The organism is Brevibacterium sp. CSND-B09 (assembly GCF_052906525.1).
The window spans coordinates 3153193-3268535 of the sequence record NZ_JBREGI010000001.1; the positions used below are offsets into that span (position 1 = coordinate 3153193).

The following is a 115343-nucleotide window of genomic DNA, read 5'->3' on the forward strand; positions in this document are numbered from 1 at the left end:
ATCATCGTCGACGGCGGCAACTCCCACTTCCGGGACACGATCGCCCGCGGGGCCCGACTCGAGGGCACCGGCATCGAGTTCGCCGGGGTCGGCATCTCCGGGGGAGAGGTCGGCGCCCTGCTCGGACCCTCCCTCATGGTCGGCGGATCGGAGACCGCATGGCAGCGCCTGCGTCCCCTGCTCGAACCCATTGCTGCGAAGGTCGGAGACGAGGCCTGCGTCGATCACATCGGCACCGACGGGGCCGGGCACTTCGTCAAGATGGTCCACAACGGCATCGAGTACGCCGATATGCAGCTCATCAGCGAGGCCTTCACCCTCCTGCGTGACGGCCTGGGCATGACACCGCCCGAGATCGCCGAGGTCTTCGCCGACTGGAACACCGGAGAGCTCGAGTCCTACCTCATCGAGATCACCGCCGACGTCCTCGCCCATGTCGATGAGGCGACGGGCCGGCCGTTCGTCGACATTGTCGCCGACGCCGCGAAGGCCAAGGGCACGGGTGCGTGGACGGCGCAGGTCGGACTCGATCTCGGGGTTCCGGTGCCCACCATCGCCGAGGCGGTCTTCTCCCGTTCGCTGTCATCCGCGGTCGATCTGCGCGCTCAGGGACTCCGCTTGGCCGGTCCCCGTCCCGGCGCCGGATCGTCGTCGTTGTCTCCGGACGAGCGTGCGGCTCGCATCGAGGAGATCGGCAAGGCTCTGCTGCTGGGCAAGGTGATGGCCTATGTTCAGGGCTTCCACGAGATCGCGGTCGGGGCAGCCGAACACGGATGGGACATCGACCTCGGGGCGCTCGCCGGAATCTGGCGGGCCGGGTGCATCATCAGGGCCCGCCTGCTCGATCGAATCGTCGAGGCCTTCGACGTACCGACTCCGCCCGAGAACCTGCTGGCCGCCGACTTCGTCCGCGAGGTCGCCGACCGCTGCCAGGAATCCCTGCGGACGACCGTGGTCGAGGCCATCGGTCACGGAATCGCCGTGCCGGGACTGTCCTCGACGCTGGCCTACTTCGACGGACTGCGCACCGAGGCGGGCAGTGCCGCCCTCATCCAAGCCCAACGCGATCGCTTCGGTTCGCACACCTACGCACGCACCGACCGTCCCGGGACTTTCCATACCCTGTGGTCGGGGGATCGGGGCGAAGTCGAAGTCTGATCGTCGGGCCGCCTCGGTGATGGTCGACCGGAACGACGGGGCCGCCTCGGTGCGGGGTGAAACTGACGTTCGGCCGCCTCGGCGAGGGTCGCTGCGATCTCACTGATCGACTCCGGTGGCCCGGATGGCGGACTGTCGATATGTTAGAGCCATGACTTTGCCACACGAAGATGTTGACCCGGACGGACTGCTCGAATACTCGGTGGTCTTCACCGACCGATCACTCAACCACATGTCGCAGCGGTTCGTGTCCGTGATGCAGGAGATCAACCGGATCCTGCGCTCGGCCTACGATGCCGATTCCGCTGCCATCGTCCCCGGCGGCGGCAGCTACGCCATGGAATCCGTTGCCCGTCAGGTCGCCACCGGCAAGAAGGCGCTGATCGTGCGCAACGGTCTGTTCTCCTTCCGCTGGTCGCAGATCCTCGACGCCGGAGCCATCGCCTCGGAGACGACCGTGCTCAAGGCCTCCCCGGACAGTGCCGAGCACCAGTCGCCGTGGTCGCCGGCCCCCGTCGCCGAGGTGGTCGCCGCCATCGAGCGCGAGAAGCCCGCTGTCGTGTTCGCTCCCCACGTCGAGACCGCCTCGGGGATGCTCCTGCCCGATGACTACGTTCGCCAGGTTGCCGAGGCTGTGCACTCGGTCGGCGGAATCTTCGTTCTCGACTGCATCGCCTCGGGCGCGGTGTGGGCGTCGATGACCGACCTCGGTGTCGATGTGCTCATCTCCGCTCCGCAGAAGGGGTGGAGCGGATCGCCGTGCGCCGGCTACGTCATGCTCAGCAAGGCCGGCCGTGCCGCCGTCGAGGCATCCACCTCGACGAGCTTCGCGATGGATCTGAAGAAGTGGCTGTTCATCGCCGACGAATACGAAGCCGGCCGTGCGCCGTACCACGCGACGATGCCCACTGATGCTCTCGCGCACAATGCCAAGCTCATGGTCGAAAGCGAGGAGCGTGGCTTCGATAAGCTCGCCGCCGCGCAGGCCGAACTCGGACAGCGCGTGCGCGCGGTCTTCGCCGAACGCGGACTGCCCTCGGTGGCTTCGGACGAGTTCGCCTCGCCGAGCGTGGTCGTCGTCCACACCGACAATCCGAAGCTCGCGACCGGTGCCAGCTTCAAAGAAGTCGGTGTGCAGATCGCTGCCGGCGTGCCGCTGCAGTGCGATGAGCCCGAGGACTTCTCGAGTTTCCGCATCGGCCTGTTCGGTCTCGACAAGCTCGGCGACATCGATGGCACGATCGCGCGCCTCGAGGCCGCTCTCGACTCGATCGGCGTGACCGCAGAAGCCTGAGCGCTCACGGGCGACCCCGCGCGGTCGCCAAGCATCACGCACCGTAACCGGCACTGCCTACAGGCAGAACGCCGGGAAGCATCACGCACCGCCAGTGGCACTGCCTACCGGTAGTCGCAGCACCTACAGTCAGCGCCATAACCTCCCGTTCCTGCGAGGGGTTATGGCGCTGACTGTATGTGGTGGCCCCGACGGTGAGGGATGCTCGGCACCCTCGTTCGCCTAGCTGTGAGCGATGCTCCCGAGTCTCAGGCAGTGTCTCCGAGGGCGACGACGTTGTCGGCGAGCCGTTCGTTGCTGCCGTACATGAAGTGGTTGGCCATGTTCTCGGAGAAACGGCTGGCATCGGTGGTCAGTCCGACCGCCTCGGCGACCTCGCGGATGTGCATCGGGGTCGCGCCGCAGCACACTCCGATGTAGTTGACGCCCAGGTCGTAGGCTTCCTTGGCGAACGCGCCGATCTCGTAGCGGTTGGTCTGCAGGGGATCGAGCGCGGTGGGGAACGTGCGTCCGTGCGGGGAGGCCACCTCGGCGCGGGGGTCGGAGAGGTTGAAGAACGTCGGCTCCTCCTCAGTGGTGCGGTAGGGGATCGGCAGGGCGCCGACGTGACAGGACACTGCCTGACGGATCTCTTTCAGCCACGGCAGCATCGTCGCGGGACCGCGGAAGCAGTTGAGCCCGACGACATCGACGCCGAGCTGCTCGAGGCGCTGCGCGGTCTCGACGATCCCGACCCCGTCGGCCATCTCCTGGAAGGCCATCGGGGCGAGGGTGAGGACGACGGGCAGTCCGCTGGCCTTGGCGATCTCGGCGGCGGCGATGGCCTCACCGGCGAAGTAGAAGGTCTCGCCGATGATGAGGTCGGCACCTTCCTCGACCGCCCAGGCGACCATTTCGGCGAACATGGCCCGCACCTCGGACTGCTTGGACTCGTCGGCGGGATCCCAGATGTTCGAGTTCGAGATGTTGCCGGCCATGAAGTTTCCGGGCTTGGCGTCGGCGACGGACCGAGCGATCTGGAGGGCGGCGCGGTTGAGCGGTTCGAGCAGATCTTCCTTGCCGATCACGCGCATCTTCTCGCGGTGCCCGTTGTAGGTGAAGGCCTCGACGATGTCGGAGCCGGCCCGCTGGAAGTCGACGTGGAGGGAGCGCAGGGCGTCGGGGAACTCGAGGGCCACCTCGGGGACGAACTCGCCGGCAGACAGATATCCGCGCTTCTCGAGCTCGAACAGGAAGCCTTCCGCACAGATTACGGGGCCGGCATCGAGGCGTTGGGTCAGGGCGTTGGTCGCGGTCATGGATGCTCTCCGATTCGATGATGTGGCCGAGCCCGGGCAAACGGCCCGAACATTGTTATCACACCATCAATCGACTCAGTGAGGTCCGTCACATCGACATAATTCGACGCTGAAGGCCATGAAAGAACACGACCTCGCCGAGGCGGCCCGACCGAAAGCCTGCAACGCTGGGCTCCGATGGGGTCCCCGTAAAGATCAGCGACCGCCGAGGCGGCCCGATCGTCAGCGGTCCTCGTCGCCGCTGAGATAGACCGGCAGGCGACGGTAGCGCACTGCCCGCTGGGCTGCGCCGGCGGGCACCTCCTGAGTGGGTTCGTAGGTGGCGTTGTTCTGCGGAACCTCATGTGAACCCGGCAACGGGTACGGCTCGCCCGCAACCGGGGCGGGGGAGGCGAACGACTGCTGCTGACCGGGCTGCTGTTCGTAGCCGGGGGAGTGCTGGTAGCCGACTCCGGGCATGGGCTGCAGACCGAGTCCCTGCCGGTCCGGTCCGTCGCCCTCGCTGTAGGCGTCCCCGGGGTGATAGGTGTCGCCGAGATAGCCGGCATCTCCACGGCGACCATGATCTCTGCGATTGCGCCCGCTGCGACCACGCTCTCCGCGACCTCGCCCGCTGCGACGGTCGGAGTCCTCCGGCCGGAGGAAGGGGAACGGTTTGAGCAGCAGGCCGGTGACGGTCGAGGACCACCAGCGCAGCGCTCGTTCGAAGGGCGACCAGGCGAGCAAGCCCGTCCAGACGACGGCCAGGGCCACACAGATGAGCAGGACGACGGCGTCGTGGAGGACGTTGCGGCTGTCGTCGAGGACCGGCTGCAGGGCGCGGACGACGAATCCGTGGAGGATGTAGACAGCAAGGCTGTTCTTGCCGATCGTCGCGATCGTGTCCTTGGTATTGCTCAACCAGGACAGAAGGGCCAGCGTCAGCAGCACCGCTCCGATGTCGACGATGAGTCGCAGTCCCACGCCTTCGGGAACGCTGACGTCGAAGTGGGCGAAGTTGAGGCTGCCGTAGAGCCAGTTGTAGTCGACCTGGTCGAGGAAGAAATATCCGACGGCCGCGAGGGCAGCGGCACTGAGACAGAGTTTCTGCCAGATCGCGAGGCTGCCCGCCCAGTCGATGATCTGCTTGCCGTAGAGCTTGCCGATGACGAAGAACGGCCAGAACGCCATCGTCCGAGCCGCGGAGAGCTCGGTGTCGAGGACCGGCAGCAATCCGCCGAAGAGCCCGACGACCAGAGAAGCGACGAGCATCGTGCGCGGGAATCGCTCGATGAAGGGGACCGTGATCATCCACCACGCCATCGACAGCAGGAACCACGTGTACCAGAACGGTCGGAGGAAGTCGTAGTCGGGATTGAGCCCGAAGAGCCACATCCACCCCCACATGAGCGGCAGCACCGTGGCGAGGAGGACGAAGTAGGTCAGAACCCGTTCGGCCAGTTTGTTCGACTTCGCCGTGATTCCGGCAAGGAAGACGAACGCCGGCATGTGGAACATGTAGATGAAGTACATCGGTGCGCCCAGGATCGGCGACTCCCATGGGGAGGTCCTGGCGAGGAGGTGGCCCAGAACCACCAGGAAGATGAGTATTCCCTTGGCGCGGTCGATGCGATAGTCCCGTGATGACACGCCGATACACTACCGCACCCGGCAGGCTTTGGGGAAAGTTCAGACCGGCGCCGAGGCGGTCGCCCGGTCGTGTGCGACGGTGCACTCGTGCGTGCGAACGGGAATGGAAACGACTAGCCGCGGGCGGCGCAGTTCACGCATTTGGCCGCGTAGGGGCGGGCCTCCAGCCGCGCCTCGGCGATGGGTCTGCCGCAGTCGATGCAGGTCCCGAACGTGCCCGCGTTCAGGCGGTCGACCGCCTCGGCGATCTCCTCGAGGCGATTCTCGGACTGTTCGAGCAAGGTCGCGGCCTGCGACCGTTCGAAGGCGAGCGTCGCCCCTTCCGGATCGTGCTCGTCGTCGCTGTTGTCGCCCTCGCGAGCGGCCGAGACCTCATCGATTCCCTGAGTCAGGCGGTCGATGAGCGCCTGCGTCTCCGCTCGTTCCGCCTCGAGCAGGTCTCGCATCGTCGCTTCGTCGATCACTCAGGCCTCGAGAGCTTCGGAGGCTTCGAGCCAGCGCATCTCGAGTTCGTCGAGTTCGTCCTGGGACTCGCGGATCGCGGCCGTGAGCTTGGCCAGTCCCTCGAAATCGGTCTGGTCGTGGGCGGCCATCTCCTCGTGCTTCTTCGCGATCTGAGTGTTCAGCTTGTCCATCCGCCGCTCGATCGACGACAGTTCCTTCTTCGCCGCCCGGGCTTCCGCGCCGGACAGCTTCGGAACCGATGCGGATCCCTCGCTCGCCGAGGCGGCCCCACCGGAACCGGTCCCGTCGTTTCCCGCTGTGGCCCCGTTCGAACCGCCGGAAGCCCTGTTCGAACCTGCAGTGCCGCGGCGTTCCTGTTCGGCTCGCAGCCGCAAGTACTCTTCGACGCCGCCGGGAACATGGCGCAGTCCGTTGTCGAGGATCGCGTACTGCTGATCGGTGACCCGCTCCAACAGGTACCGGTCGTGGGAGACGACGATGAGGGTGCCCGGCCAGGAATCGAGGAGATCCTCCATCGCCGCGAGCATGTCCGAGTCAACGTCGTTCGTCGGCTCGTCGAGGATGATGACATTGGGTTCGGCCATGAGCAGCAGCAGAAGCTGGAGTCGGCGCTTCTGCCCGCCGGAGAGCTCCTTGACCCGGGCGGACAGATGCTCCTTCGCGAAGCCGAGCCGTTCGAGCAGCTGGGCCGGAGTGAAGTCCTTGCCTTCGATGTTGAACGAGGTCTTCGACTCGGCGAGGACCTCGCGCACACGGGATTCGGCGATGCGGGCCAGATCCTTGAACTGCTGATCGAGCACACCGATCTGCACGGTCTTGCCGCGCTTGACCCGACCCGCATCGGGTTCGATCTCTCCCGAGACCAGACCTAAGAGCGTCGACTTCCCTGCACCGTTCGGACCGAGGATCCCGGTGCGCTCACCGGGACCGATGCGCCACGTGACATCCTCCAGAATCGTGGTCTCGGCGAAGTGCTTGGACACGTCGAGCAGATCGACGACGTCCTTGCCCAGGCGGGCCGTGGCCATCTTCTTCAGCTCGATCGGATTGCGCACCTCCGGCACATCGGCGATGAGCTGGTTGGCGGCTTCAATGCGGAACTTCGGCTTCGACGTCCGGGCGGGAGCACCGCGTCGCAGCCATGCGAGTTCCTTGCGCATGAGATTCTGTCGCTTCGCCTCGGTGGCGGCGGCGATCCGATCGCGCTCGACGCGCTGGAGGACATAGGCGGCATAACCGCCTTCGAAAGGCTCGACAATGCGGTCGTGGACCTCCCAGGTCTTCGTGCACACCTCGTCGAGGAACCACCGGTCGTGGGTGACCAGCAGCAGGGCTCCGGAATTCTTCGGCCACCGGCCGCGAATATGCTTCGCCAGCCACGCGATGCCGTCGACATCGAGGTGGTTCGTCGGCTCGTCGAGGATGAGCATGTCCCAATCGCCGATGAGCAGAGCCGCCAGGGCCACTCGACGGCGCTGACCGCCGGAGAGCGAGGAGATCTGCGCATCCCAATCGAGATCGGCGATGAGACCGGAGATGATGTCACGGGCCCGCGGATCGGCGGCCCATTCGTGATCGGCGGCATCGCCGACGACGGAGAAGCCGACGGTCGCCTCGTCATCGAGGTCATCGCGCTGGCCGAGCATGCCCAGACGCAGCCCGCCGCGATACGTCACGCGTCCGGAATCGGGTTCGATGGTGCCTGCGAGCATGCCGAGCAGGCTCGACTTGCCGTCACCGTTGCGGCCGACGATGCCGATCATGTCGCCGGACTCGACGGCGAGAGTGACCGAGTCGAAGACGACTCGCGTGGGGTATTCGAGGTGGAGGGCTTCTGCCCCGAGGAGATGTGCCATAGCAGTCTCTAGCCTAGTTCACCGCGGTTCGCCCGATTGACCGGATGGGCCAGTCCGGCCGGCCGCCGGCCGCATCGTTTGCCGCATCTTTCTGTCTCAAACACAAGGCGTTTTCTGTTCGCATTTCGGACCGATAACCCCACCGCATGACGGATTATTTCTTTTTCATATCGGTGTCTGCGATTGAGGTGCTAACGGACCTTTCCAAATGACCTCAGTGCATTAGACTGACCGAAACTCATCAAAATATGACAGTTCGTCCAGTGGTTTCACATTTTCGGTAAGGGCAGACAGGGCCCTCATCCGTGTGCGCTGTCTGTATCAGAAAAGAGAAAACGTGAAGAAGCTCGCTTCAGCGGTGTCGATGATCGCCGCATCTGCCCTGGTCCTCTCGGCTTGCGGCTCAGGTGGAGAATCCGGCTCCGACTACATGGCCTGCATGGTCTCCGACTCCGGCGGTTGGGACGACCAGTCCTTCAACCAGTCCGGCCGCGAGGGCATGGAGAACGCGAAGAAGAACCTCGGCATCGAAGAGAAGCTCGCCGAGTCGCAGGGCGACGCGGACTTCAAGCCGAATGTCGACAACATGGTGCAGCAGGGCTGCAACCTCACCTTCGGTGTCGGATTCCTCCTCGAGGACACGATCCAGGAAGCCGCAGAAGCGAACCCCGACCTCAACTTCGCACTCATCGACTCCACGTTCTCCGACGCCGACGGCAAGCCGGTGACGATCGACAACGCCAAGGCCGTCGTCTTCAACACCGCCGAGGCCGCGTACCTCGCCGGCTATGTTGCGGCCGCGACTTCGAAGTCGGGCAAGGTCGGCACCTTCGGCGGCATCCAGATTCCGTCGGTGACGATCTTCATGGACGGATTCGCCGACGGCGTGGACAAGTTCAATAAGGACAACAAGAAAGACGTCAAGCTGCTCGGCTGGAACAAGAAGAAGCAGGATGGATCGTTCTCCGGTGACTTCGAGAACCAGGGCCAGGGCCAGGAGCTGACCAAGCAGCTCATTTCGCAGGGCGCCGACGTGATCATGCCCGTGGCCGGACCCGTCGGCCTCGGTGCCGCGGCCGCCGCGAAGGAAGCCGGCGACGTCAACCTCGTGTGGGTCGACTCCGACGGCTACGAGTCGACCGAATACGGCGACATCATCCTCACCTCGGTGGTCAAGCAGATCTCGCAGGCCGTCGAAGACACCATCAAGGAAGGCTCGGAGGACAAGTTCTCGAATGAGCCCTACGTCGGTACGCTCGAGAACGAAGGCGTGGGCCTCGCTCCGTACCACGACTTCGAAGACAAGGTTCCCGAGGACGTGAAGAAGAAGGTCGAGGATCTGAAGAAGCAGATCGTCGACGGCAGCCTGGTCGTCGAGTCTGAGAGCACACCGAAGTAAGCTCGTCGGTTAAACTGCAGGGCCGAGTTCTTTCGGCCCTGCAGTTTTCAAGTTTGTGAGGAGAACCGGAAGCAGTGAAACTCGAGCTTCGCGGGATGACCAAGGTGTTCGGATCGTTCGTGGCCAACGACCACATCGATCTCACCATCGAACCGGGCGAGATCCACGCCCTGTTGGGTGAGAACGGCGCCGGCAAATCCACCATGATGAATGTCCTCTACGGACTCTACGACGCCGATGGGGGAGAGATCCTCATCGACGACAAGCCGGTGAAGTTCTCCGGGCCGGGCGACGCCGTCGCTGCGGGCATCGGCATGGTCCACCAGCATTTCATGCTCGTGCCCGTGTTCACCGTCGCCGAATCCGTGGCGCTGGGCTACGAACCGACGAAGAGCCTCGGGCTCCTCGACATCAGCGAGGCGCGCAAGAAGGTCAAGGAGATCTCTTCGCGCTTCAATTTCAACATCGATCCCGATGCCCTCATCGAGGATCTGCCGGTCGGCGCCCAGCAGCGAGTGGAGATCATCAAGGCCCTGTCCCGGGATGCCGAGATCCTCATCCTCGACGAGCCCACGGCTGTGCTCACTCCGCAGGAGACCGACGAGCTGATCTCGATCATGCGCCAGCTCAAGGAGCAGGGCACGTCGATCGTCTTCATCACCCACAAACTCCGTGAGGTCCGCGCGATCGCTGATTCGATCACGGTCATCCGCCGCGGAAAGATCGTCGGAGAGGCCTCGCCGGAGTCGACCGAGACCGAGCTGGCCAGCCAGATGGTCGGCCGTGCCGTGTCTCTGACGACCGAGAAGGATGCCGCCGATCCCGGCGATGCCACCTTCCAGGTGCGCGGACTCACCGTCGTCGACAAGGCCGAGAACGTCGTCGTCGACGACGTGTCCTTCGACGTCCGTCGCGGCGAGATCCTCGCCGTCGCCGGTGTCCAGGGCAACGGGCAGACCGAACTGGCCGAGACGATCATCGGTCTCACCGAACCGCGGTTGGGCACGATCACCCTCGACGGGAAGAAGCTCGTCGGGGATTCGGTCAAGGACCGCCTCGGTGCCGGTATCGGCTTCGTTCCCGAAGACCGGTCGACCGACGGCATCATCGCGGAATTCGCGATCCGCGAGAACATGATCCTCGACGTCTACGACCGTGAGCCCTATGCCAAGGGCCTGAACATGCGATCGAAGGTCATCAGCGAAGAGGCGAAGAAGAAAGTCGAGGAGTTCGACATCCGCCTCGGCAGCGTCTCCGACCCGATCTCGACCCTCTCCGGCGGAAACCAGCAGAAAGTGGTGCTCTCCCGCGAGCTCGGCCGCGATCTGCGACTGTTCATCGCCAGCCAGCCCACCCGCGGACTCGACGTCGGATCGATCGAATTCGTGCACAAGCGCGTCATCGCCGAACGCGATTCCGGCACCCCCTGCATCATCGTCTCGACCGAACTCGACGAGGTCTACGGCCTCGCCGACCGAATCGCCGTGATGTACGCCGGGCGCATCGTCGGCATCGTGGGACCCGAGACCTCCCGCGAAGCACTGGGCCTGATGATGGCCGGCGTTCCCGCCGACGAAGCCCTCGAAGCAACGGACGACGACTCAGCCACCACCCCGGCGGAGGAGACCAAATGACGACTGATATCTCACCGGCGGCTCCTTCCGCGGCACCGCCGCCGGAGTCCGAGACCGAGGACGGCAAGGAACAGACTCTGCTCCAGCAGATCATGTCGGGATCCTGGCTGGTCTCGCTGCTGGCGATCGTTCTCGCCCTTCTGTTCGGCGGTGTCCTCATCGCCGTGTCGAACGCGGAGGTCGTCGCGGCGGCCGAGAACTTCTTCGCCGCTCCCGGCGAGTTCTTCGCCACGCTCTTCCAGACCGTCGGCAATGCCTATTCGGCGCTGTTCCGCGGAGCGGTATTCGACTGGGACGCACGCACCACCGAACGCGCCATCCGCCCCCTGACCGAATCGATGGTCTCGGGCACCCCGCTCATCCTCACCGGTCTCGGCATCGCCTTGGCCTTCCGCTGCGGTCTGTTCAACATCGGCGGTCAGGGCCAGGTCATCCTCGGCGCGACCATCGCCGGATTCCTCGGCTACGCGCTGCCGCTGCCTCCCGTCGTCCACATGCTCGTGGCCGCGATCGGCGGAATCATCGGCGGTGCGATCTGGGCCGGAATCGCCGGTGTCCTCAAGGCACGCACCGGTGCCAACGAGGTGATCGTGACGATCATGCTCAACTCGATCGCCGGCTACGCACTGGGCTACCTGCTCAAGCAGAACTGGTTCACGCACACGACCTCGGCGAACCCGCAGTCCCGCGTCATCGACGACTCCGCGCAGATGTTCCTGCTGCTGCCACCGCCGTTCCGTCTCCACTTCGGGTTCGTCATCGCCATCCTCGCCACGATCTTCGTGTGGTGGCTGCTCGAGCGTTCGACGATCGGCTTCGAGTTCAAGGCCGTCGGCGCGAACCCGCACGCGGCCCGGACCGCAGGCATCTCCGTGTCGAAGGTGACTATCCTCGTCATGATCGTCGCCGGTGCCCTGGCCGGACTCGGCGGTGCCGCTCAGGTGCTCGGCACCGAATACAAACTCACCGGCGGAATCAGCGGATCGATCGGCTTCGACGCCATCACCGTCGCCCTGCTGGGAAGGTCGAAACCGCTGGGGACGTTCCTTGCGGGCCTGCTCTTCGGCGCGTTCAAGGCCGGCGGCTACCTCATGCAGTCCCAGACCGGTACGCCGATCGACATCGTCCTCGTCGTCCAGTCCGTCATCGTGCTGCTCATCGCGGCCCCGCCCCTGGTGAGGTCGATCTTCCGGTTGCCCACACCGGTGCTCAAGCGGAAGGAGGACTGAGATGACTGCTCAGACCATGGATAAGACACCTTCGATCCAGGTCAAGGCGCTTGCGCCGATCGCCTGGAAGTTCCCGATCGTCTATACGATCCTCGCCCTCGTCTCGCTCATCTTCTTCGGCCTCATCGGCCGTGACGGGGAGACGACCTTCCGGGTGGCCACCGGCGGAGACTTCTTCGCCATCCCCGACTTCGCCGTGTCCTCGACCGCGGCGGGGCTGACGCTGGGCATCCTGCTCATCATCATGGCCGCTGTGTCCATCTATGTGGCGATCAGGCGCATCGACCTCGGCTCGTGGTTCCCGATGCTCTTCGGCGTCATCTTCGTTCTCTCCTTCCTCGCCTGGGCCGGCGGCGGATCCGGAGGCGTCATCCCGCTGACGACGCTGCTCGCCGGTGCCCTGGCACTGTCCGTGCCGCTGATCTTCGGCGCCATGTGCGGTCTCGTGGGAGAACGTTCGGGCATCATCAACATCGCCATCGAGGGCCAGCTGCTGGCCGGTGCGTTCCTCGCCGCGGTGGTCGCCTCGGTGGTGAAGAACCCCTACGCGGGACTTCTCGCCGCTCCCATCGCCGGTGCCCTGGTCGCCGTGGTGCTCACCTTCTTCGCGGTGAAGTACTGGGTCAACCAGATCATCATCGGCGTGGTCCTCAACGTCCTCGTCGTCGGCATCACGAGCTTCCTCTACTCGACGGTTCTCACCCAGGACCCGGGACTATGGAACTCCCGCCAGAAGCTGCCGAACCTGCCGATCCCGCTGCTCTCGGACATTCCGGTGCTCGGACGGGTGCTGTTCGACCAGAACATCCTCGTCTACATCATGTACGTCGTCGTCATCGCGCTGCAGATCTTCGTGTTCCGCTCGAAATGGGGTCTGCGGATGCGCGCCGTCGGTGAGCACCCGAAGGCGGCGGACACCGTCGGCATCAAGGTCAACTTCACTCGTGTGCGCAATACGCTGCTCGCCGGTGCCATCGCAGGCCTCGGCGGTGCCTTCTTCACCGTCGGCTCCGGATTGGCGTTCGGCAAGGAGATGTCGGCCGGACAGGGCTATATCGCCCTGGCCGCCATGATCCTGGGCAAGTGGAACCCGAAGGGTGCGCTGTTCGCTGCCCTGCTGTTCGGCTTCTCCAAGAGCCTCGGCAACACTCTGCAGTCCATCGGCACACCGGTGGCCAACGAGCTGCTGCTCATGCTGCCCTACATCGTCACCGTCTTCGCCGTCGCTGGATTCGTCGGTCGGGTCCGCCCGCCGGCCGCGGAAGGTGTGCCCTACGTGAAGTGAGCCCCGCCTCGGCGATGGATCGGCATTTCCCCTCGATCACCCCACAGTCACCACCCGAAGGAAGAGATATCCCCATGACTGCCCCCGAACCCCGCGCTTCCGCACCCGAGTCGACCGACCCGGTCTGGAGCGAGGAACCCACCCCGGTCAGCCCCGAAGACCTCAGCGAAGGCACCTGGGAGCTGCTGCGAGCCGAGGCGACACGGGCGATGACGAAGGCCTATGTGCCGTACTCGAACTACCCTGTCGGAGCCGCCGGTCTCGCCGACGACGGTCGCATCGTCGGCGGCTGCAATATCGAGAATGCCTCGTTCGGGGTGACGCTGTGCGCGGAATGCTCGCTGGTCTCCGAGCTGTTCATGACCGGCGGGGGCCGCCTCGTCGCCTTCGACTGCGTGGACGGAGAGGGCAACACCCTCGTTCCCTGCGGGCGATGCCGACAGCTGCTGTTCGAACACGGGGGCAACGACCTCGTCATCAACATGCCCAGCGGACGCGCCCCGATGTCCGTGGTCCTGCCCGAAGCCTTCGGCCCCGACCACCTGGCCGGGGCGCACGAGGGCCATGAGGCCAAGCACTGATCGACGAGAACGAAGGATTGAGACCGTGAGCGTAGAAGCATTCGACACCGTCGACGTCATCGCCGCAAAGCGAGATGGCCGAGCCCTGAGCAAGGAGCAGATCGACTGGGTCATCGACGCCTACACTCGGGGTGCTGTCGCCGAAGAGCAGATGGCGGCCCTGGCCATGGCGATCTTCATCAACGACATGGCACCGGTTGAGATCGCGCACTGGACGCAGGCGATGATCGACTCCGGTGAGCGCATGGACTTCTCGTCCCTGTCCCGGCCCACCTCGGACAAACATTCGACCGGGGGAGTCGGCGACAAGATCACCCTGCCCCTGGCCCCGCTCGTCGCCGTCTTCGACGTGGCCGTCCCGCAGCTCTCCGGCCGCGGCCTCGGCCACACCGGAGGCACCCTGGACAAGCTCGAATCGATTCCCGGCTGGCAGGCGGGACTGAGCAACGAGGCGATCGTCGACCAGCTCGAGGACGTCGGCGCCGTCATCTGCGCCGCCGGATCCGGATTGGCGCCGGCCGATAAGAAGCTCTACGCCCTGCGCGACATCACCTCGACGGTCGACTGCATTCCGCTCATCGCCTCCTCGATCATGTCGAAGAAGATCGCCGAGGGCACCTCCGGTCTCGTCCTCGACGTCAAGGTCGGCTCCGGTGCGTTCATGAAGGACCTGGCGAAGGCTCGCACACTCGCGCAGACGATGGTCGAACTCGGCAAGGCCGCAGGCGTCAACACCTCGGCGCTGCTGACCGATATGTCCACGCCCTTGGGCCTGACCGTCGGCAATGCCCTCGAGGTCCGCGAATCCGTCGAGGTCCTCGCCGGCGGCGGACCCGCCGACGTCGTCGATCTCACCGTGGCTCTGGCGGAGGAGATGCTGCGCCTGGCAGGCAAGACCGATGTCGATGTTCGAGCCGCGCTGGCCGACGGTCGAGCCATGGACAAGTGGAAGCAGATGATCCGCGCCCAGCACGGCGACCCGGACGCCGCTCTGCCGGCCGCCGAGCACACTGAGGTCGTCACAGCGACCGACTCCGGGGTGCTTACGAAACTCGACGCGCTGGGCGTCGGGGTGGCATCGTGGCGTCTCGGCGCCGGACGGGCACGGAAGGAAGACCCGGTCCAGGACGTGGCCGGAATCGAACTGCACGCCAAACCAGGGGACACGGTCACGGCCAGTCAGCCGCTCATGACACTGCACACGGCGACCCCGGAACGGTTCGAGCGCGCCATCGAGGCTTTGGAGTCCGCGGTCGAGATCGGCGGGGATGCCGCCTCGGTGCCGGAATCGATCGTCTTCGACACGATCACCTGAGCCGAATCGCACACTCTCAGCACTGCCGCGCGGCCGCTGGCCTCGCTACGCTGGACCTGATGACTCTGCGCGGCACCTGCACGCGCAACCATGCACGACCACGCAACCTTGCACGACCACTTCTGGAGGACCGAATGACCAGCCGCACCGATGTCGCGAACATCATCGACCACACCCTGCTCAAGCCCGAAGCGACCCGCGCCGACGTCGATGCCCTCGTGGCGGAGGCGAAGGAGCTGGGCGTGCTCGCGATCTGCGTGTCACCGTCCATGCTGCCGGTCACCGATCCGGGTGAGCTCGTCGTGGCGACCGTCGTCGGGTTCCCCTCCGGCCAGGTGAAGCCGGAGATCAAAGCCGCCGAGGCTGCTCAGGCCGTCGCCGACGGTGCTGCCGAAGTCGACATGGTCATCAACATCGGACAGGCCGTCGCCGGGGACTTCGACGGACTCGAGGCTGATATCCGCGGCGTCGTCGAGGCCAGCGGGGACGCCCTCGTCAAGGTCATCATCGAATCGGCTGCGCTCAACGACGAGCAGATCGTCGAGGCCTGCCGCCGCTCGGAGGCCGCAGGAGCCGGATTCGTCAAGACGTCGACCGGTTTCCACCCGGCCGGAGGCGCCAGCGCTCATGCTGTGTCTCTCATGCGCGAGACCGTGGGCGACCGCCTCGGGGTGAAGGCCTCCGGCGGAATCCGCACCGCCGAAGCAGCCGAAGAGATGATCGCCGCCGGCGCGTCCCGATTGGGCCTCTCCGGCAGCGCCGCAATCCTCAACTCCCTCTAATTACTACCTGACGGCGGCCCAGCTACCTCGCGCGAGGTAGTTGGGCCGCCGTCAGGTAGTTCTGGGAGTGTCAGAGGGCGAGGGCTTTCCGGATCTTAGTGACGGCCTTCTGCGCCGTTCGCTGTTTGATGAGGCCCTCTTTTGCATGGGCCGCGATCCCCAGGGTCGACTCTTTCCGGTCGAGTACGACGATGACGTAGGCCGGATTCATCGACGCGAAGCCTGATCCGATGACACCGCGGATGGTGACGACAGGGTCGTCGGTCGCAGGAGTGTGTGCGGACACCAGCTGAGTCACCTGATTGAGAACGCGTTCGGTCTCATTCGGTGGAACTTCGATGACGGCGTGATGGGTTTCGGTCTTCAGCCGCTTCGCCGACCACTCGGCACCGAGTCGACCGGCACCGAAGACGTTGCTGCTTTCGCCCAGTGATCCCAGCAGGCTGGTCAGAACCGCGTCGACCTCTGGATCGTGAGGAACGTCCATCGTCGCCTCCTTATCACAGCTACTGGCCCTAAATACTACGTGACGGCGGCCCAGCAACCTCGCGCGAGGTTGCTGGGCCGCCGTAAGGTAGTAATTAGAGGGAGAAGAAGTTTTTGAGCTCGGTGCTGATCGAGTTCAGGCGCTCCGTTAGGGCCGGTTTGAGCGAGGCGCTGGCCGAGGCGGTCGGCAGGCGCACTCCGGCGCTGGCCGCAGCACGTGCATCGGCCTCGGCCGCAGCCTGGATTTCCGAGGGTTCGGCGACGACCTCGAGATAGCATTTCAGTTTCGGCTCGGTACCCGAAGGACGCACGATGACCCGCGAGTTCGACTCCGAGAGGAGCAGGATTCCATCGGTCGGCGGCAGCCCCTCATACCCTGCCGACAGGTCGTGGACCTCGGCGACCGGGGAGCCGGCAAGAGCGGCCGGAGGGTTCTCACGCAGCTTCGCCATCGCCGTGCCGATGAGAGAGACATCGTCGAGACGGAAACTCAGCGGAGCGGTGGCGAAGTATCCGTCGCGATTTCGGATGCGATCGAGCTCGGTCTCGATGCTGCTGCCCGCAGCCTTGAGCCGTGAGGCCAGCGCTGCGAACGTCACAGCCGCCGAAATCCCGTCCTTGTCGCGTACGATCATAGGGTCGACGCAGTAGCCGAGTGCTTCTTCGTAGCCGAAGACAAGCCCGAGACTGGCACGAGATATCCACTTGAAACCAGTGAGTGTGTTCACTGCGGCGAAACCGTGGCTCTGAACCGCAGCCGCGAGAGCCCGGGAGGACACGATCGAGTTCGCGAAAACGGCGCCGTCTGAACCGCTTTCTGCGAGTCGGCCGGCGAGGTCCTCACCCAACAGCAGCCCCACCTCGTCGCCGGAGAGCTGACGGTAGCCGATGGCCGCCGACTCATCCGGGATGGCCGCGGAGAATCGGTCGGCATCCGGATCGTTGGCGATGATGAGTTCGGCACCGACCTCACGGGCCAGGGCAAAGGACTCATCGAGTGCGCCGGCTTCCTCCGGGTTCGGGAAGGACACCGTCGGGAAGTCCGGATCCGGTGCCTGCTGGGAGGCCACCGGGTGGAGGTTTGTGAACCCGGTGCGGGTCAGAGCAGCCTCGGCGACTCCGGCACCGACACCATGCAGCGAGGTCAGCACGATCGAGAGTTCCGACTCCGCCCGGACACCCAGATCGTCGATGCGCGACAGATAGTCCTCGACGATCGACTCGTCGAGATGTTCCCACCCGGACTCCGCACGTGACACAGACGTCACGGACTCGACTGCTGAGATCTTTTCGGCGATGAGCGCATCGGCCGGGCTGACGATCTGCGCTCCGGCACCCGCTTCGGCGTCGGCCTCGGATCCGATCGCCTGCAGCGGACGCTGTCCCAGGTAGACCTTGTAGCCGTTGTCAGCCGGTGGGTTGTGGCTGGCCGTGACCATGACTCCGGCATCAGCCCCGCGCTTCAACAGAGCATAAGCGAGCAGCGGGGTCGGCAGCTGCTCGGGCAGCTGAATCGCGACTCCGCCGGCGGCGGTGATGACGGCGGCAGTGTCGGCGGCGAACTCCGCGGACTTGTACCGGGCATCGCACCCGATGACGACTTGGAAGCCCTCACCGACGGTGTCTGCGAGGAATGCGGCCAGTCCGGCGGCGGCACGGATGACGACGGCTCGGTTCATCCGGTTAGGGCCGGCGGCGATCTCGCCGCGCAGACCGGCCGTGCCGAAGACGAGGGGACCGGAGAACCGGTCCTCGAGATCGGCGACCGCCGCCTCGTCGCCGCTCTCGGCCTCGGCGAGGATGTGCTCCAAGGAGATGGCCGTCTGCGGATCAGGGTCGTCGGCGATCCAGGCACGGACCACCTCGGCGTCGAATCCATTCGTGAAGCGGTCGGCTACGCGGGTCATATGAGGTCCTTTGCGAATTCGCGGTGGCGGGGCGGGGGAGCGCGGAGTGGGGCTGGCTGTCTCAGAGCTTCGCGACGATGTCGGCGAGCAGACGGGAGATGCGCGGGGCGGCCGCGGCTCCGGCTTCGATGACCTCTGCATGAGAGAGCGGGGTCTCCTGGATGCCGGCGGCAAGGTTCGTCACCAGCGAAATTCCCATGAGTTCGAGCCCGGACTGACGTGCGGCGATGGCCTCCAACGTCGTCGACATTCCCACCAGATCGGCACCGAGGACCCCGGCCATGCGCACCTCAGCGGGGGTCTCGTAATGAGGTCCGCGGAACTGTGCGTACACGCCCTCGTCGAGCGTCGGGTCGATCTCCTTGGCGATGGCTCGCATCCGCGGGGAGTACAGATCGGTGAGATCGACGAAGTTCGCGCCCTCGATCGGAGAGGTGCCGGTGAGATTGATGTGATCGGAGATGAGCACCGGAGTGCCGGGCCCCCAATTGCGGTTGAGCCCGCCGCACCCGTTCGTCAGCACCAGCGAGGAACAGCCGGCAGCCGCGGCGGTGCGCACACCGTGGGCAACCGCCCGGACACCCTTGCCCTCGTAGTAGTGGGTGCGCGATCCGAGGACGAGCGCATGCTTGCCGCTGGCTTCGATGCGCACCGTGCGCAACGTCGCGCCGTGGCCCTCGACGGTGGGGGCGTGGAATCCGGGGACCTCCGCCGCGGAGATCTCGGCAACGGTCTCGCCGAGGAGGTCCGCCGCCCCGCCCCAACCGGAGCCGAGTACGAGCGCGATGTCATGGGCTTCGATGCCCGCGTTCGCGTTGATGGTCGTGGCCGCGGCGTGCGCGGCGGCGGTAGGATCGCTTAAGTCAGTCATGACGCCAAGATTATCAAGTTCCCCACCGCCCAAGGAGCGAGCACATGCCGATTCGAGAGCTGACCGACGGTGACGATCTGCGCCTGAATGAGGTGTTCGCCGACGCGACCACCCCGGCCGGTCATATGGCCAGGTCCTTGTTCCGTCCGTCCTCGGATTCGCCGTTGATCCGCTCCGTCGTCGCCGAGGTGGTCCCCGACGTTCCCGTCGGAGCCGCCGCGATCGCCGAATCCCCGCTTCACCCCTACCGGGCGTGGGTCCACGTCGAGGTCGCCGCCGAGGAGCAGGGACATGGTCAGGGGCGTGAACTCTTCGACGCAGTGTGCGCGGAGACGCGGGGAACCGCACTCGAGGGCCTCGATCTGCGTGCCCGTGTGCACGCCGGCAGCCCGGGAGAGGGCTTCGCGCAGGCTCTCGGCTTCACCCCACTGACGACGACCCGCGTGATCAAGGTGCCCGCCGGTGCTCTGCCTCCGGCCGGCGGCGGTCGGGCCGAGGACCTCGAGATCGTTGCCACCGGTTCGGTGAAGCTGACGAAGGCATTCCTCGCCTGGTACACCGCCGTCAACCGAGACGATGCCGTCGGCCAGTTGACCATCGGACAGGTGAACAACGTCTTCCTCTCCGAGGCGGCCGGAGCTCATGGTGCCGCACTGCTGAACGGCGCTGCCGGAACCGCCGAGGCGGGTGGACTCAGCGCCTTCGCCGTGTCCTATGCGCGGGAGGCCGATGAGACCGCCGGTGTTCTGCCCTCGGCCGGTGAACCGGGTGCCGGTGCGACCGCCGGCGACGGGACCGCTGTTGTCGACCAGGTCGACGAGGAACCGCCGACCGAGCTCATCCTCGGGTCGATGTTCGAGACTCGCGACGATGCCGCAGACACCACGGGTGAGGACTTCGCCGCGGCCGTCGCCGATGCCGAACTCCTGTTGGCCAGGCTGTCGGTCGACGCCGATGTCGTCATCGAAGTCACGAGCGGAATGCCCGTGATCTCCTCGCTCGCCGATCGACTGCTCGACGCCGGAACCGCCACCGAGCTCTACCGCTACGAGACTCTCTCAGGACCGCCTGCCGACGTCAACTGACTCAGGCTCGACTCCCGTTGGGCTGAAGAGGCGAACAGGGCGAGCCCGGTCCTCGGTGACGAACCAGCCCGTCCCCGGCAGCCCGTCGAGCGGGGCCTGTCGCAGCACTCCGAGCCCGGTGAGATCTTGCCTGGTATGCGCACCGAGCACGAGAAGCGGTCCGAGACTCTGTGCCTTCGCCAGAGAGGAACCATAGCCGGGAGTGAACCGTGTCGGCACAGTGAGCACATGGAAGCGTCCGTCGAGCAGATCCCAGTCGGCTGGTTCCGATTCCATGTGCACATCGTCGTGGACAGAGACCCCGCCGAGGCGGCCCAGGTACGTCGCGAATCCGGTCTTGCCGCTCTGCGGAGAACCGCGAACGGTGAGCACCGAACCGTCTCGCCGCGGATCCCACACCACGAGGTCGTCGAAAGCATCAACGCCGACCCGGATGCAGCCCGGCATGCCGCTGAAGGGTTCCTCGCCCACGCCCACAGATTGGTCAAGCCCCCGCCAGCGTGGAGCGAATCCCTTCCGGGCCTCCGGAATGCCGGGTGATCCGCCGAGGATGCTGGTGCCCGCCTCGGACATCGACGAATCGAATCGTGCCGCATCACCGGGTGCGAACTGCACATCAGCACCGTCCCCGCCGGCGGCCTGCGCGCGGGGACCGCGGATGACGGCGCGGAGATCCGGCCACGAACCGGCGAATCGCTGTCGGCTGAGCCCGACGCTCGTTCCGTCTTCGCCGGCCTCGGGCGGAAAGATGATCTGGGTGGAGAAACGAGAGCTCCTGCTCGTCATATTCCGGCACCCGGCGAGCAGGAACACGAGATCCGATTCGGCACCATGTCCGAGGAGACGTTCGGCCCGTTCGGCCCAGTAGTGGTCGAGCGAGTCGACGAACTCGGCCCAATTGCTGCAGACGATCAGGCTCGGTGGCTGTCGACTCTGCCTCGACCCGGTCGGGGAATCTGTGCTTTCACCGGCGCGCGAGAATCTGCTCGGGCCCCCACTGGCAGAGAGATGGTCGAGCACCGCCTGAATCCGCCAGCCCGAGCTCAATCCGCAGCTGATCTCGGCCCAGTCGAGGACCGCGGCGATCCTGCCGATCGCGATGATCCGCCGGGTCGGAGCGGCCGCTCGTGCCATGGCCGCAAGCACGGATTCCACGGTGTCCGGGCTGCCGCCTGTGAGGATCGTGGAACCATCCACGTCCGGGTCGAATGTCCACATCTGCTGCCGCTGCTGACTGGGAACATCGATGATCCCCGTGACTGCCGGCGCGAATTCACCACCGTCCGTCACCGGTACCGCAGAGGAAGCGGCGAGCTCACCATCAGAATGGGTCAGTGCCCCTGCCGCCCAGGCCGACATCTCTTCAGGTCCCGGCAAGGGAGGCAGCACCACCTGTCGATGAGCCGAAGCGTCCTCGGCCCTGGCGATGTCGTGAGCCGCGGCGATGATGTTGTCGACGTGAACGCCGTGGGCGCCGCTGGCCAGGGACGGAACCGGCCCCGGAACCCAGGGACGAACGCGAGGGCGGAGGGCCGCCTCGGTGTGGGCGTCATGTCCGAAAGGAACCGCCACGCGGAATCGGGTGACGCTGATCCCGGAGTCCAGACAGGCGGCGCCGGGCTTGTCCGCGGGCAGGAACGCACCCGCCTCGGAGCCGATGACGTCGAAGGAATCGGTCTCATCGCGCACTCGCAGGCACACGCGAATGTTGATGTTCGCCTTCATCTGCCCGGTGACGACGCCCATCGGGCGCTGAGTGGCGAGAATGAGGTGGACGCCGAGGGACCGGCCGAGAGCTGTGAGGTGTTCGAGCAGGTCGGCGGCGCGAGGATGAGTGGCCATCAGCGCATGGAACTCGTCGATGACGACGACTAGTCGTGGGGGAGGATCGGCGAGATCGGTGACATCGGCACACCCGTGATCGGCCAACAGCCGCTCTCGATGGGTGATCTCGGCGCGCACGGAGACGAGAGCGCGAAAGGCGAGACCGGAGTCGAAGTCGTCGAGCACACTGTCGGTGTGAGGCAGATCCTGCAGTGGTGAAAACGTGGCCCCACCTTTGAAATCGATGAGGACGAAACGCAGTCGCCGAGGCGGCTGTGCCAAGGCCATCGACAGCAGCCATGTCTGCAGGAGCAGGGATTTTCCGCTGCCCGTGGTGCCGGCGACGAGAGCGTGAGGACCGTCGGAGAACAGATCGACGCCGACGTCACCGACGGTTCCGCGCCCGATCGGCACCGGCCCCGAGGCGGGAGACCGCCACCGCGCTCTGATGGCCCCGGGTGCATCGTCACAGAGCTCGCCGAGACCATGGTCGGGCCAGGTGCGGGGGCCGGTTTCGGCCGAACGGCCACAGTGCAGAGTGACGAATCGCGCGGCCGGCATGAGTGCAGCGACGAGTGCCCGTCCTGGCACCGGGCCACCGGGTGCGGTCGACGAGGTAGTGCGTGCCTGCGCGAGAGAGCCCACCGTCAGCGAGACCGCAGAGCCGGCATGCGGGGCGGTGAGCGTGAGCACGGCGGGGTGAACCGCCTCGTCGAGGGTGATCGAGATGGGATCGTCGATGCCGGCGTCTGGGCGTGACCCTGACCCGACAGTGGTCGATGCGTGGTCGGCGGAGAACCCGGTGCCTGCCAGTTCCGGCAGCAATGAGAGTTCGGGACTCGGTCGCCATCTGAATCGCCGGTCGGCCAACCAGGCGAAGGCCATGGTGCGCAGGACTGCGGGTGTTCCGCTGACGGTGACCGTGGTCGTACGTGGATCGATGCGGACCGGCATATCGGTGCAGACGATCCGACCGTCGATGTGGTCTGTTCCATGCTGCAGCCGTTCGTCGATGGTGATTTCGCTGAAGACCGTCCCGAAACCCAGACACAGACCAGGGGACGAGAAGATCATCTGACGGTGCGACGTCTCCAGGCGGCTCAGCCTGGCCCGCGCCTCGGCCAACGCCTCGTCGCGGTCAAGTCGACATTGCGCGCTGTCGCGAGTGAAACGCTTCTTCTCCACCACGTAGGCGACCCACCCGGAGAGCGGGGCCGAAACGCTGAAGAACAGGAACCACCACATTCCGGTGGCCACGGCCAGCACCACGCCGATGCCGACGGGGATGAGGAACGTCCACCACTGTGGGGGTCTGGCCGGCCGAGGATCGTCGATCGTCTTCGGGGCGATGTGGATGTCATTGCTGTGGTGCAGCGGCGGGGACCGGATCGGCGGAGCCGAACGGGCAGCCGAGGAAGAAGAGCCGGCCGACGAGCCGTCTGCCGTGCCCGGTGCGAGCACAGTCGCACCCAGAGCTGCGGCGGGCCCAGTCCCCGTGGCATCGAGTCGCAGCGGCTGAGGGGCGCGGGAGATGCTGGGGTCGATGATGGTCAGGCAATCAGGGTGGGGCAGTCGAGACAAGCGAGCCCGCCGTGGGTCGAGCGTCAGGGCGAATCCCGCATCCGGTCCTGCCAGGACGGACACGTTCGTCCGCGCGGAGTCGGCACAGTCGTCGGTGGTGCGCAGAACATTCGCCCCAACAACAGTGATGGGATTGAGTCTTTGCCAATGACCCCAGCTGATCGACTCGATTCTGTGATCGTCGAGCCGGTTGCCGGCGGCCAAGTCCTGGGAAGTCAGTTCCGCTCCGAGGGCAGACCGGAAGACCTCGAGGGCCGGTTGGGCTGATTCGGCTTCGATGCTCATGCTCGTGACGGCTCCGTTCGTCTCAATGCGGTGGATGAGTCCCAGGGTTCTCATGCCCACAGACTCACCGCGAGCGCATGGCTTGGGCAAGAGCGAGAATGCGCCCTGTGGATACGCTTTGGGCATCCACAGCCTCAGGATGCGTGAGTGGAGCCTGTGCCCACAGGAATCGGCGTCGAGGTGGAGACGGCTCGGGTTGATCAGTCGAGGCGCAGGGCACCCCGGGCATAAGCGGTGGCGTGGAGGTCGATGAGGCCGGGGACGAACGGCGAGAGCAGCGCCGGCGAGTAGCGGGCTTCGATGCGGATGCGCACCGAATGCGTTCCATCGGCGTCGGCGCTCAACCGCAGATTGCCCATGTCCTTCGGAGTCGGCACCGCGTTGAGGTACCGTCCGGCGGCGCGTTTGGCCGCCGGAGGTGAGAACATGAGACCGGGATCGTCACCGGGAGCCGGTTCGAACGAGTCCGAGGCCGCCAGCGCCGCAGAATCGGCCAGCCCCTGCAGCTCTCGGCGGGCCATGTGCAGGTCGGTCAGGGCGGCGATGAGGAAGGCCAGCAGCAAGGCGATGACGACGAAGCCGATGGCCAGCGGCGTGATCGACCCGGCATCCGAATCATGATCCGATTCGCGGCCGATCTGCGATTCGCGTCCCCGTTCACAGCGGTTCTCTCCCGCGGTCGGCATATCACTGATGTCCTGTGGCGACGACGTCGGTGTGGTTTGCGCGCAATGTGATGTGTGGAGACCGGTCGGAGCCGAAGAGGAGCGGGAACCCGGGCAGTGACACTTTCGTCTCGACTCGAGCGGTGATGAGAGAGCCGGCCTGTCCACAGGGTCCGGCACACGAGTAGGTGATGGAAGTCGGCGCATCACGCAGCCCGAAGTCCGCGAAATGCATTTTCGCGACGGCATGGGCGCGAGCCTCCGAGGGGTTCGCGTCGCGGGCGGCGATACGTGAGGCCGACATCGCCGCCGAGGTGGTCGCATAGCTGGCCGCCTGCAGCTGGGAGAGGGTGAGCATGAGGTAGATGACCGGGATGAGCAGGACGATGGAGGCGAAGATGAACTCGATGACCGCCGTTCCTTCGTCTGCGTCGTCGGTCGCGACTCCCTGGACGAACGCGGGTTCAGTCACGGTCGACGTCCTCGACGATGGATCGTCCGCGCAGGTCCCAGACCTCGGCGGGTCCCCACAGCCCGAGGACGGGCAGCGGGGTCGTCACCCTCACCTCGACGATCTCGACGGCACCGCGCTGTGACGTCGAGACTGTGACCTTCTGGGCATAGCGCTCGCCCACGGACACTCGGATGAGGTCGCGGGTGAGCTTCTGCCCGTCGCGCGGAGTCTGATCGGCCAGGCTCGCCTGCCTCGCCCCTGCGATGGCGGAGTCGATGACAGTGTTGCGGACGTGAATGACGAGACCGATCTGCAGGGCGCCGGCCAGGATGAGGGCCAGCAGCGAGGCGATGAGGGCGAACTCGGCGACGGCGGATCCCGAATCGCTGTGCTCGCCTGCCTCCGTCATCGAGGCAATCCTCCTCCGACTTCCCGGTAGTGTCTCGTCGCCACTGGTCACAGCTGGGTCACCCGGCCCCGCGGACCTTGTTCATCGCGTCTTGGAACATCGAGGTGAAGGCCTCGCCGGCCAGAGCCCACAATGCGACCACTAACCCCGCAGTCATCAGGGTGATGAGGACCCAGCCGGGAACGTCCCCGCGATCGGGACGGTCGACATCGGCGGTGAGGTCCGGGTCGATGCCGGTCTCGGCCACCTCGGTGATGGTGGTTCCACCTCGTGGAGGAGGACCCGGGATGAGCCCGAGCATGAACGGGACGAGGCGGTAGGTGAACTGGCGGAACATCGTGTCTCCTTCATCGGCGAGGTCGAGGGTTCGATCCGCGTGGTCAGTGGTGCGGGACTGGCTGTGGGTGCGGGCGTGGTCAGGGGAGCGGGTGTGGTCGGTGGTGCGGGGTGTGGTCGCTACGGACTGAGGTCGAGGACGGTCAGAGACGGGAAGACGGCGAAGATCACGGTGACGGGAAGCACGAAGACGACAACCGGAACGAGCATCCCGATCTCTTTGCGACCGGACAGTTCCAGCAGCCGTCGTCGGGACTGTTCGCGCACGTCAGCGGCTTGGGATCGGAGCACCTCGGCCAGCGGGGTGCCGCGGGTCATCGACACGGCGAGGCCGTCGACGAACTGGACGATCTCGGGGATGGCGATGCGCGTAGCCATCCCATCGAGCGCATCGACCAACGGTGTCCCAGTGCGAGTGGCGGCCAGGGCTGCGCGGAGTTCGTCGATGAGGTCGCCGGAGCAGGTGCGGCACACGCGTTCGAGAGCCTCCACGATCCCCTCACCGGCGGTGATGGACAGTGCGAGGAGTTCGGCGACAGTGGGGAATTCGGCCAGCACGCGGGATTCGTGGCGGGCGATGGCTTGGCTGAGCCGCCAATCGTTGAAGACGTGCCCGGCAATGCCGCCGCTGATGACGAGGACGACGGTGACGATGGGGGAGAAGCCGCGCTGCGCCGACAGGGCACCGGCCAGACCGCCGGCGACGACCATCCCGACGAGGATGCTCAGCACCTGACTGATGCGGAAGCGCTCGATCGTGGCATTGCCGCCGAGGCGGTCGATGCGCAGCCGCAGAGTCGCATCCGTGGTGATGCGCGACGTCACCCACAGGGTCGAACCGATCAGCCAGGACTTCACCAGTCCCCAGAACCCCTCGGTGCGAGGGGTCGGCGGAACGTAGATGTCGACCAGGGATTCCTGATCCCGCAGATAGGGTGCGATCCGCGACGACAGAGTCGGTCTGCGCAGCGGCGGGAGGGAGAGGACGAAGACACACAGGGCGAAGCCGTTGAAGAGCCCGAGGGCCAGGACCGACAGGGGCTCGCCGAGGGGACTCATGCCGCCCGCCGGTCCGCAGCGTCTTTGTCGTCGGCCGAGAATCCGCCACTCGCGCCGGGGCTGCCCGCGAAACGTCGGTGGGCGGCGCTGAGTGAGGACCCTTCGATGACTCTGGGTTCGGACGGGAGCCGACCGATGCGCTTCATCGCCTGATACGCCAGCAGAGAGACGACGAAGCCCGCCGCCAGGAGAATCAGCCCGGTCCGCGAGTTGTACGCCACGGCCGTTTCGGGTCGCGTGGAGAGGAATGCGAGCACCACCCACGGTGCGGCGACGGCCAGTCGGGCACCATTGACCGTCCATTGCTGCCGGGCGGAGAGCTCGTTGCGGGTGCGGGCATCGTCGCGGACGAACTGAGCCAAGGCTCGGAGCATGGTGCCCAGATCGCTGCCGCCGACCTGCCTGGTGACGCTGAGCGCGACGACGATGCGGTCGGCCACCGGGTCGGCGCTGACTTGCCGAAAGCGCTCCAACGCCAATGCGAACGAACCGCTGGCCCGATATTCCTCGGCGAAGACTTCGAACAGCGGTCGCAGCGGTTCGGGCCCGCGATGAGCCAGAGAGCTCAGTGCTTCAGGCAGGGACAGACCCGCACGGACACCGGAATTGAGATGGTCGAGAGTCTCTGGCCACAGCTCCCGCCGCATCACCTGTCGGCTCCGCGCCCGATGCTGCAGCGCCCGATGCGGCAGCCAGGAGGCGAACAGACCGAAGCACAGCGCGATCGCCCACGATCCGGTGAGCACTGTCGCGACGACCGCAACGACACAGAACGCTGCGACGGAGATGAGCAGCAGGTGGACCGGCCGCAGCCTGGGGAATCCGGCCCCGGTGAGCATGTCATCGAGCTCGCGCACCCACCGCGACTGAGTCCTCTTGCCCTGTGGTCGCCGCCACAGCGACATCCAGATGAGGAACAGTCCTGCCCCGAGGCAGGCACCGATGAGCAGAGCGGACTGGGAATAGCTCACGCTGCCTCCAGAATGGCGTGAAGATCGCGGCCGATGGCCGCAAATCGCTCGCCGAGGTGGCCGAACCCCTGACCGCGAACGAGCTGTCCTCGTGGCGAATGGAAGATCGTGTCGAGTTCGACGACGTCGCCTTCGACTCCGCCCGGCACCGCGCAGATCTCATCGATTCGACGCACTCCAGACGGATCCCTGCGCAGGTGGACGACGATGTCGAGGCTGACTGCGACGGTGGGCACGACGAACGCCGAGGAGATGTTCGCCCCGGCCAAAAGAGGCAGAGTGCAGATCTTCGTGATCGCCGCCCGAGCGGAGTTTGCGTGCAGGGTCGACATTCCGGCCAGACCCGAGTTGAGCGCAATGAGCATGTCGAGGCTTTCGGCTTCTCGGACCTCGCCGACGATGATGCGCGTCGGTCGCATGCGCAGCGCCTCTTTGACCAGGGCGCGGAGGGTGACTTCGCCGGTTCCTTCCAGTGACGGCTGGCGGCACTGCATGGGAACCCAGTCGCGGCTGGGCAGATTGAGTTCGAAGACCTCTTCGCAGGAAATCGTGCGTTCGCGGGCCGGTATCGAGCCGGCCAAGGCGTTGAGCATAGTGGTTTTGCCGGCCTGAGTAGCCCCGGAGACGAGGATATTGGCACCGCACGTCACGGCCGCGTCGAGGAACTCGGCGGCCCCAGGAGTCAGTGAGCCGTGAGCGACGAGATTGGCGAGGTTGCGCGGCCGGGCGATGAACTTGCGGATATTCACGGCCGGGTGGGTGCGAGTGATATCGGGCAGCACGACATGCAGCCGGGACCCGTCGGGCAGAATGGCGTCGACAAACGGCTGGGAGAGGTCGACGCGACGGCCCGAGGTGCGCAGCATCCGCTCGATGAGGTCATCGAGTTCGCCCGAACTCAGCTTCGTCGTCGTCAGCTGGTGGATTCCGTCGACGGCGATGAAGACCTCGCTCGGGGAGTTGACCCAGATCTCTTCGACGTGCGGATCATCGAAATAATCCTGCAGGGCACCGAAACCCGAGAGCTGATTATCGATGTGCCGAAACGTCGCCTCTTTATCCTCGAGCACGGGGAGATCGGCGACGAGGCTGCGTTCGTCGTATTCGGCGATGACGGTGCGAATGAGCTCGCGAGAGCGCTGAATATCGGCGCGGGGATCCACATCGAGATCTCTGATCCGCTTGTGAACCTCGCTGGTGATGACTTCGGTGGCTTCCACTCTGAACCCTTGCCCGATCATTCAATTGACAGCGTGATTTGCTGTTAACCTATCTGTAGTCGAATGAAGAATCTAGTGAATTCCGAAATCTGTGGATAACTGGGAATGAGTTCTGCAAATGCACACGGTGTAGTTTCACGATTGTCATTGCGGGACGTTTTCGTCTTGCGCAAGGGTGGGTTTCGGTCTATATTTTCCTCACCAGTCTTCGTATGAAGCGACGTGAGCCGCGCCGCCGGCGGGATGAATCAGATCTCCCGCCGGCGGCGCTTTTTGGGGCCGGGGCGACTGATCGGGGCTTGCCTCGACCGATCAGCCCTCGATATCTCAACGGTCGACCGCCTCGGCGTCGTTTCATGCTCGGGGGAGGGCATGCACTAGAATCGGATCATTATGGCCTCCACTGATTACTCTTCTGAAATCGCCAACCTCCGCCAGACGTACAAAGCGATTCTCGACGTGTCCGATCTGGACAACCTGCGCGACGAGGTTGCCGAACTCACGGAGCAGGCGTCGTCGCCGACGTTCTGGGACGACCCTGATTCGGCGCAGAAGACCTCGGCCAAGCTCTCGCACAAGCAGGGCACCCTGGAGAAGCTCGAGAAGTTCGGTGAGCGGATCGACGACGCTGAGCTGCTCGTCGAGATGTCCCAGGATGAAGGCGACTCGGACTCGCTCGAAGAAGCCGACCGCGACATCAGAAAGCTGCGCGATCAGCTGGCCGAACTCGAGATCTCGACCCTGCTCAGCCACGAATACGACGAGCGCTCCGCCGTCGTGACCGTGCGGTCGGGTGCCGGCGGCGACGACGCGACCGACTGGGCGCAGATGCTCACCCGCATGTACGTCCGGTGGGCGGAGAACCGCGGATACAAGGTCCAGGAGCTCGACACCTCCTATGCCGAAGGTGCGGGCATCAAGTCCGCGACCATCCAGATCGACGCGCCCTACGCCTACGGCACGTTGTCGGTCGAGGCCGGCACCCACCGTCTCGTGCGCATCAGCCCCTTCGACAACCAGGGCCGCCGCCAGACCTCCTTCGCGGCCGTCGAGGTGGTCCCGCTCATCGAATCGACCGACCATGTCGAGATCGACGAGAACGATCTGCGCATCGACGTCTACCGGTCCTCGGGCCCCGGTGGGCAGTCGGTGAACACGACTGACTCGGCCGTGCGCATCACCCACATCCCCACCGGTGTGGTCGTGAGCATGCAGAACGAGAAGTCCCAGATCCAGAACCGTGAGGCCGCGATGCGTGTCCTCCAGTCGCGACTGCTCGACCTCAAGCGCCAGGAAGAGGCCGCGCAGAAGAAGGAGCTGGCCGGCGATATCAAGGCCAGCTGGGGTGATCAGATGCGCTCCTACGTCACCCATCCGTACCAGATGGTCAAGGACCTGCGCACCGGCTACGAGGTCAACAACCCCTCGGCCGTCTTCGACGGTGACCTCGACGGACTCATCGAGGCCGGCATTCGCTGGCGCAAGGAACAGGAGATGGCCGAAGAGGCCGAGGCCTGATCCTGATTCTTCGGGCAACGGTACCGAACCGTCTCACTCGGTCGATGGCCGACTGAGGGTCGGCCGCCTCGGCGAGGTTTCGACCATCACCGAGGCGACTGTGAACTTCATCAGATCGCAACACACGCCCGGCCGCCTCCGCGAACATCACGGAACTGTTACGTACAGTGGAATCGGCCGAGCCACCCGCAACATGATTGAAGACCGACTTGATCAGATTCGACTCCGTTTCGAAGTCCTACGACACGCGTTCCCGCAAAGCACTCGATGACATCTCCTTCGAGGCTGACCGCGGGGAATTCGTGTTCCTCGTCGGGGCGTCCGGCTCGGGAAAGTCCACGGTCATTCGACTCATCCTGCGTGAAGAGGTCCCCAGCTCCGGTCGCATCCACATCGCCGGAAAATCCGTGGTGAAGATGCCCAGCTGGAAGGTGCCCTACCTGCGGCGGGGGATCGGAACCGTGTTCCAGGACTTCCGCCTGCTGCCGAACAAGACCGTGTTCGCCAATGTCGCCTTCGCCCTTCAGGTGATCGGAAAGTCCCGCGCGGCCATGTCGACCCTCGTCCCCGACGTCCTTGAGACCGTGGGCCTGGCCGGCAAGGAGAAGCGGTACCCCAGTGAGCTCTCCGGCGGCGAGCAGCAGCGTGTGGCCATCGCCCGCGCCGTGGTCAACAAGCCCGGAATCCTGCTCGCCGACGAACCGACGGGCAACCTCGACCCGGCGACGAGCGCTGACATCATGAACGTTCTCGAGAAGATCAACCGCAATGGCACCACGGTGCTCATGGCCACCCACGACGGAGAGATCGTCAACCGGATGCGCCGGAGAGTCATCGAACTGCGCGAAGGCGAAATCGTCCGCGACGTCGAAGAAGGCACCTACGGAGTCGCCTCATGAGGGCCGGTTTCATCCTCTCCGAAGTCTGGTCGGGTCTGCGCCGGAACTTCTCCATGGTCATCTCCGTCGTGCTCGTGACCTTCGTGTCCCTGCTCTTCGTCGGTGCCGCGATCCTGCTGCAGATGCAGGTCGGGCAGATGAAGGATTTCTGGTACGACCGCGTGCAGGTCTCCGTATTCCTGTGCCCGCCGGATTCGGAGGCGACGAACTGCGTCGACGGTGAAGTCACGGGCGACCAGAAGGATCAGATCCGGGCAGAACTCGAAAGCTCCGATCTGGCCCCCTATGTCGACAAGGTCTATTTCGAGGACAAGACCGAGGCCTATGAGCACTTCCAGGAGCAGTTCAAGGGCACCAGCCTCGAAGGCACAGTGCCCAAGGACGAGATGAACGAGTCCTTCCGGGTCAAACTCAAGGACGCCGAGAAGTACGACATCATCAAGGAGACGTTCTCGTCGACTCCCGGGGTGGAAGAGGTCGTCGACCAGAATCAGCTGCTCGACCGCCTGTTCGGGGTGCTCAATATCGCGACCATCGTGGCGATCGCGATCGCCGGCATCATGCTGCTGTGCGCGATGCTGCTCATCGCCACCACCATTCGACTCTCCGCGTTCTCGAGACGCCGGGAGACCGGCATCATGAGGCTCGTCGGTGCGTCGAATACCTTCATCCAGATGCCGTTCCTGCTCGAGGGCGTCATCGCCTCGGCCGTCGGTGCGACGCTGTCCGCCGGTGCCCTGGGACTGCTCGTCCACTTCGGAGTCAGCGGTTGGCTGCAGTCGCAGGCCACGGGATTCAGCCTCATCTCCGGATGGGACGTCCTCCTCATCACCCCCGTGCTCATCATCATCGGCGTGCTCATGGCCGGAGCGTCGTCGCTGATCACGCTGAACAAGTACACGAAGGTCTGAGATGAGACGCAGACTCGGACTCGTCCTCACGGCAGCTGCGCTGGCAGTGGTCATGCCGGTCACCTCGGTGGTGGCCGATCCTCGCGACGACAAGAGCGAGGTCGACGAACGCGTCAAGGAACTCCAGCAGGAGTTCGAAGGTCTCGATGAGGACCTCGCCCGCGTCATCGCCGAACGCGATGCGGCGCAGGAGAAGCTGCCGGATGCCGAAGCCGAATCGAAGGCCGCCGACGATGCGCTGGCTGAGGCGATCGAGAAGGATGAGGGCATGGCCGCGCGCCTGACCTCGGCGGAGAACGCGCAGAAGGATCTCAAGGACACGATCAAGTCCGGCACGGAGGAGATCGACAAGCACAAGACCTCGGCGGCGCGCATCGGACGACAGGCCTACCAGAACTCGGGCATCACGTCCGATCTGGCTATGCTGCTGCAGATGGCCGAGGGTACGAGCGCCGACGGCGGCATCGGTCGCGTCGACTCGGCGGTGCGGTCTCAGCAGCGCACGATCGACAAACTCTCCGAACAGCGGGCGCTGAACAAGAACAACGAAGAGCGGCTCTCGGGCGTGACCGAGAAGATCTCCGACCTCAAGGACGAAGCCGCCGAGGCGGTGCTGGCCAAAGAGGCCGCGCAGGTCGATGCGAAGAAGAAGGCCGACAGCCTCAACGACCTCATCTCCGCGAAGGACGATGCGGAGAAGACGATCTCCGACAACAAGGACAAGACCGAGAAGCAGCTGGCCGATGAGAAGGCCGAGCAGGACCGGTTGGCCGAGAAGGTCCGGGAATGGGAGAAAGAGCAGGAGAAGAAGGGCAAGTTCGTCTTCGGCGACGGAGTCCTGGCCAACCCGGCCAAGGGATACCCGACGACGTCTCCGTTCGGATACCGGGTCCACCCGATCACCGGTGCACGGAAGCTGCACACCGGAATGGACTTCGGCGTTCCCTGCGGAACCCCGATCCGCTCGGCCGGCGACGGAATCGTCGTCACCTCCGGCTGGACCGGCGGTTATGGCAACCGTGTCGTCATCTCCCACGGCAAGATCAAGGGCAAATCGATCGCGTCGACGTACAACCACAACACGAAGCTCAAGGTCCATGACGGGCAGAGGGTCAAGAAGGGCGATATCATCTCGTACTCCGGTACGACGGGAGCGTCGACCGGCTGCCACCTGCACTTCGAGATCATGGAGAACGGCGGTTACGTCGATCCCAAACCCTTCATCTTCTAATTGCTACCTGACGGCGGCCCAGCCACCTCGCGCGAGGTGGCTGGGCCGCCGTCAGGTAGTTCTGGGAGGGGACGGGCGTGCGGAAGGGCGGCGATGGGATAGAATTGATGGCTGTGCCCGCAAACGCGTGCACAGGTGATCGGGAGCAGAGAGGAGGCCGGTCATGCCGAAGGACACAGGCAAGAAAGTCATTGCGAGGAATCGCAAGGCGCGCCACGACTACCACATCGAAGACACGTGGGAGGCCGGACTCGTACTCACCGGCACCGAGGTGAAATCGCTGCGCGAAGGCCGAGCCTCGCTCACCGACGGCTTTGCCCTCATCTTCCAGAACGAGGCCTGGCTGGAGAACGTCTACATTCCCGAATACCTGCAGGGGACGTGGACGAATCACTCGGCCCGCCGCCGTCGTAAGCTGCTGCTCCATCGCGAGGAGATCCTGAAGATCTCGCAGAAAGTCAAGGAATCCGGCCGGACCCTGGTCCCGCTGGAGCTGTACTTCGACGGCTCACGCGTCAAGGTCGAGATCGCCCTGGCCCGCGGCAAGCGCGAATGGGATAAGCGACAGGCACTGCGCGAGGCGCAGGACAAACGCGAAGCCGAACGCGCCATGAAGTCCAAGCAGTACCTGTAAGGGTTGGTCGACGGTGGGTTCGATTCCCGCCGTCGCCACCGTCTCTCGGCTCCGTCGCCGAGGCGGTCCGAGCGCATCCGAGCGCGTCCGGTCACGTATTCGCGGAGTTCAGGGAATGCAATTGGCTCGGTCTGCGTTGTACGAGTATGCTGGAGTATCTGATCGGCGCCAGCAGCCGCCTCGGCGGATGAAACAGCTGATCAGGTTTGGTAACAGAATATGGGGATGATCGGTTTCGACGTTGGACACTGCGTCGGGAGAAGCGGGCCGAGAATGCAGAGTCATCTCGTTAATGTCCTCTGCAAAACAATAGGTGCTAAGTCTAACAACCGCACCGATTTCGCCCTCGCTGCCTGATAGAGCGCGAGCTGCGAATCCGTCAGCCTAGAGTTGCCTCTGCTCTAGATACTGGCGTCGCTTAAGAGGCCACTGCTTCAGGCACATGTTGGGGGTGCCTGAGGGACTTTCACTCAACTCCGTTCGTTGGCTTACGTGTTCGTGCGATAGCCAGAACCTAAGACACTAATTCACGAACTGCGCCCGGAGAAGTCCTGACAATCTGCCGACGGACGCGGGTTCGATTCCCGCCATCTCCACGTGTCCAAGCCCCGGATTCCGCAAGGATCCGGGGCTTTTCGCTGTCCGGATATCCCCAGACCTGCAGTTTCACCACATCGACACCGGTGAACACCATCGCCGAGGCGGCCGGACAGGGCCGTTCCCATCTGTCCTTTGGAGAGCGGCTGGGTTCAGCCCCGATGAGATACGGTGGAGCCGAGTTCAGAGAGGGGACCGGCACCGATGTTCTATCCGCCGCTGATCGGCTATCTGCTCCTCGCCGTTGTCTGCGTCGTTCTCGTGTTGGTCATCCGCGGCGACCGTCTGCCCCGCAATCGTGCAATCGGAATCCGGTCGGCGCTGACGCTGCGGTCCGAGGCTTCTTGGAAAGCTGGCCACCGTGCGGCGATTCCCGTGCTCATCACCATCAGCATCATCGCCGTCGGGTTCTCGATTGCACTGTTGAGCGTTGAGAAATTCGCCTGGCCGAAGGCAGTCGGAGCCGTTCTCGCAGTCTCGGGGTGGCTGCTCATCCTCGGCCTCTTTGTCAGAGTCTGGACGACGGCCAACCGCGCGGCGTGATCCGCGGACGACTGATCTGCCACGGCGACGACCTCCGACGGAGACGACCGCCATACCGTTGTCTGGGCACTCTCTTCGCGACGCCCTCGCGAGACCCGGGAGTTCCGACCACTCGGCCGACCACGATCAGCCATTCGGCCGAGGCCCGGCTTCCCCGAAACGGGAAGGATCGAGGGTGTCAGACAGCAGCCACGCGCCGGCTGTGAAACCCCGGCCCAGCACAGTGACTGCTCACTCCGATCCGATAAGGACGCTCCACACTCATGAAGAAGGCACTCATCGCCCTCGGCACCATCGTCATCATCCTCATCGCCCTCATCGGCGGACTCATTGTGGCTGAGAACCGCGCGAAAGTCGCACTCGAAGCCGACGTCGCCGACTACCTGGACGGCTGCGCGATCACCCCCGACACGATCGACATCCACGGTCGCCCCTACCTCCTCTACGCTGCACAGCACACCGCAGACCTCAGCTACATCGATCTCGACCCAGCGAAGGGAACGAACAAGGATCAGGTCCTCGTCCACCGCCTCGTCGACGGCCACGCCGACCGGCTCACCCGCTTCATCACCTTCGACTACCCGTCAGGCCAGGTCCGGCCGGTGAAGAATCCCGATGACTCCTACACCGAGGTGGCCACCATCGACGGCAAGAGGGTGACCTTCTCCGCCCGGGCGGAAGGCAACCGGCTCGATGTTCTCGCCGACGAGCGTTTCCTCACCGACCGCGCCCTGCCGCAGGCGGCCGAAGTGCGGAACGTGTCCGCGGGAGACGATGGCGTGGTTGTCGAGGTCGAATACGCTGACACCGACTGCCGCTGATACGGTCAGCGCAGCGCACGACAATGCCGAACCCGAGAAACCAGAACCTGGCATCCGGCGTTGACTAGACTGTGAGCAAATGAGACGACTCCTCACCTGGCTGTGGCTGATCCCGGTCCCGCTGACCTTCGCCCTGGAACTGTTCATCGGCAGCGGCTGGTCACTGATCCTCGGCAACGTCATCGCCGTGGCCGTCGGCCTGCCCATCCTCATTCGAGCCCAGTTGCGTCCGGGACGGTCTGCACGGCTGGAGTGGGCCGTCCTCGGACTGCTCGGTGGCCTCGCCCTGGCCGCCGTCGCCGCCACACTGAGTCTGACGACTCTGTGGCTGAGCCTGACGGTGCTGGCGATGCTCACGCGCGCATCCTCGGGCCGGATGAGCATCGCCTCCATTGTCGTTCTCGCAGTCGCGAACATCGTCTGTCCCCTGGTCATGGCCGACGGTGCGACCTTCGCACTCATGGTGTTCGCCCTGATCATCGCCGCGATCGCGATCGGTCTGATGCTGCGATCGAATGACCGCACCCTGATCGAACGACAGGCCACCGCCACCGAGGCGGAACGACGTCGCATCGCCACCGAACTCCACGACCTCATCGCCCACGAGGTGACCGGAATCGTCGTGCTCGCCCAAGCCGCCGGGCGCAGCGACAGCCCGGACCTGAGAACAACGGCCCTGGCGAAGATCGAAGATTCGGGGACCCGCGCGCTCGAGGAGATCCGCCGCCTCGTCTCCGACGCTCGAAGCGGCACGCGAACCGATGACTCACCCGCCACCGCTGCGGGAACGGTGTCCGATCCTGGCCCGGGGGCCGCTTCCCGCACCCCGATCGCTTCGGGGCCGCAGGCTCTGCGTGACCGGGTCGCGGCGTTCGGCAAGTCTGCGACGATCACAATCGACACCCCCACCGAGGTGGCCGCCCCGGTCTGGCCCGTCCTCGACCGTGTCCTCGTCGAATCCCTGACGAACGTGCGCCGTCACGCCGGCGCCGATGTCCCGGTGACGGTCACCGTCATGACCGAGCCCACCACCCCGACTGTCTCAGCCGTCGCCGAAAACCTCGCCGGGCCCGACGTTCTCGGCACTCTGGTCATGACCGTGACCAACGGAGTCGGTTCCGGTGGGGTCGGTGCCGGTAGCGGCACGGGACTGAACAGTCTGCGCGTGAGGGTGAGCCACCTCGGCGGGAGGATCGAGGCGGGACCCGAACCCGGGGGAGGGTGGAGCGTGGTCGCGCGATTGCCGCTCAATCCAGTGAACGACCACCGAACAGGGGAGAGCCGATGATCACCGTCGCTGTCGTCGACGATCAGGAGATGGTGCGGATGGGATTCTCACTCATCCTTGACGCCGAAGCCGATATCCGCGTCATCGGGCAAGCCGCCGACGGGGTCGACGCGATCGTTCTTGTCAAACGCGAACAGCCCGATGTGGTGCTGCTTGATATTCGCATGCCGCGCCTCGACGGTTTGGCTGCGCTTCCGCGACTGACTCCGTATTCGCAGGTCATCATGGTCACCACCTTCGACGATGACGACTACGTCGATGCGGCTCTCGCCGGGGGAGCCAGCGGATTCCTGCTCAAGGACGCCGGAGCCGACCTCCTGCTCGCCGGAGTCCGAGCGGCGGCGAACGGCGATGCGCTCATCTCCCCCTCGCTCACTCTCGACCTGCTCCGACGGCGCACCGCCGCACCCCGGTCGGAGACCGCGCGCATCGACAGCCTCAGCGATCGGGAGACCGAGATCGCGAAGCTCGTTGCCGTGGGGCGGACGAACCAGGAGATCTGCGCCGAGCTCTTCATCTCACTCGGCACCGTGAAGACCCACCTGGGCAGCATCCAGGCCAGACTCGATGCCCGTAACCGCGTCGAGATCGCCGCCCGGATGTGGGAATCCGGGGTCATGAAATCCGACGGCTGAGGAGCGCGGACTCTTCTCCCACGGTGCAGTCGTCTCACCCACCCCAACCGCACCCACCCCGCCAGTCACGTCGGGATCAGCCGAATGGCCGACCCCGTTCGTCGATTCTCGGTCGCACGGCCGATGCGCCAGGTCATCGATCCGGGAAGGATAGAAGCCATGACACGACCTCAATCCGACACCACACGCCCTGCCGACAACGTGAGCCCCGCCGAGACGGCGAGCCTCGCCGACACCGCGCGCTCTGCCGACACCGCGCGGCCCGCAGATATCCGATCTCGTCCCCGCATCGCCGCACTCGACGTCATCCGCGGGTTCGCCTTGTGCGGGATCCTGCTGGTCAACCTGCCGCCGATCTTCGGCCTCGGCGTCGAGGGTGGGGGCCTCGACTTCTACCGTTTCTACGAAGACTTCGTGCAGAACCGCTTCTTCCCGATCTTCTCGTTCCTCTTCGGAATCGGGTTCGGACTCATGTGGCTGTCCGCCCGGGATCGCAGCCACCGACCGCGCCTGGCTCTGCTGCGCCGGTTCGCCTTCCTCGGCATCCTCGGTGGGCTCCATCAGCTGCTCCAACCCGGCGAGGCGCTGCTTCCATATGCGCTCGCCGGGATCGTCTTCCTGCTGCCGGCCACGTGGATCGCCGACCGGTGGCGGAACGTCGTCACCGCGATCCTCGGCGTCGTTCTGCTCATCGCCGGAGTGGCCACCGGAGGCGGAATGGCCGTCATCCCCGGACTCTTCCTGCTCGGCTTCGCCATCGGCGGCACCGATTTCCTCCGATCCGTCCTCAACCGCCCGGGACGAGTCGCGATCGCCGGTGGTTTCGCACTGATCGTGACGGTCGTCGGCTTCTCCGTGACGGACTATACGACCCGTCAAGTCGACCAGTGGATCAATGCCGGCCTGGGCCTGTGTATGGCCCTGACCTATATCGTCGCCATCCTGCTGCTCCTGCGCACCCCCGCCGAGGCGGTCCTGAAGTCCGTATTCGCACCGCTGGGTCGGATGGCGCTGAGCAATTACGTCGGCGCCACTGTCATCCTTGTCGCCGTTCGGCTGGCAGCGCCCGATCTCGCCCGGTTCGACGACCGCGGCGGATACGTCGCCGGACTCGTCATCTGCGCCGCGATCATCATCGTTCAGGTCGTCGTCTCAACTCTGTGGCTGAGCCGTTTCGGACAGGGCCCGCTGGAGAAGCTGTGGCGCCTCGTCACCTGGGGCCGGTCGGCACAGCAAGACCAGTGTCTGAACCAGGGCCGCCACCAGCTGGGCAACCGGCCGGGCGCCTTCACGAGTTCACGCGGATGACCTCTTCTTGGTACGGTGCGATGATCTCGTCGGAGATCCGCAGGTCGAGGAGCAGGAAGGGCCGTTCGTCTACTGGGCGGGACTTCCACTCCTCAACCACGGCGAGATCGCTCAGGGTGCGGACGGCGACCCCGTGCCCACCGGCGGCCGTCGCGAGGGCCGCGAAATCGATCTCGTCGATGAGCATGGGCGACTTCTCCAGCCCCTTGAGCCCGTACAGGTTGACCTCGGCACCGTAGGCCGCGTCATTGAAGACCACGGCCAGACCGCGACCGCCGGCCACCCGGATCGCGGTGTCGAGGTCGGACAGTGCCATGGCTCCGCCGCCGTCACCGGTGGTGAGCACGATCGTCGAGTCCGGGTTCGCGCGGGCGGCCCCGGCGACGCTGTGCCAACCGAGTCCGATCGATTGGAAGGCGGTGCCGACCATCGCCAGTCGGTCGGGTGCACTGGGCTCCCAGAACATGTTCGCCCAGGCGATGAAATGTCCTCCGTCGGAGACGACGACCCGATCCTCGGGCAGAACCTCGCCGAGGCGGTTCGCCGCCGCACGCGGATCGAGCCGACCATCGTCGGCGAGCTCCGACCCGACGACGTAGGCACGGTCGGCAGCGGTGTCGACGGAATCGTGCCAGCGTGCGTCGGCACTGTCCGAACTCCCAGCACTGCCGACGCCGGTCGCCGCCAGGCGCGCGATGAGTTCGGCGGCGGCGAGTTTCGCATCGGCGCGGATGAAGCCTCCGACGCGGGCGTTCGTGGCGCGGTCGTCGGTGTCGATCTGCCATACCGCCGTCGAGGGATGGAAGAGGTCTCCGAAACGCATGGTGAACTGATTGAGCGAGGCTCCGAAGACCACGGTCACATCGGCCTCGCGGACGCGCTCCATCGCTGCCGGGGCACCGAATCCGCCGGCGACTCCCAAGTCGTGTTCGGCAGCCGGGAAGATGTTGCGTCCCAGCGCGGTCGTCACGGTGAGTGCTCCCGTGATGTCCACGAGTTCACCGAGTTCGGACTCGGCTCCGGCCAACCAGGCACCGCGGCCGGCGAGCAGCAGGGGACGTTTCGCTCCAGACAGATCGGCGGCAAGGCGATCAAGAGCCGCATGTGCGAATTCGCCGGTCGGTGCCATCGGCGAGGGACGACTGGGGCCGGGCACAGCCGGGATCTCACCGAGGTCCAGAGTCGCGACATCGTAGGGGATGGCCAGGACGACGGGCACTCGGTAGGTCAGCGCATGCTCGATGGCGGTCACGGTGGCTGCGGCGGCATCGACCCGACCGACGGTGTAGGTGCGCACACCCACGGCTGAGGCCATGGCGATCTGGTCGACGTCCCATGGTCGGGGACCGGACGTGGGCTCATCCCCGACGACGAGGACGAGGGGAACCCGGGCTTGTGCCGCCTCGGCGAGGGCGGTGAGCGTATTCGTGAATCCCGCACCATAGGTCGTTGTGGCCGCGGCGATCCGCCCGGAGGTGCGGAAGTGAGCGTCGGCGGCGACGACGGCTCCGGCCTCGTGGCGGACGGCGGTGTAGGTTGCCGAGGTGTTACGCAGCAGGGCGTCGAGGAAGTAGGCATTGCCGTTGCCCATGAGGCCGAAGACCTCGTCGATGTGGGCGGCAAGGGTGTGCGCGACGTGCGCGGAGGTATGAGCCATGGCAGGCCTTTCGCGAATGAGATATGGAAATGAGGGATCCATATATGTCTCACACGCGCGGTTTGCGGCTTCGTGCTCCTTTTTCGAGCACCGGCTGATGTGCCGCTCGCCCTGGGCACCCATTTCCGGGGGCTGCCGTGGGCGGCTCAGCCTGACTCTTCGAATATAAGTGACTGTGGTCTGAGACACCAAGTCGAGCGAGGTACTAGAACTACCTGACGGCGGCTCAGCAACCTCGCGCGAGGTTGCTGAGCCGCCGTCAGGTAGCAATTAGCGGGTGATGCGTTCCTTCCAGGCGGCCATGACCTCGGGCGAGGTCGGCTTCGACGCGAAGGACCCGACGAGGTAGCCGACCAGCGAGGCGATGAGGCCCAGGTAGATGGCCTCGTTGGCGTAGATGCCCGCCACGATCATGACGACCACGGTGGTCACGGCGCCGAGGATCATGCCGGCCATGACGCCGACGATCGTTCCGCGCTTGAACACGAGACCGCCGAGGATCGGGATGAACAGACCGGCCACCAGCAGGTTGTAGGCCACGGTGAGCGCCTCGACGACGCTGGGCATGATCATCGCGAGCACCAGCGTGACGACGCCGAGCACGATGAGGTAGATGCGCGAGTCGCGGATCTCATCTCCGGTCTCGCGCACCAGCGATCGCACGAGCGTCGACTTCGCACCCGAGCCGGATTCCGAGCCGGAAATGCCGGACGCACTCGCCGAGGCGTCCGATCCATCCGTCGCCGCATCCTTCGCACCGGCTCCCGCACCGACGCCGTCGCCGCGTTCAGGAACGATGTCCTTGCGGGCGAGGATCGGTTCGACGATGTCCTGACGGCAGACGGTCGAGGCGGCCATGAGCGAGCCCGAGGCCGTCGACATCATCGCGGCCAGGGCCGCAGCGAGCACGATTCCGGCGAGCACCGGAGACATCGAGGCATCGACGACGGCGACGAACACATCGTCCTGGACTTCGATGCCGGGCACGATCTTCGTCGCGGCCATGCCGATGAGCGCACCGGCGACAGCGTAGAGCAGGCAGTAGACGCCGGCGGAGAAGCCGCCCCACCTGGCCACACCCGGGCTGCGGGCGGTGAACACGCGCTGCCAGATGTCCTGGCCGATGAGCAGTCCGAGGGTGTAGATGAGGATGTAGCCGAGGATTGCCTCCCAGCCGATGCCCACCGGTGAGGTGTGCGATTCGGGCAGCGAGGAGAACAGCTCGGAGATGCCTCCGGACTTCGAAAGCACGATGGGCAGCATGATGAGGAAGATGCCGATCGTCTGGATGAAGAACTGCACGAAGTCCGTCAGCGTGATCGACCACATGCCGCCGAGCATCGAATAGAGGATGACGATGCCGCCGCCGATGAGCACCGACCACACCTTGTTGAGATCGAACAGGGCATGGAAGACCGTGGCGTAGGCGACCGTCGACGTCGTCGAGATCATCAGACCGTAGGCGGTCATGATCGCTCCGGAGACGAAACGGGAGCCCTTGCCGTAGCGGAGTTCGAGCATCTGCGAGACCGTGTAGATCTCGAGCTTCTGAATCTTCGGAGCAAAGAACAGCGAGAGCGCGATGATGCCCAAGCCGATCGCGAAGACGAGCCACATTCCCGACAGCCCAGCCGTGTAGCCGAGGCCGACTCCGCCGATCGTCGACGCGCCGCCGAGGACGACGGCCGACATCGTGCCGGTGTACAGCAGTCCGCCGAGGCGGCGCCCTGCGACCAGGAAGTCCTCCTGGTTATGGGCCTTGAAGCGGCCCCAGACTCCGAATCCCACCATGGCGGCGAGATAGATGATGACTACCAAAGAGTCCACAGCGACCCTTTCTGTTGGATCGGCTCAGTGACCGACGGTGATGTGAATGGCGGTGGGAACGGTGCGATCGAGCGCCTCGGCGATGGCTTGCGGCAGAGCGGAATCGATGTCCGCTTCGGCGATCGTCACCCCGGCCCCGCCCATGGATTCGCCGAGTTTCGCGAAGTCCGGACGGGCGAGTCTGACAGCGAAGGGTTCGATGTCGCGGTCGACCATCTGACCTTCGATCTCCGCATATCCGCCGTTGTCGACGATGACGAAGGGGATGCCCAGTCCCAGCTCGGCAGCGGTCATGAGCTCCTGGATGGAGAACATGGCCGCACCATCGCCGAGGATGCACACGACCGGTCGTGCAGGATCGGCGACCTTCGCTCCGAGGGCGGCGGGAATGCCGTAGCCCAAAGTGGCGAATCCCGGCATGTAGAGCAGCTGGTCGGGTGTGCTCGCCGTCAGCGCGTGCACCGTGCCGTCGTAGGTGACCTGTGAGGAGTCACCGGAGATGACGACGGTCGATCCCGCACCTTCTTCGACGAGCCGGGTGACTCGGGCGCCGATCGCCTCGAAGTCGAAATCGGTGGCCCAGGTCTCTCGGATCCGGGCGACCCGATCGGCCCCGGATTCCTTCGCCGAGGCGGCCGATCCGTGTCGTTCGGACGATTCCGTTCCGTCATCGTTCGTCGAGGCGGCGCTGGCCGAGGCGGCGCTGTCATTTCCGATTCCGAGTGCGCTCATGAGCGCGGTGAGGAATTCGCCAGTGTCCGCGCAGGCGAGGATGTCCCCGGGCAGGTTCTTGTTCAGCTGGTCGGGGTCGATATCGCAGCGGATGACGGTCTGTCCGGCAGACTCATCACGCACACCGATGTTCGTCTGCGCACCGATGACCCCGCCCCACAGGTCGGAGTCGGCCAATTCGGAGCCGAGCACGATGAGCACATCGGCCGCCGCGGATTCGGCCTGCACGCTGGGGAAGCGCACATTCGAACCCAACGACAGCGGATGCGTCTCGGACACGATGCCCTTGCCGTTGGCCGTCGTCGCCAGGGGAGCGTCGAGGCCCTCGATGAGACGAGCCACCTCGGCGTGGGCGCCCCTGGCACCGCCGCCGGCGATGATCAGCGGACGCTTCGCCGCACGGATCGCCTCGGCGGCACGGGACACCACATGATCATCGAGTCCGGGACGGCGACCTGCGAACGGGACCGGAACGCTGCCGTTCCACGCGCCCTCGAGCACGTCGAGGGGAACCTCGATATGCACGGGTCCGGGACGGGCCGAGTCGAACATGGCGAACGCCTCGGCGACGGCCTGGGCTGCACCTTCGGCAGTGCGGGTGCGCTGGGAGGACACGAGGAGGTGGCCCACCGCACCGGAGGAGTCTTTCGTCTCGTGCAGCATGCCGACGTCGGCGCGCTCGAACCCGGTGGGCACACCGGGGGAGAGGATGAGCATCGGTCGGGACTCGGCATAGGCGGTCGCGGCGGCGGTGATGACGTTCGTCAGCCCCGGCCCCGAGGTCGTGATGACGACCCCGGGCTTGCCCGAGACGAGGAAGTACCCGTCGGCACCGTAGCCTGCTCCCTGCTCGTGGCGGGGAGTCACGGCCCGGATCCCGAATTCGGGCAGATGCCGGTAGAACTCGAGGTTGTGGGTGCCGGGGATGCCGAAGATGGTGTCGACTCCATGGGCGGCCAGAGTCGCGACGACCGCGCGACCGCCGTTGCGGACGTTCTGTTCGGTGCTCATTCAGACTCCGAGAGCATCGCCGGCGGGCCCGGAGGGAGCGGTGACTCCGTTGTTCTCCGCCGCCCAGAGGGACAGGACCTCGTAGCCGACATGAGCGGCGGCGAGTCCGGTGACTTCGGCATGGTCGTAGGCGGGGGCGACTTCGACGATCTCGGCGCCGACGACATTGAGTCCCTGGAGCCCGCGGATCGAGTTGAGCAGCTCACGGCTGGTCATTCCACCTGCCTCGGGGGTGCCGGTGCCGGGTGCGGCCGCCGGATCGAGGACGTCGATGTCGACGGACAGGTAGACCGGAGCGTCGCCGAGGCGACCCCGCATCCGGGCGACAATATCCTGGACGGAGGAGAACTGGTATTCGTCGCTGCGGATGATCTGGAAGCCGAGCACCTCATCATCCTCGAGATCCTTCTCCCCATAGAGGGGACCGCGGATGCCGATGTGCATCGAAGCGGTCATGTCGATGAGGCCCTCTTCGCTGGCGCGGCGGAAGGGAGTTCCGTGGGTGTAGGGCGCACCGAAGTAGGTGTCCCAGGTGTCCAGGTGCGCATCGAAGTGGAGCACGGCGATCTTGCCGTGCGTCTTGTGCAGCGAGCGCAGGTTCGGCAGGGCCAGGGTGTGATCCCCGCCGAGGGTGAGCAGCTTGGCCCCGTCGGCGCGCATGGCGTCGGCGTTGGCCTCGACGGTGGTGATGGCCTCTTCGATGTCAAAGGGATTGACGCCGAGGTCACCGCAGTCGGCGACCTGCTGCCAGGTGAACGGGTGGACGTTCGTGGCCTGGTTGTAGGGGCGCAGCAGCTTCGAGGACTGGCGGATGTGAGCAGGTCCGAAGCGGGCACCGGGACGGTAGCTGACGCCGGCGTCGAAGGGAATGCCGATGACCTTGACGTCGATCTTCTCGCCGGGACGCTCGGCTTCGACTTCGTCGATGCGCGGCAGCAGTCCGAACGTCGGGGGTCCTGCGTAGCGGGGTGTCTTGCTGTAGTCGGCTGGGCCGAGCGGCTGAGACGTCACTGGCTTGCTCCTTCGTCGTAGCGGCTGACCCGACCCGAACGGGCCGGAGGTGATGCCCTCAGCCTAGGACGTGGGTCACACAACACCGATATCCAAAGGGGAGCATTTGGAACCAGTGCTGTCCAGAATGGATAGAATCGGGTGCATGGTCACCTTGGAACAGATCTGGTCACGCGCAGAACTCGCGCTCGAAGTCATCGTCGACTCGCCCACCGCAGCGGAGCAGAACGTCACGATCGTGCACTCCTCGGAGCTGCCGGAGGTCGACGAATGGCTTGCCGGCGGTGAGGTGCTGTTGACGATCGGGGTCGGTCAGGACCTCGGCGGGGACACGGTTGGGGACTATGTGTGCCGCCTCAAAGCTGTCGGCGTGCACGCGCTCGGCATCGGACTGGGCTCCGACCTGCCGTGGCAGCAGGTTCCGCCGAAGCTCGTCGCCGCCGCGCAGGAGGCCGGGCTGGCGCTGTTCGGCGTGCCCGAGCCGGTTCCGTTCGTCGCCGTCGTCGATGCCTTCACCCGGATGCGTGAGGCCGAGACCAACCGAGAGCTGACCCGGGCGAGCAGCGCCGCCCGCCGTTTCGCAACCGCATTGGCCGGGGAGGGGCCCGCGGCGCTTGTGGCCGATCTGGCAGAGACGCTGAAGGCTCCGGTCCGGTTCGTCTCGCCGACCGGCAGGGCGTTGAGCGGTGACGACGCCGAGGAAGACGTGCGTTCGGCACTCATCGAGGAGTCATTGAAGCCGACGACGGGGCCTCGCCTGATCCGCACCGGTTCGCGGATCGTCGAGGCCGTTCCGATCGGAGGTGATCATCCGCTCGGGTGGATCCTCACCCCCGCCGAGGCGGCCGGATCTCCGAAGACGCGTGCCCTGCTGCTGTCGACCGCCTCGGCGCTGTTGGCGATGTCGTTGGCGGATCTGCCCGTTCCCTCCGGTCGCGCGCGGCTCTTCGACTCCGATCTCAGTGACGACGAAGCACGTGGGGAGTGGACTCGGGTGACGGGGTTGGCACCGGTGGCGACGGTGGGGATGCGCATCTTCGGCGGTGTCCGAGGGGACTCCGCCGAACGCCTCATCGCCGATATCGTCGGTCGGAGCCTGCTCACTCGCACCGGTTCGCTGCTCGGGGTGGTCGGAGCACAGGAACGCGGACTCGATGAGCTGGTGACGCGGGCCGCCGAGGTCACCGGCCTGGACGTGCTCGCGGAGAAGAGGCTGCCGTTGGGTCAGCTCCATCACACGTGGATGCTGTGGCGAACCCAGCACGAGTCCGAGGCCTCCGAGGTCAGGGCGCTGCTGTCGGCGGTCGATGAGGAGGCTGCCGACCGATTCGTCGATCGGGTTCTCGGCGAACTCTTTCGGGCCCGCGGCGGTGAGGAGCTGTTGGAGACCCTCCGGGCCTTCATCACCGCGTCCGGGGCACGCGAGCGCATCGCCGCCGAGTTGGGAGTGCACCGGCATACGGTGCGGGCGCGGTTGGCGAAGATCGAGAAGCTGCTCGGCCGGGACCTCTCCCGTGCCGAAACACTGCAGGCCGTGTCGTTGGCACTCGAACTCGCTGAACTCTAGGCACACCTCTCACCGACCGCTCGGCACGGTGTTCCGCGCGGCGGTGCTCTCAGCTCAGTCCTCGAAGTGTTCGATGCGGAAGCGTTCGGCGATCTCAAGCACCCGGGCGAGGGCTTCGTCTGCGCCGATGCTGATGCGCACACCGGCCCCGAGGTTGCGCACCGCCACGGCCTGTTCGACGCAGGCATCTTCGAAGGCACCAGACTTTTCACCCAACGGCAGCCAGACATAGTTCGCCTGTGCTTCGGGCACCTCCCAGCCCTGTTCGCGCAGTGCAGCTGCGAAGGCATCGCGGGTCTGTGCGATCTCGCCGGCCCGCTCGAGCACTTCGTCCCAATGATTGAGGGATTCGAGGGCGGCGGCCTGGCTGAGATCGGTGACGCCGAAGGGGATGACGGCCTTGAGCAGTCCTTCGATGACCGGCGGGTGGGCGACGGCGTAGCCGACACGCAGCCCGGCGAGTCCGTGTGCCTTGGAGAAGGTGCGGAGCAGAACGAGATTCGGATAGTCGCGGACAAGACCGAGTCCATCGGCTCGCCCGGGTTCGGTGGCGAACTCCCAGTACGCTTCGTCAAGGGCGACGAGAACGTGGTCAGGCACCTTATCGAGGAAGGCGCGGACCTCGTCGTCGCGCAGCACCGGGCCGGTCGGGTTGTTCGGCGAGCACAGGATGATGAGGCGGGTGTCTTCGGTGATCGCCGCCGCCATCGCGTCGAGGTCGTGGCGACCCTCGGCTGTCAGCGGCACTTCGCGGCGGGTGGACCCGACGAGCCCGGTGGTCTGCGGATACATCTCGAACGACGGCCACGGATAGATCGCCTCGGTGGTGGCATCCGAGGTGATCTGGGTCAGCGCGACGAGCAGTTCGCTGGCACCGGTGGTGACGACGAGCTGATCCAGCCCGACACCGAGGCGGTCGGCCAGTCCCTGACGCAGCGCCAGCGCCGCGTCGTCGGGGTAGAGCGCGGGGTTCGTCGCGTGAGCGACCATGGTTTCGAGCACTGCCGGCAGGGGAGGCAGGAAGTTCTCGTTCGAGGAGAGCTTGAACGACTCGAGACCCTCGACCTGGCGGGGAGGCTTGCCCGGAACATAGGGCGGGAAGGTCTCCAGAGCGGCCCGCAGCCGCGGTGACGGTGCCGAGGGAGCGGACGCCGAAGCGGTGGAGCCGGATGCGCTCGAGGACGAAGTCCCGGGCGCGGAGGTGGACGCAGAATCTGAAGCAGCGGGGTCGGAGGCGTTCATGGACTCATGATGTCACAGCGGGTCAGCGCTGCCACCACGCCCCGGAGGGGTCAGACTTCGTCGACGAGGATCACCAGGGTTTCTCCGGGGTCGACCGGCCTCCCTCGCCGCCGGGGCCCTGCTGTTGCTGCTGTCGTTCGGAGTCCTCGCGGCGCTTCTCAAGCTCGTCCCGCTTCTTCTCTCGTTCGGACTTGCCTGAGGAATCGTCCGGCTTCTCCTCATCTTCCCCGGGATCCTGGCTTTCATCTCCGGAGGATTTCTCGTCCCCGGAGTCCTTCTCCTGCGAGTCCTCGTCCTCGGGCTCGCTGTCGTCGGTTCCCTCCTCCTTGGCTTGCCCGCCCTGCTTCTTGTCCTCGACGCGTTCCTTCGCCTGGCTGCTCTTCTGCTTCTCTTCGCTCTTCTTCGGCTGGCATTCCTCGGGCGCGTCTTCGAGGGTCTTCAGTGACCGGTCGTAGAGTTCCTGCGACTGGTCGGGGTCCTGGGAGGCGATCTGATCTGCCTGCTTCTCATAGACAAAGGACAGGTTGATCCGCACAGCACATTCGGCCGAGGTCGGAGCGATCTCCAAGGCGGCTTCGAGATCGGTCTGGGCAGCGTCGTAGTCGCCGACGGCCGCCTCGGCGGTGCCGCGGTTGAAGTAGCCGATATGGCGTTGGAACGGGCTGACCCGTAGGAACGCCGTCGCCGCCTTCTTGGCACCAGGGAAGTCATTCGAGGTGTATCTGACCTGCGAGGCGGTTCCGAAGTATGTGGCCATGGCGATATAGCCGAACACCAGGGCGAATATCGTGCCGAGGATGAGGTTGATCTTCGTGATCCGACGCAGCCGTGACCACAGATTCTTCAGGCGGTTCATCGCTGACCTCCCTGATAGGGCACCGGCTGGTAGGGAACCGATCCGCTGGGACCTGGTGGGCCCCCGGGACCAAACGGACCTCCGGGACCAAGCGGGCCTCCGGGACCGGGTGGGCCGCCTCGGCGAGGGCGTTTGGGGGTGATCGCCTTGAGGCGAAGGTATTCGCGGACTCCGAAGACGAGCTCCACGGCGATCCACGCGAAGACGAGGATGAGCGGGACCCAATAGTATTCGTCGACGGTGACCCGGCCGTCCTTCTTCACCAGGGCCTGATCGTACTTCGGGGCGGTGTAGACGCTGGAGATCGCGCCGTTTCCGTCCCGGTGGTGGTAATCGACGCCGAGGTCCGAGGCGATCTGGCGCAGGTTGCCCTCGTCGATCTTCGAGATCCCCGGATTGCCGTTGCGGTCCTGGATGTACTCGGGAGGTGCCTGATCGTCATCTGGGTCATCGGGGTCACCGATTCCTGGGGCATTGCCGGGATCACCGACACCGGACCCGTAGCCGAACGGCTGGCTGTCGCGCATCTTCCCGCCTTGATCGGTGCCGTATCCGAAGACGGCGCCGCTGTCGATGCGGGAGGCGAAGGGCGACCACGACTCCGGATTCTCCGATACGGTTTGCTCACCGTCGCCGAAGTAGAACACGACGTTCTTGTTCTCCGGACGGTCCTCATCGTTCGAGGTCATCCGCTTATCGAGCTCCTCACCGGCCTCGGTGATCGATGAGCCTCTGGAATTCATGGATGATTCGGGTTCGAGGACGTCGACGGCGGAGGCGAAGGCGGCGTGGTCGGTCGTCAGCGGCATCACGGTGGCTGCGGTCGAAGCGAAGGTGATGATGCTCAGCCGGGTGCCGGGGAAGGCGTCGGCGAGTTCGAGCATGTCCTTCTTGACCCCCTCGAGGCGGGTGTCGTCCCCGTCGAAATCCTCAGCGGCCATCGACGTCGTGACGTCGACGACGAAGTACACATCGGCTCGTGCCTCGTACTCCTCGGTCGAGGATTTGATGGGGATCCCGGGGCGTGCCAGTGCGATTGCGAGCACGGCGACGACACCCATGCGGGCGAACCACTTCCAGCGTGCTCCGTCGCCGCGGATGGCGGGGATGATGCACACGGTGAGCAGGGCGATGACGATGAAGCCCCAGCCGAACCAGGTGAAGACGGGATCGAAGATCATGATTTCGTCCTCCACGCCAGTACGAACACTCCGGCGAGGCCGAAGACGGCGAGTGCGAGCGGAACCACCGGCATATCGTGGACGATCGTGTACGAACGGCCGGGGGTGTTCGCCGCTTCCTGGCTCTGGATCTCCTCGACGATGCGGTCGATCGTCGAGGCCGAACCCATGTCGAACTGTTCGCCGCCGGTACGGTCGGACACGGATCGCAGCTCCTTCGTCTGAGTGGTCGTCAGCACCGAGGGAGGGGAGAGGCTGTAGACGCGGACCTTCGCGTCGACGGCGATATCGGCGGCTTCGTTGAGCTCGAAGAGCGGCTCACCGGCGAGCATATTGTCCGTGGCGAAGATGATCGACCGGGACCGGTCCTCGTCCTGCCGGTCGAAGTTGTCGACGCAGCTGACGAGTCCGTCGCCGATGAGTGAGGAGCCGCCGATGTTCGGGGGCGACGTCGACCACGAGTAGTCGGTGCCCTCTGCGCCCCAGGTGCGGAACCCCTCCTCGGCCTCGGCGAGGTAGTTCTGGACCATGTCGTAGTCGTCTGTGAGCGGGAATGCGGAGACCGCGGTGGCATTGAACACGGTCAGGCCGATGCGTTCGCCGTCGAAGCGGTCGACGAGTTCCTGATAGGACTCCAGCAGATCGGCATCGTAGCCGAGCATCGACCCGGATACATCGAGGCAGAGCATGACATCGCGCATCTTCCGCTCCGGGTTGACCGTCTCCACCCAAGCCGGACGTGCGACTCCCGCCAGTGCTGACAGCCCGGTGAGGACGATGACTCCGAGGAGGGCGACCGTGGTCACCAGTCGTCTGCGCATGGCCCTGCGGAAACTCGGCAGGCTCGTCATCCGCCCGCTGTGGGCCACGGCCAAAGAGGACTCCGTCGACTTCGGACGGCGGAACCAGAAGACTGCGGCTGCGGCGAGGGCCAGCAGGATGAGCGCCAGCCACCAGAACATCAGGACCATCGCGCCACCAACTTCCGGGCCTCGGCGATCTGAGGCTGCAGACCGGCCGGTTCGGCTTCGGCGAACTCCGCCTCGTAGAGGCCGAGCAGGCACTGCGCGAGGTCGTCGAGACCGGCGACTGCCGCATCGCGGTAGGTCAGGTGCTCGGCTTTGACGCCCCAGGCGTCATGGGCGAATTCGCGCACGATCGTCGCCAGCTGCTGTGCCGATTCGCGCACGTCCGCCGATTCTGCGGTCAGTCCCGTTTCCACAGCGCTGATGCGGGAGAGGTAGGTGCTGCGCACGGGAATCGGGATGCGCGGTCCGTCCGCTGCGGTGACTCCGGCGGCGGCGCGGAAAAGAGGGGCGAAGAGGTTTCCGCACGCCAGCAGCAGGACGAAGCAGGCTGCCACGTACCACGCCGGTGAGACCTCCAGGGGCCCGATGAGTTCAGCGGGGCCCACGGCGGTGCCTCAGCAGAAGAGTGTGCAGTCGGCCGAGGGCCGACTTCGGATGGTCGATTTCGATGTGGGCGATGCCCAGCTTGGCGAGAAGGTCGATGCGCTGCTGACGGCGGGCCGCCTCGGCGAGGGCGAATTCCTGTCGGACCTCGGGTTTCGTCATCACCGAGGTCGGCAGTCCATGGTCGGGTCGGGCGACGTCGAACGGCGCCGAGGCGGACGGCAGTCCTGCGAGGTCCGCGTCGGTGATCGTGATCCACAGGACCTCATGTTGGGCGCGCAGCCGACGGATCGTCGCTTCGGCCTCCGGCCCCAGCGGAGCCTGATCGGAGATGACGACCAGCAGCATCCGATGGTTGATATGGCTGGTGATCCACTGCAGCTGGGTGTTGATCGACCCGGGGGAGTCGCTGCCGGTCTCGGCGAGGATCTGCTGCAGGAGATGCTCGAGGTGGGCCTCGCTGCCTTTCCGCGGTGAAGCGGTGGTGTGACCGGCGTTTCCGTGGATGAGCATGACGTCGTCGGCGTGGCGGACGGCGAGGTAGCCGACCATCCCGGCCATGAGGATGGCCAGGTGGCGTTTGTCGGCTCCGGCGGAGGTCACGGCGTCGAAGTTCCGGGAGGTGTCGACGACGAGGCCGAGGATGTGCCGACGGTGGGCGACATAGCGTTTGACCAGGGGCTCTGTGTGCCTGGCCGTGGCTTTCCAGTCGATGTCGCGGATCTCGTCACCGGGGATGTAGTCGCGCAGATCGTCGAAGTCGAGGCTGTGGCCGTGGAAGACCGAGGAGTAGTCGCCGTCGAGGAGGCGCCGGGTCCGCCGATGGGCGTGGATGGTCATCCGCGCCTTGATTCGGTTGAGCAGGACAGTCATCGCGGCAGCCGATCAGGGAGTGGGCACTGCCATGAGGAGGGCATCGACGATCTGGGCGCTCGTGATGTTCTCGGCGGCGGCTTCGAAGTTGAGTTGGATGCGGTGGGCCAGCACTCGGTGGGCGAGGTCCTTGATGTCTTCGGGGATGACGTAGTTGCGGCCGCGGATCATCGCCAGCGCCCGGCCGGCGTTCGTGAACGCGATGGAGGCACGTGGGCTGGCTCCGTATTCGATGAACGGGGCGAATCGGCCGAGGTACTTCGTCGTATTGCGGGTGGCGTGGACGAGTTCGACGAGGTAGCGGGTGATGGCCGGGTCGATGTAGACGGTGCGGGCGTAGCTCTGCATGGTCACGACATCGTCGAGCGAGCAGGCCGGATCGGGCACCGAGTCCTTGTCGAAGACCCCGGAGTCGAGGCGGGAGAGGATCTCGACCTCTTCGCCGGGGTTCGGGTGGGTGAGCAGGTCCTTGATCATGAACCGGTCGAGCTGGGCTTCGGGCAGCTGGTAGGTGCCCTCCTGCTCGATCGGGTTCTGCGTGGCCATGACGAGGAAGGGGCGGGGGAGTTCGAAGCGTTTGCCGCCGATCGTCGTCTGCTTCTCCTGCATGGCCTCGAGCATCGCCGACTGGGTCTTCGCCGACGACCGGTTGATCTCATCGAGGAGGACGATGTTCGCATGCACGGGACCGAGCACGGTGTTGAACGACCCCTCGTGTGCGTTGTAGATCTGCGAGCCGATGATGTCGGCCGGCAGCAGATCCGGGGTGCACTGGATGCGGGAGAACTTGCCGTCCACGGCATTGGCCAGAGCCGCGGCCGCCGTGGTCTTCGCCAGCCCCGGCACGCTCTCCAGCAGCAGATGACCGCTGGAGAGAAGTCCGATGAGCAAGGATTCGCGCAGGCGCTGCTGCCCGACGACAAAATGGTCGAGGTAGGACTCCAGAGCCTTGAGGATCGTCTGTGCGTGCGCGATCTCCTGCGTGTTCGCCGGTGCCGTTGCCGTCATGGTCCCTCAGTCTCTCGGTGTCACTGGTGCATCGATGCCACGTGTCTTTCGGTGTCACTGTGGTCGTTCAGCCACGCCGTCTGATGCGTTTCTGTGGTCTCCAGCATATTGGCTGGCACTGACACGCGACAGCCGAGAACGTTGCAGTGCTGACACACAGAGCAGTGCTGTGCCCGACGTGCGTCCGTCCGCCACCTGCCATTCACAGCGCGGCCATCTCATGTCAGGACCGGGCTGTAGCGTCGATGGAACCGACGGACGGATGTGAGGAGGTGCTGTGATGATCGCCTCTGCCTCGACGTGGTCGGTGCCGCACTAAGGAGTTCGGAATCGTCGGTCGTGGACTCCGCGACATGCCCACAGGCAAAAATTTTTTCTGTGGAAAGCGGTGGAAAACGGAGGTGGACAACGGGTCGAAAATCGGCCCTGAAGCCGCCGATCCCAGCGTCCGCGCAGGTGATCGAACTACATGATTGTCGTTCACAGCCTGTGGACGATTGTGGACGGTGATGACACAGGGTGTGGAACCTGCAAATGACACTGGTGTAACACTGGATATAGGGGTAAGGTCTAACCCGAACACAACATCTAGTGGTCACCCCTGAGCCTGCGCCTCGTGATATTCATCATGATCGAGCAGTTGACGGGACACGGTCACAGCCATCAGAATGCCGAACTGCACAGCAGAATGAAGGAGTCGTCATGATCACCGTGTACACCAAGCCAGCTTGCGTCCAGTGCAACGCCACCTACCGTGCTCTCGACGCCAAGGGCCTGAAGTACAAGTCGGTGGATCTCAGCGTCGACGAGAACGCCCTCGATGTCGTCAAGGCCATGGGTTACATGCAGGCTCCCGTCGTCGTCACCGACAACGATCACTGGTCGGGCTTCCGTCCGGACAAGATCGCCACCCTGACCGGCGAACAGTCTGCGTCCGTCGTGGCCTGACAATGCTGCTGGTCTACTTCTCCGCCAACTCCGAGTACACGCACCGCTTCGTCGCGAAGCTGCGTCACCCGGCAGTGCGGTTGCCGACGTTGACCAAGGAGCCGACGCTGCGAGTGGATGAGCCATTCGTTCTCGTCACCCCCACCTATGGGGCCGGTCGCAATCGCGGGGCTGTTCCCAAACAAGTCATCAAGTTCCTCAATGTCGAAGAGAACCGGCGCCATCTGGTCGGTGTCATCGGCGCCGGAAACACGAACTTCGGCATGGACTACTGCCGCGCGGCCTTCAAGGTCGCGGCAAAGTGTCAAGTACCCCTCATGTATCGAGTCGAACTCCTGGGCACTCAGGAAGATGTCGACGCTGTCAACCTAGGATTGGACAAACTGTGCGCGAGCTCGCTGAAGACCGCAATGTAGAGGACATCATCCGCGAAGAGACGGATCTGGATTACCACGCGCTCAACGCGATGCTGAACCTGTACGACGAGGACGGCAGGATCCAGTTCGAGCGTGACAAGCAGGCTGCCCGGCAGTACTTCCTGCAGCACGTCAACAACAACACCGTCTTCTTCCACAACCTCAAGGAGAAGCTCGACTACCTCGTCGAGAAGGACTACTACGAGCCCGAGGTTCTGGAGCAGTACTCGTTCGATTTCATCGAGCAGCTCTCGACGCGCGCCTACGATCAGAAGTTCCGCTTCCAGACCTTCCTCGGCGCGTTCAAGTTCTACACCTCCTACACGCTGAAAACCTTCGACGGAAAGCGCTATCTCGAACGCTTCGAGGACCGCGTCGTCATGGTCGCTCTCTTCCTGGCTCGCGGAGACGAGACTCTGGCCACCCAGCTCGTCGACGAGATCATCGCCGGCCGCTTCCAGCCGGCCACCCCGACGTTCCTCAACGCAGGCAAGAAGCAGCGCGGTGAGCTCGTCTCCTGCTTCCTGCTGCGCATCGAAGACAATATGGAGTCGATCGGCAGGTCCATCAACTCCGCTCTGCAGCTGTCCAAGCGCGGCGGCGGCGTGGCCTTCGCTCTGACGAACATCCGCGAGTCCGGTGCACCGATCAAGAAGATCGAGAACCAGTCTTCGGGCGTCATCCCCGTCATGAAGCTGCTCGAGGACTCGTTCTCCTACGCCAACCAGCTCGGAGCCCGCCAGGGTGCCGGTGCCGTGTACCTGCACGCCCACCACCCCGACATCTACAAGTTCCTCGACACCAAGCGCGAGAACGCCGATGAGAAGATCCGGATCAAGACCCTGTCGCTGGGCGTCGTGATCCCGGACATCACCTTCGAACTGGCCAAGCGCAACGAGGACATGTACCTCTTCAGCCCCTATGACGTCGAGCGCGTCTACGGTGTGCCCTTCTCCGACATCAACGTCACCGAGAAGTACACCGAGCTCGTCGACAACGCGGCCATCAAGAAGAAGAAGATCAACGCCCGCGAGTTCTTCCAGACTCTGGCCGAGATCCAGTTCGAGTCCGGCTACCCGTACGTGATGTTCGAGGACACCGTCAACAAGGCGAACCCGATCGACGGCAAGATCATCATGTCCAACCTGTGCTCGGAGATCCTCCAGGTCTCTGAACCGAGCAAGTACGACGACGATCTCGGCTATGACGTCGTCGGCAAGGACATCTCCTGCAACCTCGGTTCGCTCAACATCGCTCTGACGATGGACTCGAGCAACTTCGGACAGACCATCGAGACCGCGATCCGCGGACTCACCGCTGTCGCCGAGACCTCGAACATCCAGTCCGTGCCTTCGATCGCCCGCGGCAACGACATGTCGCATGCCATCGGCTTGGGGCAGATGAACCTCCACGGCTACCTCGCTCGTGAGCACATCTACTACGGTTCCGATGAGGGCCTGGACTTCACGAACATGTACTTCTACACCGTCGCCTACCACTGTGTGCGGGCGTCGATGGAGATCGCGAAGGAGCGCGGTGAGACCTTCGCCGGCTTCGAGCGGTCGAAGTACGCCACCGGCGAATACTTCGACAAGTACACCGATGAGGTCTGGCAGCCGCGCACCGCTCGCGTGACCGAGCTGTTCTCCGAAGCAGGCGTGCACATCCCGACCCAGGACGACTGGCGCGAGCTCAAGGCTCAAGTGGCCGAGCACGGCATCTACAACCAGAATCTCCAGGCCGTGCCGCCGACCGGTTCGATCTCGTACATCAACAACTCGACCTCGTCGATCCACCCGGTGGCCTCGAAGATCGAAATCCGCAAGGAGGGCAAGGTCGGCCGCGTGTACTACCCGGCTCCCTTCATGGACAATGACAATCTCGAGTACTACCAGGATGCCTACGAGATCGGCTACGAGAAGATCATCGACACGTATGCCGAGGCCACGAAGCACGTGGACCAGGGGCTGTCGCTGACACTGTTCTTCATGGACACCGCCACCACTCGTGACATCAACAAGGCGCAGATCTACGCCTGGCGCAAGGGCATCAAGACCATCTACTACATCCGGCTCCGGCAGCTCGCTCTGCAGGGCACGGAAGTCGATGGCTGCGTCTCCTGCATGCTCTGATGATGGAATCGGCGGACCGATGCGAATCGGTCCGCCGGCTTCGTGCGGGCCCCAGGCCGCCGGCTGGGCCCGCACACATGACTTTCGTCTGCCGCGCAGACAGCACGTACTTACGACGAACAGCACTTTGGGAAGAGAGAAAGCGTTGGAGAATCTGACTCTGGCATCGCATGTCGATGCCATCAACTGGAACCGCGTCATCGATCCGATCGATGACGAGGTCTGGGATCGCCTGACCGGCAACTTCTGGCTGCCGGAGAAGGTCCCGCTGAGCAACGACATTCAGTCCTGGGCGACTCTCACCGACGATGAGAAGACGCTGACGATGCGCGTCTTCACCGGTCTGACCCTGCTCGACACGATCCAGGGCACCGTTGGTGCGATCTCGCTCATCCCGGATGCGGTCACCCCGCACGAAGAGGCGGTGCTGACGAACATCGCGTTCATGGAGAGCGTGCACGCGAAGTCGTACTCTTCGATCTTCTCGACCCTGTGCTCGACGAAGGAGATCGACGAGGCCTTCCGCTGGTCGCGTGAGAACAAGTACCTGCAGTCGAAGGCGGATATCATCCTCAGCTACTACCGGGGTGACGATCCGCTCAAGCGCAAGGTCGCCTCGACGCTGCTCGAGTCCTTCCTCTTCTACTCCGGCTTCTACCTGCCCATGTACTGGTCGGCACACGCTAAGCTGACGAACACCGCTGACCTCATCCGTCTGATCATCCGCGATGAGGCCGTGCACGGCTACTACATCGGCTACAAGTACCAGAAGGGTCTGGAATCGCAGTCCGAAGAGCGCAAGCAGGAGCTCAAGGACTACACGATGAACCTCATGTTCGAGCTCTACGAGAACGAGGTCGCCTACACCCACGATCTCTACGATCCCGTGGGACTGTCCGAGGACTGCAAGATGTTCCTCCACTACAACGCCAACAAGGCGCTGATGAACCTCGGTTACGAAGCGATGTTCCCCAAGGAGGTCACGAAGGTCAACCCGGCCATCCTTGCGGCCCTGTCGCCCGGCAGCGACGAGAACCACGACTTCTTCTCAGGTTCGGGATCGTCCTACGTCATCGGCAAGGCCGAGAACACCGAAGACGACGACTGGGACTTCTGAGTCCTCAGCCCTGACCTGACTTTTCAGCATCGAGGCGGCCCATTCCGACGGAACACGTTTGGATGGGCCGCCTCGCTGTTCGTGGACCGGGGCGGTTGTTCGATGAGCGTCAGGCGGAATGTTCGGAATGCGAGATTCTTTCCTCGTGGTTCGGATACTATGACTCGGCTCAGATACGATCATCGGAATCAAGTCCGCCGAGGTCAGAGGTGATCGTCAGTGTCGAACGTACGTGGACGCCGAGTCGAATTCGATGATATCGACGAGAACGATCTTGTCATCAGCGAACCGAAGACCGCGGCAGCGGGACTCAAAGCCGTCGAGGTTGCCTTCGAACGCGGACTCAAACAGGGCGGCGCGAGCCGGACCGTACGGTCGATGTTCCGCGTCAATCAGCCTGACGGCGTCGACTGCCCAGGCTGCGCGTGGCCGGAATCGATCACCGGTGATCGGAAGAAGATCGAGTTCTGCGAAAACGGGGCGAAGGCGCTCGCTGAGGAGAACACGACCCGGGTGGCGACCCCCGGCTGGTGGGAGCAGCACCCCATCTCCGTGCTCGAGCAGAAGACGGAGTACTGGCTCGGCCAATCCGGCCGCATCACCCATCCGATGATCATCCGCGAAGGGGAGTCGCACTACTCACCGATCTCCTGGGCCGACGCCTTCGAGACCATCGCCGAGCACCTCCGCGCCACCGAACCCGACCGGTCGGTCTTCTACACCTCCGGTCGCACTCCCAATGAGACAGCGTTCCTCTACCAGCTGTTTGCCCGCAGCCTGGGAACGAACAATCTTCCCGACTGTTCGAACATGTGCCACGAATCCTCCGGCACGGCACTGTCTCCGACGATCGGCATCGGCAAAGGAACCGTCTCACTTGAGGATCTCGAGAAAGCCGAACTGATCTTCGTCGTCGGGCAGAACCCGGGGACGAATCATCCGCGTATGCTCGGCACGCTAGCCGAGTGCCGGCGCAACGGCGGCAAGGTCGTCGCGGTCAATCCGCTGCCCGAGGCGGGGCTTCTCCGCTTCAAGGATCCGCAGACGCCAAAGGGCCTGCTGGCCGACGGGGAGCGGACCAGTGACGAATTCCTCCAGATCCGGGTCGGGGGAGACCAAGCGCTCTTCCAAGCGCTCGGACACCTGCTGTTGAAGAAGGAAGCAGAGACTCCGGGAACGGTCGTCGACCGGGAGTTCATCGAATCCTCCACTGACGGCTTCGCCGCCTACTCGGAAGCCAGGCAGGAGCTCAACTGGGCGGAGACAGAGCTCGCCACCGGTCTCGAACGAGCCGAGATCGAACACGTCGCGGATCTGCTGGCGAAGTCGAGGGCAACGATCTTCTGCTGGGCATTGGGCATCACGCAGCAGCCTCATTCGGTCGACACGATCAAAGAGATCATCAACCTGCTCTTACTCCAGGGCAATTTCGGTAAGCCCGGGGCAGGGGCCTGCCCGGTGCGGGGGCACTCGAATGTCCAGGGCGACCGCACCTTCGGGATCTGGGAGAAGCCGAAGGAGGACTTCCTACAGCGCCTGGATGCCGAATTCGGCATCAATGCGCCCCGGAGGCACGGCTATGACTCCACAGAGGCGATGCATGCCATGGCCCGCGGAGACGTCGACGTGTTCATGTCCTTGGGCGGGAACTTGGCCATGGCCAACTCCGACACCGCCGCAATGGAGGCCGGACTCAAACGCACAGGCCTCACCGTGCATATTTCCACGAAGCCCAACCGTTCCCATGTCGTCCACGGCAAGACGTCGATCATCCTCCCGACGCTCGGACGCACCGACAAGGATGACAAGCACCCCGGAGGAGCACAGTTCCTCTCGGTCGAGAACTCCATGTCGGTCGTCAGCCGCACCCAAGGTCGGCTCGAGCCGGTCTCCGACCACCTCCTTGCCGAACCGGTGCTGCTGGCCCGGATCGCCGAGGCGGTCTTCGGACCCGATCACGTCATCGACTGGAGGGCGATGGCCGAAGACTATGACGTCATCCGCGACCGCATCTCACGGGTCGTGGAAGGCACCGAGGACTTCAACCGCCGCGTGCGGGACAAATATGGCTTCGTTCTGCCCAATCCGCCCCGTGATACACGGACTTTCGCGACAGCCGAAGGACGGGCGCAGTTCAGCACGCGCGAACTCGAATATCTGCTGCCGCCGGAGGGACACCTGGTGCTGCAGACGATGCGCTCGCACGATCAATACAACACGACCTTCTACGGGCTCGACGATCGCTATCGGGGAATCTCGGGCGGGCGCAGGGTGATTCTCATCAATCCTGCCGATCTCGGCCCTGCCGGTGTCGACGACGGTCAGCTCGTCGATGTCGTCTCGGTCTTCAACGGGGAAGAGCGACGGGCGGAGAAATTCCGGATGGTCGCCTATCCGACGGCCCGCGGCTGTGTCGCTGCCTACTATCCGGAGGCGAACGCGTTGGTTCACCGGGACCTCGTGGCCAGAGAGTCGAACACCCCGGGATTCAAAGCCGTTATGGTGCGGTTCGAACCACGCACCGATGATGAGGAACCTGCAGAGATCCACAGCCTCGTTGACGCGCATGGGTGAACGACAGACGCCCACCTGCTGCGTAAAACCCGGCAGCAAGTGGGCGTCTTCTCAATCAGTGAGGATCAGTCCGGCCCGGTCGGGCCATGCCGATCCCTGCAGATCAGGGCGACCGAGGTTCGGTCAGGCGGCGGCCATCGGCGTGATCTCACGCAGCGAGGTGCCGGTGAACAGCACAACTCGACCGGTCGCATCCTTGATCGTGATCTCACCAGGAGCCTGACGGCTGATCCGGGGATCGATCAATCCTGCGTGTGCGAGCCCGCGCTGGACCCACTGTGGGAACTCAGACATGGTTCCCTCCTTTCTTCAGTTGTGAATAGCAGGCAACGACGCGCGCTATTCTTCAGGTTCTCAATACGGCGATTGGGTGATCGCCATGGGGATCTGCGATTCGAAGAGACACAGTGTCCGGAACATTCATCTGCAAAGTCGAACCATGATCGGGGCCTACGACTTCAAAAGCTTGTCGTCAGGAGCAACGCAACGATCAGTTCGATGAATGCGGACAACTTCGAACGCAAGTTGTAAGCGTAACGCGTCTATGTCGACGTTGTCCAATTGAGGTCAGAACCCTAGGCTCAGGTCGACCGACCCTACCTCCGGCCATCTCGCCGAGGCGGCACCGAACCTTACCGTTGATCCTCTCGCCGTGGTGGACCTGCAGATCGCTTTTGCCGGCCTCTGGCCGAGGAGGCTCTGAATGCCCTTATCGTCGACCCTGCATCCGTGCCCGGAGTCGCAGCCACAGGATCACCGTCGCGATGAAGAGCACGACCCCACCCGCCAGGAGGACGAGCGCCAGGGGATTGTCCAGTGCCGCACCGACGGTCTGGGACGCCATGGATGGCTCCGACTCATCGGACTTCTGGGACTCCGTCGCTTCGCTCGAATCCGATTCGGCACCCCCGGCATCACTCGAGCTGCCAGTGGCGGTGGGGGCCGCCTCGGCGGTGGCCTGAACCCCGACGGGCACGGTCTGCAGCGATTTCGGGTCCTTCTGGGCGAAATCCCAATCGAGCAGGTCCACGGCGACCTGGCGAGAGTTGTTGTCGATGCCGAGCATCGTCGCGACCACACGGTGCCCGTCACGCTCGGCCACGGCCACGTACGAGCCCTTCGCCGCCCGAGTGAACCCGTTCTTCAGGCCCAGCCCGCCGTCGACCTGGCCAACGATCTTCGTATGGTTCTGGATCTCGTAGCCCTTGAACTTCTCTTTCGTCTGCGGGTTCTTTCCGCCCGGGAATTTGAACGTCTCTGTGCCGATGACCTTCATGAGGTAGTCGTCTTCGCACACCGCCCACGCGAGCTTCATGAGGTCCTCAGCGGTCGTGTACTGGCCCTTTGCGTCGAGTCCCGAGGTGTTCTTCGCCTGCGTATTCGACATGCCCAGCTCGGCGGCCTTCTCGTTCATCAGCTTCACGGCCTTGTCCTGTCCGCCTGCTGCACGACCCAGAGCATTCGCCGCATCGTTGGCGCTCGACATCAGCATCGCGTGGAAGAGCAGATCGATGGAGTACTTGTTCGTCTGCATGAGACCGACCTTCGTCCCATCGACTTCCATGTCCTCGAACTCGGCGGTCACTTTCTTCTTCTTGTCGTCGAACTCGTCCACGAGCGCCAGTGCCGTGAGCAGTTTGATCGTCGACGCCGGGGCGTGCCGCTTCTCCACATTCTTCGCCACATGCAGCTCCCCGGAGTCGAGGTCGCCGACAAGCCAGGACGTGCCCGTCGGCTTCGGCGGCTTCGCACCGTCACCGAGGTCCTCTGGACTGACATACGCCGGTGCTGTCGACTCTGCCGGCTGCGGCACCGCGTGTGCGGGGGCCGGGGAGTGGACGAGCTGCGCGGCGAGCATCAGCAGTGCGGCGGCGAAGCCGAGGATGCTCAGGGGCAGGGCGCGTAGTGAGGAAGCAGTCGAGCGGGTGAAACGCATGCGCACCAGTCTACTTTCGCCGCGAGCAGCTCGTCCTCAGGATTCGTTCACTCGAGACGGCACCTCACCGAGACGAAGCTTGTGGTGGCAGCCCAGTTTGAGATGGATAGCCCACGTTCAAACGTGGGCTATCCACCCTCAACTGGGCCGTGGTGAAAAGCACCCAATCACGGCGGGACAGACGAAAGCGGCCCCGCACCGTGTGGTGCGGGGCCGCTGCAGTCGGGATCAGACTGGCGCGATCAGAATGCGCGCTGCAGGATCGCCTGCTTCACCTCGGCGATGGCCTTGGTGATCTCGATGCCGCGAGGGCAGGCCTCGGTGCAGTTGAAGGTGGTGCGGCAGCGCCACACGCCTTCCTTGTCGTTGAGGACCTCGAGGCGCATGTCTCCGCCTTCGTCACGCGAATCGAAGATGAAGCGGTGCGCGTTGACGATCGCGGCCGGACCGAAGTACTGGCCGTCGGTCCAGAACACGGGGCACGACGAGGTGCACGCAGCGCAGAGGATGCACTTCGTGGTGTCGTCGAAGGCCGCACGCTGTTCGGCCGACTGCAGACGCTCACGCGTGGGCTCGTGTCCCGAGGTGACGAGGAACGGCATGACCTCGCGGTACGACTGGAAGAAGGGCTCCATGTCGACGATCATGTCCTTCTCGAGCGGCAGGCCCTTGATCGCCTCGACGGTGATCGGCTTGGACGTGTCGAGGTCCTTGAGCAGAGTCTTGCAGGCCAGACGGTTGCGGCCGTTGATGCGCATCGCATCGGAGCCGCAGACGCCGTGGGCGCAGGACCGGCGGAAGGACAGCGAACCGTCGATCTCCCACTTGATCTTGTGGAGAGCATCCAGCACACGGTCGGTGCCGTACATCGTGATGCTGTATTCCTCCCAGTGCGGCTCGGAATCGACCTCGGGGTCGAAGCGAGCGATCCGGAAGGTGCAGTCGAAGGACGGGATGGACCCGCCTTCGCCTGACACATGTGTCGGCAGGTCGATCTTCGACGCTGGCTCTGGGGTGGTATCGGTGCTCATCAGTACTTACGCTCCATCGGCTGGTAACGGGTGACGATGACGGGCTTCGTCTCAAGACGCATGCCCTTGATGCCGTCGGTCTCCGCTTCGGGATCGAGGTAGGTCATCGTGTGGTGCATGAAGTTCTCGTCGTCACGATCCGGGAAGTCCTCGCGGAAGTGTCCTCCACGCGATTCCTTGCGGTGGATGGCGGCGACAGAGATGACCTCGGCGAGCTCGAGCAGGAAGCCGAGCTCGACGGCCTCGAGCAGATCGAGGTTGTAGCGCTTGCCGCGATCCTGGATGCCCACGTTGTTGTAGCGCTCGCGCAGTTTGGCGATCTCGTCGAGAGCGTCACGCAGAGTCTCGTCGGTGCGGAACACCTGCACGTTGGCGTCCATGATGTCCTGCAGATCCTTGCGGATCGCCGCGATGCGTTCGGTGCCGTCCGAGGTGCGCATCTTCTCGAGCATCTCGACGACGTCGTTCGCCGGGTTCTCGGGCAGTTCGACGGACTCGGCGGTCTTCGCGTATTCCGCAGCGGCGATGCCGGCGCGCTTGCCGAAGACGTTGATGTCGAGCAGCGAGTTCGTGCCCAGACGGTTCGAACCGTGCACCGACACGCAGGCGCATTCACCGGCGGCGTAGAGGCCGGGGATGACGGTGTCGTTGTCGGCGAGGACTTCGGCTTCGATGTTCGTCGGGATGCCGCCCATCGCGTAGTGCGCGGTCGGGAAGACCGGCACCGGCTCCGTGTAGGGCTCCACACCGAGGTAGGTGCGGGCGAACTCGGTGATGTCCGGCAGCTTCTCGTCGATGTGTGAGGGCTCGAGGTGAGTGAGGTCGAGCAGGACGTAGTCCTTGTTCGGTCCGCAGCCACGGCCTTCGCGCACTTCGTTAGCCATCGAACGGGCCACGATGTCACGCGGGGCGAGGTCCTTGATCGTCGGGGCATAGCGCTCCATGAAGCGCTCACCCTCGGAGTTGCGGAGGATTCCGCCCTCACCGCGAGCCGCCTCGGACAGCAGGATGCCCAGGCCGGCGAGGCCTGTCGGGTGGAACTGGAAGAACTCCATGTCCTCCAGCGGGATTCCGCGGTTGTAGGTCACGGCCATGCCGTCGCCGGTCAGGGTGTGTGCGTTCGAGGTGGTCTTGAAGACCTTGCCGACACCGCCGGTGGCGAAGACGACCGACTTGGCCTGGAAGACGTGGATCTCACCGGTGGCCAGTTCGTAGGACACGACGCCTGCGGGGCGCTTGACCCCGTCGACCTCGGTCATGAGGAGGTCGAGGACGTAGAACTCGTTGTAGAACTCCACGCCGTGCTTGACGCACTGTTGGTACAGGGTCTGGAGGATCATGTGACCGGTGCGGTCTGCGGCGTAGCAGGAGCGGCGCACGGCGGACTTGCCGTGGTCGCGGGTGTGACCGCCGAAGCGGCGCTGGTCGATCTTGCCTTCGGGGGTGCGGTTGAACGGCAGCCCCATCTTCTCGAGATCGAGGACGGCGTCGATGGCTTCCTTGGCCATCACCTCGGCGGCGTCCTGGTCGACCAGGTAGTCACCGCCCTTGACGGTGTCGAAGGTGTGCCATTCCCAGTTGTCCTCTTCCACGTTCGCCAGTGCGGCGCACATTCCGCCCTGGGCGGCTCCGGTGTGCGAACGGGTGGGGTAGAGCTTGGTGAGAACGGCGGTGCGGGCACGCTGGCCCGACTCGATCGCCGCACGCATGCCGGCGCCGCCGGCACCGACGATGACGACGTCGTAATGATGTACCTGCATGTTTCTCCTTTAGGCCTTGCAGAACTCAGCCAGGACCGAGGGGTCCGCTCCGGCCGGGCAGGGATCGAACGTGAAGATGACGAGCGTGCCGAGCACGATGACGATGACCGAGGCGATGTAGAGGATCACCTGCAGGGACATGCGTGTGCCGGGCTTCTCGGAGTAGTCCATGATGATGGTGCGCAGACCGTTGGTGCCGTGCAGCATCGCCAGCCACAGCATGAGCAGATCCCAGATCTGCCAGAACGGGCTGGCCCACTTGCCTGCGACGAAGCCGAAGTCGATGGCCTGGACGCCGTCGCCGGCCCACAGGTTCACGAACAGGTGGCCGAAGATGAGGATGACGAGCACGACGCCGGAGATGCGCATGAACAGCCATGCGAACATCTCGAACTTCGAACGCGTCGACTTGTGCCGGGAGTAGCCGGTCCGCGGAGCCGGAATGGATGTTGTGCTCATGTCAGCCTCCGAAGGTGTGCATCAGCTGGCGGGGAATGAAGGCGATCATGATGATGAGCCACACAACCATGACTCCCCAGAACAGCTTCTTCTGATTTTTCGGGCCACTCTTCGAGAAATCGACGAGAATGACGCGCAGACCGTTGAACGCATGGAATGCGATTGCGGCGACGAGCGCGATCTCACCGAATGCCATGACCGGTGTCTTATAGGTTCCGATCACTGCGTTGTAGGCCTCGGGCGAGACGCGGACGAGTGCAGTATCGAGCACGTGGACCAGAAGGAAGAAGAAGATTCCGACGCCTGTGACGCGATGCGCGACCCAGGACCACATTCCTTCGTTTCCTCGGTACAGAGTGCCCGTAGACGCTTTGGCCACGGAGCATCCTCCATCTTGAATATTCGGGTGTGTACGTCTAGAAACTACGCCGAAGACCGCTTCCGTGCCAGTCGAGACACGGCTGAGCGTCCCGGATCACACCGCAACCCTGGCAATTCCCTCAAAACTGGGATTTCGCGTCTCACGAAATTTCAATTACATCACAGTCGTGTGCTCTAAATTGTTGCGCTCCCGTCCTGACCCGGGCGGCCCGGGAACTCAGGTGCACCATCCCCGAGGCGGCTCTGAGGTGGGGAGATCCCCACCGGATCCCTGGGGATCGGCTCATCCGACACGGCGGGCAACCTCGGGGAAGGTGTGCCCGAATTCTGAGACACTGAAATCGTGAACACGCACTTCCACGCCATCATCCCCGCCGGCGGATCCGGAACGCGCCTGTGGCCGCTGTCTCGCCGGGCGACGCCGAAGTTCCTCCACGATGTCCTCGGCCTCGGCCGCAGCCTCATCCAGGCCACCTGGGACCGGGTCGCGCCGATCGTCGGCGAAGACAGGGTCTGGGTGGTCACCGGTGAGAGTCACTTCGACCAGGTCGCCGAGCAGCTGCCGCATATCGCTCGCGCCCAGATCATCGCCGAACCGTCCCCGAAGGACTCTGCCGCCGCCATCGGACTGGCGGCCATGATCATCGCCCGCGAGGACCCCGACGCCATCGTCGGTTCGTTCTCCGCCGACCATTCGATCACGAACGTCGACGAATTCCGTCTCGTCATCGACCAGGCCGTCGCTGCCGCGGAGACCGGTGACATCGTCACCATCGGCATCATGCCCCGCAATCCTGCCACCGCCTACGGTTATATCGAGACCGGTGAGCTGCTCGGGCTCGACGGGGCGCCCACGGCCAGGCGGGCGCTGGCATTCGCGGAGAAGCCGGAGGCGAGCACGGCCCGTCAGTATGTGAATTCCGGACGCTACCGCTGGAACGCGGGCATGTTCATCGCCAAGGCGTCCTCCCTCCTCGACATCCTCGCCGAGGAGGACCCGCCGCTCTATTCGGGACTGGCCCGAATCGCCGAGGCCTGGGACACTCCTGACCACGACGAGGTCCTCAGTGCTGTGTGGCCCGGACTGGAGAAGCGAGCCATCGACTATGTGGTGGCCGAGCCCGCGGCCGCGGCCGGTCGTGTCATCGTCATCCCCGGTGACTTCGGCTGGGACGACGTCGGCGACTTCGACTCGGTGGCCCGCCTGCGGCAGCCGGTGCCCGGGGAGCCGCGCGGAGTGATCTCGATCGGCGGGAACACCGACCTGCTCGAGGTCGATGCCTCGGGGGTCGTGTTCTCCGAAGGACCGCGGACCGTGGCGATCGTCGGACTCGAAGACCTCGTCGTCGTCGACACCGACGACGTCCTGCTCATCACCTCCCGCTCGCACGCCCAGGACGTGAAGAAGGCCGTGTCCGTCGCCGGTGAGCGCGGACTCGACGAACTGCTCTGAGTCGCTGGGCCGCCTCCGGGCGTGGGGGATCGAACTGCGAAGTATGTCGAAATTGGTCGCAATGGGCACATTTATGACATCGAGTGCTTAGCATTGCTTGAAATGTTCGACATCGCCCATCCCCGACCTCCCCGCCCTGAAGGACCCGACGTGATCAGCTCGACAATCGCTGAGATCGGTGCAGAACTCATCGATTTCCGCCGCGACATCCATGCCCATCCGGAACTGTCCTTCCAGGAGTTCGAGACCACCGACAAGATCGTCGCCCGTCTCGAGGCCGCAGGTCTGGGTCCCCAGCGCCTCGAAGGCACCGGGGTCGTCTGCGAGGTCGGCGAGGGGCCGGTGGCCGTGGGACTGCGAGCCGATATCGACGCCCTGCCGGTTGATGACCTCATCGACGAGGAATTCCGTTCCACCGTTCCCGGCGTCGCCCATGCCTGCGGCCACGACGTCCACCTGACCTCGCTCATCGGCGCCGGCATCGCCCTGCAGAAGATCCATGAATCACGGCCCGGCGGCCTCGGCGGTCGCGTGCGACTGATCTTCCAGCCCGGTGAGGAAGTCACCCCGGGCGGTGCGCTGCGCGTGATCTCCCAGGGCGTCCTCGACGACGTGCCCGAAGTCTATGCCGTTCACTGTGACCCGAACGTCGACATCGGCAAGGTCGGTTCGCGCATCGGCGCCATCACCGCTGCCGGCGACACGGTCATCATCCGCCTCTCCGGTCACGGCGGGCACACCTCCCGTCCCCATCTGACCGAAGACCTCGTCTATGCGCTCGGCAAGCTCGCCACCGACCTGCCCTCGACCCTGGGCCGGCTGATCGATCCGCGGCACGCGATCTCCCTTGTGTGGGGCGAGATCAGCGCCGGTCACGCAGCGAACGTCGTTCCCAGCGAGGGGATTCTGCGCGGAACCCTGCGCTGCCTCGACGTGGACGGCTGGAACCAGGTCGCCGAGGTGCTGCCCGAGCTCGTCGACCGCATCGCCGGACCGTACGGAGTCGAGGTCGACCTCGAACACCGCCGAGGCGTCCCACCGGTGGTCAACACCGAAGACCAGGTCACCCTCATCGAATCCGCGGTCCGCGGTGAGCTCGGCGAGAACTCGGTGCAGCTGACCCCGCAGTCCATGGGCGGTGAGGACTTCGCGTGGTACCTCACCCACTGCCCGGGTGCGCTCATCCGGCTGGGCACCCGCACACCCGGCGGCATCACCTACGACATCCACCAGGGTGATCTGCTCATCGACGAACGCGCCGTGGAGATCGCCGCCCGCGTATTCACCGCCACCGCTCTCAAGGTCCTCGACCGCGACCGCTGATCGACCTGTCACGGTCCGCGACCAAACGACAGCGATCGGTGGCTGCTCGGCTGCGCCGGCTGTCCACGCTGATTACCCGGCCGATAATCTTGATGTCATGAGTCTCCGAACCCGCAGCACCTCCATCGCCGCCTTCACCGCGGTGGGCACCCTGGTGCTGACCGGCTGCTCCGTCACGACTCCCGAAGCCCTCGAAGAGGAACGGCTCGGCTGCCTCGTCTCGGCTCCGGCCGGCTTCGACGATCACTCGGCCGGTGCGCTCACCCTCGAGGAGGCGGAACTGGCCCGTGGGGCCGGGGTCTTCTCGGGTACCTCGAGCCAGCGTGTCTCGGGTGGGTCGGCCACCTCGGCGGCATTGGATCGGATGCACAGACACGACTGTGCACTGACCACGGTCATCGGACCCGGGGGAGCGGACGAACTCGCGGACTTCGCCGCCGCCCACCCCGATGATCTGTTCCTCGGGGTCTCCAGCGGCACCGACGACCTGCCGAAGAACGTGCTGAGCATGGACTTCGACCTCGTCCCGCCGGCGTTCATCGCGGGATACACCGCTGCCACAGCCTCGGAGACGGGGAAGGTCGGGGTCGTCGTCGCGCACGGTTTCCCGCAGTCCGAACGCATCCTGGCCGCCTTCGACGCCGGGGTCGACCTGTACAACAAGGAGAAGGACGAGGACCTGCCGAAGGCGGAGTCCTATCGTCCCTCCTCGGGCGGGGCCGCCTCGGCGAACGGTTCGCCTCGGACGATCGACGATACCCGCGACGCCGGGAAGGACTACTTCGAACGGTCCTTCGATGCCGATGTCGACGTGCTCGTCCCGTTCGGATCGGCGGCCGCGATGGGGGTGGTCACCTCGGCGGATGAGAAGCGGACCGAGCTGACCGCGGCAACGGAGGATCCGGAGGGCGACGATGAGGGACCGAGCCTGCCGAAAGTCGTCTGGTACGGCACCGCCGGCGGGTTCTCCAAGGCGATCGTGGCCACCCTGGAGCCGAACGTGCGCCGCGGACTGCGCACGATGTTCCCCGACTGGCCGCAGAGCAAGAACCCCGACGAGGTGGCCCCCGCCCCGAAGACCGGGCCCGAGGAGATCGGCGGCTTCCGCGTCGCCGACCGTCATTATTGGGGCACCCTCGACAACGGGGGAGTGCGCATCGTCGCCGAGGACGGATTCCTCTCCCGTGTCTCCGACGCCGGACGCGGAATCACGGACCTGCGCGAGCGGATCAAGAGCGGGGAGATCGACCCGGAGAAAGGATGAGGGCCGCGCGCCGCATCGGATAAGCTGAGACGGTGATGAATGTACCCGCCGGCGTCGCATCGGACGACCCCATCCTGCAGCTGCCCAAAGTCTCCCTCCACGATCACCTCGACGGCGGTCTGCGCCCGTCGACGATGCTCGAACTGGCCGACTCGATCGGTCACACCCTGCCCGCCTCCGATGCCGAATCGCTGCGCCGGTGGTTCTCGGAGTCCGCGAACTCCGGTGACCTGGTCCGCTACCTCGAGACGTTCTCGCACACCGTGGCGGTCATGCAGAGCGAGGACAACCTGCGCCGCGTGGCCAAGGAATGGGTCCTCGACCAGGTTGCCGACGGAGTCTTCTATGCCGAGGCCCGGTGGGCTCCCGAACAGCACCTCGAAGGCGGACTCGAACTCGACGCCGTCGTCGAAGCCGTCCAGGACGGTCTGGAAGCCGGCGTCTCCGAGGCCGCGGCCGAGGGCAAGTACATCCGCGTCGGACAGCTCATCACGGCCATGCGTCAGGCCGACAACTCGCTGGCGATCGCCGAACTGGCCATCCGCCATCGTGAGAAGGGTGCGGATTCCGGTGTCGTCGGCTTCGACATCGCCGGGCCCGAGAACGGCTTCCCGCCGTCTGCGCACCTCTCCGCCTTCAACGCCCTGCACCAGGCATATGTGCCGGTGACGATCCATGCCGGTGAGGCCGCCGGCAAGGAATCCATCCACGAGGCGGTCACCATCTGCCACGCCCAGCGTCTGGGCCACGGTGCGCGCATCGTCGAGGACATGGACATCGTCGACGGCCAGGGGCAGCTCGGCAGCCTCGCCGCCTGGGTCCTCGACCAGCAGATCCCGCTCGAACTGTGCCCGAGCTCCAACCTGCAGACCGACATCGGCGGCACCATCGCCAGCCACCCGATCACGGGGCTCAAGGATCTCGGATTCGCTGTCACCATCAACCCGGACAACCGGCTCATGTCCGGCACGTCGGTGTCGCGTGAGATGCGTCTGCTCGTCGATGAGGCCGGTTGGAACCAGACCGACCTCGAATGGGCGACGGTCAACGCCATCACCGCTGCCTTCCTGCCGCTGGATGTGCGCGAGCGCATGCTCGACGAGATCCTCATCCCCGGATTCGCCCGGGTGACCATTTGAGCTCACACAATGACCGGGCCGCAGCGTCCGGTGCCTCACCGGAGCCTGAGGGGCACGGCGTTCCGACCCCACGGGCGATGCTGCTACCCGTGAGCGTCCTCGGCATCCAGGCGCTGGCCCTGGTCGGAGCGGCGGTGTCGTTCGTCATCACCGCGATCACCGCCGGCCCCTTGGCGGCTTCGCTGATCGGTCTGGCCGTCATGTTCCTCATCTTCGCGGCCGGTGTCGGCGCCGCGGCCCGGGGCGCCTGGCGTCTGCATCGGTGGGCGCGTCCGGCGGCGATCGCCTTCGAGCTGCTCGTCATCGTCTTTGCCTTCAGCGTCATCGGCGGTTCCCTGTGGCTGGGGCTGGCCTGCCTGGTCACCGCCATCGCCGTGCTCTTGGGCTTCTTCTTGCCGGCCGTCGTCGACGCCTACAACCGAGCGCTGGCTGACTGAGACTGTGAGGCTCCCCGCCCGACTGACTGCCTGAGGACTGCGGCCAGCCGCGACCTCCCCTGAACAGAGGTCACGACTGCGCTGGCTGGCTGCGCTGCCGTGGGCTTGCCACCCGGCGAACGCGTTAAGTGTGCGCAGATTGCCGAAAAACTGCGGGTGGGCTCAGTGTTCTAGTGCAACAGTGGGCTGGTCTCAGGCTACCTGCTCATGCAACAGATCAGCCAGGACCTCGGCCGGGGTCGCGAACCCGAGGACCTTCCGCGGCCTGCGGTTGAGCTGATCCTGCATCGCCTGGATCTCCTCGTCAGTAACCGACTCATCGAAGACCGTGCCCTTCGGGTAGTAGTCCCGAACGAGACCGTTGGAGTTCTCATTCGTCGGTCGTTGCCAGGGTGAGTGCGGGTCGCAGAAGTACACCTGGCAATCGGTGGCGACAGTGATCCGCAGATGCTCAGCCATCTCCTGACCCTGGTCCCACGTGAGAGTCGAGAACAACGCTTCCGGCAGGGAAGCGATCATGTCCTGGACTAGTCCGGTGACGGTGACCGATTCGCGGTTGTTCGGCAGTTTCCGGATCAAGGAGAACCGGGACCGGCGTTCGAAGACGGTCACCAGGCCACCGGCGTGGGAATCGACGACGAGATCACCCTCCCAGTGGCCAGGAACAGTGCGGTCGGCAGCTTGTGAGGGACGGTCGGTCAACAAGGCACCATCGAGCCAGGGACGGTTGGACCGACGCGGCAGCTTCGACTGTGGCTTCCTTCCCGTCTGTCCCGATCGGAGGGCTTTGACCACGGCCAGCTCGTGACGCAGGGATCCGCGTCCTTGGACGTAGAGAGCTTGGTAGACCGTTTCGTGGCTCACGTGCAGGTCCTTCCGGTCAGGGTAGTCACGCCGAAGCCTACCGGCGACCTGTTCGGGCGAGCACTTGTCGTTGAGCCCGTTGATCACGTGAGCCCGCAGCCACGGATCCTCGAGACGTGTGCGACGGTGTTTCTTGCGTGCCTGTCGGGCATAGGTGCGGCCGTGGGCGCCGGCGGCACTGTAGACCGGGTGTGGGCTGATTCTGTCGTATTGGATGAGTCGGTTGCGGCGGATCTCTCGGGACACGGTTGACGGAGCAACACCGAGTTGAGTCGCGATGGTTCTCATCGACAATGGCGGATCTGATTGCAGGCCAGCCTGGATCGTCATTCGGTCGGCGATCGTCAGGTGGCGGTAGGCAGGTGGTCGTGGTGGTGCCGGGGCAGCAACGATGGTGGTCGGCATGGACAGTATTCTGCCGGTCCTGCCTTTGGGCAGGCCGAGTCGCCGCGCCCACCGGGTGACGGTGTTGAGGTTGATGCCGAGGTGGTCAGCGATCGCTGATCGTGGTCTGCCTTCGAGGAGGAGCCAGAAGAGTTCGTCGAGGACGTGGAAGGGCAGCCGTGGACGTCTGTAGTGCGTGGTCATGGGGGTGTTCCTTCGTTCAGTGGAAACACCCGGTCTGATAGTGCTGGTCAGACCGGGTGTTGCACTAGAACCTAGAAACCGCCGCGTCTGACGGACACTCTTCGCACACTTAACTCGCGCGACGACGGCGTCCGTGTCTGACGGTTCGAGGTTGCCGCGCCCGCCGACTTCGCGCATGGCGAACGCGTTCACTGTGGGTAAAAGGCGGAAAATCGGCGCCTCAGCGGATTTTTTGCCACATCCAACTCACGACGGCAGCGTCGGCGGCGACCATTTCTGGACGCTCGCGGCCTGAGCGGCGATGAGTCGCGACGGAACCGCTGAGAAGACGGCATTGCGCAGCCGCGCCAGCAGCGGCGATTCGAGTTGGAACACCTGCCCCATCAGCCGAGACTTCTGTGCGATCGACTGCGTCCGCGGACGCCGCAGCGAGTCATAGCGGCTGAGTGCCGCAGCGAGGTCTGCCGGTGCTGAGGCGCGCGGGCCCGCGTCGTGGGCCGGGTTCACACCGGCGCGTGTGCCCACATCGTCGGCAGAGTTCACACCTGCGCCCGCTCCCGCACCTGCAGCGGAGACTGGTATCTCGGCTTGCTCCACCATCCGCCCGGGTCGATTCGCCTCGGGCCCCGGAGACTTACTGATCAGCGGGGTGAGCAGGACGGCCAGCGTCGCCGCGTCTTCGAGGGCCTGACCGCCACCCTGACCGAGGTTCGGCGTCATCGCGTGCGCGGCATCGCCGAGGAGGACGACTCGGCCGCGGTGATAACGACGCAACCGGCGGGAGAGGTCGGAGATCGCGGTGCGGCGGACCTCCTCGGCGGGGGTGGCGGCAATGAGCTCGGCGATGGGGGAGTGCCAGCCTGTGAACATCTGCTCGATCGTCGCCTTCTCATCGGCGAAGACCGCGTTCTGCGGCATATTCGCCACGGCGAACCAGTACACTCGGCCGTCGGCCAGCGGAGCGATGCCGAAGCGGCGTCCGTGCCCGACCGACTCCCCGGCCTCGCCGGACAGATCCACCGGCACCGAGGTGATGCCCCGCCACGCGGAATACCCGGAGTACCGCGGTGCCACCGGTTCACCGTCGACGACGGTGCGGACCCAGCTGTGCAGACCGTCGGCGCCGATGATGAGGTCGAAACGCTCTGCGATCGACTCCATCGTGCTCGAATCGTCGGCGGACCTGGCCCTGATAGTCAGCGTCCCGTCGGTGCCGGTCGCCGTCGCCTCGGTGCCGGTGCGCACTGTCCCGGGAGCCAGAGCATCGAGGAGGATGCGGTGGAGGTCGGCCCGGTCGACGATGCGCAGCGCACCGACCGAATCATCGGGCACCTGAGCGATCCAGTGCCCGTCTGCGCGGCGCTGACCTGCGGCGAAGCCTTCGACGCTGGAATCGGTCACGGCGTCGAACGCCTCGCGCAGACCGAGCGACTCCAGTGCGGCAAGCCCGTTGGCGAAGATCGACAGTCCCGAACCACCGGCCCTCACTTCGGGGCCACGTTCGAACACGGTGACCTCGGCGCCGGCCCTCTGCAGTCCCACGGCCGTCGAGAGTCCGCCGATTCCAGCTCCGATGACAGCGATCTTCATGAACTCATCGTCGCACGCAGAACGCCGGGTGGCGACGCCGCCGGTTGACCGTTGGTACGCGTTAAGTGTGCGCAGATTACCCAAAACGGGCTTCAGAGTGGCAATCTGCGCACACTTAACACGCACCGAGGCAAGGCGAGGAGTGCCCAGAGATTACTGGAGGAACTCTCCGCAGGCTTCAGTGAGGTAGTCGCCGGCGACTCCGCCCTCTTCGCCGAGGCTGATAGCGGTCATCTGGATGCCCCACCACACGCGCGGCGAACCGCCCCACTGTTGGCGGAACTCCTCGCGACGACCGGGATCTTCGGCGAGGTCGTCGGCGGCCAGGCCGATGCGGTCCTGGGCATCATCGGCGGTGCAGCGCTTCTCGTCATCCGGGCCCTTCGGGTCGAGCTCGGGGATGTCTTCGTCATCGACGGTCTTGAGGGTGTAAGCCGAGTTGCCGATCTCTTCGACCTCGAAGGTGCCGTGGATGAGCAGGAACGGGGAGGCACCGTCGTCGACGTTCTTCGAGTCGACGGTGACGCTGACGCTGTCGGGGCTGTCGGCGGTCACGGTCGTCTCGCCGGAGTCGGGGACTTCCGGGTTGCCGGTGTGCACGTAGACCTTGAGGTAGGCCTCGGTCTTCTTCTCGGCCGCCTCGGCGAGGCCCTGCCACAGCGGGTCGGTGTCCTTCGCCCCACCTGGCGAGGAATCGACGATGGACACCTTCGGTGCATCGTCTGGCGTCTCGATCGGGGTGACCTCCTCCTTGCTCACCGAAGGGCGCGGCTGGGGTCGGGTCTCATCGGGAGTCGACACGCAGGCCGTTGTCGTGGCCAGCAGTGCTGCGGCGGACAGCAGGGCAAGGGGGCGAAGTCGCATGGTTCCTCGAGGTATCTTCAGCGTCCAAGTGGTGTCGCTTCCAGCGTAATGCGCGGGACGGTCCGAGCCCGGGTGGACGCGCGGCGAGGCGGTGAAAGCAGCGCGGGTGCGAGACTTCTGCGCCGGGGTGCGACGCACTGACCCTGACGTCACAGGCCGGCCGCCCAACCGCGGCGCCCGACCCTGCTGCCTCAGCCGCGGCGCGCTGCGGCGATGAGTTCGCGCAGGCTCTGCCGCTGGCCGCCCGCGGCATCGAAGTTCGCTTCGTCGAGCCACTGCTCATACGCCGATCGCAGCGCCGGCCATTCGCTGTCGATGATCGAGAACCACGCGGTGTCGCGGTTGCGGTCCTTGTACACGAGGTGCTGTCGGAACACTCCTTCGAAGGTGAACCCGAAGCGTTCGGCGGCCGCTTTCGACGGGGCGTTCGCGTCATCGCACTTCCACTCGAAGCGTCGGAAACCGGAGGCGAAGGCGAGATCGGCGCAGAGGAAGAGCGCCTCGGTGGCTGCTCGCGTCCGCCGCAGCGCCGGACCCCAGAGGATGTGCCCGATCTCCATGACTCCGTTGGCGGTGTCGATGCGCATCAGTGCCTGCCGCCCCTCGGCTCGACCGGTGGATCGGTCCACGACGGCGAAGAAGAGGGGATCGGACGACGTGGCCGCCTCGGCGATCCAGGTATCGAAGTCGCTGCGTTCGGTCTGCGGAGACTGCGGCAGGTAGCGGAACCGCTCCTCGATCCCGTCGGCAACTGAGACCGCAGCGAACAGATCATCGTCGTGGACGGCAGGATCCAGGGGTTCGAGATCGACGTAATGACCGTGGATGGGCTCTCGCCGAGGCGGCTGTGCACCTGTGAAATTCGTGAGGTCGTCGTTCATGGCTGGGTCCTCGTCATCGGGGTTCGGGTGGGTTTCGTGTGTCCGTGTCTGTGGTTGGGCAGGTGTGACTGTGCTCGGAGTGGGTTCAGTCTTCGCTGCCGTCGAAGCCGGTGGACAGCTCGCGCAGAAGTCCGGCGAGCTTGCGGCTGCCGGCGGAGGTGAGGCCGCTGAGGATCTCGCGCTCCTTCACGAGCAGGTCCGCCAGGGCGGAGTCGACGGTGGCGCGGCCGCTGTCGGTGAGGTGGACGAGCACTCCGCGGCGATCACCCGGATCGGGGCGACGCTCGACCCATCCGCGGGCCACGAGGCGGTCGATGCGATTGGTCATGGTGCCGCTCGTGACAAGCGTCTCCTGCAACAGGGTCGAGGGGGAGAGCTGATAGGGCTCACCGGCCCGGCGGAGGGCGGAGAGCACGTCGAAGGCCCATCCCTCGATTCCGTAATCGGAGAAGCTCGCCTTCCGTGCCAGGTCCAACTGCCTGGCCAGCCGCGAGACTCGGGAGAGGATCTCCATCGGGGAGACGTCGAGATCCGGACGCTCACGTCGCCAGGCTGCGACTATTCGATCCACTTCGTCCATGAATCGATTTTACGTCCATATCAAGAATCTTGAGCGCAAAGATACTTTTTGACGAGAGATTCCTTACTCTCAGGGTCCGTTTAACCTGCAGGTTTGGATGGACGGGTGCGTTTGGGAATATGGTTGTCCTTGGTTGTTGCATCCGTCAACGAACCTGCAGGGGCCAACCACCCGGCAGCAGAAACGAAGGAAAACACGTGGATCTTTTCGAGTATCAAGCACGTGACCTGTTCGAGAAGCACGGAGTGCCCGTGCTCAAGGCCCAGGTCGCGACGACGCCAGAAGCAGCGAAGAAGGCAGCCGAAGATCTTGGCGGCGGTGTCGTCGTCGTCAAGTCGCAGGTCAAGATCGGCGGCCGTGGAAAGGCCGGCGGCGTCAAGGTCGCCAAGAACCCCGATGAGGCCGAGGCTCGCGCCAAGGACATCCTGGGACTCGACATCAAGGGCCACATCACCGAAAAGGTGATGATCGCCGAGGGTGCCGACATTGCTGAGGAGTACTACTTCTCCGTCCTCCTCGATCGGTCCAACCGCACCTATCTGGCCATGTGCTCGAAGGAAGGCGGCATGGAGATCGAGCAGCTGGCCGTGGAACGTCCGGAAGCGCTCGCCAAGATCCCCGTCTCCGCCATCGACGGCATCAACGATGCCAAGGCAGCAGAGATCGCCGAGGCGGCCGGCTTCGATGCCGACACCGCCGCGAAGGTCGCCCCCGTGCTGACCAGCCTGTGGACCGTCTTCGAGAAGGAAGACGCTACCCTGGTCGAGGTCAACCCGCTGGTCAAGACCGGTGCCGGCGACATCATCGCCCTCGACGGCAAGGTCTCGCTCGACGACAACGCCGACTTCCGCCAGAAGGAGCACGAGGAGCTGCGCGACATCAGCGCAGAGAACCCGCTGGAGCTCAAGGCCAAGAAGCTCGACCTCAACTACGTCAAGCTCGACGGTGAGGTCGGAATCATCGGCAACGGCGCAGGACTGGTCATGTCGACCCTCGACGTCGTCGCCTACGCAGGTGAGAACCACAACGGCGTCAAGCCCGCGAACTTCCTCGACATCGGAGGCGGCGCCTCGGCTGAGGTCATGGCCAATGGACTCGACGTCATCCTCGGCGATGATCAGGTGAAGTCCGTCTTCGTCAACGTCTTCGGCGGAATCACTGCCTGTGACGCCGTGGCCGACGGCATCGTCAAGGCCCTCGAGATCCTCGGCGACCAGGCCACAAAGCCGCTCGTCGTCCGCCTCGACGGCAACAACGTGGAAGAGGGACGCGCCATCCTCCAGAAGGCCGCGCACCCGCTCGTCACGCTCACTGACACGATGGACGGTGGAGCCGACAAGGCCGCCGAACTGGCTGCTGCCAAGTAAGGAAAGGTCTTTACAACAATGTCTATCTTCCTGAATTCCGATTCGAAGATCATCGTCCAGGGCATCACTGGCGGAGAGGGCTCGAAGCACACCGCCCGCATGCTCGCAGCCGGATCGAACGTCGTCGGCGGTGTCAACGCCCGCAAGGCCGGCACCACTGTGAAGCACAACGACCAGGCCGGCAACGAGGTCGAACTCCCCGTCTTCGGGTCCGTCGCCGAGGCGATGGAAGCCACCGGTGCCGACGTGTCCGTGGCCTTCGTGCCGCCGGCGTTCTCCAAGGACGCCGCGATCGAGGCCATCGACGCCAAGATCGGTCTGCTCGTCATCATCACCGAGGGCATCCCGGTGCAGGACTCGGCAGAGGTCTGGGCCCGTGCGCAGGCGGCCGGAAACGCCACCCGCATCATCGGACCCAACTGCCCGGGCATCATCACCCCCGGTGAGTCGCTGGCCGGCATCATCCCGGCCAACATCACGAAGAAGGGCAAGCTGGGCCTCGTCTCGAAGTCCGGCACCCTGACCTACCAGATGATGTACGAACTGCGTGACCTCGGCTTCTCGACCGCCATCGGCATCGGCGGAGACCCGGTCATCGGCACCACGCACATCGATGCGCTCGAAGCATTCGAGGCCGACCCGGAGACCGAAGCCATCGTCATGATCGGCGAGATCGGCGGAGACGCCGAAGAGCGCGCAGCAGCCTTCATCAAGGAGAACGTGACGAAGCCGGTCGTCGGCTACGTCGCAGGCTTCACCGCTCCCGAGGGCAAGACCATGGGCCACGCAGGCGCCATCGTCTCCGGCTCCTCGGGAACCGCTCAGGCCAAGAAGGAAGCCCTCGAAGCTGCAGGCGTCAAGGTCGGCAAGACCCCGACCGAGACCGCCGAGCTCATGCGCGGACTCCTCGGCTGAGTCGAGCACTCCCGCATCGGGTGAGCGCCTGACCGGCACTGATCCGAACCACACTGCGGCCCGCCTCCACAAACGGAGGCGGGCCGCAGTGCGTCTCGGTCGGTTGGGGCGGCGCAGAGCCCTGCAACTGGTTCAAAGTGTGATTGCCGCGCACGAATGATCTGCGTATGCATTTTGAAGCCGTTATTGCCCGCAGGAGGGGCGTCTGAAGCTCCGTTGACATCGCGCGGACCGTCGTGTCAGGGCCCCGCGGAGGGTCTACGCTGGGATCGTGAACTCTCAGACATCTGATCAGACAGCGCAGTCGACGAACCCCGCGGACCTTCTCCCCGACACCGGCACCGCAGCCCCACCTGTCGACCCCAGCCCCGAGGCGCACCCGCGCAACTTCGGGTCCGATAACTGGGCCGGGGTCCACCCCGAGGTCATCACGGCCATTGCCGAGGCCAACGTCGGCCATACGCCCGGCTACGGCGGAGATCCGTGGACACAGCGCTTCCACGACATTATGGCCCACCACTTCGGGCCCGAGGCTCAGGCGTTTCCTGTCTTCAACGGCACCGGCGCGAACGTGCTCGCCCTGCAGTCGGCGCTGCCGCGGTGGGCGGCGGTGATCACGGCCGCCTCGGCGCATATCAACTACGACGAGACCGGCGCCCCGGAGAAGGTCGGCGGGCTCAAGATCATCGGTGCTGCCACCGAGAACGGCAAACTCACCCCCGAGACGGTCAAGGGTGCGATCATCGGCCGCGGCAGCGAACACAATGCGCAGTCGTTGGCCGTGTCGATCTCCCAATCGACCGAATGGGGCACGACCTACACCCCGGACGAGATCGCGGCGATCGCGTCCACCGCGCACGAGAACGACATGATCCTCCACATCGACGGATCCCGACTCGGCAACGCGGCCGCCCACCTCGGCGTCGGCCTCGGCGACATCACGACCGCGGCCGGAGTCGACATCGTCAGCCTCGGCGGAACGAAGAATGGCTTGCTCGGCGCCGAGGCGGTCGTCGTCCTCAACCCGGAGATCGGCCAGGGACTGCGGTTCCTGCGCAAGATGAACCTGCAGCTGGCCTCGAAGATGCGCTACCTCTCCGCCCAGCTGAACGCCCTGTACGAAGGGGACCTGTGGCGAACCTCCGCCACCCGGTCGAACGAGATGGCTCAGTATCTCAATGAGAGACTCGCCGAGGTGGCCGGCAGCGGCCGTGTCCCCGGACTGGAGATCGTGCAGAAGGTCGAGTCGAACGTCGTGTTCGTCCGCATGCCCGCCGAGGTGGCCGCTCGCGCCCGGCAGAAATTCGCCTTCGCGGACTGGCCCTTGGAGAAGGACATCGTCCGCCTCATGTGCGCCTTCGACACGACGGCCGAAGACGTCGACGCCCTCGTCGCCGCCATCGCAGGGGACTGAAAGACCTCAGGCGCGGCGCTGGGAGTCCTTCGCCGCAGGCTACTTCTTCTTCCGGCGATCGACCTTGACGGAGACGACGGGGACGTCGGAGTCGAGGATGATGCGCTGGGCCGTCGAGCCCATGATGAGCTTACCCACGGGGGAGCGGCGGCGTGATCCGATGACGATCATGCGGGTGTCGGCGGTCGCCTCGGCCAGCGCCAGAAGCTCTTCGACGGGGTCATTGCCGCGGAGGAACTGAAGGATCTCGTGGGAGACCTCGGAAGACTTCAGCGTCTCCTTGAGTTCCTCGATGTCTTTGCTGGTGGCGACGCCGCGCTCGTCGGGAGTCTCACCGATTCCGGCATTGAGCACGACGAGGACATCGTCGAATGCGCGGGCCTGCTCGATGCCGAATTCGACAGCGGCCTTGCCTTCGGGCGAGGGGGAATAACCGACGAGGATTGTCATGATCTCTCCTGGTGCGACATTGGACGAAGCTCTCTCAATTAGTAGCATATCCGCGCTGTTCGGACGGGCGGCAGCTCACTCTGCGACGGGGGAAACGGGGAGCTTCGACTGAGATCTTCCTCACCTCACCAGGTACGGGATCGTCAGCCTCGAGCGACTTCTGCTCTGTAACCGCGCGTAAACCGTGCGAAAACCCCGCGGAATCGGGCCTCCGACCCCAAATCTCAATTACTGACTGAATCGTCAGTTCGATTGACTCGGCAGTAAGGTGACCTGGGCGCTGCGTGCGCCGCGTACGAGTGAGAAAGAAGAAGCATTGACAGATCAGAATACGCATCTCGACCAGGCAGAAGCCGGTGAGACCCCAGCGCAGAAGAAGTCGGAATGGAAGACGGTCAAGGCCATCATGGCTGCCTCTTCGGGCAACCTCGTCGAATGGTTCGACTTCTACATCTACGCCTTCTTCAGCGTCTACTTCGCCGACCAGTTCTTCGTCGCTGACAACCAAGCACTGTCACTGATGCAGGCTGCCGGCGTCTTCTTCGTCGGCTTCCTCATGCGTCCCATCGGCGGCTACATCTTCGGTCGCGCCGCCGACCGCCTCGGGCGCAAGAACTCGATGCTCATCTCCATTCTGCTCATGTGCGCCGGTTCGCTGATGATGGCTCTGCTGCCCACGAGTGCGGTCGTCGGCTCCTGGGCCGCGATCCTGCTGCTCATCGTGCGCATGATCCAGGGGCTGGCCGTCGGCGGCGAGTACGGCGCCACCGCCACCTACATGTCCGAGGTCGCCACCGAAGGCAAACGCGGCTTCTACTCCTCCTTCCAGTACGTCACTCTCATCGGCGGCCAGCTGCTGGCCAGCCTGCTGGCCGTCATCATGACCCACACTCTGGGCACCGACCAGATCGAAGCCGGCTGGTGGCGACTGCCCTTCGCCATCGGCGCTGCCGCCGCGATCGTCTCCCTGTGGCTGCGCCGCGGACTCGAGGAGACGACCTCGGCGGACACCCGCAAGGACGAGAACTCCGGCAGCTTCCGCGAAGTGCTGCGCCACCCGCGCGCCTTCTTCGTCGTCCTCGGCATCACCAGCGTCGGATCGCTCGTCTTCTATGTCTTCACCACTTACATGCAGAAGTTCCTGCTGCTGCAGAACGAAGGCACCCCGGGCGAAGCCGTGTTCAACAAAGGCTCCATCGCTGACCTCATGACAATCTGCCTGCTCATCTTCGTCGTCATGCAGCCCATCGCGGGCAAGATCTCGGACAAGATCGGCCGTAATAACAACATGCTCATCTTCGTCATCGGCATGATCGCGCTGCCCATCCCGCTGCTCGGCATGATCGGCAAGGCCGATTCCGTCCTCACTGCAGGCATCCTCATCGTCATCGCCATGGCGTTCATCAGCATGTACACCTCGATCTCCGGAATCGTGAAGGCCGAGATGTTCCCGGCCCACATCCGCGGAATCGGCGTCGGCTTCACCTATGCGGTCGGCAACTCGCTGTTCGGCGGCTCCGCCGAATACGTCGCGCTGTGGTTCCGCAACGCAGGAATCGGCACCTGGTTCGCCGTCTACGTCGTCGTCATCGCGATCGTCGGCTTCGTCGCCGTGGCTTTCATGCACGACAACCGCAAACACTCAACGATCGACAACGCCGATTCCTCGGCGTACAAACGCATCGGCAGCTGAGTGACAGACGGCTGATCCCATCACCGAGGCGGCTTACCCGGTCCACTGATCCCATCGCCGAGGTGGCCCACCCCGACCGTGAACGACGAGTGCCCCTGAACGCTGAGTTCTGGGGCACTCGTCATTCATAGATCTCGCCGCCTCGGCCGAGCCGCCTCGGCCGAGCCGCCTTGCCGGGTCGACCACTAGGTGATGTGGGAATAATTGGAAAGATGTTGGAATGTGATTGACGGTGCGTGAATAGAGTCCTAAGATCGTTCAAACCAACAGATAACCACGTGGTTATTCGTCCGTATGACGATGAGCCGCGCGAAGGGAAAGGCCGGACGTGTTCGCTGAAGAACGGCAACGACGCATCGCTGAGCTCGTCAGCGAAGCGGGCCGGGTCAATGTCACCGATCTGGCCGCCGATTTCGACATCACGACGGAAACCGTTCGACGCGACCTCGCCGCCCTCGAAAAGGCCGGAGCCCTCCAGCGCGTCCACGGGGGAGCGGTGCCTTGCCGTCCCCACAGCCTCGAAGAGCCGGCCTTCGACGACCGCGAGATCCACAACCTCGATGAGAAGACAGCGATCGCCCGGTCAGCGCTGAGCCTGCTGGAGGAGACGATGAGCATCTCCGTGGACGGCGGCACGACCTGTGCGGCCTTCGCTCGCGCGATCGCCGACGAAGCCCATGGCCGCCTCGTCGCCGGACAGGCACCGCGACAACTGCGCGTCATCACGAACTCCCTGTCCGCCATCGACAGCCTGGCCGGAGCGCCCGGCGTCGACATCTTCGTCCTCCCCGGCCGGTTCCGACCGGTCACCCGGGCCATGGTCGGACCGCAGACGATCACGGCCATCGAGGGCCATCGAGTGGATCTCGCGGTGCTCGGCACCAATGGACTCACCGGCGACGGCGTCTCCACGCCCGACCATGACGAGGCGGCGACGAAGTCAGCGTTCGTGCACTCCGGACGCAGGGTCGCCGTGCTCGCCGACTCAGCGAAGTTCGATGCCATCTCTCTGGTGCGGTTCGCGGAACTCGACCAGATCGATGTCCTCATCACCGATGACGCGCCGGAAGAGTCGTTGTCGGCCGATCTGGAGACTGCGGAAGTCGAGGTCGTCACTCCATGATCCTCACCCTCACCGCCAACCCCAGCCTCGATCGGACCATCGAAGTGCCCGGCCCCGTTCTCCGCGGCCAGGTGCAGCGCGCCGTCTGGGCCGGACAGCAGCCCGGCGGCAAGGGAGTCAACGTCTCCCGTGCCGTGGCGGCCTCCGACCGTGACACCCTGGCGGTCCTGCCCGGAGACATCGACGACCCGGTGCTCACCGGACTCGACGCGACCGGACTGGCTCATCGCTCCGTTCCCACCGGCACGCCGCTGCGGTCCAATATCACCGTCACCGAACCCGACGGCACGACGACGAAGATCAACGAACCAGGCTCGCCTCTGAGCCCGCAGGCTCAGGACGAACTGCTCGATCTCGTGGCCGAGCAGGCAGTCGGTGCGAGCTGGGTCGTCCTGGCCGGTTCGCTGCCTCCAGGAGTCGACGATGACTTCTACGCCCGCGCGATCAAACGTATCCGCCAGCTTGATCGTCCGCCGCTGATCGCCGTCGACACCTCCGGTGCTCCTCTGACTGCGGCCCTGATGGCCTCACCAGATCTCATCAAACCCAACGCCGAAGAACTCGCCGAGCTCCTCAACGCCGCCGGCCTCCTGCACGCCTCCGGTCTCCGGGACGATTCTGACCCACGTGTCGCCGTCGAATCCCTCGGCACCGCCGAACTGCACACGATCGCCGACCGCCTCGAGTCCTCACCGCAGCTCACGGCTCGCGCCACATCGACCCTGCTCAACGCGCGCGGCCCCCGCCCGCGGTCGATCCTTGCGACCTTGGGCGCCGGCGGCGCAGTGCTCGCCCAGCCGGACGCTGCCTGGCATGCCCAGCATCCGCCTACGGACGTCGTGAGCACCGTGGGCGCGGGCGACTCCACCCTCGCCGGGTACCTGCTGGGTCTGACCGACGGCCGTGAACCCGATGCGGCTCTGGCGCGAGCCGTCGCCTACGGATCCGCAGCCGCCCGGCTGCGCGGCACCGGAGTGCCGAGCCCGGCGGACGCCCGGACCGACGCGGTGACCGTGACGTCACTGGAGACATCCGCAGCACCGCTGACAGGTAGTCCCACAGCACATACAGACACGCATACCGACGACACTTCCCACCGACATGAGGGCACAGCCCCCGAAGCCGAGGAGGCACGATGACATCGCTCATCACAACAGACCTGGTGGTCCTCGACGCGGATCAGGGGACGGCGTCGTCCGCTGTCATCCGCGCTCTGGCCGCCACGATCGCCGAACAGGGCCGCGCGAACTCCGCAGACGGATTGGCGGACGCGGCGATCGCCCGCGAAGAGAAGACCCCGACCGGCGTTCCCGGCGGCATCGCCATCCCGCACGCCCGCACCGAGGCGGTCACCGAACCCAGCCTCGCAATGGCGCGACTGAACCCGCCGGTCGACTTCGGTGCCAAGGACGGCCCCGCCGATCTCGTGTTCATGATCGCCGCCCCCGAGGGCGCCGGGAAGGACCACCTCAAGCTCCTGTCGAAACTCGCGCGGTCACTGGTGAAGAAGGACTTCGTCGCCTCCCTGCGCGCGGCGACGACCGAGCAGGAAGTCGTCGACCTCGTCGAAACCGCCCTCGGCCTACGCGAGACGCCCGAAGAGCAGACCAGCACCGAGGCGGCCCCTACCGGCGCACCCACCACCGGTGCCGCTGGGGCCCCCACCGAATCCTCCTCATCCTCGACCGACCACCCCCGCCGCGTCGTCGCCGTCACGGCCTGCCCGACGGGAATCGCCCACACCTATATGGCCGCCGACGCCCTCGTCCAGGCCGGAGCCGAGATGGGCATCGACGTCGTCACCGAGACTCAGGGCTCGAGCGGCACGACTCCGCTCGACCAGTCCGTCATCGATGCCGCCGATGCCGTCGTCTTCGCTGTCGACGTCGACGTCCGCGACAAGCCGCGGTTCGCCGGCAAACCCTATGTGCAGGTGCCGGTGAAGGCCGGAATCGATGATCCTCAGGGTCTCATTCGCAAGGCCCTCGCCGAGGCGGACGCCCCCAACGGCCGCAGGCTGACCGCCGCTCACGCCGCCGACGACTCCTCCGAAACACAGTCCGGCTCTCGCGAAAGCATCGGTGCCCACCTCAAACGCGTGCTGCTGACCGGTGTCAGCTACATGATCCCCTTCGTCGCCGCCGGCGGACTGCTCATGGCACTGGGGTTCCTCCTCGGCGGATTCGACATCCCCGACTACGCCGAGGACATCGTCCTGGGCAACTCCCTGTGGAACCTGCCCACCGAATACGGTGACCTGGCACTCGGACCCGTCGGCGCCTACCTGGGCGCCGTGGCCTTCCAGATCGGCAACCTGTCGATGAGCTTCCTCGTCGCCGCCCTGGCCGGATACATCGCCTACGGCATCGCCGACCGCCCCGGAATCGCTCCCGGCTTCACCGTCGGCGCCGTCGCCGTGCTCATGGGCGCCGGGTTCATCGGGGGCATCATCGGCGGACTCCTCGCCGGCTATATCGCCCACTGGATCGGCTCCTTCGCCGCACCGAGGTGGCTGCGCGGACTCATGCCCGTCGTGATCATCCCGCTGGTGGCCTCCCTCGTCTCCTCGGGCCTGATGTTCATGGTCCTCGGCGGACCGATCAGCGCCCTGACCAAGGGCCTCGACAGCTGGCTGAGCTCCATGACCGGAACCGCCGCCGTCGTCCTCGGGCTCATCCTCGGCGCGATGATGGCCGTCGATCTGGGCGGCCCCGTCAACAAGGTTGCCTACTCGTTCGCCGTCGCCGGCCTCGCCGCAGGCTCCGTCGACAACCCCGTGCCGTGGGAGATCATGGCCACGGTGATGGCCGCCGGAATGGTTCCGCCCCTGGCCATGGCGCTGGCCACCGCCGTCCGCCCACGCATCTTCTCCCAGGCGGAGAAGGAAAATGGAAAGGCCGCCTGGCTGCTCGGCGCCGCGTTCATCTCCGAAGGCGCGATTCCCTTCGCCGCCTCCGATCCGCTGCGCGTGATCCCTGCCTCGGTCGTCGGTGCCGGCGTCACGGGCGGCATGACGATGGCCTTCTCCGTCACCAGCCAGGCCCCGCACGGCGGCGTGTTCGTCTTCTTCGCCATCGACTCGTTCCTGCTGTTCCTGCTCTCCGTCGTCGTCGGCACGATCATCAGCGCCGTGCTGGTGCTCGCGCTCAAGATCCTCGTCCGCAAGGGCGGAGCGGCAGGCCTCGCCGAGGCGGCCGACCGGTCCGCACCGGCGACGACCGCAGCCGCGTCGACCGGTTCGACCACCGGATCCGGTTCGGCCGGTGAGGCTCAGCAGGCCGAACCGGTATCGTCGAACGCTGACGCCACACGAGTCTGACCGCTCTCACCGACGAGGCAAGACAGGAAGGAATGGGGATGTCCGCAGAGTTCTCAGGCATCGGAGTCGTACCCGGACGGGTCATCGCCCCGGCGCTGACCATGCCCGACCCCGTGTCCGCACCCGTGGCGAAGCCCGCCCCGGCTGATCCCGAAGCGGAGGCGAACAGGATCCGAGAGGCCTCGGCCGCCGTCCACGCCGAACTGCGTGAGCGCGCCGAATCCGTCACCGGGGACGCCCGCGACGTGCTCAAGGCCACCGCCCTCATGGCCAAGGACCCCACCCTGGTGAAGACGGCGATCAGACGCCTGCCTGAGACCGACGCGGAGACCGCGATCTGGACGGTGGCCGCGGAGACCGCTGCACAGTTTGAGAAGCTCGGCGGCTATATGGCCGAACGCGCAGCCGACGTCCTCGATGTCCGCGCCCGCCTCGTCGCCCATCTGCGTGGAGTGCCGGCCCCCGGCATTCCACACGCGGCCGAGCCCTTCGTGCTCATCGCCACGGATCTCGCTCCCGCCGACACCGCAACTCTGGATCCTGAGCTGGTCGTCGGACTCGTCTGCGCAGAGGGTGGACCGCAGAGCCATACGGCCATCCTCGCCAGGTCGTTGGGCATTCCCGCCGTGGTCGCAGCCGCCGGCGTCCGCGAGATCACCGACCACACACCCGTCTTCGTCGACGGCGGTGCCGGAGTCCTGCGCACCGAACCCGGAGCGACGGAGACCGGCCTCGTCGAGGCATGGGCGGAGACGGCTGGCCGTCTGCAGTCGTTCACCGGACCCTGCCTCTTGAGCGACGGCACCCGGATTCCACTGCGTGCGAATGTCGGCGACGGCGCTCAGGCACGGGCAGCGGCAGCCGCCGGTGCCGAAGGCGTCGGTCTGCTGCGCACCGAGTTCTGCTTCCTCGATCGTGACACCGAACCCAGCGTCGAGGAGCAGGCCGAGGCCTATGGGCAGGTGTTCGCAGCCTTCGATGATCACAAGGTCGTCGTGCGCACCCTCGACGCCGGAGCCGACAAGCCTCTGCCGTTCCTCACCGACGCCGATGAACCGAACCCGGCCCTGGGCGTACGCGGATTCCGGACCAGTCGCCGGGCTCAGGGCGTCCTCGAACGTCAGCTCGAGGCGATCGCGCTCGCCGCCTCAAGGCATGCGGTGACCGTCCACGTCATGGCTCCGATGATCGCCACCGCCGAGGAGGCCCGACAGTTCGCAGACCTCGTTCGTGCGGCAGGACTCCCCACCGCCGGTGTCATGGTCGAGGTTCCCTCGGCGGCGCTGCAGGCGGCCACGATCCTCGAGGAAGTCGAGTTCGCGTCCATCGGCACGAATGATCTCACCCAGTACGTCATGGCCTCCGACCGCATGCTCGGCGGCCTGGCCGAACTCAGCGACTCGTGGCAGCCGGCAGTCCTGCAGCTCATCGGCATCGCCGCCGCCCAGGCCGCTGCGGCGGAGAAGTCGGTGGGCGTGTGCGGAGAGGCCGCGGCCGATCCGGCATTGGCCGTCGTGCTCGTGGGCCTCGGAGTCACCAGCCTGTCCATGGCGCCGCGGGCTCTGCCGGCAGTCGCCGAGGTGCTGTCCGGTGTCTCCCTGGACCAGGCACAGCAGATCGCCCGCAGCGCACTTGCGGCGCGCAGCCCGAGCGAGGCGAAGGCCGCGGTCCGAGCCGAGCTGCCGATCCTCGACGAGCTCGGCCTGTGAGTCCGGCTGTCGGGCGAGTGGCCCCGTGACATACTCAGCACCACCACAGACACCACCAATAGGACATGCCGAAACACCGGGCAGGCCGAACCACGGCCGGTCTGATCAGGAAGGACAACTCATGGCAGAGACCATCGCAACAGTCGGAAGCACCGTCGGCTTGCACGCCCGTCCAGCAGCACTGCTGGCCGAGGCCGCCGCAGACTACGATCTCGAGATCACTATCGCCCTGGAGGGCGAACCGGCCGAGGATGCCCTCGACGCGGCCAGCGTGCTCTCCCTCATGGGCCTCGGCGCGGAATACGGTCAGAAGGTCGTTCTGCGCGCCGAGGGTGACGGAGCCGACGAAGCATTGGCCCACCTCAAGCAGCTCATCGAAACCGACCACGACGCCGAAGGCTGAGCGGCACACCCTCAAGGAGGCGGCGACCGGTCCGCTCGGATTAGACTGATCGAATGTCCGCCTCCCTGCTGCCCTCTGACTCTGCCGCCGCCCACCGCAGCCGGGATCTGCTGGCGATATTCCCTCAGCTCAGTGACGTGCCCGGTCTGCCGCAGGCACGCATATTCATCGAATACGTCATAGGTCGCCGACTCGGAGTCCTCGACGTCTCGGGCCGGAACACCGAAGGCACCTTCGTGGCCGCCGAACTCTCAGCCGAGGTCCCCGAGAACCTCATCCTCGTCGACGATGCGCACGGTCTGCAGGCGACCCTGCTCGGCCGGCTGACGCAGGTATGCACATACAACGACCGGCTCGACGAGGCACGGACTTTGGCCGCAGCGGTCGAGTCCCTGGCCGGAGCCGGCGAATCCGCGGGAGTCGCCGGAGAGCCAGGTGCCGAAGCGGCCCCCGTGCTGGCGGTGAGCGAGCTCAATGAGATCGCGGGACTGGCCGAACTCGGCGTGGGGGAGACGTGGGCAGTCGTCAACGCTCCGAAGGCGATGAATGCGCTCACCGAGACGATCGCGGTACTGCAGCCGTTGGCGAGCACCATCATCGTCATCGGCCGCAGCGATGCGATGAGCCGTGGCGTCAACAAGGAGCTTGCCCGCGGCTTCGGCCGAGTCGATGTCTCGCCGGGGGTCGGCAAGCACCGGATGATCATCGGCAGCCGCCCCCTGTCCTCTCCGAGTCTGCCGGAATTCCCACGCCGCGGGGTGATCACCCATCGCGGTGTCGGTGAGCTCGAAGTCCGCGCTCATGGGGCCTGCTTCTCAGGGACGAAGAGCGATGAGGGCTCGGAGCTGCTCATCGACTCACTGCTGGGACTGCTCCCAGGTGGGGCGCCGGAGTCCGTGCTCGACCTCGGCTGCGGCAACGGCTGGCTGCTCACCGCGGCCATGCGGGCCTCGGGGGCGAATACGGGGCTCGGCGTCGATGTGTCGAAGGCGGCGGTCGCCTCGGCGAGGGCCACAGCGGAGGCGAACGGAGTCGGAGTCGATATCATCCTCGGTGACGCCGCGGATCCGGGAGAACCGGCGCTCGCGAACTTAGGCGAATTCGATGTCATCCTGCTCAATCCGCCGTTCCATCAGGGAACGGCCATCGAGACCGAGACGGCCGCGGCGCTCATGGCCACGGCCGCCGAGCATCTCGCGCCGGGCGGGCAGGTGCTCACGGTGTTCAATTCGCATCTGCGCTACCGGGATCGTCTCGAATCGATCATCGGACCGAGTCGGCAGCTGGCCCGGAACAAGAAGTTCACTGTCATCGCCAGCCGCCGCGACTGAAATCTCTCACCAGCTGTGCGATCGGGTCGGCAGGTGGCCGTCCCGATCGCACAACTTCACCGACGATTGCGGCGATAGATCCGCCAGGTGCTCACCTGGTCCCAGATCACGATGATCCAGATCGCGATGACCGTGATGATCTGCTGGAAGTCGGCGTTCGCGGTGTTCGTGAGCTCGGGGTGGAGGACCGGCTGAGTCAGCAGCGCGATGGTGAGGAAGACGGCCATGGCGATGTCGACGATCCCGCCGATGATGGCCACGGTCGGTTTCGCCGAGGCGGTCGTGAACTTGATGACCTCGACTGCGGCCATGAGCGCGAGGAACGCCCAGTAGCCGAGCAGCCAGCCGACGCCGAGGTCGGGGTTGACGAACGTCTCCCCATCGTTGAGGTGGCCGACGTAGAGCAGGGTTGTCGGGATGAACGGGATGGCTGCCAGGGCGACGATGAAGACCAGCCCGAGCCCCGCCTCGGCGCGGATCTGCTTGCTGTGCGAATCACGTCGGTCGAGATCATCGATCGTCCACGTGCCCGGTTTCCGCTTCCGGAGCGAATCGGCTGCTCCGCCGTCCCGGCCGGGATCGCCGAGGCCGATGATGATCGTGATGACCGCGAAGGCGGTCAGCAGGGCGATGACAGTGTTGCCGGCCGTCTTGCCGATGATCTCTCCGATCTGGACTCCGGGGGAGACGGCGATGGTGGTCACGATGTTTGTGAGCACGGCGAGCAGACCGACGATGGGCAGGACCCAACGCAGCGCCCAGATATAGAGCGGGTAGGAATTCGGGCCGATGAGGTGCTGCGGAGAGTTCGAGTACTCCCGCGACAGCGCGACGGGATCGCCGAGCTCTTCGAGGACTTCGCGTTCGACGGTCGCCGTGTGATCCGGGGACGAATCCGCATCCTCGCCAAGGCGGGCGTCGACCATGTCGTCGATCGTGGCGGTGATCTCGGCGGCGATGTCGGGCCGGGAGTCTTCGGGCAGGTGGCGGGTGACGTTGTCGACGTAGATTTCGGTGAGCGCACTCATGGTGTGCCGTCCTTCCAGAGCTTGGTGATGCTGGAGTTGAGTTCGAGCCAGTGGCGGTGCAGTGCGGCGGCGACTTCGGCGCCGCTGTCGGTGAGTGTGTAGTACTTGCGGGGGCGGGCTTGTTCGGTGTTCCAAACCGATGTGAGCAGGCCCTGTTTCTCGAGCCGCCGCAGGAGGGGGTAGAGGGTGTTGGCCTCGGTGGCGATGCCTGCTTCGGTCAGCGTCGTCAGCAGCGAGTAGCCGTACTGCGGCCGTCGACAGGCGACGAGGCTGGCGAAGACCACGGTGCCGCGTCGCAGCTCCTGTTCGTGGGTGGCCAGTGCCTTGTCTTCATCCTCGTTCATGCATCACACGATAGTGTGTGTCGCACACTATTACAAGAGGCGGGGTATTCTTTGCTGCGGCACGGCGCGCGGCACGGTTTAGGGTCAGCAGCTCACGTTGGAACATGGGCTATTCGCCTCAACCTGGGCTTTCCGGCGCACGAGTAGCGCGGGCATCGGTAGGTAGTCTTGCCTCATGAGTTTGAGGAAGTGGGTGCTCTTCGATATCGGGGGAGTGCTGGAGGTCGTTGATGATGACACCTGGGGACAGCTTTTCGTTCGCCGGTGGCAGGAGCGCTCTGGATTCTCAGCGGAGGAGTATCGGGCGCGCATTCTGGCGGCGGACTTGCCGGTCATCGACCGTAGAGCGGACACGCGGGACGAGTACTGGTCGAAGCTGGGTCGAGCGCTCGAGATGGATTCGAACCTGATCGAGGCTATGCAGGCCGAGATGTGGGACGAATACTGCGGGAGTCTCAATACAGAGTTGTTTGAGTATGCAGCTGCGCTGAGGCCACGCGCCGGTGTGGCGATTCTATCGAACTCAGTGGACGGGGCGCGGCGCGAGGAAGAACGGCGGTTCGGGTTCAGTGAAGTCTTTGACCCGATTCTCTACAGTCACGAGACCGGTCTGCTCAAGCCGGAACCGGAGGCCTATGAGAATGCGCTTGAGCGGATGGCTGCGGACGCCGGAGACGTGTTCTTCATTGATGACCACGAAGTCTGTGCTGAAGGCGCCCGTGCCGTCGGCATGGATGCGATCGTGCACCGTGGCAATCGATCGACGATTGATGAGATAGAGCAGTTTCTTCTTTAGGCGGCTTGACTGAACAGGAGTGAATGAAATGGCGAACAACAGTGCTTTGGCTGGTTTCATCCTCGGGCTGGCAGTGTCTGCTGGGGTGTTGATGCTGTTGATTCCTGGGCTTCTTGAAGGGCCTGAGGCATGGCAGGTGTGGGCTGCTTGGATGGCTGCCGGATGTGCCATCGCCTGCGCGCTCGGGACGGTATTGTCTCGAGCCCGCGGGCGATGATCGAAGCGCATCCTCTTCAGGCTTTTGCCACGGATCCCGGCTGATCTGAGTCGGCCGAGTCAACGGCGAGTTCGGAAAGCTGGGTGCGGAGGCCCTTTGTTGCCACGGCAGGGATGACGGCTCCGATGACGAGCCGGATCGTGTCGAGGGTGATCGCGTGCCCGTTGAGCCGAGTAGGTCAACGTCAGTCAGCGAGATCGAGCATCGGTGTCGGCCGACGGAATCCCCGTGTGACGAAAGCGAGGTATCCGACTCCGAGAACCAGCCAGATTGCGCCGATGAGAAGAGTTCGCGGAGACAGGCTCGTCCACAGCCACAGGGTCAGACAGAATCCGATTCCCGGTAGAACGATCGAACTGAGAACAGCACGTGAACCACGATTCTTCTCGTCGATGATGAAGTGTTTGATGACCGACAGATTCACTGCTGAGAACGCGATCAGAGCACCGAAGCTGACCATCTCCGATATGAATGCGAGGTCGACGGCGAGCGCAAGCAGAGAGACTCCGCCGACTGTGAGAGTCGCAATCGTGGGTGTGTGAAAGCGCGGTGACAAGCGGCCGAAGTAGCTTTTCGGGAGCACGCCGTCTCGACCCATCGCGAAGAGAATGCGTGAGACTGATGCCTGCGAGGTCAGAGCAGAGCCGCATGCTCCGGCGACATAGGCGGCGGTGAAGAAGGCGGTGAGAAATTCGCCGCCGGCCGCCGCCATGACGTCGAGCGCGCCTGAATCGACATCGGCGAACTGATTCGACGGGTAGACCAGCTGAGCCAGGTATGACAGAACAATGTAGATGAGGCCGCCGGTGACAGTGGCGATGACGATTGCGCGGGGGACTGCTCTCTTCGCGTCCTTGGCTTCCTCGGACAAAGTCGAGACCGCATCGAAGCCGAGGAATGACAGACACAGAATCGCTGCGCCGGCCATGACATTGTCGAATCCGGGTGCCGAGCCGTCACCGGTGAATGGGGCGGTGAGGTCGACAGAACCGGATCCGGTGAATGAGGCGATGCCGAGCGCGGCGAAGACAACGATGAAGATTGCTTGAGCAGCGATGATGACGATGTTGGCCCGTGCAACGGAGACGATTCCGATGACGTTGAGGACGGTGACGAGAACAATGGCAGAGACGACGAAGACCCAAGCAGGGATCATGGGGAAGGCTGCGCTGAGGTAGATGCCGATGACGAGATAATTGATCATCGGCAAGAACAGGTAGTCGAGAAGCAGTGCCCAGCCGGCAACGAAGCCGATTCCTGCACCGAAACTCTTCTGCGTGTACGTGTATGCCGAACCGGCAAAGGGCATCGCCCCGGCCATCTTCGCGTATGACCTGGCGGTGAACACCATTGCCAGCAACGTGATGACGTAAGCGGCCGGGACGCGGCCGCCGGTGACCTGGGTGACGATTCCGTAAGTCGTGAAGACGGTCAGCGGAACCATATAGACGAGGCCGAAGAAGACGAGTGAAGGTACCCCGAGTGCACGTTTCAGGTGGGTTTGGGAGGTGTCTTGAGCGGTGGCGTTGTGATTGGAATGGGACATCATTGTCCTTTCGATTCAGTCCGTCGAATGGACGGCCACGCCGCGCAGGTATGTGCGGCGAACAGGGGCATCAGACAGTTCCTGTGGGAGAAGTGTTCGAGGATCCGAATCGAGAACGATGAAGTCGGCGCTCGCGCCCGGACGGATCACTCCCCACTCGTCGGGTCTTTGGTCTGCAAATGCTTGGTGGGCAACCGCAGCCGAATAAGCGTCGAGAGAGCGTTCGACGTCGAGGATCTCTTCGGGAGTCCACCCGCCGTCGGGCTCACCGTCATCGGTCTGTCTGCTCACGGCAACGGCGAGACCCTCGAGCGGCGCCCCTGAAGTGCAGGGCCAGTCCGAACCGAACGCAAGGTGCCCGCCGCTGTCGAGGACGCTGCGCATCCGATATTGCGCCACGGCGCGTTCTCTGCCGATCCGGGGGACGGTGAGTACTGTCATGAGGTCATCGAGCTGAGCCCACAAAGGCTGCATATTCGCGATGACGCCGAGTTCAGCAAAGCGGGACAGGTCGGCAGAGTCGATGATCTGGGCATGTGCGATCACCGGCCGTCGATCACGGGCTTCGTTGTTCCGGATTGTGTGCTCGATGGCATCCAATGCTTGTCGAACGGCCGCGTCGCCGATGGCGTGGATGTGGATCTGAAAACCTGCCGCGTCGACTTCGCGAACCGCCTCTGCCAGCGAATCTCCTTCCCAGACTCGCATGCCGTGGTTGTGAAGGGAGGAGCAGTAGGGCTCGATGAGCGCACCGGTTTCGTTCTCGATGACTCCGTCGGCGAAGAATTTCACGGTCTGAGCGGTCAGGAACGGTTCCGAAAGCTCCTCGATCCTTTGCCGCGCAGAGAGCATTTCGGGCAGCTGTTGCGTGAAGCGGCGGGGATCGGCGTAGAACGCGAGGTTGAATCGCAGTTTGAGTCGATCCTGCTGAGAGGCGGACACATAGGTCTCGACGTCGGCTGGTTCCACCCACGCGTCCTGGACCCAAGTGACGCCTCGAGCGAGGTAATATTCGGCTGCCCGATCGAGAGCGCGGAGTCGGACGGATTCGTGGTGTGGCGGACGAACGGCGTCGATCAGATCAATTGCACCCCATTCACGCAGAGTGCCCAGCGGTGAGCCGTCGTCTCGGCGAGGAATCTCGCCTATCTGCGGTTCGGGTGTTGCAGCGGTGATCCCTGCCAGTTCCAATGCTCGAGAATTGCACCACACGGTGTGGTAGTCCCAGGCGCGAAGGACGACCGGTCGGTCGGGCACGGCCTTGTCGAGCCATTCGGCGTCGAAGAGGCCGTCGCGTACGAGGCTGCCGTCGTATGAGGCACCAGTGATCCAGTCGTCGTCGGGATGAGCCTCGGCGTACCGTTCGACTTCGGCGATGATCTCTTCGACGCTCGTGCACGATCTCACCTGTGGGCCCTCTGCTTCCATGCCGCCGAAGATCGGATGAGCATGGCCGTCGCCGAAGGAGGGCATGAGGAACCCGCCGTCGAGGTCTATTGACTCAAGCTTTGCGCCGTCGTGGCTCGAGACGCGATCGAGGACGGCCGCCACCGCATGTGAACCAGTGGCAACGACTATGCCATCTTGGGTCACAAGGGAGTCCGCAGGTTCGGCACCGGCACCTAGCCAGACCGTGCCGTTGTGGAAGTGCTGTGTCTTCAAGGCTGCCGTCCTCCTGCTCCATTGCTTGTGGCCGGCCGCACCGGCGTTTACACGAACAGTGTTCGTGTGTGACTGGGAACACGATACACTGCTCGAAAGATGTAGGGAAGTGCGAAATTGAGAGAGTGCATTCTGTGAGATTGAATCAGGATCGGCTGGTTGATGCCGCGCTCGCGCTTGTCGACGACCTCGGCGAAGAGTCATTGTCGATGCGAACTCTGGCGGCTCGCGTCGACAGGCAGGTGTCCTCTCTGTACAACCATGTCTCCGGCCGAGGTGAACTCATCGAATTGATGCGCGCCCGTATTGTGGCTGGAATCGACGTTCAAGTATTTTCTGGGATCGAGGAATCGTCGGAGAGCGTGCCGTGGGACAGAGCTCTGGAGCTGTGGGCCCGGACGTATCTCAGAGCCTTCGCCGACCACCCGAACCTCATCCGATTGCTGGCCACGACCTCGATTCGAGACCTCTCAACGTATGAAATGTATGACTCAGTGATCGGTGGACTTCGTCGAGGGGGATGGCCGCAGGGTCAGACCGTGGCGGTGATGCGGTCCGTTGAAGCCTATGTCCTCGGTTCCGCTCTGGACATCGTCGCTCCAGTCGACCTCATCACTCAGGAATCGGCCGGAGACAGATTTGCGGAGATTCGAGGTGCGCTGGATCCTCGATTCGGCGAGAACTCGTCAGCGGTGGCGTCCTTCGAGTTTGGGCTGACTAGCCTGATCCAAGGTCTGAAGCATCGGCTTGAGGCCGTGTCGTGAGTCAAACGGCGAGGCTCGATGTCACACTCGACTCGTTCTGGGTGCGGGTCCGCAGCTGCATCCCCGACCTACCGGAGGCGATGCCTGAAGCATGGGCCTTCGGCGCGACTCCCGAGCATGCGGACGACCTCCTCGCTCTCGTGCTGGCTGGGACCAAGACGGGCACCGCCTCGGCGCTGTGGGATATCGAAGCCGACGGTGAATCCGTCCCCGAGGTGGGTGAACTGAGCATCATCCTCGACGGCGACGACCGGCCGAGAGCCCTCATCGAAACCACGGCGATCGACATCGTCCCGTTCTCCGAGGTGACCGCCGAGCATGCCCATTCGGAAGGGGAGGGCGACCGAACCCTGGCGGCCTGGCGCGAGATCCATGAGCGCTTTTGGCAAGAGCATGGTCAACGCGGATTCGCGCCCGAGATGCCGGTCGTCTGCGAACGCTTCCGGTTGCTGTTCGACGTAGAAGACGAAGGGCGCGTGAGCGTCTCCGGCGACGATACACGGGGGACAAGCAGATGAACGAGACCGAATACTGGGACTTCATCCACACGGAACGCGCGCGGCTGGCCGATCTGCTCACCACACTCGAACCCGAGCAGTGGGCGCTCGCCACTCTGTGTGCAGACTGGACGGTCGAGCAGGTCGTCGCCCACCTGACAGCCGCGGCCCACACCGGGAAGTGGGCCTGGATCCGCAGCATCATCCGAGCGGGGTTCGACCCTGCCAAGCACAACGCGCGACTGCTCACGCGCCGCCTCGGCGACTCACCAGAGGAGACCCTTGCGAAGTTCCGCAACTCGATCCCACTGACTATCGCCCCGACCAAAGACTTCCCGGCCTTCCTCGGCGAAGTCATCGTCCACGGACAGGACATCGCACTTCCACTGGAAATCGACCTGACCCCCGACGCCGAGGCGACAGTCGAGGTGGCCCGATACTTCGCCTCTCAGGACTTCGCAGTGAACTCGAAGACCCTGGTCAAAGGGCTGAAGCTCAGTGCTGTCGACGCCGACTTCGAATCCGGAAGCGGGCCGGAGGTAACCGGTCGTGTCCTCGACCTCGTCCTGGCCATGGCCGGCCGACCGGAAGCACTGACAGAACTGACCGGGAGCGGAGTCGCCGAACTCCGGCAGCGGATGGACTGAAGCCTCAGCGGTCAGAGTGCTGCGACGTGCGTGCCGGAACATCTCTGACGACGAGAAGAACGATGACGGGTGCTCAGCCGAATCCGACGACTCCGACCGCGACAAGAACGAATCCGAGCAGCTGCAGCGAAGCGCGCACGATCTGGAAGACGTCCCACCGTCTGCGCATGGCGATGAATCCCTCGGGGGCGGTCTCCTCGGTGATCCGTCCCGTCCGGGTGTTGATCGGCACGTTCCCGACGATCGTCACGACCAGAGCGACGCCGAGGCTGATCGCAGCCGATACCAACCATGCGTTGGGCTCATCGATGGCAATGATGATGGCCAGCGCTGTCGCTGCGGTCATCCCCACCGGCATCACCCGGCCGAACGTCTTCAGCAGGCCCCTCTCCATGATCAGCTGATCGTCCGTCCTCAGCTGACGGATCACCGGATGAACCAAAGCGGCCGACCCGAATTCCGCTGAGCCGACGAAGCCGGTGACGAGGACCGCAGCCAAAGTCAAGCCATCCATGACCTCTCCCCTTAATAGGTAGTTCAACTATCCATAATAGATAGTAGAGGTATCTGCTAAGGTCGAGCAAGATCAGTCACCGAACATTGCTGACAGTGCCGGGAGGAGATGGCGATGCAGGAATCAGCGGAGAAGTCGGGGATGAGGATGGCGGAGCTGTCACGTCGTTCGGAGCTCAGCGTGCCGACCATCAAGTACTACCTGCGCGAAGGACTGCTCAAACCGGGACGACGGACAAGTGTGAACCAAGCCGTCTACGATCGCACTCACCTCGAGCGGCTGCGACTCATCCGGGCGCTGACGTCGGTGGCCGGACTGCCGTTGGCGAAGGTGCGAGCCGTCGTTGATGCAGTGGACGGGCAGGCCTCGGAAGTCGAAGCGATGGGCGTCACCCAGGACGCGCTCATCGGCGAGGCCGAGACGGACGATGCAGCCGCCTCGGCGATACTCGACCGCGCGATCACTGCGCGAGGGTGGCACTGCGCGAAGTCGTCACCGGCCTATCGGGCGGCTGTGAACGCGGTTGCCATGTTGACTACGGAGAACCTGACTCCGATCCTCGACCGGCTCGACGCCTATGTCGAGGCCGCTGAAGACGTCGGTCGCACCGATCTCGACGCGATCGGCGACGCAGACAGTCTGGAGGAGCGGATCCGCGGAGTCGTCCTCGGCAGCGTGCTGCGCCGACCGCTGCTCGAGGCGCTGGTCCTGCTCGCACAGCAGCACTTCGCACAGGAGCTCACTCGCTCGGAAGAAAGCTGACCGGGAACAGCTCCGTCCTGGCGATGACGCGATCGCGTTCGGCGGCCTGCGCCTGACGTTGCGGATCTGCCAGGTAGGAATCGAGCGCTTCCGTGGATTCGAACCGATAGAACTGCACCTCGTTGGGACGACCCTGGGCCCCGTCGCTCTTGGCACGATTGACGACGCGCCCTCCGTGCTCGGAGATGAGCGCGAGAACACCGTTCTCGTAGGCTGTCAGTGCCTCGGCCTGTCCTTCGCGCGCCCACAGCAGGCAGCACAACAGCACCTCGCGGTCAGCACCGGCGTTCGCTGAGCTTGCCTGTTCTTCCGGCTCCACCGAGCTCGGCCTCTCCTCATTCGGGAACTCCGTGCTCACGACTCCGTCGGCTTCGCGTCGTAGGTGAGCCAGTTCGTCTTCGCTGCGACATCGTCATAGAGCACCTGAGCCTGAGCGTTGTCATCGGCGGTGATCCACCGGACCACCGAACAGCCTTCGGCCGCGGCGATCATCTGCAGCCGGGAGATCAAGGTACGACCGACACCTCGGCCGCGCGCCTCGGGATCGGTGAAGAGATCGTCGAGCCAGATGCCGACGCTGCCTGTCGAGGGACGGGAGAAACGACGGTAGTCGGCGATTCCGACGATCGATCCGTCCGCCTCGGCGACGAGTCCCTGGCACTCGTGTGCGGGGTCGGTCAGCCATGACCACACGCGGGAGACGATCTCCTCGGAGGGCTCCAGTCGGTAGAACTCGCGGTAGGCGCGGAAGAGCTCTTTCCACCGGGACTCGTCGGCAGGCGCGGTGGGTCGGATCGTCGGGGCCGGGGACGTCGTCATCGGCAGTCCTCTCACTAGGTTCGGTACACCAATGACCACATTACGTTCTCCGCGTCTGTTCGCGTGCAGATGTGACGACAGAAAAGTCCCCGGTGCAGAAGCCTGTTGACTTCCGCACCGGGGACCGTGGTACGCGAGAGGGGACTTGAACCCCTACGTCCGAAGACACTGGAACCTAAATCCAGCGCGTCTACCAATTCCGCCACTCGCGCTGAAGCGGCCACCCTCGCGGCCGCAACGTCCTCAAGATTAGCAGGGGCGGCCCGAGTTGTTGAAAACTCGGACCGCCCCGATGCTCACGTTGAGCACGGGCAGTTCAGCCCGCCCGACGCTCAAGTTGCAGCAGACTCAGGCAGCGTCGATGCCGAGCTCCTTGCGCACGCGGGCGACGTGCCCGGTGGCCTTGACGTTGTACTGGGCGAGTTCGACCTTGCCCTCGGCATCGACGACGACGGTCGAGCGGATGACGCCCTGGACGACCTTGCCGTAGTTCTTCTTCTCGCCGAAGGCACCCCATTCGGTCATCATCGTCTTGTCCTCATCGGAGAGGAGGTCGAAGTTGAGACCTTCCTTCTCGATGAACTGCTGCAGCTTCTCCGGCTTGTCCGGGGAGATGCCGACGACGGCGATTCCGGCGGCCTTGAGTGCCGACAGCGAGTCCCGGAAATCGCAGGCCTCGGTCGTGCAGCCCGGGGTCATAGCGGCGGGGTAGAAGTACACGACGACCCGCTGACCTCGGAAATCGCTGAGGCTGACGGACTTCCCGTCCTGGTTGACGAGGGTGAACTCCGGGGCGGTGTCGCCGACCGACAGACGTGACATGAATGCTCCTCCTGATTGGGGTGGTCTCCATGATGGACAACCATTGCTGACCACCACTCTATTCCGTTGCCGAGCCCGATGCCTCGACCGATGCACGCAGTCACCTCGACCGATCCTTTCGCCGAGGCAGCCCGCCGTCTCAGTCGACCCGTGCTATGGCCTGCCCGACCGCCACGACGTCGCCGACCGCCGCGACCTGGCGCAGCGTTCCCGCGACCGGGGCTTCGACCCGGGTCTCCATCTTCATCGCCGAGAGCACAGCGACCTCGTCACCGGCCGCCACCTGCGCGCCGTCTTCGACGAGGAAGTCCACAAGGCTGCCCGGCACAGGAGCGGTGACATCCCCGGCACTCGCCGAGGCGGCTCCACCGTTTCCGGCGCCACCGGCCTCGCCGCCCTGACCCGTGCCGCCCTGACCGGTCCCACCGACCGAGCCGAGGGCCGCGAGCAGTCCGGCGGGCAGTCCGATCGTGGTGAGCTTCCCGTCGATCTCGATCGACATGCGCTGCATCTCGCCATCGGCGACCGGGGCCGGGCGGTCCTGAGTCTCGAAGCGCGGCAGCAGCTTGGCCTCGATCCACTGCGTGTGGATGCCGTCGACACCGTCGACGCCGAGACCGGTGAACGCCTCATCGGTGAGGATCGCCAGGGAGCACGGCACCACCGTGGCCGGACCCTCGACATGGAGTTCCTTCGCCGCTGTCACGGTGCGCGCGATCGCCTGCTCACGGTCGGGACCGTGGACGATGAGCTTCGCGAAGAGGGAATCGAAGGCCGGCTGTACGGTGTCACCGGCACGCACACCGGAATCCCAGCGCACGCCGAGGCCCCCGGGCACGTCGAGGACATCGATGCGTCCCGGAGTCGGCAGGAAGCCGCGGCCGGGATCCTCGGCGTTGATGCGCAGCTCGATCGCATGACCGACCGGCTGCGGGGTCGATTCCAGCGACAGTCCCTGTCCGAAGGCGATGCGGAACTGCTCGGCGACGAGATCGACCCCGGAGGTCACCTCGGTGACGGGGTGTTCGACCTGCAGTCGGGTGTTGACCTCGAGGAACGTCATGGTGCCATCGGCAGCGAGCAGGAACTCGACGGTGCCGGCACCGCGGTAGTCCACCTCGGCGCAGATGGCTTCGGCCGAACGGTGCAGGCGCTCACGCTGCTCATCCGTCAGTCCCGGGGCGGGTGCTTCCTCGATGAGCTTCTGATTGCGCCGCTGAGCGGAGCATTCGCGGTCACCGACGGCCACGACCCGACCCTGACCGTCGCCGACGATCTGGACCTCGACATGGCGGGGACGCTCGAGGAACTTCTCGACGAAGCACTCGGGCCTACCGAAAGCCTCGACGGCCTCACGGGTCGCCGATTCGAAGGCACCGGCTACCTCGGACAGCTCGTGGACGATCTTCATTCCGCGTCCGCCGCCACCGTGGGCGGCTTTGATGATGATCGGCAGTCCCGCCTCGGCGGCGAAGGACTCGACCTCGGCCGCGCTCTCGAGGGGACGGTCGATGCCCGGTGCCAGGGGAGCGCCGACCTTCTGCGCAAGCTGACGGGCCGTGACCTTGTCGCCGAGGGCCGTGATCGTGTCCGCGGTCGGACCGATCCAGATGAGGCCAGCGGCTTCGACGGCGGCGGCGAAATCGGCGTTCTCGGACAGGAATCCGTACCCGGGGTGGACGGCATCGGCACCGGCGGACTTCGCTGCGGAGAGGATCGCATCGATGTTGAGGTACGTGTCACCCGCTGTCGTCCCGGGCAGAGCGAACGCTTCGTCTGCGAACCGGGCATGCAGGGCGTCGGCGTCCTGATCAGCGTAGACAGCCACCGAGGTGTGCCCGTGCTGGGCGCAGGCACGGATGATGCGGACGGCGATCTCGCCGCGGTTGGCGATGAGGATTCTCGACATTGTTCAGCCTTCGTTCTCGTTGGTGCGGGGTCCTGCTGCGGTGCGGGATGCCTCGGCCGGGAGGGCGTTCGGCGTCGGTCGGGCAGAGGTGGTGAAGCGCAGCTTGGCGCCGGGAGGCAGCTGCGCGGCGAGGTCGACATCATCGACGCTGGCGATGATCGGATAGCCGCCGGTGAGCGGGTGGTCGGGCCCGAAGAGCACCGGCTGACCGTTCGGCGGAACCTGCAGGGCACCGGTGACCGCGCCTTCGCTGGGCAGCTCTCCGGTGCGGGCACGTTCGAGTGGAACCTCACCGTTCAGGCGCAGTCCGACCCGGTCGGATTCGTGGGTGACCGTCCACTCCTGTGACAGCAGAGTCTCGATCCCGGCCTCGGTGAACCAATCCTCACGCGGTCCCAGCGTCACGCTCAGCGTCACGGTCTCACCCGCCTGCGGAAGATCCCTTGGCTGCGTGGGATTGGGATCGACGAGGTGGGGCGCCGTCCGCGGATCTTGCACTCCCACCGTGGTGCCTTTGTCCACGGCGGCCGGACCGAGCCCGGCCAGGGTGTCGGCGGAGCTGCTGTCGAGAGCCGTCTCGACAGCGATTCCACCACGGACCGCCAGGTAGCGGCGGACTCCGCGCTCGGTTGGTCCGAGCTCGAGTTCGTCCCCGTCGGCCAGGGCAAAGGCCTCGCCGAGGCGGGGCGTGAGGACCGTGCCATCGGCAGCGGTCACGGTGATCGCTCCGGTGGCCCCGGTGACAGCGGCGACGCCGTCACCCGTGGAGCGCAGGAGCACTGCGCCCCCGAAGCTCTCCAACCCGGCAGCGCTTTCGGCGTTTCCGACAAGACGGTTGGCGGTGGTCAACGCGGTGCGGTCGGCGGCACCGGCGGCGGAGACTCCCATCGAAGCGAAACCGGACCGCCCGAGATCCTGGACGAGCAGCTGCAGCCCGGGACGCAGCACCTCGAGGGAGTGGGTGGCAGCAGCCGCCGAATCGGACGCCGAATCCGCTGCTGAATCCACCGCAGAATCAGACGCCGCACCTGGCGAACCTGAGAAATCTGACGAACCCGAGAAACCTGACGAACCTGACCCCGCACTCGAGCCCGCGACCTCGACGGTCTCGCGCCCCGCCTCGGCGAATTTCACGATCGTGCCGGGTACGAACAGGGCCGGTGGTTCCCGGTCCAGGTCCCACAGCTTCGCATCGGTGCGTCCGATGAGCTGCCAGCCGCCGGGGGAGGAACGGGGGTAGACGCCGGTGAACTCGCCGGCCAATGCCACCGATCCCACGGGCACTCGCGTACGTGGGGACGAGCGGCGGGGAACGTTGAAGAGTTCGTCGTCGCCGGCGAGGTAGCCGAAGCCGGGGGCGAACCCGGCGAACGCGACCTGCCAGGTTGCGGCCTGGTGGCGTTTGATCACCTCGGCGGGGGAGACGGAGAGGAGGTCGGCCACCTCGGCGAGGTCGTCCCCGTCGTAGTGGACATCGATCGTCACCTCACGGGCCGCATCCGAGGCCGACTCGGTGTGCCCGAGCCCGCGCACTGCCTCGGCGAGGATCTCGGCGTTCGTGCGTGCGGGATCAAAACTGATCAGCACTGTTCGGGCGGCGGGGATGAGTTCGGTGACGCCGGGCAGATCGGCGGCTTCAAGACTGTGGTGCAGGGCCATCGTCGTGCCCAGGTCCGCGCATTCGACGAGGAGGTGGCGCGTGGAGGCGGTGTGGAAGGTCAGGGAGTCGGCCGGAGGTGTCGAGGTCATTGGCGGTAGGTGTCTTCCGGTTCGTCAGTGATGAACATCTTCCCAGGTGAGTGGGTGATCGCGAAGGGGATTCCCGACGCCTGGATGGCTGCCTGTGGAGTGACTCCGCAGGCCCAGAAGACGGGAATGTCGCCGTCTTCGATGGCCGGAGCATCACCGAAATCCGGGGCGCCGAGGTCATCGATGCCGATCTGGGAGGGTTCGCCGATGTGGATCGGTGCACCGTGGACGGCGGGGAAGCGGTCGGTGATGCGCACTGCCTCGGCGACCTGGGAGGCCGGGATCGGGCGCATGGACACGACCATGTCTCCGCTGACCCGGCCGGCGGGACGGCAGGCCGTCGACGTGCGGTACATCGGCACGTTGCGACCGGCCTCCTGGTGGCGGATCGGGATGCCCGCTTCGGTCAGGCCGTTTTCGAAGGTGAATGAGCAGCCGATGAGGAAGGACACGAGGTCCGGATGCTGCTCCCAGACTGAAGTGGCGTCGGTGACCTCGTCGGTCAGGGCGCCGTTCTCCCAGATCCGGTAGCCGGGAATGTCCGTGCGGATATCGCTGCCGGGGGCGAGTGCGGATGCCAGCTGTCCGGGTTCGAGGACGTCGACGACCGGGCACGGCTTCGGGTTGCGCTGGGTGAAGAGGAGAACGTCGAAGGCCCAGTCCGCGGGGACGGAGATGAGGTTCGCCTGGACGAGTCCCGGTGCCATCCCCGAGGTGGGACCGTCGAATCCTGCCCGGATACGTGCGCGGGCTTCCGCACCCGCAGCCCGCATCGTGTCCATGGCAGATGTGCTGGTGGTGGCAGTGTTCATCGTCCGGCTCCGGCGAAGGCGGCGATCGTGACGCCTTCGGATTCGAGGAGATCACGGGCGGCCCGGGCCATGTCGATGGATCCCTGGCTGTCGCCGTGGAAGCAGATGGACTGCGCGTCGACGTCGACGAGGGTGCCGTCGACGGCTTCGACCTGTCCGGTCTGGACGAGGCGCAGGACGCGGGCGGCCACGGCCTCTGGGTCGTGGAGGACAGCGTTCGGCTCCGACCGGGAGACCAGGGAGCCGTCGGGGTTGTAGGACCGATCGGCGAAAGCCTCGGCGGCCACGGTCAGTCCCGACTCGGCGGCGACGCGGTTGGCCACGCTGCCGGCGAGTCCGAGGAAGACCAACGAGTCGTCGATGGCTGTGATCGCGTCGACGACGACCTTCGCCTGTGCCTCATCATGGACGATCGCGTTGTAGAGACCGCCGTGGGGTTTGACGTAGGAGACGGTTCCGCCGACGGCTGTGGTCAGGCCGATGAGCGCGCCGATCTGGTATTCGACCTGGGCCTGCAGAGTGGCGGCGGGCACGTCGAGGGCGCGGCGGCCGAAGCCCTCGTAGTCGTCGTATCCGGGGTGGGCCCCGATGACGACACCTTCCTTCGTGGCGGCGTCGACGGTGGCGCGGATGCCTTCCGGGTTGCCGGCATGGAACCCGCAGGAGACGTTGGCGCTGGTGACGAGGCCGAGCATGGCGGCATCGTCGCTGACGACACGGTCGGGGACGTTCTCCCCGAGGTCAGAGTTGAGGTCGATTCTCAGTTCGCTGTTGACAGACAATGTCACCCTCCGATTCCGATCATGGCGAAGATGGGGCCGATGGACTGTGTGGCCGTGTACCACGTGACCAGTGTTGCCGCGGTGCCGATGATGAGCAACCACTTCGGGTACGAATCAGCGCGCAGCAGGCGCGGCCTGAACCAGCCGATGTACATGAAGATCGTCAGACCGATCGGCAGGATGAGCCCGTTGAAGCCGCCGACGAAGACGAGCAGTGTGGCAGGTGCCGTGCCGAGGACGAGGTAGACGACGAGCGAGACGACGATGAAGGACACCGTCGCCAGCTGCAGCGGCCAGCCGCCTTCGAGGCGTTTGGAGAACGCCGAGAGGAACGTGGCCGAGGTGTAGGCGGCGCCGATGACCGAGCTCAGAGCCGCGGCCCAGAAGATCGCGCCGAAGATGCGCATTCCCGCATCGCCGAGGACTGCGGCGAAGGCCTGACCGGCGGGGTTGGCCACGCTCGAGTCGAGGTCGAGAGCGACGCCGGAGGCGACGACGCCGAGGATGGCGAGGAAGAGGACGTAGCGCATGACACCGGTGACGAGGATCCCCGACAGAGCCGAGCGCATGACAGAACCGGCATTCTCCGGGCCGGTCTTGCCCGAGTCGAGATAGCGGTGGGCGCCGGAGTAGGTGATGTAGCCGCCGACGGTGCCGCCGACGATCGTCGTCACGGTGGCGAAGTTGATGGTGTCGGGCACGAACGACTGTTTGATCGCCTCACCGACCGGTGGGTTCGAGACGATGGCGACGACACAGGTGAGGACGATCATTCCGACGCCGAGGACGAGGACGACGGCGTCGACGACCTTTCCGGCGCGTTTGAACAGGAAGATGCCGATCGCCAGGACGCCGGTGAGCAGTCCGCCGAGCTTCGGGTCGATGCCCAGCAGCGCATTGAGGCCGAGGCCGCCACCGGCGATATTGCCGATGTTGAAGGCCAGTCCGCCGACGACGATCAGGACGGACAGGAGGATGCCCGAACCCGGCACGGCCGAGGAGGCCAGCTGGGCTGCGCGTTTGCCCGAGGAGGTCACCATCCGCCAGATATTGAGCTGGATGGCGATGTCGATGAGGATCGACGCGAAGATCGCGAAGGCGAAGGCCGCACCCATCTGAGCCGTGAATGTGGCTGTCTGGGTGATGAAGCCCGGACCGATCGCCGAGGTGGCCATGAGGAAGATGGCGCCGATGATCGCGCTCCGGCTGATCTTGGATCCGATTTCGCTCTTGGCATTGTCAAGGCCCGAGGCGGCCCCATCCGTAGAAGAGGATTCCGGCGGTTGGGATTCCGGTGCGTGTGACATGGGAGTCTCCGACTGTCTGGTGGTCAATTGTTCCTTCGTGTGCGCCGATGGGTGAGAACAGCGATGTCTGTGTCCTGGCACACGTGAAGTGGTAAACAATCTAGCACTCATTGTTCAACAAACATAGACGGGGGTCACACTTTTCTTCGTCGCTTTGTCGACGGACGGATGGGAGTTCGGGGTGCTGTTTCAGTAGGATGGAGAGGTGAATCACGATTCGTCCCTGGTCAACAGGCTCACTGACCGCCTCATCGCTGGAGAGCTGCGCCCCGGTGAGCGGCTGTCCGAAACCGCGCTGGCGAAGGAATTCGATGTTTCGCGCAATACTCTGCGTGAGGCGTTCCGGGTCCTCGGGGAGCAGGGCCTGGTCACGCATATCCCGCACCGAGGCGTCTCAGTGGCGTCACCGAGCACCGCCGATGTCGTCGACATCTACCGGGTGCGCCATCATGTCGAGTGCTCGGTGCTCGAGCACGCTCCGCGCAATCACCCGAACGCCGTGAGGATGGAGGCGGCCGTCGAAGCCGCCGAGAAGTTCGCTGCCGAAGAGAACTGGCTGGAGGTCGGCACGGCGAACATGGAGTTCCACAATGCCGTCGTCTCGCTCTCGGACAGCAGGCGGCTGATGCAGTCGTTCTCCAATGTGCTCGCCGAGCTGCGGCTGGCTTTCCTCAAGGTCGAGGTCCTCGACTTCCTCCACGCGCCGTTCATCGGCCGCAACAAGGAAGTCGTCGAGATCTATCGCACGGAGGGGCCGGTGGCTGCGGCGAAGATCCTCGGCGCCTACCTCGGTGATTCCGAGCGCCAGGTGCTCGGCGCCTACGCCCGGGCCGGCCAGGACTGAGCCGCGGGGCGGCAAGCCGTATGCCATGAGCGGCCCGGCCGGAATCCCGCAATAGCCCACTCCGAGGTGAGCAGCCCAGTTTCAAACATGGGCTGCTCACCCCCAGTTGGGCTATTGGCAAATCCCGCAGGCGAATGCTCCTCGCCGGAAACAGAACCCCACCGGCAGATGGTGTGAATGCGAAAGAACCGCCTCCGACCGAAGTCGAAGGCGGTTCTCTCTGTGCTGTGCACCCCCCGGGACTTGAACCCGGAACCCACTGATTAAGAGTCAGTTGCTCTGCCAATTGAGCTAGAGGTGCTTGCCGCACATGCTGTGCAACGAGAATTAATATTACTCAGGTGTCGACCGATCATGCAAACCGAGATCGGCCCATATTCAGTTTTGTGATGAAGGTCGCAAGCCCCTGGTCAGAGTCCCTTTGCCAGCGAATCCGGCGACCCGGAACCCACTGTTTCCGAGTCCCTCCACCGCACCGGATTCGTCCTCACTGCCCGGAGGCACTTCAGAGATACATTCCGGAACTCGACTGTTCGGCCGGTTCGGAGATCGCGTGGACGTCGCGTTCGCGCAACAGCACATACGCGCGTCCCTCGAGCTCCACCTCGGCGAGTTCCTCGGGATCGTAGAGGACGGTGTCGCCGAGGTTGGCCTGCCTCACGTGCGGGCCGGCCGCTACGACCTTGCCCCACACGAGGCGTCTGCCCATGCTGGCGGTGGCGGGAATGACGATGCCCGCCGAGGATTTGCGTTCCCCGGCTTCCGCGCTGGGTTCGAGCAGGATCCGGTCATGGAGCATCCGGATCGGTAGTGCGGCATCAGCCACGCTTGCGACCGGAGAGTCCGACGATGAGGGCGGCCACACCGAGGACGGCACCGGCACCGAGTGCGATGATTTCGGGCTTGGGGGAGCCGTCTTCCTCGACGACCTCGGACTTCGCCTTGTTGACGGCGCGCGTCGCCAGCACCTTTGGGTGGATGCGGCCGACGAGCTCGTCGATGTTCTCGGCGATGCGCTCCTCGCGCAGTCGGATCGACTCCGCGAGCTGCGCGGTTGTCGCCTGGTCGACGGTCACATCTGAGGTGTAGACGTTGTCAGTCATCGGGTCGAGTCCTCCCGGTCGAGAATGCTTTGCTGCGTCTGTGACCTTGTGCCACAGTGCTTCGCTGTCCAGCTTAGCGGCTGGGCACTGTGAGTGTCAGATATCGGCCGCGGTTCGACGGAATCTTACGATCTCGACGCTCGCGTCCGCGGGCATGGTCGGGTAGTGCCCGCGGAGATTGGCGATATACCGCTCCAATCCACTCGGGCGGGTGAGGTCGAGATCCTCAGATCGCAGTTCGTCGAGTCGCTTCACCATCACCGAGGCGACTTCCACGGGGAGCGTGCCATGCGCGGTGTTCTCGAAGTACGCCAGAGCCGGACCCGTGCGGTGGCCTTCGTTCCACCGCACCGTCAGTGTCTTCGTCCCGTCCGCGACGGCCTCGAAGTATCTAGCGTGGAACCTCAGCAGCCGTCTGGGATCAGAATCCGGATGTCGGTAGGAGTGGGGGAGCAGGGCGGGGATCGGGGCGATCGACGTCTGGCCCGTGGTGTCGTCGGGTACGACGACGAGCGCATCAGGATGGAGGTCGAGGATGACCTGACGGCAGCGTCCGCACGGGGCCAGCACACCGCGGTTCCGGTCGCCGACCGCAGCGATCGTGACCAGTGGTCCGGCGTTCGCTGCCGCGGCGGCACCGATCACGACGAGTTCCGCGCAGGGTCCGCCGGTGAAGTGAAAGACGTTGACGCCGGTGTAGATGCGACCGGAGGTGTCCATCGCGGCAGCGGCAACGGTGTGGTTGTCATCGCTGCCGAGTCCGCTAACGAGCTGCTCGGCAGCGGCGATGACTCGCAGTTCGGAGTCGAAGAGGTCCACGCGGCCTCACTCCTGTTTTCCGCGTCGTCCCATGAGGTAGATGATGAACCCGACCGCGGCCATACCGGAGGCGGCGAGGACGAAGATGGGCCAGGAGCTGACGATCGTGGAGATAATGGATTCGCCGAACGAGGTCGCCGGATTCTGGTTGGCTCGCGGGGACGGCTGATCGCCACCCGTGATGAGGTCCGTATCGTCTTTGGGCGCAGGCTCGTCGGGGTTGCGAGGCACAGGGTCCGAGTAGTCAGGGGTTTCGGTATCCTCGTCATCCCCGGGCAGCCATTCATCACCAGCATTGCCGGGAATGGTCTCGCGCTCATCATCGGGGGAGCCGTTGCCGTTCGACGGGTCCGGGGTGGTGCCGTCGGCATCAGAGGCTCCGATCGACGAGCCGGAACCATCCTTGTCCGATTCCTTCTCGTCATCGTCGCCGGAGTCCGAATCGGAGCCCGACCTGTCGGAATCGCTGCCGCGTGAGCCGTCCGAGCCTGAGCCGGTGTCGGCGTCAGATTCTCGGCCGTCGGAGTCCTTGTCACCCGAGGTGTTCGCGCGGTCCTTCGATCCCGAATCCGACGAGGAGCCGCCGTCGGTCGAGGTGTCACTGTCCTTTGAGGTGTCGCTGTCCGCAGACGACCCGTCTTTGGCGGCCTCGCGGTCGTTCGCGGAACCGTCGTCGGAGGTGGCGCCGTCTTCGCCGGCAGTCTTTTCGCCACCGTCGGCAGTGGCGCCGTCGGATGAGGTCGACCCATCCGCCGCCGGAGTGGGGTCGTTGTCCTCCGACCCATCATTGTTGCCGTTTTCCGAATCGTCTGAAGTGGAACCGTCCGGGTCGCTGGAGGCATCGGCCTCGTCCTCGTCGTCCGGGTAGGGCTGCCCATCGGCCACGGCGATCTGGCCATCGTCGTTGAGCGCGAACGTCCAGGCAGGGTCGGGCCCCTCAAGGGCATCAAAGTTCTCGAACTTCACTGGACCGGAACCGTCGGCGTCGACGATCACCCCGTCTTCGTTGAACTCAACAGTATCCGGGATAGAGGCCTGTGCGGTCGCTTCGGCAACGGACTGACCGCTGTCGTCGGTGTCGGAGTCGTTCGTGGTCGAGTCCCCGGAATGGGTGTCAGACGATTGTGCCGGAATGCGCTTCATCGCCTGTTTGGGGGCTTTGAAAGGCTTTCCGACCCAACTCTTCGGCAAGGTGCCTTCAGGGTCGTCCTGATCGTTCGCTGGAACGGACAGTCGACTGCCGATCCTCTGCCACTCGGCTGTGAGTTCGCCGTTGATCGCGCATGGATCGCCCGAGGTCCACTTCGGATCCGCGCAGGCCTTGTCACCCTCTTCAGCTGGATTGGGACCGCCGTCTCCGCCTTCGGCCTCGGCACTGCCGTCGTCGGCGCTACTCGAATCGTCGTCGGCACCGTCAGCACCGTCTGCCGACGAATCAGCGTCGTCCGCGGACGTGGAATCGGCTCCGACGGAAGCACCTGCCTCCGCGTTCGAACTGGCTTCGGCCGTGGGGGTGGGGCTCGGCTGGGCGAATGCAGGTGTGAACGTCGCCGAGATAGGTAGTGCTGCCAGGGCAAGCGCTGCGCCGATTGCGGCGGCTCTGCGGCTGAACCTGTGTGAGACTGGCACTACGTTCCTTCGCGGTGGGGATTCCGACTTCATTGGGTCAAGGGGACATGACGTTCAGACACATCGGGCACTATCTTAATGTCTTGGCCAGATGTGTTAAAGCCGTAGGCGTGTTTCGCCGTGGCGCGGAATCAGCGATCCTGCGTCTCTGACTTCTTCGGATATGCGCGAACGGTCGAGTCGTCACCGAGCACCAGGGCCTCGTTGCCCTTGTCGACGACCGCCAGCAGATCGGTGTCGGTCTTGAACGCCTGTTTGCCGGCGAGCAGGCACGAGGTGCTCGTGTCCATCGTGCAGGGCACGATGGATCCGCGCGGTTCGGAGAGATGGATATCACGGCTGGAGACGTCCATCAGCAGCAGACCCGACTCCAGGTCGAAGAGATACGGACCGATATAGGCGCGTTCTCCGGCCTGCCCGCGCACCCAAGACTTCTCGCCGACGATGTCGGTCGTCGTCGTCACGGTCGAGAGGATCGACCCGTCGTCGAGGGAGTGCACGACGAGCTGGATCCTGTGACCCGAGTTCGTCGAAGCGCCCTGTTCGCCCCACAACGTGATCGCCTTGCCGTGGCCGGCCGAGATCCAGTCGATGATCTTCAGTTCGTCGCCGGGGCTTTCGAGCTTGATGCTGCGTTCGTCGCCGGACTTGATGTTCTTCGCTGTGACCGGACCGTTCCAGTCCGAACTGAAGATCTCATCATCGTCGATGGCCATCGGTGTCGAGCCGGCCTGCGGGGTGGGCACGTCTTCCAGGCCCTCGGCGCCGAAGGTCGAGAGCTTGTTGCCCGACTTGATGAGCACGCTCTTGCCTGCGGAGGTGATGCGGGCCTTCTCCGGCAGCTGGTAGGTCTTCGGCTTCGATTCCCCGTCGAAGAGCGCCTCGGCGGTATTGCCCGACTGCCACAGCAGGGCCGGGCGGCCGTCGATGACGGTATCGACGGCAAAGGTCGGGGACTGATCGATCTTGGCTTTGTACCGGGACTTGCCGGTGTCGGCGTCGAGGACTTCGAGGCGGTTGTCGTTGACGAGGAGCACGCCGCGATCGGAGGCTGTCACCGAGGCGCGCTTGGGCACCTCGGCTTCCCATGTGGGGGAGTTGTCGTAGCTGGGAACAATGTCCTGGGTATTGTCGACGGAGAGTTCGGAGGCGGGGTTGACCTGCTGCTCCGAACCGATCGTCTGCGGGGTATCGGGGGAGTCGACGGGGACGATATTGGGAACGACGAAGGCGCCGATCATAAGGATCGCCAGACCGATGAGCACGAGTCCTGGGATGGTGATCTTCTTCAGTCGCTGCGGACGGTTGCGTGTCGACCGTTTGCGCACCGGTGTCTTCTTCACTGTCGGCGTGGCCGGTGCGGCCGGTCCGGAGAACGGAGTGCCCATCGGGTAGCTGTCGCCGTTCGACCCTGATGAGTCGTCGTAGGCGGCGAAGCCGTTCTGCCCGCTGGCGGACTGGCCGTGTGTGGTCTGGCCGTTCGTGTTCTGGCCGTTCGTGTTCTGATCGGCGTCGTCCGGTTGTCCGGCCGTCTCAGCCGAACCATGCGCGGACGAAGCGGTCGATGATTCGTCCGCGACCTCCTCGGCGCCGGTGTTGTATTTGGGAACCGCCCCGACTCGGCCATTCTCATCGATGCCGATTTCGGTCGTCTTCGTACCGTCGTCGATCGTCACGGTCAGGGGAGTCGCGGTCTCCTTGGCATAGTCGCCGAGGTAGGTGATGGCCTGTCCGGTGTCCGAATAGCGACTCGTCGCCCCGTTGAGGGTGGTGTAGGTGAACCCGTCATCGGAGACGGAGATCAACGCACGAGGCATGTACAGGGTTCCTTGACAGCTATCGAGGACAGGGCCGAGTCAATACTAATGAATGTCGAGGGTCGCTCCTACCAGTTTTCCGAAACCGTTATAGATCGCTACTGAATCGTTGCATGTAATGAGATCTGCGTCTCATCGGGCTCGAGGGGCGGTTCTGGTTTGCCCGGGTCAGGCGGGTGCGGTTAAGATGTATCTTGCTGTCTGCGCCTCAAGGTGCAGCGCATGTGGTGGGTATAGCTCAGCTGGTAGAGCGCCGCGTTGTGGTCGCGGATGTCGCGGGTTCAAGTCCCGTTACTCACCCCGATCGGGAAGCCCCGTGATCTGTGCAGATGGATCACGGGGCTTCTCTCATGTCCGCTGTGTGCCCACGTTTTGCCAACACCCGCCCGATTCCGATCGCCGACAATCGTCGTCGATCCGCCCTCTTTCGATCGTCGATAATGGGGCCATGTCCATCGACTGCTCCCTGACGGTCGTCGGCAGCATCAACGCCGATATCACCGCCACCACTTTCCGACTTCCCGCCGCCGGCGAGACCGTGGGAGGAGGCAGACTGTCCCGTTCTCCCGGCGGTAAGGGGGCGAACCAGGCCGCCGCTGCCGCCCGCCTCGGTGCGCGGACCCGCATGATCGGTGCGGTCGGCCCAGACTCCGACGGCAGGGCAATGCTCGAGGCCCTCCGCTCCGCCGGGGTGGATACCGATGACATCGCCGAGGCGACCGCCGAGACCGGGACCGCGCTCATCATGGTCGACGCCCACGGTGAGAATCAGATCGCAGTCTGCGAAGGAGCGAATGCCGAGGTCAGCCTCGACGGTATCGAATTCCGGGCCGACGAGGCCGTGCTCACTCAA

At 64.9% G+C, this 115343-nt stretch carries 104 protein-coding genes, 3 tRNA genes and 1 other RNA gene (2 of these 108 only partly in view); 50 read left to right on the forward strand and 58 right to left on the reverse strand.

Going from position 1 to position 115343, the window contains the following annotated elements; all coding sequences use genetic code 11:
• Both gndA and ACU4IU_RS14110 read left to right on the forward strand, forming a co-directional pair.
• A protein-coding gene (gene gndA, locus ACU4IU_RS14105) for an NADP-dependent phosphogluconate dehydrogenase (protein ID WP_376906437.1) crosses the window boundary here: on the forward strand, window positions 1–1158 show its 3' portion. It extends 285 nt beyond the left edge of the window; only the last 1158 of its 1443 coding nucleotides appear in the window; its start codon lies beyond the left edge, outside the window; the stop codon is at window positions 1156–1158.
• 151 nt (window positions 1159–1309) lie between these two features.
• The gene (locus ACU4IU_RS14110; RefSeq protein ID WP_139908666.1) at window positions 1310–2452 is read left to right on the forward strand and encodes an alanine--glyoxylate aminotransferase family protein; all 1143 of its coding nucleotides are present in this window, start codon (window positions 1310–1312) and stop codon (window positions 2450–2452) included.
• A 248-nt stretch (window positions 2453–2700) separates the two neighbouring features.
• Here the strand turns inward: ACU4IU_RS14110 and ACU4IU_RS14115 are convergent, their stop codons facing one another.
• From ACU4IU_RS14115 to ACU4IU_RS14130, 4 genes are all read right to left on the reverse strand, one after another.
• Window positions 2701–3750 carry a homocysteine S-methyltransferase family protein gene (locus ACU4IU_RS14115; protein WP_376906435.1) on the reverse strand — a complete coding sequence of 350 codons (1050 nt, stop codon included), beginning with the start codon at window positions 3748–3750 and terminating at the stop codon, window positions 2701–2703.
• A 222-nt stretch (window positions 3751–3972) separates the two neighbouring features.
• Window positions 3973–5379, reverse strand: coding sequence for an acyltransferase family protein (locus ACU4IU_RS14120; RefSeq protein WP_376906433.1), 1407 nt, complete (start codon window positions 5377–5379; stop codon window positions 3973–3975).
• Window positions 5380–5492: 113 nt separating this feature from the next.
• Window positions 5493–5843 carry a TraR/DksA family transcriptional regulator gene (locus ACU4IU_RS14125; protein ID WP_248283944.1) on the reverse strand — a complete coding sequence of 117 codons (351 nt, stop codon included), beginning with the start codon at window positions 5841–5843 and terminating at the stop codon, window positions 5493–5495.
• Entirely contained in the window at window positions 5844–7700 is a 1857-nt protein-coding gene (locus ACU4IU_RS14130) for an ABC-F family ATP-binding cassette domain-containing protein (RefSeq protein WP_446657095.1), read from the reverse strand.
• Between the two features lie 337 nt (window positions 7701–8037).
• Here ACU4IU_RS14130 and ACU4IU_RS14135 point away from each other — a divergent pair, with 337 nt between their 5' ends.
• The 7 genes from ACU4IU_RS14135 (at window position 8038) to deoC (ending at window position 15925) form a co-directional block, all read left to right on the forward strand.
• The gene (locus ACU4IU_RS14135) at window positions 8038–9099 is read left to right on the forward strand and encodes a BMP family lipoprotein (protein ID WP_229664228.1); all 1062 of its coding nucleotides are present in this window, start codon (window positions 8038–8040) and stop codon (window positions 9097–9099) included.
• 74 nt (window positions 9100–9173) lie between these two features.
• On the forward strand, window positions 9174–10733 hold the full coding sequence (locus ACU4IU_RS14140) for an ABC transporter ATP-binding protein (RefSeq protein WP_139908662.1): 1560 nt from the start codon (window positions 9174–9176) through the stop codon (window positions 10731–10733).
• Window positions 10730–11962: an ABC transporter permease gene (locus ACU4IU_RS14145; RefSeq protein ID WP_139908661.1), complete on the forward strand. Its 1233-nt coding sequence runs from the start codon at window positions 10730–10732 to the stop codon at window positions 11960–11962. The genes ACU4IU_RS14140 and ACU4IU_RS14145 overlap by 4 nt, the downstream gene beginning before the upstream one ends.
• A 1-nt stretch (window position 11963) precedes the next feature.
• Window positions 11964–13247: an ABC transporter permease gene (locus ACU4IU_RS14150; RefSeq protein WP_376906432.1), complete on the forward strand. Its 1284-nt coding sequence runs from the start codon at window positions 11964–11966 to the stop codon at window positions 13245–13247.
• A 74-nt stretch (window positions 13248–13321) separates the two neighbouring features.
• A complete protein-coding gene (locus tag ACU4IU_RS14155) occupies window positions 13322–13828 on the forward strand; it encodes a cytidine deaminase (protein WP_376906430.1) in 507 nt (168 codons plus the stop codon).
• A complete protein-coding gene (locus ACU4IU_RS14160; RefSeq protein WP_139908658.1) occupies window positions 13812–15143 on the forward strand; it encodes a thymidine phosphorylase in 1332 nt (443 codons plus the stop codon). The genes ACU4IU_RS14155 and ACU4IU_RS14160 overlap by 17 nt, the downstream gene beginning before the upstream one ends.
• Window positions 15144–15277: 134 nt before the next feature.
• Complete coding sequence (deoC, locus tag ACU4IU_RS14165) at window positions 15278–15925, forward strand: deoxyribose-phosphate aldolase (protein WP_376906428.1); 648 nt, start codon at window positions 15278–15280, stop codon at window positions 15923–15925.
• Window positions 15926–15995: 70 nt separating this feature from the next.
• Here the strand turns inward: deoC and ACU4IU_RS14170 are convergent, their stop codons facing one another.
• The 3 genes from ACU4IU_RS14170 to ACU4IU_RS14180 form a co-directional block, all read right to left on the reverse strand.
• Window positions 15996–16412, reverse strand: a complete 417-nt coding sequence (locus ACU4IU_RS14170) for a hypothetical protein (protein WP_446657096.1) — start codon at window positions 16410–16412, stop codon at window positions 15996–15998.
• A gap of 94 nt (window positions 16413–16506) precedes the next feature.
• A complete protein-coding gene (locus ACU4IU_RS14175; RefSeq protein WP_446657097.1) occupies window positions 16507–18318 on the reverse strand; it encodes a phospho-sugar mutase in 1812 nt (603 codons plus the stop codon).
• A gap of 61 nt (window positions 18319–18379) precedes the next feature.
• Window positions 18380–19189: a purine-nucleoside phosphorylase gene (locus ACU4IU_RS14180; protein WP_446657098.1), complete on the reverse strand. Its 810-nt coding sequence runs from the start codon at window positions 19187–19189 to the stop codon at window positions 18380–18382.
• Between the two features lie 44 nt (window positions 19190–19233).
• Here ACU4IU_RS14180 and ACU4IU_RS14185 point away from each other — a divergent pair, with 44 nt between their 5' ends.
• Window positions 19234–20274, forward strand: a complete 1041-nt coding sequence (locus ACU4IU_RS14185; protein ID WP_139908653.1) for a GNAT family N-acetyltransferase — start codon at window positions 19234–19236, stop codon at window positions 20272–20274.
• Here the strand turns inward: ACU4IU_RS14185 and ACU4IU_RS14190 are convergent.
• The 8 genes from ACU4IU_RS14190 to ACU4IU_RS14225 all read right to left on the reverse strand — a co-directional run bounded on the left by ACU4IU_RS14190 (window position 20248) and on the right by ACU4IU_RS14225 (window position 29078).
• Window positions 20248–24018 carry an FtsK/SpoIIIE domain-containing protein gene (locus ACU4IU_RS14190; RefSeq protein ID WP_446657099.1) on the reverse strand — a complete coding sequence of 1257 codons (3771 nt, stop codon included), beginning with the start codon at window positions 24016–24018 and terminating at the stop codon, window positions 20248–20250. The genes ACU4IU_RS14185 and ACU4IU_RS14190 overlap by 27 nt on opposite strands.
• A gap of 146 nt (window positions 24019–24164) precedes the next feature.
• Window positions 24165–24650, reverse strand: a complete 486-nt coding sequence (locus ACU4IU_RS14195) for a pilus assembly protein TadG-related protein (RefSeq protein ID WP_446657100.1) — start codon at window positions 24648–24650, stop codon at window positions 24165–24167.
• 1 nt (window position 24651) lies between these two features.
• A complete protein-coding gene (locus ACU4IU_RS14200; protein ID WP_446657101.1) occupies window positions 24652–25101 on the reverse strand; it encodes a hypothetical protein in 450 nt (149 codons plus the stop codon).
• Window positions 25094–25492, reverse strand: a complete 399-nt coding sequence (locus ACU4IU_RS14205) for a TadE/TadG family type IV pilus assembly protein (RefSeq protein WP_172170900.1) — start codon at window positions 25490–25492, stop codon at window positions 25094–25096. Before ACU4IU_RS14205 ends, ACU4IU_RS14200 begins: the two co-directional genes overlap by 8 nt.
• A gap of 58 nt (window positions 25493–25550) precedes the next feature.
• Window positions 25551–25829: a hypothetical protein gene (locus tag ACU4IU_RS14210; RefSeq protein ID WP_446657102.1), complete on the reverse strand. Its 279-nt coding sequence runs from the start codon at window positions 25827–25829 to the stop codon at window positions 25551–25553.
• Window positions 25830–25948: 119 nt separating this feature from the next.
• Complete coding sequence (locus tag ACU4IU_RS14215) at window positions 25949–26887, reverse strand: type II secretion system F family protein (protein WP_446657103.1); 939 nt, start codon at window positions 26885–26887, stop codon at window positions 25949–25951.
• A complete protein-coding gene (locus ACU4IU_RS14220) occupies window positions 26884–27858 on the reverse strand; it encodes a type II secretion system F family protein (RefSeq protein WP_446657104.1) in 975 nt (324 codons plus the stop codon). Before ACU4IU_RS14220 ends, ACU4IU_RS14215 begins: the two co-directional genes overlap by 4 nt.
• Window positions 27855–29078 carry a CpaF family protein gene (locus ACU4IU_RS14225; RefSeq protein WP_446657105.1) on the reverse strand — a complete coding sequence of 408 codons (1224 nt, stop codon included), beginning with the start codon at window positions 29076–29078 and terminating at the stop codon, window positions 27855–27857. The genes ACU4IU_RS14220 and ACU4IU_RS14225 overlap by 4 nt, the downstream gene beginning before the upstream one ends.
• Window positions 29079–29471: 393 nt before the next feature.
• Between ACU4IU_RS14225 and prfB the strand changes: the two genes are divergently transcribed.
• The 11 genes from prfB to ACU4IU_RS14280 all read left to right on the forward strand — a co-directional run bounded on the left by prfB (window position 29472) and on the right by ACU4IU_RS14280 (window position 39463).
• A complete protein-coding gene (gene prfB, locus ACU4IU_RS14230; RefSeq protein ID WP_139908580.1) occupies window positions 29472–30596 on the forward strand; it encodes a peptide chain release factor 2 in 1125 nt (374 codons plus the stop codon).
• Window positions 30597–30805: 209 nt separating this feature from the next.
• Window positions 30806–31495 carry a cell division ATP-binding protein FtsE gene (gene ftsE / locus ACU4IU_RS14235; protein WP_139908579.1) on the forward strand — a complete coding sequence of 230 codons (690 nt, stop codon included), beginning with the start codon at window positions 30806–30808 and terminating at the stop codon, window positions 31493–31495.
• Window positions 31492–32406, forward strand: coding sequence for a permease-like cell division protein FtsX (gene ftsX, locus ACU4IU_RS14240; protein WP_376906414.1), 915 nt, complete (start codon window positions 31492–31494; stop codon window positions 32404–32406). The genes ftsE and ftsX overlap by 4 nt, the downstream gene beginning before the upstream one ends.
• 1 nt (window position 32407) lies before the next feature.
• Entirely contained in the window at window positions 32408–33637 is a 1230-nt protein-coding gene (locus ACU4IU_RS14245) for a peptidoglycan DD-metalloendopeptidase family protein (protein WP_446657106.1), read from the forward strand.
• 163 nt (window positions 33638–33800) lie between these two features.
• A complete protein-coding gene (gene smpB / locus ACU4IU_RS14250; RefSeq protein ID WP_101547462.1) occupies window positions 33801–34271 on the forward strand; it encodes an SsrA-binding protein SmpB in 471 nt (156 codons plus the stop codon).
• 221 nt (window positions 34272–34492) lie between these two features.
• Window positions 34493–34870: a transfer-messenger RNA gene (gene ssrA, locus ACU4IU_RS14255) on the forward strand.
• Window positions 34871–35039: 169 nt separating this feature from the next.
• Complete coding sequence (locus ACU4IU_RS14260) at window positions 35040–35411, forward strand: SdpI family protein (protein WP_446657107.1); 372 nt, start codon at window positions 35040–35042, stop codon at window positions 35409–35411.
• Between the two features lie 263 nt (window positions 35412–35674).
• A complete protein-coding gene (locus ACU4IU_RS14265; protein ID WP_446657108.1) occupies window positions 35675–36232 on the forward strand; it encodes a hypothetical protein in 558 nt (185 codons plus the stop codon).
• A 79-nt stretch (window positions 36233–36311) separates the two neighbouring features.
• Window positions 36312–37520 (forward strand): sensor histidine kinase, encoded by a 1209-nt coding sequence (locus ACU4IU_RS14270; RefSeq protein WP_446657109.1) that lies wholly within the window; start codon window positions 36312–36314, stop codon window positions 37518–37520.
• Window positions 37517–38155, forward strand: coding sequence for a response regulator (locus ACU4IU_RS14275; protein ID WP_181272594.1), 639 nt, complete (start codon window positions 37517–37519; stop codon window positions 38153–38155). Before ACU4IU_RS14270 ends, ACU4IU_RS14275 begins: the two co-directional genes overlap by 4 nt.
• 159 nt (window positions 38156–38314) lie before the next feature.
• Window positions 38315–39463: a DUF418 domain-containing protein gene (locus ACU4IU_RS14280; RefSeq protein ID WP_181272593.1), complete on the forward strand. Its 1149-nt coding sequence runs from the start codon at window positions 38315–38317 to the stop codon at window positions 39461–39463.
• Here ACU4IU_RS14280 and ACU4IU_RS14285 read toward each other — a convergent pair.
• The 4 genes from ACU4IU_RS14285 to speB form a co-directional block, all read right to left on the reverse strand.
• On the reverse strand, window positions 39444–41120 hold the full coding sequence (locus ACU4IU_RS14285; RefSeq protein WP_181272592.1) for a thiamine pyrophosphate-binding protein: 1677 nt from the start codon (window positions 41118–41120) through the stop codon (window positions 39444–39446). The two genes, ACU4IU_RS14280 and ACU4IU_RS14285, sit on opposite strands and share 20 nt — an antisense overlap.
• Before the next feature lie 270 nt (window positions 41121–41390).
• Window positions 41391–42947 carry a sodium:solute symporter gene (locus tag ACU4IU_RS14290; RefSeq protein ID WP_172170924.1) on the reverse strand — a complete coding sequence of 519 codons (1557 nt, stop codon included), beginning with the start codon at window positions 42945–42947 and terminating at the stop codon, window positions 41391–41393.
• 24 nt (window positions 42948–42971) lie between these two features.
• Window positions 42972–44690, reverse strand: coding sequence for a thiamine pyrophosphate-binding protein (locus tag ACU4IU_RS14295; protein WP_181272492.1), 1719 nt, complete (start codon window positions 44688–44690; stop codon window positions 42972–42974).
• On the reverse strand, window positions 44691–45701 hold the full coding sequence (speB, locus tag ACU4IU_RS14300) for an agmatinase (protein WP_181272493.1): 1011 nt from the start codon (window positions 45699–45701) through the stop codon (window positions 44691–44693).
• 145 nt (window positions 45702–45846) lie between these two features.
• Here speB and ACU4IU_RS14305 point away from each other — a divergent pair, with 145 nt between their 5' ends.
• Window positions 45847–47268 (forward strand): PucR family transcriptional regulator, encoded by a 1422-nt coding sequence (locus ACU4IU_RS14305; protein ID WP_446657110.1) that lies wholly within the window; start codon window positions 45847–45849, stop codon window positions 47266–47268.
• A gap of 54 nt (window positions 47269–47322) precedes the next feature.
• On the opposite strand, the gene ACU4IU_RS14310 is transcribed toward ACU4IU_RS14305, so the two are convergent.
• From ACU4IU_RS14310 to ACU4IU_RS14340, 7 genes are all read right to left on the reverse strand, one after another.
• On the reverse strand, window positions 47323–48510 hold the full coding sequence (locus ACU4IU_RS14310; RefSeq protein WP_446657111.1) for a histidinol-phosphate transaminase: 1188 nt from the start codon (window positions 48508–48510) through the stop codon (window positions 47323–47325).
• A gap of 70 nt (window positions 48511–48580) precedes the next feature.
• A complete protein-coding gene (locus tag ACU4IU_RS14315; protein WP_446657112.1) occupies window positions 48581–49366 on the reverse strand; it encodes a hypothetical protein in 786 nt (261 codons plus the stop codon).
• Window positions 49363–50547, reverse strand: coding sequence for a vWA domain-containing protein (locus ACU4IU_RS14320; RefSeq protein WP_139908559.1), 1185 nt, complete (start codon window positions 50545–50547; stop codon window positions 49363–49365). The genes ACU4IU_RS14315 and ACU4IU_RS14320 overlap by 4 nt, the downstream gene beginning before the upstream one ends.
• A complete protein-coding gene (locus ACU4IU_RS14325) occupies window positions 50544–51518 on the reverse strand; it encodes a vWA domain-containing protein (RefSeq protein WP_139470366.1) in 975 nt (324 codons plus the stop codon). The genes ACU4IU_RS14320 and ACU4IU_RS14325 overlap by 4 nt, the downstream gene beginning before the upstream one ends.
• Window positions 51509–51961 carry a hypothetical protein gene (locus ACU4IU_RS14330; protein WP_139470365.1) on the reverse strand — a complete coding sequence of 151 codons (453 nt, stop codon included), beginning with the start codon at window positions 51959–51961 and terminating at the stop codon, window positions 51509–51511. The genes ACU4IU_RS14325 and ACU4IU_RS14330 overlap by 10 nt, the downstream gene beginning before the upstream one ends.
• Complete coding sequence (locus tag ACU4IU_RS14335) at window positions 51948–52832, reverse strand: DUF58 domain-containing protein (RefSeq protein WP_181272496.1); 885 nt, start codon at window positions 52830–52832, stop codon at window positions 51948–51950. The genes ACU4IU_RS14330 and ACU4IU_RS14335 overlap by 14 nt, the downstream gene beginning before the upstream one ends.
• Before the next feature lie 12 nt (window positions 52833–52844).
• The gene (locus tag ACU4IU_RS14340; protein ID WP_139908556.1) at window positions 52845–53840 is read right to left on the reverse strand and encodes an AAA family ATPase; all 996 of its coding nucleotides are present in this window, start codon (window positions 53838–53840) and stop codon (window positions 52845–52847) included.
• Window positions 53841–54542: 702 nt separating this feature from the next.
• Between ACU4IU_RS14340 and nrdH the strand changes: the two genes are divergently transcribed.
• The 5 genes from nrdH (at window position 54543) to ACU4IU_RS14365 (ending at window position 61027) form a co-directional block, all read left to right on the forward strand.
• Entirely contained in the window at window positions 54543–54788 is a 246-nt protein-coding gene (nrdH, locus tag ACU4IU_RS14345; protein WP_025778731.1) for a glutaredoxin-like protein NrdH, read from the forward strand.
• Window positions 54789–54790: 2 nt separating this feature from the next.
• The gene (nrdI, locus tag ACU4IU_RS14350; RefSeq protein WP_101546862.1) at window positions 54791–55204 is read left to right on the forward strand and encodes a class Ib ribonucleoside-diphosphate reductase assembly flavoprotein NrdI; all 414 of its coding nucleotides are present in this window, start codon (window positions 54791–54793) and stop codon (window positions 55202–55204) included.
• Between the two features lie 5 nt (window positions 55205–55209).
• The gene (gene nrdE, locus ACU4IU_RS14355) at window positions 55210–57336 is read left to right on the forward strand and encodes a class 1b ribonucleoside-diphosphate reductase subunit alpha (RefSeq protein ID WP_259357927.1); all 2127 of its coding nucleotides are present in this window, start codon (window positions 55210–55212) and stop codon (window positions 57334–57336) included.
• 145 nt (window positions 57337–57481) lie between these two features.
• Window positions 57482–58453, forward strand: coding sequence for a class 1b ribonucleoside-diphosphate reductase subunit beta (gene nrdF / locus ACU4IU_RS14360; RefSeq protein ID WP_446657113.1), 972 nt, complete (start codon window positions 57482–57484; stop codon window positions 58451–58453).
• A gap of 219 nt (window positions 58454–58672) precedes the next feature.
• The gene (locus tag ACU4IU_RS14365) at window positions 58673–61027 is read left to right on the forward strand and encodes an FdhF/YdeP family oxidoreductase (protein ID WP_446657114.1); all 2355 of its coding nucleotides are present in this window, start codon (window positions 58673–58675) and stop codon (window positions 61025–61027) included.
• Between the two features lie 123 nt (window positions 61028–61150).
• On the opposite strand, the gene ACU4IU_RS14370 is transcribed toward ACU4IU_RS14365, so the two are convergent.
• The 6 genes from ACU4IU_RS14370 to sdhC form a co-directional block, all read right to left on the reverse strand.
• Window positions 61151–61321, reverse strand: a complete 171-nt coding sequence (locus ACU4IU_RS14370; RefSeq protein WP_172171077.1) for a hypothetical protein — start codon at window positions 61319–61321, stop codon at window positions 61151–61153.
• 415 nt (window positions 61322–61736) lie between these two features.
• The gene (locus ACU4IU_RS14375) at window positions 61737–62963 is read right to left on the reverse strand and encodes a D-alanyl-D-alanine carboxypeptidase family protein (protein WP_446657115.1); all 1227 of its coding nucleotides are present in this window, start codon (window positions 62961–62963) and stop codon (window positions 61737–61739) included.
• A 242-nt stretch (window positions 62964–63205) separates the two neighbouring features.
• On the reverse strand, window positions 63206–63994 hold the full coding sequence (locus ACU4IU_RS14380; RefSeq protein WP_101546859.1) for a succinate dehydrogenase iron-sulfur subunit: 789 nt from the start codon (window positions 63992–63994) through the stop codon (window positions 63206–63208).
• The gene (gene sdhA, locus ACU4IU_RS14385) at window positions 63994–65754 is read right to left on the reverse strand and encodes a succinate dehydrogenase flavoprotein subunit (RefSeq protein ID WP_139470358.1); all 1761 of its coding nucleotides are present in this window, start codon (window positions 65752–65754) and stop codon (window positions 63994–63996) included. Before sdhA ends, ACU4IU_RS14380 begins: the two co-directional genes overlap by 1 nt.
• Window positions 65755–65763: 9 nt before the next feature.
• Window positions 65764–66213 carry a succinate dehydrogenase hydrophobic membrane anchor subunit gene (locus tag ACU4IU_RS14390; RefSeq protein ID WP_025778711.1) on the reverse strand — a complete coding sequence of 150 codons (450 nt, stop codon included), beginning with the start codon at window positions 66211–66213 and terminating at the stop codon, window positions 65764–65766.
• Window position 66214: 1 nt separating this feature from the next.
• The gene (gene sdhC / locus ACU4IU_RS14395) at window positions 66215–66592 is read right to left on the reverse strand and encodes a succinate dehydrogenase, cytochrome b556 subunit (RefSeq protein WP_081770431.1); all 378 of its coding nucleotides are present in this window, start codon (window positions 66590–66592) and stop codon (window positions 66215–66217) included.
• A 345-nt stretch (window positions 66593–66937) separates the two neighbouring features.
• On the opposite strand from sdhC, the gene ACU4IU_RS14400 reads away from it, so the two are divergent.
• The 5 genes from ACU4IU_RS14400 (at window position 66938) to ACU4IU_RS14420 (ending at window position 72210) form a co-directional block, all read left to right on the forward strand.
• The gene (locus ACU4IU_RS14400) at window positions 66938–68047 is read left to right on the forward strand and encodes a mannose-1-phosphate guanylyltransferase (RefSeq protein WP_181272497.1); all 1110 of its coding nucleotides are present in this window, start codon (window positions 66938–66940) and stop codon (window positions 68045–68047) included.
• A 150-nt stretch (window positions 68048–68197) separates the two neighbouring features.
• Window positions 68198–69370 carry an amidohydrolase gene (locus ACU4IU_RS14405; protein ID WP_139470356.1) on the forward strand — a complete coding sequence of 391 codons (1173 nt, stop codon included), beginning with the start codon at window positions 68198–68200 and terminating at the stop codon, window positions 69368–69370.
• Between the two features lie 97 nt (window positions 69371–69467).
• Window positions 69468–70634, forward strand: a complete 1167-nt coding sequence (locus tag ACU4IU_RS14410) for a BMP family ABC transporter substrate-binding protein (RefSeq protein ID WP_139470355.1) — start codon at window positions 69468–69470, stop codon at window positions 70632–70634.
• A gap of 35 nt (window positions 70635–70669) precedes the next feature.
• A complete protein-coding gene (locus ACU4IU_RS14415; RefSeq protein WP_139470381.1) occupies window positions 70670–71773 on the forward strand; it encodes an adenosine deaminase in 1104 nt (367 codons plus the stop codon).
• Window positions 71770–72210 (forward strand): hypothetical protein, encoded by a 441-nt coding sequence (locus ACU4IU_RS14420; protein ID WP_248284103.1) that lies wholly within the window; start codon window positions 71770–71772, stop codon window positions 72208–72210. The genes ACU4IU_RS14415 and ACU4IU_RS14420 overlap by 4 nt, the downstream gene beginning before the upstream one ends.
• Before the next feature lie 192 nt (window positions 72211–72402).
• Here ACU4IU_RS14420 and ACU4IU_RS14425 read toward each other — a convergent pair whose 3' ends face one another.
• From ACU4IU_RS14425 to ACU4IU_RS14445, 5 genes are all read right to left on the reverse strand, one after another.
• Window positions 72403–73662 (reverse strand): IS30 family transposase, encoded by a 1260-nt coding sequence (locus ACU4IU_RS14425; RefSeq protein ID WP_139470450.1) that lies wholly within the window; start codon window positions 73660–73662, stop codon window positions 72403–72405.
• Window positions 73663–73908: 246 nt separating this feature from the next.
• Window positions 73909–75252 (reverse strand): FAD-dependent oxidoreductase, encoded by a 1344-nt coding sequence (locus tag ACU4IU_RS14430; protein ID WP_446657116.1) that lies wholly within the window; start codon window positions 75250–75252, stop codon window positions 73909–73911.
• A gap of 153 nt (window positions 75253–75405) precedes the next feature.
• Window positions 75406–76116 carry a hypothetical protein gene (locus tag ACU4IU_RS14435; protein WP_172171087.1) on the reverse strand — a complete coding sequence of 237 codons (711 nt, stop codon included), beginning with the start codon at window positions 76114–76116 and terminating at the stop codon, window positions 75406–75408.
• A gap of 191 nt (window positions 76117–76307) precedes the next feature.
• Window positions 76308–76997, reverse strand: a complete 690-nt coding sequence (locus ACU4IU_RS14440) for a GNAT family N-acetyltransferase (RefSeq protein WP_181271602.1) — start codon at window positions 76995–76997, stop codon at window positions 76308–76310.
• A gap of 85 nt (window positions 76998–77082) precedes the next feature.
• On the reverse strand, window positions 77083–77577 hold the full coding sequence (locus ACU4IU_RS14445; protein ID WP_181271603.1) for a MarR family winged helix-turn-helix transcriptional regulator: 495 nt from the start codon (window positions 77575–77577) through the stop codon (window positions 77083–77085).
• A gap of 197 nt (window positions 77578–77774) precedes the next feature.
• On the opposite strand from ACU4IU_RS14445, the gene sucC reads away from it, so the two are divergent.
• From sucC to ACU4IU_RS14460, 3 genes are all read left to right on the forward strand, one after another.
• Window positions 77775–78944, forward strand: a complete 1170-nt coding sequence (gene sucC / locus ACU4IU_RS14450) for an ADP-forming succinate--CoA ligase subunit beta (RefSeq protein WP_139908545.1) — start codon at window positions 77775–77777, stop codon at window positions 78942–78944.
• An 18-nt stretch (window positions 78945–78962) separates the two neighbouring features.
• Window positions 78963–79859, forward strand: a complete 897-nt coding sequence (gene sucD, locus ACU4IU_RS14455; RefSeq protein ID WP_139468939.1) for a succinate--CoA ligase subunit alpha — start codon at window positions 78963–78965, stop codon at window positions 79857–79859.
• Window positions 79860–80130: 271 nt separating this feature from the next.
• The gene (locus ACU4IU_RS14460) at window positions 80131–81273 is read left to right on the forward strand and encodes a threonine aldolase family protein (protein WP_181271604.1); all 1143 of its coding nucleotides are present in this window, start codon (window positions 80131–80133) and stop codon (window positions 81271–81273) included.
• A gap of 39 nt (window positions 81274–81312) precedes the next feature.
• Here ACU4IU_RS14460 and ACU4IU_RS14465 read toward each other — a convergent pair whose 3' ends face one another.
• A complete protein-coding gene (locus ACU4IU_RS14465) occupies window positions 81313–81723 on the reverse strand; it encodes a universal stress protein (protein WP_139468937.1) in 411 nt (136 codons plus the stop codon).
• Between the two features lie 316 nt (window positions 81724–82039).
• On the opposite strand from ACU4IU_RS14465, the gene ACU4IU_RS14470 reads away from it, so the two are divergent.
• The 7 genes from ACU4IU_RS14470 to ACU4IU_RS14500 all read left to right on the forward strand — a co-directional run bounded on the left by ACU4IU_RS14470 (window position 82040) and on the right by ACU4IU_RS14500 (window position 91301).
• The gene (locus ACU4IU_RS14470) at window positions 82040–83416 is read left to right on the forward strand and encodes an MFS transporter (protein ID WP_446657117.1); all 1377 of its coding nucleotides are present in this window, start codon (window positions 82040–82042) and stop codon (window positions 83414–83416) included.
• A 328-nt stretch (window positions 83417–83744) separates the two neighbouring features.
• On the forward strand, window positions 83745–84539 hold the full coding sequence (locus ACU4IU_RS14475) for a DeoR/GlpR family DNA-binding transcription regulator (RefSeq protein WP_172171091.1): 795 nt from the start codon (window positions 83745–83747) through the stop codon (window positions 84537–84539).
• Window positions 84536–85678, forward strand: a complete 1143-nt coding sequence (locus tag ACU4IU_RS14480; RefSeq protein WP_376906728.1) for a 1-phosphofructokinase family hexose kinase — start codon at window positions 84536–84538, stop codon at window positions 85676–85678. Before ACU4IU_RS14475 ends, ACU4IU_RS14480 begins: the two co-directional genes overlap by 4 nt.
• Complete coding sequence (locus ACU4IU_RS14485; RefSeq protein ID WP_446657118.1) at window positions 85675–87858, forward strand: PTS fructose transporter subunit IIABC; 2184 nt, start codon at window positions 85675–85677, stop codon at window positions 87856–87858. The genes ACU4IU_RS14480 and ACU4IU_RS14485 overlap by 4 nt, the downstream gene beginning before the upstream one ends.
• 38 nt (window positions 87859–87896) lie before the next feature.
• Window positions 87897–89567: a phosphoenolpyruvate--protein phosphotransferase gene (gene ptsP, locus ACU4IU_RS14490; RefSeq protein ID WP_434590663.1), complete on the forward strand. Its 1671-nt coding sequence runs from the start codon at window positions 87897–87899 to the stop codon at window positions 89565–89567.
• 121 nt (window positions 89568–89688) lie between these two features.
• The gene (locus ACU4IU_RS14495) at window positions 89689–89970 is read left to right on the forward strand and encodes an HPr family phosphocarrier protein (RefSeq protein WP_139908539.1); all 282 of its coding nucleotides are present in this window, start codon (window positions 89689–89691) and stop codon (window positions 89968–89970) included.
• Between the two features lie 53 nt (window positions 89971–90023).
• Window positions 90024–91301 carry a class I SAM-dependent methyltransferase gene (locus tag ACU4IU_RS14500; protein ID WP_376906732.1) on the forward strand — a complete coding sequence of 426 codons (1278 nt, stop codon included), beginning with the start codon at window positions 90024–90026 and terminating at the stop codon, window positions 91299–91301.
• Between the two features lie 56 nt (window positions 91302–91357).
• On the opposite strand, the gene ACU4IU_RS14505 is transcribed toward ACU4IU_RS14500, so the two are convergent.
• Both ACU4IU_RS14505 and ACU4IU_RS14510 read right to left on the reverse strand, forming a co-directional pair.
• Window positions 91358–92329, reverse strand: coding sequence for an HAAS signaling domain-containing protein (locus ACU4IU_RS14505; RefSeq protein ID WP_376906733.1), 972 nt, complete (start codon window positions 92327–92329; stop codon window positions 91358–91360).
• Window positions 92326–92673: a PadR family transcriptional regulator gene (locus tag ACU4IU_RS14510; protein ID WP_259357762.1), complete on the reverse strand. Its 348-nt coding sequence runs from the start codon at window positions 92671–92673 to the stop codon at window positions 92326–92328. The genes ACU4IU_RS14505 and ACU4IU_RS14510 overlap by 4 nt, the downstream gene beginning before the upstream one ends.
• A 175-nt stretch (window positions 92674–92848) precedes the next feature.
• Here ACU4IU_RS14510 and ACU4IU_RS14515 point away from each other — a divergent pair, with 175 nt between their 5' ends.
• Complete coding sequence (locus ACU4IU_RS14515; RefSeq protein ID WP_446657119.1) at window positions 92849–93469, forward strand: HAD family hydrolase; 621 nt, start codon at window positions 92849–92851, stop codon at window positions 93467–93469.
• 401 nt (window positions 93470–93870) lie between these two features.
• On the opposite strand, the gene ACU4IU_RS14520 is transcribed toward ACU4IU_RS14515, so the two are convergent.
• Complete coding sequence (locus tag ACU4IU_RS14520; RefSeq protein ID WP_446657120.1) at window positions 93871–95232, reverse strand: APC family permease; 1362 nt, start codon at window positions 95230–95232, stop codon at window positions 93871–93873.
• A 15-nt stretch (window positions 95233–95247) separates the two neighbouring features.
• Window positions 95248–96894 carry an amidohydrolase gene (locus ACU4IU_RS14525; protein ID WP_446657121.1) on the reverse strand — a complete coding sequence of 549 codons (1647 nt, stop codon included), beginning with the start codon at window positions 96892–96894 and terminating at the stop codon, window positions 95248–95250.
• A 134-nt stretch (window positions 96895–97028) separates the two neighbouring features.
• Here ACU4IU_RS14525 and ACU4IU_RS14530 point away from each other — a divergent pair, with 134 nt between their 5' ends.
• The 3 genes from ACU4IU_RS14530 to ACU4IU_RS14540 all read left to right on the forward strand — a co-directional run bounded on the left by ACU4IU_RS14530 (window position 97029) and on the right by ACU4IU_RS14540 (window position 98802).
• A complete protein-coding gene (locus ACU4IU_RS14530; protein ID WP_139468926.1) occupies window positions 97029–97658 on the forward strand; it encodes a TetR/AcrR family transcriptional regulator in 630 nt (209 codons plus the stop codon).
• Window positions 97659–97738: 80 nt separating this feature from the next.
• Window positions 97739–98176: an ASCH domain-containing protein gene (locus ACU4IU_RS14535; RefSeq protein ID WP_446657603.1), complete on the forward strand. Its 438-nt coding sequence runs from the start codon at window positions 97739–97741 to the stop codon at window positions 98174–98176.
• Window positions 98173–98802, forward strand: a complete 630-nt coding sequence (locus ACU4IU_RS14540) for a maleylpyruvate isomerase family mycothiol-dependent enzyme (protein WP_446657122.1) — start codon at window positions 98173–98175, stop codon at window positions 98800–98802. The genes ACU4IU_RS14535 and ACU4IU_RS14540 overlap by 4 nt, the downstream gene beginning before the upstream one ends.
• Before the next feature lie 73 nt (window positions 98803–98875).
• Here ACU4IU_RS14540 and ACU4IU_RS14545 read toward each other — a convergent pair whose 3' ends face one another.
• The gene (locus ACU4IU_RS14545; protein WP_446657123.1) at window positions 98876–99316 is read right to left on the reverse strand and encodes an anthrone oxygenase family protein; all 441 of its coding nucleotides are present in this window, start codon (window positions 99314–99316) and stop codon (window positions 98876–98878) included.
• A 114-nt stretch (window positions 99317–99430) separates the two neighbouring features.
• Between ACU4IU_RS14545 and ACU4IU_RS14550 the strand changes: the two genes are divergently transcribed.
• Window positions 99431–100078 carry a MerR family transcriptional regulator gene (locus ACU4IU_RS14550; protein ID WP_446657124.1) on the forward strand — a complete coding sequence of 216 codons (648 nt, stop codon included), beginning with the start codon at window positions 99431–99433 and terminating at the stop codon, window positions 100076–100078.
• Here ACU4IU_RS14550 and ACU4IU_RS14555 read toward each other — a convergent pair.
• From ACU4IU_RS14555 to ACU4IU_RS14595, 9 genes are all read right to left on the reverse strand, one after another.
• The gene (locus tag ACU4IU_RS14555) at window positions 100056–100436 is read right to left on the reverse strand and encodes a hypothetical protein (protein WP_446657125.1); all 381 of its coding nucleotides are present in this window, start codon (window positions 100434–100436) and stop codon (window positions 100056–100058) included. The genes ACU4IU_RS14550 and ACU4IU_RS14555 overlap by 23 nt on opposite strands.
• A complete protein-coding gene (locus tag ACU4IU_RS14560; protein ID WP_446657126.1) occupies window positions 100433–100897 on the reverse strand; it encodes an N-acetyltransferase family protein in 465 nt (154 codons plus the stop codon). Before ACU4IU_RS14560 ends, ACU4IU_RS14555 begins: the two co-directional genes overlap by 4 nt.
• A gap of 127 nt (window positions 100898–101024) precedes the next feature.
• Window positions 101025–101109 (reverse strand) — tRNA-Leu (locus ACU4IU_RS14565).
• A gap of 136 nt (window positions 101110–101245) precedes the next feature.
• Window positions 101246–101719 (reverse strand): thioredoxin-dependent thiol peroxidase, encoded by a 474-nt coding sequence (bcp, locus tag ACU4IU_RS14570; RefSeq protein ID WP_101553572.1) that lies wholly within the window; start codon window positions 101717–101719, stop codon window positions 101246–101248.
• Window positions 101720–101858: 139 nt separating this feature from the next.
• Window positions 101859–103628, reverse strand: coding sequence for an ATP-binding protein (locus ACU4IU_RS14575; RefSeq protein ID WP_446657127.1), 1770 nt, complete (start codon window positions 103626–103628; stop codon window positions 101859–101861).
• A gap of 3 nt (window positions 103629–103631) precedes the next feature.
• Entirely contained in the window at window positions 103632–105377 is a 1746-nt protein-coding gene (locus tag ACU4IU_RS14580; RefSeq protein ID WP_446657128.1) for a 5-oxoprolinase subunit B/C family protein, read from the reverse strand.
• Window positions 105374–106189 carry a putative hydro-lyase gene (locus ACU4IU_RS14585; protein WP_446657129.1) on the reverse strand — a complete coding sequence of 272 codons (816 nt, stop codon included), beginning with the start codon at window positions 106187–106189 and terminating at the stop codon, window positions 105374–105376. The genes ACU4IU_RS14580 and ACU4IU_RS14585 overlap by 4 nt, the downstream gene beginning before the upstream one ends.
• The gene (locus ACU4IU_RS14590; protein ID WP_446657130.1) at window positions 106186–106971 is read right to left on the reverse strand and encodes a LamB/YcsF family protein; all 786 of its coding nucleotides are present in this window, start codon (window positions 106969–106971) and stop codon (window positions 106186–106188) included. Before ACU4IU_RS14590 ends, ACU4IU_RS14585 begins: the two co-directional genes overlap by 4 nt.
• Window positions 106972–106973: 2 nt before the next feature.
• A complete protein-coding gene (locus ACU4IU_RS14595; RefSeq protein ID WP_446657131.1) occupies window positions 106974–108278 on the reverse strand; it encodes an NRAMP family divalent metal transporter in 1305 nt (434 codons plus the stop codon).
• A gap of 205 nt (window positions 108279–108483) precedes the next feature.
• On the opposite strand from ACU4IU_RS14595, the gene ACU4IU_RS14600 reads away from it, so the two are divergent.
• Window positions 108484–109122 carry a GntR family transcriptional regulator gene (locus tag ACU4IU_RS14600; protein WP_139908521.1) on the forward strand — a complete coding sequence of 213 codons (639 nt, stop codon included), beginning with the start codon at window positions 108484–108486 and terminating at the stop codon, window positions 109120–109122.
• Window positions 109123–109350: 228 nt separating this feature from the next.
• On the opposite strand, the gene ACU4IU_RS14605 is transcribed toward ACU4IU_RS14600, so the two are convergent.
• From ACU4IU_RS14605 to ACU4IU_RS14630, 6 genes are all read right to left on the reverse strand, one after another.
• Window positions 109351–109423, reverse strand: a tRNA-Lys gene (locus ACU4IU_RS14605).
• A 204-nt stretch (window positions 109424–109627) separates the two neighbouring features.
• Window positions 109628–109948 (reverse strand): GroES family chaperonin, encoded by a 321-nt coding sequence (locus ACU4IU_RS14610; RefSeq protein WP_039209700.1) that lies wholly within the window; start codon window positions 109946–109948, stop codon window positions 109628–109630.
• Window positions 109941–110225 carry a DUF3618 domain-containing protein gene (locus tag ACU4IU_RS14615; protein ID WP_062862037.1) on the reverse strand — a complete coding sequence of 95 codons (285 nt, stop codon included), beginning with the start codon at window positions 110223–110225 and terminating at the stop codon, window positions 109941–109943. Before ACU4IU_RS14615 ends, ACU4IU_RS14610 begins: the two co-directional genes overlap by 8 nt.
• A gap of 96 nt (window positions 110226–110321) precedes the next feature.
• A complete protein-coding gene (locus ACU4IU_RS14620) occupies window positions 110322–111044 on the reverse strand; it encodes an ASCH domain-containing protein (RefSeq protein ID WP_446657132.1) in 723 nt (240 codons plus the stop codon).
• A 6-nt stretch (window positions 111045–111050) separates the two neighbouring features.
• Window positions 111051–112673 (reverse strand): hypothetical protein, encoded by a 1623-nt coding sequence (locus tag ACU4IU_RS14625; protein WP_446657133.1) that lies wholly within the window; start codon window positions 112671–112673, stop codon window positions 111051–111053.
• Window positions 112674–112804: 131 nt separating this feature from the next.
• Window positions 112805–114490: a hypothetical protein gene (locus ACU4IU_RS14630; protein WP_446657134.1), complete on the reverse strand. Its 1686-nt coding sequence runs from the start codon at window positions 114488–114490 to the stop codon at window positions 112805–112807.
• A 227-nt stretch (window positions 114491–114717) separates the two neighbouring features.
• On the opposite strand from ACU4IU_RS14630, the gene ACU4IU_RS14635 reads away from it, so the two are divergent.
• Both ACU4IU_RS14635 and ACU4IU_RS14640 read left to right on the forward strand, forming a co-directional pair.
• Window positions 114718–114790 (forward strand) — tRNA-His (locus ACU4IU_RS14635).
• Between the two features lie 148 nt (window positions 114791–114938).
• On the forward strand, window positions 114939–115343 hold the 5' end (the start) of the coding sequence (locus ACU4IU_RS14640) for a ribokinase (RefSeq protein ID WP_446657135.1). It continues 441 nt past the right edge of the window; 405 of the gene's 846 nt are visible here — the first part of the coding sequence; the start codon lies at window positions 114939–114941; the stop codon falls past the right edge of the window.

Excerpts from the sequence above, each read along its gene's own strand:
- ACU4IU_RS14110 (WP_139908666.1), top strand. The coding sequence starts at position 1,310 with ATGACTTTGCCACACGAAGATGTTGACCCGGACGGACTGCTCGAATAC.
- ACU4IU_RS14115 (WP_376906435.1), bottom strand. The coding sequence starts at position 3,750 with ATGACCGCGACCAACGCCCTGACCCAACGCCTCGATGCCGGCCCCGTA.
- ACU4IU_RS14130 (WP_446657095.1), bottom strand. The coding sequence starts at position 7,700 with ATGGCACATCTCCTCGGGGCAGAAGCCCTCCACCTCGAATACCCCACG.
- ACU4IU_RS14145 (WP_139908661.1), top strand. The coding sequence starts at position 10,730 with ATGACGACTGATATCTCACCGGCGGCTCCTTCCGCGGCACCGCCGCCG.
- ACU4IU_RS14150 (WP_376906432.1), top strand. The coding sequence starts at position 11,964 with ATGACTGCTCAGACCATGGATAAGACACCTTCGATCCAGGTCAAGGCG.
- ACU4IU_RS14155 (WP_376906430.1), top strand. The coding sequence starts at position 13,322 with ATGACTGCCCCCGAACCCCGCGCTTCCGCACCCGAGTCGACCGACCCG.
- ACU4IU_RS14160 (WP_139908658.1), top strand. The coding sequence starts at position 13,812 with ATGAGGCCAAGCACTGATCGACGAGAACGAAGGATTGAGACCGTGAGC.
- deoC (WP_376906428.1), top strand. The coding sequence starts at position 15,278 with ATGACCAGCCGCACCGATGTCGCGAACATCATCGACCACACCCTGCTC.
- ACU4IU_RS14170 (WP_446657096.1), bottom strand. The coding sequence starts at position 16,412 with ATGGACGTTCCTCACGATCCAGAGGTCGACGCGGTTCTGACCAGCCTG.
- ACU4IU_RS14175 (WP_446657097.1), bottom strand. The coding sequence starts at position 18,318 with ATGACCCGCGTAGCCGACCGCTTCACGAATGGATTCGACGCCGAGGTG.
- ACU4IU_RS14180 (WP_446657098.1), bottom strand. The coding sequence starts at position 19,189 with ATGACTGACTTAAGCGATCCTACCGCCGCCGCGCACGCCGCGGCCACG.
- ACU4IU_RS14185 (WP_139908653.1), top strand. The coding sequence starts at position 19,234 with ATGCCGATTCGAGAGCTGACCGACGGTGACGATCTGCGCCTGAATGAG.
- ACU4IU_RS14190 (WP_446657099.1), bottom strand. The coding sequence starts at position 24,018 with ATGAGAACCCTGGGACTCATCCACCGCATTGAGACGAACGGAGCCGTC.
- ACU4IU_RS14195 (WP_446657100.1), bottom strand. The coding sequence starts at position 24,650 with ATGCCGACCGCGGGAGAGAACCGCTGTGAACGGGGACGCGAATCGCAG.
- ACU4IU_RS14205 (WP_172170900.1), bottom strand. The coding sequence starts at position 25,492 with ATGACGGAGGCAGGCGAGCACAGCGATTCGGGATCCGCCGTCGCCGAG.
- ACU4IU_RS14210 (WP_446657102.1), bottom strand. The coding sequence starts at position 25,829 with ATGTTCCGCCAGTTCACCTACCGCCTCGTCCCGTTCATGCTCGGGCTC.
- ACU4IU_RS14215 (WP_446657103.1), bottom strand. The coding sequence starts at position 26,887 with ATGAGTCCCCTCGGCGAGCCCCTGTCGGTCCTGGCCCTCGGGCTCTTC.
- prfB (WP_139908580.1), top strand. The coding sequence starts at position 29,472 with ATGGCCTCCACTGATTACTCTTCTGAAATCGCCAACCTCCGCCAGACG.
- ftsX (WP_376906414.1), top strand. The coding sequence starts at position 31,492 with ATGAGGGCCGGTTTCATCCTCTCCGAAGTCTGGTCGGGTCTGCGCCGG.
- ACU4IU_RS14245 (WP_446657106.1), top strand. The coding sequence starts at position 32,408 with ATGAGACGCAGACTCGGACTCGTCCTCACGGCAGCTGCGCTGGCAGTG.
- smpB (WP_101547462.1), top strand. The coding sequence starts at position 33,801 with ATGCCGAAGGACACAGGCAAGAAAGTCATTGCGAGGAATCGCAAGGCG.
- ACU4IU_RS14265 (WP_446657108.1), top strand. The coding sequence starts at position 35,675 with ATGAAGAAGGCACTCATCGCCCTCGGCACCATCGTCATCATCCTCATC.
- ACU4IU_RS14270 (WP_446657109.1), top strand. The coding sequence starts at position 36,312 with ATGAGACGACTCCTCACCTGGCTGTGGCTGATCCCGGTCCCGCTGACC.
- ACU4IU_RS14275 (WP_181272594.1), top strand. The coding sequence starts at position 37,517 with ATGATCACCGTCGCTGTCGTCGACGATCAGGAGATGGTGCGGATGGGA.
- ACU4IU_RS14280 (WP_181272593.1), top strand. The coding sequence starts at position 38,315 with ATGACACGACCTCAATCCGACACCACACGCCCTGCCGACAACGTGAGC.
- ACU4IU_RS14285 (WP_181272592.1), bottom strand. The coding sequence starts at position 41,120 with ATGGCTCATACCTCCGCGCACGTCGCGCACACCCTTGCCGCCCACATC.
- ACU4IU_RS14295 (WP_181272492.1), bottom strand. The coding sequence starts at position 44,690 with ATGAGCACCGAACAGAACGTCCGCAACGGCGGTCGCGCGGTCGTCGCG.
- ACU4IU_RS14305 (WP_446657110.1), top strand. The coding sequence starts at position 45,847 with ATGGTCACCTTGGAACAGATCTGGTCACGCGCAGAACTCGCGCTCGAA.
- ACU4IU_RS14310 (WP_446657111.1), bottom strand. The coding sequence starts at position 48,510 with ATGAACGCCTCCGACCCCGCTGCTTCAGATTCTGCGTCCACCTCCGCG.
- ACU4IU_RS14315 (WP_446657112.1), bottom strand. The coding sequence starts at position 49,366 with ATGAACCGCCTGAAGAATCTGTGGTCACGGCTGCGTCGGATCACGAAG.
- ACU4IU_RS14320 (WP_139908559.1), bottom strand. The coding sequence starts at position 50,547 with ATGATCTTCGATCCCGTCTTCACCTGGTTCGGCTGGGGCTTCATCGTC.
- ACU4IU_RS14325 (WP_139470366.1), bottom strand. The coding sequence starts at position 51,518 with ATGGTCCTGATGTTCTGGTGGCTGGCGCTCATCCTGCTGGCCCTCGCC.
- ACU4IU_RS14335 (WP_181272496.1), bottom strand. The coding sequence starts at position 52,832 with ATGACTGTCCTGCTCAACCGAATCAAGGCGCGGATGACCATCCACGCC.
- ACU4IU_RS14340 (WP_139908556.1), bottom strand. The coding sequence starts at position 53,840 with ATGACGGCAACGGCACCGGCGAACACGCAGGAGATCGCGCACGCACAG.
- nrdH (WP_025778731.1), top strand. The coding sequence starts at position 54,543 with ATGATCACCGTGTACACCAAGCCAGCTTGCGTCCAGTGCAACGCCACC.
- nrdI (WP_101546862.1), top strand. The coding sequence starts at position 54,791 with ATGCTGCTGGTCTACTTCTCCGCCAACTCCGAGTACACGCACCGCTTC.
- ACU4IU_RS14370 (WP_172171077.1), bottom strand. The coding sequence starts at position 61,321 with ATGTCTGAGTTCCCACAGTGGGTCCAGCGCGGGCTCGCACACGCAGGA.
- ACU4IU_RS14375 (WP_446657115.1), bottom strand. The coding sequence starts at position 62,963 with ATGCGTTTCACCCGCTCGACTGCTTCCTCACTACGCGCCCTGCCCCTG.
- ACU4IU_RS14380 (WP_101546859.1), bottom strand. The coding sequence starts at position 63,994 with ATGAGCACCGATACCACCCCAGAGCCAGCGTCGAAGATCGACCTGCCG.
- sdhA (WP_139470358.1), bottom strand. The coding sequence starts at position 65,754 with ATGCAGGTACATCATTACGACGTCGTCATCGTCGGTGCCGGCGGCGCC.
- ACU4IU_RS14390 (WP_025778711.1), bottom strand. The coding sequence starts at position 66,213 with ATGAGCACAACATCCATTCCGGCTCCGCGGACCGGCTACTCCCGGCAC.
- ACU4IU_RS14410 (WP_139470355.1), top strand. The coding sequence starts at position 69,468 with ATGAGTCTCCGAACCCGCAGCACCTCCATCGCCGCCTTCACCGCGGTG.
- ACU4IU_RS14415 (WP_139470381.1), top strand. The coding sequence starts at position 70,670 with ATGAATGTACCCGCCGGCGTCGCATCGGACGACCCCATCCTGCAGCTG.
- ACU4IU_RS14425 (WP_139470450.1), bottom strand. The coding sequence starts at position 73,662 with ATGACCACGCACTACAGACGTCCACGGCTGCCCTTCCACGTCCTCGAC.
- ACU4IU_RS14430 (WP_446657116.1), bottom strand. The coding sequence starts at position 75,252 with ATGAAGATCGCTGTCATCGGAGCTGGAATCGGCGGACTCTCGACGGCC.
- ACU4IU_RS14435 (WP_172171087.1), bottom strand. The coding sequence starts at position 76,116 with ATGCGACTTCGCCCCCTTGCCCTGCTGTCCGCCGCAGCACTGCTGGCC.
- ACU4IU_RS14440 (WP_181271602.1), bottom strand. The coding sequence starts at position 76,997 with ATGAACGACGACCTCACGAATTTCACAGGTGCACAGCCGCCTCGGCGA.
- ACU4IU_RS14445 (WP_181271603.1), bottom strand. The coding sequence starts at position 77,577 with ATGGACGAAGTGGATCGAATAGTCGCAGCCTGGCGACGTGAGCGTCCG.
- sucD (WP_139468939.1), top strand. The coding sequence starts at position 78,963 with ATGTCTATCTTCCTGAATTCCGATTCGAAGATCATCGTCCAGGGCATC.
- ACU4IU_RS14465 (WP_139468937.1), bottom strand. The coding sequence starts at position 81,723 with ATGACAATCCTCGTCGGTTATTCCCCCTCGCCCGAAGGCAAGGCCGCT.
- ACU4IU_RS14480 (WP_376906728.1), top strand. The coding sequence starts at position 84,536 with ATGATCCTCACCCTCACCGCCAACCCCAGCCTCGATCGGACCATCGAA.
- ACU4IU_RS14485 (WP_446657118.1), top strand. The coding sequence starts at position 85,675 with ATGACATCGCTCATCACAACAGACCTGGTGGTCCTCGACGCGGATCAG.
- ptsP (WP_434590663.1), top strand. The coding sequence starts at position 87,897 with ATGTCCGCAGAGTTCTCAGGCATCGGAGTCGTACCCGGACGGGTCATC.
- ACU4IU_RS14495 (WP_139908539.1), top strand. The coding sequence starts at position 89,689 with ATGGCAGAGACCATCGCAACAGTCGGAAGCACCGTCGGCTTGCACGCC.
- ACU4IU_RS14500 (WP_376906732.1), top strand. The coding sequence starts at position 90,024 with ATGTCCGCCTCCCTGCTGCCCTCTGACTCTGCCGCCGCCCACCGCAGC.
- ACU4IU_RS14505 (WP_376906733.1), bottom strand. The coding sequence starts at position 92,329 with ATGAGTGCGCTCACCGAAATCTACGTCGACAACGTCACCCGCCACCTG.
- ACU4IU_RS14510 (WP_259357762.1), bottom strand. The coding sequence starts at position 92,673 with ATGAACGAGGATGAAGACAAGGCACTGGCCACCCACGAACAGGAGCTG.
- ACU4IU_RS14515 (WP_446657119.1), top strand. The coding sequence starts at position 92,849 with ATGAGTTTGAGGAAGTGGGTGCTCTTCGATATCGGGGGAGTGCTGGAG.
- ACU4IU_RS14520 (WP_446657120.1), bottom strand. The coding sequence starts at position 95,232 with ATGTCCCATTCCAATCACAACGCCACCGCTCAAGACACCTCCCAAACC.
- ACU4IU_RS14535 (WP_446657603.1), top strand. The coding sequence starts at position 97,739 with ATGCCTGAAGCATGGGCCTTCGGCGCGACTCCCGAGCATGCGGACGAC.
- ACU4IU_RS14540 (WP_446657122.1), top strand. The coding sequence starts at position 98,173 with ATGAACGAGACCGAATACTGGGACTTCATCCACACGGAACGCGCGCGG.
- ACU4IU_RS14545 (WP_446657123.1), bottom strand. The coding sequence starts at position 99,316 with ATGGATGGCTTGACTTTGGCTGCGGTCCTCGTCACCGGCTTCGTCGGC.
- ACU4IU_RS14550 (WP_446657124.1), top strand. The coding sequence starts at position 99,431 with ATGCAGGAATCAGCGGAGAAGTCGGGGATGAGGATGGCGGAGCTGTCA.
- ACU4IU_RS14560 (WP_446657126.1), bottom strand. The coding sequence starts at position 100,897 with ATGACGACGTCCCCGGCCCCGACGATCCGACCCACCGCGCCTGCCGAC.
- bcp (WP_101553572.1), bottom strand. The coding sequence starts at position 101,719 with ATGTCACGTCTGTCGGTCGGCGACACCGCCCCGGAGTTCACCCTCGTC.
- ACU4IU_RS14575 (WP_446657127.1), bottom strand. The coding sequence starts at position 103,628 with ATGTCGAGAATCCTCATCGCCAACCGCGGCGAGATCGCCGTCCGCATC.
- ACU4IU_RS14580 (WP_446657128.1), bottom strand. The coding sequence starts at position 105,377 with ATGACCTCGACACCTCCGGCCGACTCCCTGACCTTCCACACCGCCTCC.
- ACU4IU_RS14585 (WP_446657129.1), bottom strand. The coding sequence starts at position 106,189 with ATGAACACTGCCACCACCAGCACATCTGCCATGGACACGATGCGGGCT.
- ACU4IU_RS14595 (WP_446657131.1), bottom strand. The coding sequence starts at position 108,278 with ATGTCACACGCACCGGAATCCCAACCGCCGGAATCCTCTTCTACGGAT.
- ACU4IU_RS14615 (WP_062862037.1), bottom strand. The coding sequence starts at position 110,225 with ATGACTGACAACGTCTACACCTCAGATGTGACCGTCGACCAGGCGACA.
- ACU4IU_RS14630 (WP_446657134.1), bottom strand. The coding sequence starts at position 114,490 with ATGCCTCGTGCGTTGATCTCCGTCTCCGATGACGGGTTCACCTACACC.